The organism is Niabella aurantiaca DSM 17617, from assembly GCF_000374125.1.
In the GTDB taxonomy this organism is placed as follows: Bacteria; Bacteroidota; Bacteroidia; order Chitinophagales; family Chitinophagaceae; genus Niabella; species Niabella aurantiaca.
The window spans coordinates 346029-461371 of the sequence record NZ_KB893637.1; the positions used below are offsets into that span (position 1 = coordinate 346029).

73 protein-coding genes and 1 pseudogene (2 of these 74 cut by a window edge) are annotated in these 115343 nt (G+C 50.2%); 53 read left to right on the plus strand and 21 right to left on the minus strand.

Annotated features, from left to right (window positions below; all coding sequences use genetic code 11):
- From B160_RS0115180 to B160_RS0115305, 21 genes are all read left to right on the plus strand, one after another.
- Positions 1 to 964 carry the 3' portion of a glycoside hydrolase family 28 protein gene (locus tag B160_RS0115180; protein WP_018628783.1) on the plus strand. It extends 674 nt beyond the left edge of the window, so the window shows 964 of its 1638 coding nt (coding positions 675–1638); its start codon lies off the left edge, out of view; it ends in the stop codon at positions 962 to 964.
- A 20-nt stretch (positions 965 to 984) separates the two neighbouring features.
- Complete coding sequence (locus tag B160_RS0115185; RefSeq protein WP_040679985.1) at positions 985 to 2103, plus strand: glycoside hydrolase family protein; 1119 nt, start codon at positions 985 to 987, stop codon at positions 2101 to 2103.
- A 98-nt stretch (positions 2104 to 2201) separates the two neighbouring features.
- Positions 2202 to 5051 (plus strand): glycoside hydrolase family 2 protein, encoded by a 2850-nt coding sequence (locus B160_RS0115190; RefSeq protein ID WP_040679986.1) that lies wholly within the window; start codon positions 2202 to 2204, stop codon positions 5049 to 5051.
- 116 nt (positions 5052 to 5167) lie between these two features.
- Positions 5168 to 6103: a glycoside hydrolase family 43 protein gene (locus tag B160_RS0115195; RefSeq protein ID WP_018628786.1), complete on the plus strand. Its 936-nt coding sequence runs from the start codon at positions 5168 to 5170 to the stop codon at positions 6101 to 6103.
- Between the two features lie 121 nt (positions 6104 to 6224).
- The gene (locus tag B160_RS0115200; RefSeq protein ID WP_018628787.1) at positions 6225 to 7013 is read left to right on the plus strand and encodes a rhamnogalacturonan acetylesterase; all 789 of its coding nucleotides are present in this window, start codon (positions 6225 to 6227) and stop codon (positions 7011 to 7013) included.
- Positions 7014 to 7947: 934 nt separating this feature from the next.
- The gene (locus tag B160_RS0115220) at positions 7948 to 10146 is read left to right on the plus strand and encodes a fasciclin domain-containing protein (RefSeq protein WP_018628791.1); all 2199 of its coding nucleotides are present in this window, start codon (positions 7948 to 7950) and stop codon (positions 10144 to 10146) included.
- Positions 10147 to 10162: 16 nt separating this feature from the next.
- Positions 10163 to 13411, plus strand: a complete 3249-nt coding sequence (locus B160_RS0115225; RefSeq protein ID WP_018628792.1) for a SusC/RagA family TonB-linked outer membrane protein — start codon at positions 10163 to 10165, stop codon at positions 13409 to 13411.
- Between the two features lie 10 nt (positions 13412 to 13421).
- Positions 13422 to 14894, plus strand: a complete 1473-nt coding sequence (locus B160_RS0115230; protein ID WP_018628793.1) for a RagB/SusD family nutrient uptake outer membrane protein — start codon at positions 13422 to 13424, stop codon at positions 14892 to 14894.
- Between the two features lie 7 nt (positions 14895 to 14901).
- The gene (locus tag B160_RS0115235; protein WP_018628794.1) at positions 14902 to 16701 is read left to right on the plus strand and encodes a fasciclin domain-containing protein; all 1800 of its coding nucleotides are present in this window, start codon (positions 14902 to 14904) and stop codon (positions 16699 to 16701) included.
- A gap of 46 nt (positions 16702 to 16747) precedes the next feature.
- Entirely contained in the window at positions 16748 to 18151 is a 1404-nt protein-coding gene (locus B160_RS0115240) for a fasciclin domain-containing protein (protein ID WP_169540082.1), read from the plus strand.
- Positions 18152 to 18160: 9 nt separating this feature from the next.
- Positions 18161 to 21343, plus strand: a complete 3183-nt coding sequence (locus B160_RS0115245) for a SusC/RagA family TonB-linked outer membrane protein (RefSeq protein WP_051107180.1) — start codon at positions 18161 to 18163, stop codon at positions 21341 to 21343.
- 10 nt (positions 21344 to 21353) lie between these two features.
- Complete coding sequence (locus tag B160_RS0115250) at positions 21354 to 23189, plus strand: RagB/SusD family nutrient uptake outer membrane protein (protein ID WP_018628797.1); 1836 nt, start codon at positions 21354 to 21356, stop codon at positions 23187 to 23189.
- Between the two features lie 146 nt (positions 23190 to 23335).
- Positions 23336 to 24661 carry a rhamnogalacturonidase gene (locus tag B160_RS0115260; protein WP_018628799.1) on the plus strand — a complete coding sequence of 442 codons (1326 nt, stop codon included), beginning with the start codon at positions 23336 to 23338 and terminating at the stop codon, positions 24659 to 24661.
- A 111-nt stretch (positions 24662 to 24772) separates the two neighbouring features.
- Positions 24773 to 26659: a rhamnogalacturonan lyase gene (locus B160_RS0115265; RefSeq protein ID WP_018628800.1), complete on the plus strand. Its 1887-nt coding sequence runs from the start codon at positions 24773 to 24775 to the stop codon at positions 26657 to 26659.
- 78 nt (positions 26660 to 26737) lie between these two features.
- Positions 26738 to 29695, plus strand: coding sequence for a DUF4982 domain-containing protein (locus tag B160_RS0115270; RefSeq protein WP_018628801.1), 2958 nt, complete (start codon positions 26738 to 26740; stop codon positions 29693 to 29695).
- A 59-nt stretch (positions 29696 to 29754) separates the two neighbouring features.
- Positions 29755 to 32046 carry an alpha-L-rhamnosidase-related protein gene (locus tag B160_RS29270; RefSeq protein ID WP_018628802.1) on the plus strand — a complete coding sequence of 764 codons (2292 nt, stop codon included), beginning with the start codon at positions 29755 to 29757 and terminating at the stop codon, positions 32044 to 32046.
- 31 nt (positions 32047 to 32077) lie between these two features.
- Positions 32078 to 33058 carry a polysaccharide deacetylase family protein gene (locus B160_RS0115280; protein ID WP_018628803.1) on the plus strand — a complete coding sequence of 327 codons (981 nt, stop codon included), beginning with the start codon at positions 32078 to 32080 and terminating at the stop codon, positions 33056 to 33058.
- A 28-nt stretch (positions 33059 to 33086) separates the two neighbouring features.
- A complete protein-coding gene (locus B160_RS0115285) occupies positions 33087 to 35432 on the plus strand; it encodes a glycosyl hydrolase 115 family protein (protein ID WP_026309799.1) in 2346 nt (781 codons plus the stop codon).
- 207 nt (positions 35433 to 35639) lie between these two features.
- Entirely contained in the window at positions 35640 to 36977 is a 1338-nt protein-coding gene (locus B160_RS0115295) for a rhamnogalacturonan acetylesterase (protein WP_245562227.1), read from the plus strand.
- Positions 36978 to 37019: 42 nt separating this feature from the next.
- A complete protein-coding gene (locus tag B160_RS0115300; protein WP_211218082.1) occupies positions 37020 to 38423 on the plus strand; it encodes a family 43 glycosylhydrolase in 1404 nt (467 codons plus the stop codon).
- Between the two features lie 27 nt (positions 38424 to 38450).
- Positions 38451 to 39230, plus strand: coding sequence for a sialate O-acetylesterase (locus tag B160_RS0115305; RefSeq protein WP_018628808.1), 780 nt, complete (start codon positions 38451 to 38453; stop codon positions 39228 to 39230).
- A 262-nt stretch (positions 39231 to 39492) separates the two neighbouring features.
- Here the strand turns inward: B160_RS0115305 and B160_RS0115310 are convergent, their stop codons facing one another.
- Complete coding sequence (locus tag B160_RS0115310; protein WP_018628809.1) at positions 39493 to 40116, minus strand: cysteine peptidase family C39 domain-containing protein; 624 nt, start codon at positions 40114 to 40116, stop codon at positions 39493 to 39495.
- Between the two features lie 153 nt (positions 40117 to 40269).
- On the opposite strand from B160_RS0115310, the gene B160_RS30715 reads away from it, so the two are divergent.
- From B160_RS30715 to B160_RS32270, 5 genes and pseudogenes are all read left to right on the plus strand, one after another.
- Entirely contained in the window at positions 40270 to 41589 is a 1320-nt protein-coding gene (locus B160_RS30715; RefSeq protein WP_018628810.1) for a TlpA disulfide reductase family protein, read from the plus strand.
- A gap of 138 nt (positions 41590 to 41727) precedes the next feature.
- A complete protein-coding gene (locus B160_RS0115320) occupies positions 41728 to 41964 on the plus strand; it encodes a hypothetical protein (RefSeq protein ID WP_018628811.1) in 237 nt (78 codons plus the stop codon).
- A 197-nt stretch (positions 41965 to 42161) separates the two neighbouring features.
- Complete coding sequence (locus tag B160_RS0115325) at positions 42162 to 43247, plus strand: hypothetical protein (RefSeq protein WP_157558074.1); 1086 nt, start codon at positions 42162 to 42164, stop codon at positions 43245 to 43247.
- A gap of 33 nt (positions 43248 to 43280) precedes the next feature.
- A pseudogene (locus B160_RS32570) lies at positions 43281 to 43547 on the plus strand (class I SAM-dependent methyltransferase); the annotation flags it as partial.
- Positions 43548 to 43565: 18 nt separating this feature from the next.
- Entirely contained in the window at positions 43566 to 43763 is a 198-nt protein-coding gene (locus tag B160_RS32270) for a hypothetical protein (RefSeq protein ID WP_245562228.1), read from the plus strand.
- A gap of 444 nt (positions 43764 to 44207) precedes the next feature.
- On the opposite strand, the gene B160_RS29280 is transcribed toward B160_RS32270, so the two are convergent.
- From B160_RS29280 to B160_RS0115405, 14 genes are all read right to left on the minus strand, one after another.
- A complete protein-coding gene (locus tag B160_RS29280; RefSeq protein ID WP_018628815.1) occupies positions 44208 to 46223 on the minus strand; it encodes a glycosyl hydrolase family 28 protein in 2016 nt (671 codons plus the stop codon).
- Positions 46224 to 46242: 19 nt separating this feature from the next.
- Positions 46243 to 49893: a DUF4450 domain-containing protein gene (locus B160_RS0115345; RefSeq protein ID WP_018628816.1), complete on the minus strand. Its 3651-nt coding sequence runs from the start codon at positions 49891 to 49893 to the stop codon at positions 46243 to 46245.
- Complete coding sequence (locus B160_RS0115350; RefSeq protein WP_018628817.1) at positions 49890 to 50957, minus strand: glycoside hydrolase family protein; 1068 nt, start codon at positions 50955 to 50957, stop codon at positions 49890 to 49892. Before B160_RS0115350 ends, B160_RS0115345 begins: the two co-directional genes overlap by 4 nt.
- A gap of 32 nt (positions 50958 to 50989) precedes the next feature.
- Positions 50990 to 52456 (minus strand): hypothetical protein, encoded by a 1467-nt coding sequence (locus B160_RS0115355; protein ID WP_018628818.1) that lies wholly within the window; start codon positions 52454 to 52456, stop codon positions 50990 to 50992.
- A gap of 18 nt (positions 52457 to 52474) precedes the next feature.
- Entirely contained in the window at positions 52475 to 53899 is a 1425-nt protein-coding gene (locus B160_RS0115360; protein ID WP_018628819.1) for a glycoside hydrolase family 28 protein, read from the minus strand.
- A 2-nt stretch (positions 53900 to 53901) separates the two neighbouring features.
- Positions 53902 to 55131 carry an oligogalacturonate lyase family protein gene (locus tag B160_RS0115365; protein ID WP_018628820.1) on the minus strand — a complete coding sequence of 410 codons (1230 nt, stop codon included), beginning with the start codon at positions 55129 to 55131 and terminating at the stop codon, positions 53902 to 53904.
- A 22-nt stretch (positions 55132 to 55153) separates the two neighbouring features.
- Entirely contained in the window at positions 55154 to 57319 is a 2166-nt protein-coding gene (locus B160_RS0115370; RefSeq protein ID WP_018628822.1) for a hypothetical protein, read from the minus strand.
- A gap of 118 nt (positions 57320 to 57437) precedes the next feature.
- On the minus strand, positions 57438 to 59108 hold the full coding sequence (locus tag B160_RS0115375; protein ID WP_026309802.1) for a RagB/SusD family nutrient uptake outer membrane protein: 1671 nt from the start codon (positions 59106 to 59108) through the stop codon (positions 57438 to 57440).
- A 37-nt stretch (positions 59109 to 59145) separates the two neighbouring features.
- Positions 59146 to 62325 carry a SusC/RagA family TonB-linked outer membrane protein gene (locus tag B160_RS0115380; protein WP_018628824.1) on the minus strand — a complete coding sequence of 1060 codons (3180 nt, stop codon included), beginning with the start codon at positions 62323 to 62325 and terminating at the stop codon, positions 59146 to 59148.
- 31 nt (positions 62326 to 62356) lie between these two features.
- Positions 62357 to 63901 (minus strand): fasciclin domain-containing protein, encoded by a 1545-nt coding sequence (locus B160_RS0115385; protein ID WP_018628825.1) that lies wholly within the window; start codon positions 63899 to 63901, stop codon positions 62357 to 62359.
- A gap of 50 nt (positions 63902 to 63951) precedes the next feature.
- Positions 63952 to 65664 (minus strand): fasciclin domain-containing protein, encoded by a 1713-nt coding sequence (locus tag B160_RS0115390; protein WP_018628826.1) that lies wholly within the window; start codon positions 65662 to 65664, stop codon positions 63952 to 63954.
- Between the two features lie 13 nt (positions 65665 to 65677).
- Entirely contained in the window at positions 65678 to 67135 is a 1458-nt protein-coding gene (locus B160_RS0115395; RefSeq protein WP_245562229.1) for a RagB/SusD family nutrient uptake outer membrane protein, read from the minus strand.
- A 65-nt stretch (positions 67136 to 67200) separates the two neighbouring features.
- Positions 67201 to 70458 carry a SusC/RagA family TonB-linked outer membrane protein gene (locus B160_RS0115400; protein WP_018628828.1) on the minus strand — a complete coding sequence of 1086 codons (3258 nt, stop codon included), beginning with the start codon at positions 70456 to 70458 and terminating at the stop codon, positions 67201 to 67203.
- A 17-nt stretch (positions 70459 to 70475) separates the two neighbouring features.
- Positions 70476 to 72722, minus strand: coding sequence for a fasciclin domain-containing protein (locus B160_RS0115405; protein WP_040679929.1), 2247 nt, complete (start codon positions 72720 to 72722; stop codon positions 70476 to 70478).
- A gap of 327 nt (positions 72723 to 73049) precedes the next feature.
- Here B160_RS0115405 and B160_RS0115410 point away from each other — a divergent pair, with 327 nt between their 5' ends.
- The 12 genes from B160_RS0115410 (at position 73050) to B160_RS0115485 (ending at position 83666) form a co-directional block, all read left to right on the plus strand.
- Complete coding sequence (locus B160_RS0115410; RefSeq protein WP_018628830.1) at positions 73050 to 74186, plus strand: glycoside hydrolase family 88/105 protein; 1137 nt, start codon at positions 73050 to 73052, stop codon at positions 74184 to 74186.
- Between the two features lie 134 nt (positions 74187 to 74320).
- Entirely contained in the window at positions 74321 to 74536 is a 216-nt protein-coding gene (locus B160_RS31705) for a hypothetical protein (RefSeq protein ID WP_018628831.1), read from the plus strand.
- Between the two features lie 742 nt (positions 74537 to 75278).
- On the plus strand, positions 75279 to 75995 hold the full coding sequence (locus B160_RS29285) for an RHS repeat domain-containing protein (protein WP_018628833.1): 717 nt from the start codon (positions 75279 to 75281) through the stop codon (positions 75993 to 75995).
- Complete coding sequence (locus B160_RS0115430; protein ID WP_018628834.1) at positions 75989 to 76663, plus strand: hypothetical protein; 675 nt, start codon at positions 75989 to 75991, stop codon at positions 76661 to 76663. The genes B160_RS29285 and B160_RS0115430 overlap by 7 nt, the downstream gene beginning before the upstream one ends.
- 28 nt (positions 76664 to 76691) lie before the next feature.
- A complete protein-coding gene (locus tag B160_RS0115435; protein WP_211218083.1) occupies positions 76692 to 77564 on the plus strand; it encodes a beta propeller repeat protein in 873 nt (290 codons plus the stop codon).
- Positions 77565 to 77845: 281 nt separating this feature from the next.
- Positions 77846 to 77986, plus strand: coding sequence for a hypothetical protein (locus B160_RS31710; RefSeq protein ID WP_018628836.1), 141 nt, complete (start codon positions 77846 to 77848; stop codon positions 77984 to 77986).
- A 78-nt stretch (positions 77987 to 78064) separates the two neighbouring features.
- On the plus strand, positions 78065 to 79168 hold the full coding sequence (locus B160_RS30720; protein WP_018628837.1) for an RHS repeat domain-containing protein: 1104 nt from the start codon (positions 78065 to 78067) through the stop codon (positions 79166 to 79168).
- A gap of 179 nt (positions 79169 to 79347) precedes the next feature.
- The gene (locus tag B160_RS0115455) at positions 79348 to 80082 is read left to right on the plus strand and encodes a hypothetical protein (RefSeq protein ID WP_018628839.1); all 735 of its coding nucleotides are present in this window, start codon (positions 79348 to 79350) and stop codon (positions 80080 to 80082) included.
- Between the two features lie 550 nt (positions 80083 to 80632).
- Entirely contained in the window at positions 80633 to 81616 is a 984-nt protein-coding gene (locus B160_RS0115470; RefSeq protein WP_018628842.1) for an RHS repeat-associated core domain-containing protein, read from the plus strand.
- Positions 81613 to 82134: a hypothetical protein gene (locus B160_RS0115475; RefSeq protein ID WP_018628843.1), complete on the plus strand. Its 522-nt coding sequence runs from the start codon at positions 81613 to 81615 to the stop codon at positions 82132 to 82134. The genes B160_RS0115470 and B160_RS0115475 overlap by 4 nt, the downstream gene beginning before the upstream one ends.
- Positions 82135 to 82397: 263 nt before the next feature.
- Positions 82398 to 82628: a hypothetical protein gene (locus B160_RS0115480; RefSeq protein WP_018628844.1), complete on the plus strand. Its 231-nt coding sequence runs from the start codon at positions 82398 to 82400 to the stop codon at positions 82626 to 82628.
- Positions 82629 to 82736: 108 nt separating this feature from the next.
- Positions 82737 to 83666 (plus strand): Dyp-type peroxidase, encoded by a 930-nt coding sequence (locus tag B160_RS0115485; protein ID WP_018628845.1) that lies wholly within the window; start codon positions 82737 to 82739, stop codon positions 83664 to 83666.
- Positions 83667 to 83681: 15 nt separating this feature from the next.
- Here B160_RS0115485 and B160_RS0115490 read toward each other — a convergent pair whose 3' ends face one another.
- On the minus strand, positions 83682 to 84371 hold the full coding sequence (locus B160_RS0115490; RefSeq protein ID WP_018628846.1) for an SMUG2 DNA glycosylase family protein: 690 nt from the start codon (positions 84369 to 84371) through the stop codon (positions 83682 to 83684).
- A gap of 490 nt (positions 84372 to 84861) precedes the next feature.
- On the opposite strand from B160_RS0115490, the gene B160_RS0115505 reads away from it, so the two are divergent.
- The 5 genes from B160_RS0115505 (at position 84862) to B160_RS0115530 (ending at position 89884) form a co-directional block, all read left to right on the plus strand.
- Positions 84862 to 85410: a DUF488 domain-containing protein gene (locus B160_RS0115505; protein ID WP_018628849.1), complete on the plus strand. Its 549-nt coding sequence runs from the start codon at positions 84862 to 84864 to the stop codon at positions 85408 to 85410.
- A gap of 9 nt (positions 85411 to 85419) precedes the next feature.
- A complete protein-coding gene (locus tag B160_RS0115510; protein WP_018628850.1) occupies positions 85420 to 85629 on the plus strand; it encodes a hypervirulence associated TUDOR domain-containing protein in 210 nt (69 codons plus the stop codon).
- A 491-nt stretch (positions 85630 to 86120) separates the two neighbouring features.
- Positions 86121 to 87455 carry a GntP family permease gene (locus tag B160_RS0115520; RefSeq protein WP_018628852.1) on the plus strand — a complete coding sequence of 445 codons (1335 nt, stop codon included), beginning with the start codon at positions 86121 to 86123 and terminating at the stop codon, positions 87453 to 87455.
- Positions 87455 to 87751, plus strand: coding sequence for a hypothetical protein (locus tag B160_RS0115525; protein ID WP_018628853.1), 297 nt, complete (start codon positions 87455 to 87457; stop codon positions 87749 to 87751). Before B160_RS0115520 ends, B160_RS0115525 begins: the two co-directional genes overlap by 1 nt.
- Positions 87752 to 87760: 9 nt before the next feature.
- Entirely contained in the window at positions 87761 to 89884 is a 2124-nt protein-coding gene (locus B160_RS0115530; RefSeq protein WP_018628854.1) for a family 20 glycosylhydrolase, read from the plus strand.
- Between the two features lie 35 nt (positions 89885 to 89919).
- Here the strand turns inward: B160_RS0115530 and B160_RS0115535 are convergent, their stop codons facing one another.
- Positions 89920 to 90633 (minus strand): LytR/AlgR family response regulator transcription factor, encoded by a 714-nt coding sequence (locus tag B160_RS0115535; protein WP_018628855.1) that lies wholly within the window; start codon positions 90631 to 90633, stop codon positions 89920 to 89922.
- The gene (locus B160_RS0115540; protein WP_083927721.1) at positions 90630 to 91685 is read right to left on the minus strand and encodes a sensor histidine kinase; all 1056 of its coding nucleotides are present in this window, start codon (positions 91683 to 91685) and stop codon (positions 90630 to 90632) included. Before B160_RS0115540 ends, B160_RS0115535 begins: the two co-directional genes overlap by 4 nt.
- A gap of 231 nt (positions 91686 to 91916) precedes the next feature.
- On the opposite strand from B160_RS0115540, the gene B160_RS0115545 reads away from it, so the two are divergent.
- Together B160_RS0115545 and B160_RS0115550 are read left to right on the plus strand one after the other, a co-directional pair.
- The gene (locus B160_RS0115545) at positions 91917 to 92372 is read left to right on the plus strand and encodes a hypothetical protein (RefSeq protein ID WP_018628857.1); all 456 of its coding nucleotides are present in this window, start codon (positions 91917 to 91919) and stop codon (positions 92370 to 92372) included.
- A 284-nt stretch (positions 92373 to 92656) separates the two neighbouring features.
- Positions 92657 to 93106 carry an SRPBCC family protein gene (locus B160_RS0115550; protein WP_026309805.1) on the plus strand — a complete coding sequence of 150 codons (450 nt, stop codon included), beginning with the start codon at positions 92657 to 92659 and terminating at the stop codon, positions 93104 to 93106.
- Positions 93107 to 93178: 72 nt separating this feature from the next.
- Here the strand turns inward: B160_RS0115550 and B160_RS0115555 are convergent, their stop codons facing one another.
- From B160_RS0115555 to B160_RS0115565, 3 genes are all read right to left on the minus strand, one after another.
- Positions 93179 to 93625, minus strand: a complete 447-nt coding sequence (locus B160_RS0115555) for a hypothetical protein (RefSeq protein WP_018628859.1) — start codon at positions 93623 to 93625, stop codon at positions 93179 to 93181.
- A gap of 109 nt (positions 93626 to 93734) precedes the next feature.
- Positions 93735 to 94394 carry a response regulator gene (locus B160_RS0115560; protein WP_018628860.1) on the minus strand — a complete coding sequence of 220 codons (660 nt, stop codon included), beginning with the start codon at positions 94392 to 94394 and terminating at the stop codon, positions 93735 to 93737.
- Positions 94391 to 97345, minus strand: a complete 2955-nt coding sequence (locus tag B160_RS0115565; protein ID WP_018628861.1) for a ligand-binding sensor domain-containing protein — start codon at positions 97343 to 97345, stop codon at positions 94391 to 94393. The genes B160_RS0115560 and B160_RS0115565 overlap by 4 nt, the downstream gene beginning before the upstream one ends.
- 677 nt (positions 97346 to 98022) lie before the next feature.
- On the opposite strand from B160_RS0115565, the gene B160_RS0115575 reads away from it, so the two are divergent.
- The 8 genes from B160_RS0115575 to B160_RS0115610 all read left to right on the plus strand — a co-directional run.
- Positions 98023 to 104970, plus strand: a complete 6948-nt coding sequence (locus B160_RS0115575) for a type I polyketide synthase (protein WP_245562230.1) — start codon at positions 98023 to 98025, stop codon at positions 104968 to 104970.
- Positions 104971 to 105052: 82 nt separating this feature from the next.
- Entirely contained in the window at positions 105053 to 109321 is a 4269-nt protein-coding gene (locus tag B160_RS0115580) for a type I polyketide synthase (RefSeq protein ID WP_026309806.1), read from the plus strand.
- Positions 109309 to 109605 (plus strand): hypothetical protein, encoded by a 297-nt coding sequence (locus B160_RS0115585; protein ID WP_018628865.1) that lies wholly within the window; start codon positions 109309 to 109311, stop codon positions 109603 to 109605. The genes B160_RS0115580 and B160_RS0115585 overlap by 13 nt, the downstream gene beginning before the upstream one ends.
- Positions 109596 to 110360 carry an alpha/beta fold hydrolase gene (locus B160_RS0115590; protein ID WP_018628866.1) on the plus strand — a complete coding sequence of 255 codons (765 nt, stop codon included), beginning with the start codon at positions 109596 to 109598 and terminating at the stop codon, positions 110358 to 110360. The genes B160_RS0115585 and B160_RS0115590 overlap by 10 nt, the downstream gene beginning before the upstream one ends.
- A gap of 22 nt (positions 110361 to 110382) precedes the next feature.
- Positions 110383 to 111618 (plus strand): glycosyltransferase, encoded by a 1236-nt coding sequence (locus B160_RS0115595; protein WP_018628867.1) that lies wholly within the window; start codon positions 110383 to 110385, stop codon positions 111616 to 111618.
- 9 nt (positions 111619 to 111627) lie between these two features.
- A complete protein-coding gene (locus B160_RS0115600; RefSeq protein WP_018628868.1) occupies positions 111628 to 112833 on the plus strand; it encodes a glycosyltransferase in 1206 nt (401 codons plus the stop codon).
- Entirely contained in the window at positions 112830 to 114122 is a 1293-nt protein-coding gene (locus tag B160_RS29300; RefSeq protein ID WP_051107183.1) for a condensation domain-containing protein, read from the plus strand. The genes B160_RS0115600 and B160_RS29300 overlap by 4 nt, the downstream gene beginning before the upstream one ends.
- Position 114123: 1 nt before the next feature.
- A protein-coding gene (locus B160_RS0115610; RefSeq protein WP_040679931.1) for a condensation domain-containing protein crosses the window boundary here: on the plus strand, positions 114124 to 115343 show its 5' portion. 52 nt of this gene lie beyond the right edge of the window; the window shows 1220 of its 1272 coding nt (coding positions 1–1220); its start codon is at positions 114124 to 114126; the stop codon falls past the right edge of the window.

A 115343-nucleotide genomic window follows, 5' to 3' on the forward strand; every position in this document is an offset into this window, starting at 1 on the left:
TAACGGGGCACCTGTTTTACCCCCCATGTTCATTTCGCCCATCAATTGCAGGGAGGTCCTGATCGAAGGGGTCACACTTGAGAACACGGCCTTCTGGAATATTGTACCTATTTACTGTGATGGAGTTATCATACGCGGCGTAACGGTGCACTCGGTGGGCATACCCCGGGGTGATGGCATCGATATCGAATCCTCCAGGAACGTGTTGATCGAATATTGTACGTTGAGCACCGGCGATGATTGCTTTACGATTAAGGCGGGCCGGGGAGCGGATGGATTGCGGGTGAACCGGCCTTCGGAAAATATTGTGGTCCGTAACTGCCTGGCTATTGAAGGACATGGCGGCATTACCTGTGGCAGCGAAACCGCGGGCATGATCCGGAATCTATATGTGACCAATTGTGTTTTTGAAAATACGCGCACAGCCATACGGTTTAAAACAAGACGGCCGCGGGGCGGAGGCGGGGAGTATTTGTATTATAACGGCATTCATATAAAAAATGCTCGGTACGTTTTTGAATGGGATATGCTGGGCAGTGCGCAACACGTGGGCGCCCTGGCCGGCCGGCTGCCGTTAAAAAAAGCCGATAAGCTGACACCGGTCTACCGGAATATTACAGCAAGGAATATCAGCGTGGACCGGGCAACACAGCTGGTAAAAGCAACAGCGCTGCCCGAAAGCCCTTTGAAGAATGTAAGGATAGAGCAGATAGACGCCAAAACGGACCGGCTGTTTGATGCCGCGGATGTGGATGGCTTTACGGTCAGGAATGCGGTACTGGAAGCCAGGGATCCCCTGATCCGGGCGTTGGACAGCCGGGATATTTTGTTTGAGCATGTATTGTTTAAGGTGCCGGGTAATAAGGTGATACCGCAGATTTCCGGTCCAAAGGCCATGCCCATATTGTTTAAGGACTGTGATCCGCCAGGGCCCGGACAAATGCAACAGGGAAAAAAGCGTTGATCAAATCAAATATGATGACCATGTATAAAGGAATTTTTTTTGGGGGCGCAGCACTGATGGTGGGCTTGCTCATGAACCAGGCAGATGCTTTTGCCCAGGACAAAAATGCCGCGCAAAAAGAACGACACAGAGAAAAAAAAGTATTGAAAATGATTTCCGAACATGACGGACCTGTTATTGGCATACATCATCCGGATGTAACGGCAACAGACAACCGGGCAGGTTTTGAAACCGGTCATGTGGTCAAGCTGAATGGTACGTATCATATGTTCGTAAATGAAATGTTTCAACGTCCGCACAGGGACCTGCGCATTGCTTACTGGACCAGCACGGATGCCGCTCACTGGAAACGCCAGTCAACGGTTGTGAACAGCATTCCCGGAAGAACGCCGGATAATCCGCGTTCAGAAGTGTGGGTGAATGCCGTCGTATTTAATGAAGAAGAAAATGCATGGAATATTTTTTATGTAGCATACCGGGCGGGCGACAGTACCCGGGGGGAGATCGCCGGCAATGATTATGAAGGAAGGATCTGGAGAGCGCGCTCGGTAAAAAAAGGACGCGCCGGTATTGCGGGGCCCTATGCCGACATGGGGATCATGCTGCAGCCCGGGAACGAATCCCAGTCCTGGGAGGGGCAGCAGGCCGTGGCTTCCTTTTTTCCGTACAAGGCAGGCCATACCTGGTACGCGCTATACGACGGTCACAACCATATTCCCAAAACGGGCTGGCCCACCGGTATGGCCTATGCGTCAAAGCTGGAAGGCCCCTGGGAACGGTTTCCGGAAGGTCTTAATCCGGTTGAGCTGGCAGATGTGTTTACGGAAAATGAAGTGGTGTTGCAGCTAAAAGATGGCCGCTACCTGATGGTGTTTGATTCTTTTGGCGACCAGGAAATCGGGTACAGTATTTCCGGCGACGGGGTGCATTGGAGCAGGGAAACCCGGGTGAAAATTCAGGCCGGAAAGAATATATGGGCAGAGGCAGGCGATCATTATACCCGCACGCCCCTTTGTGCCATTGAAGAGGAGGATGGCACATTTACCGTAATGTATACGGCCCGCGGCAAATTTGGAGATAAGAACTTTTATGCGGTAGGCAAATGCTCACTGGCATGGGAAAAAGAAGAAGGCCGTTAATGCCCGGGTGTAGAATGATATAAATGAATATGAAGATTGTGCAACGATTGCAGGCAAAATCCCTGAGGGTTTTGAGGCTTAAATATAAAACAACAGCTGTGAAAAGAATAATTGCAGGAATTACCGCGCTGGTCCTTACGGGGATGGTCAGCGCACAAACCAGCCAGATCCAATATCTGTCCGGAACGGGCAGTGATCAAACAGTTGCATGGGATTTTTATTGTACCGGCGGACGGAACAGCGGCTACTGGACAAAGATACCGGTGCCTTCATGCTGGGAGCAGCAGGGCTTTGGGGCGTATAACTATGGGCGCGATTACAAAACCTATGGAAAGAATTTTCGCTTTGCGGATGAAAAAGGAATGTATCGGTATGCTTTCAATGTGCCGGCTTCCTGGAAAGGCAAAGAAGTTTTTGTAGTGTTTGAAGGCAGCATGACCGATACGGAAGTAAAGATCAATGGAAAAAAAGCCGGCGACACGCACCGCGGTGCCTTTTACCAATTTAAATACCGGATCACTGATAAATTAATCTTTGGCGGCAAGAATCTACTGGAGGCTACCGTAAGCAAAATGTCGTCCGACCGGACGGTAAATAATGCAGAGCGCCTGGCAGATTACTGGATCTTCGGCGGCATTTTCCGGCCGGTGTACCTGGAGGCATTACCCAAAGAGTATATGGAGGGGGTGGCGATCGATGCAAAAGCTGATGGGAGCTTCGGGATGATGGCCCGGCTAAAGAATATTGCCGCTGAAAAAAAGGTGACGGCGGATATCCTGAACGCGAAGGGAGCGGTACTGGCAACGGCAACGGCGGTCGTTAATAAAGGCGATTCGCTGGTAGAGCTGCGTACGAAGGTGAAGGACCCTCTGCTGTGGACCAGCGAAACGCCCCATCTTTATAAAGTCAATGTTTATCTGAAAGCGCAGGGCAAAACGGTACATCAGCTGACCGAGCGTTTTGGTTTCCGCACGATAGAGGTACGGCATGGGGATGGCATTTATATCAATGGCGTGCAGGTGAAAATGAAGGGCGTGAACCGCCACTGCTGGTGGCCGGAAACGGGAAGGACGCTGAACGACAGTCTGCAGCTGGTGGATGTACAGCTTATCAGGGAAATGAATATGAACGCCGTGCGCTGTTCGCATTACCCGCCGGACCGGCGCTTCCTGGAGCTATGCGATTCCATTGGCCTGTATGTACTGGATGAGCTGGCCGGCTGGCAGAAGGCATACAGCACGGAGGCCGGAAAACCACTGGTAAAAGAAATGGTGCAGCGGGATCTGAATCATCCGTCCATCATTTTTTGGGATAACGGCAATGAAGGCGGCACCAACAAAGAACTGGATGCTGAATTTTACCGCTGGGATTATTCCAGGCGTCCCGTCATTCATCCCCATCACCGGCCGGGAAACGCATTCAATGGCATCGACTGCAATCACTATGAAGATTATTACAGTACCAAAACAATACTAGCGGACAGTCTTATTTACATGCCCACCGAATTTTTACATGCGCAGGATGACGGAGGGGCCGCATCTGGTATGTATGATTTCTGGGAGCTGCACTGGAATGCAAAAAGAAGCGGCGGCGGTTTCATCTGGGCATTTGTGGACGAGGGTGTGGTGCGTACCGACATGAACCGGATCATTGATGCCAACGGGCTCAATGCCAATGATGGTATCCTGGGGCCGCACCGGGAGAAAGAAGGCAGCTTTTATGCGCTGCGCGAAATCTTTTCACCGGTACGGATCGCCATGAAAACCCTGCCCCAAAATTTTAACGGCGAAATTGAAATGGAGAACCGCTATCATTTTACAAACCTGGATGCAGTAACCTACAATTGGGCACTGGTGGATTTTTACAAACCATTTGACCAGATGAACAGCGGATCGGTGATAAGAAAAAAAGGAACGGCAACAGCCCCGTCAATAAAACCGCTGCAAAAGGGAGTATTGAGGCTGGAGCTTCCGGCTGGCTTCCGGCAATATAATGCGTTGCAACTGCAGGCGGTAGATTCGCAGGGCAGGGAGCTTTACAAATGGACCTGGAAGCTGCAGGACAATACCTCCCTTCTGAAAACGACCTGGGGCAGGGATCAGTTTGAAACTTCGGCGACGGAAACCGATTCGGTGATCACGCTTGCCACGGGTGGCCTGCAGGTGCTGCTGGATAAACATACCGGTATGCTGACCGGTATTAAAAATAAAATTACGGGTTTGGATAACCTGTCCTTTAAGAACGGACCGGTGCCGGTAAAAGGCGATGCCGTGCTTAAGGAAGTAAAAGTAGACAAGGGAGCCGAACCATCTGTAACGTTTGACTATGCCGGCAATATGAAGTCAGTGCGCTGGCAGGTATTGAAAAACGGCTGGGTACGCCTGGACTATGCATACGAAATGGACGGAAGCCAGCCTTTTGCCGGTGTCAGCTTTGATTACCCGGAAAATTATATTCTCGCCGCCCGGTGGCTGGGCAAGGGGCCATACCGGCAATGGAAGAACCGGACGCACGGCACACCCGTAAATGTATGGCAGAACTTTTATAACAACACAAAGACCGGTTACTGGCCCATGGTATATCCTGAGTTTAAAGGCTATTACGGAGATGTCACCTGGATGGAGTTCAGTACCGTGGAGGGCAGGTTCTACGTGGCCTCGGAGCAGCCGGGATTAAATATACGGTTGTTTGATTTTTATGGACTGAGCGGCGTGCCGCCGTTTCCTCAATTGCCTCCTGGAGATATCTCTTTTCTGGATGCCATACCACCGATGGGCAGCAAACTGGCATTGGGCGTAAACCGCAATACCGCTTCACTGGGTCCTCAAAGCGAGCTGGCAAAAATAAACGGCCCGGTAAAAAGAACCTTGTATTTTTACTTCGGTCTGCCAAAGATCAGCGATGCCCGGGAACAGTACAGCCGGCCGAAATTGGATAATGTATTTTAATGAAGGTGAAACGGGAATTTGTGATGAAGGACCGGTTAAGAAGTGCAGGATCCCGGGGCACGGGACAGACCGGCCGCAACCCTTATTGCTTAATGTGCCTGATTAAAACTTAAATAGTGAAAAAATATTTTGTCATCCTGCTGCTTATCGTTACCCGGCTTTCGGCGCAGGACAGCAGCGTGTACCTGTTTTGTTATTTTAAAGACAACGGCCAGGATGGGCTGCACCTGGCTTACAGCAGGGACGGGTACCAATGGACGGCGCTTGGGAAGGACCACTCGTTTCTAAAACCTGCCGCCGGTAAAGATAAGCTGATGCGTGACCCCTGTATCATTAAAGGACCGGATGGCTTATTTCATATGGTATGGACCGTCAGCTGGAATGAAAAAGGGATCGGCTATGCCGCTTCAAAAGACCTGGTGCACTGGAGCCCGCAGCGCTATATTCCGTTGATGGAGCATGAAAACGCGCTGAACTGCTGGGCGCCCGAGATCAATTATGATGCGCAAAGCGAGCGCTACATGATCTATTGGGCAACCACCATTCCCGGAAAGTTTCCCGGAACGGATGCATCCGGGGACGGCCGGTACAATCACCGCATGTATTACGTGTTTACAAAAGACTTCAAAACCTTTTCAAAGCCGGAGCTATTGTACAATAAAGGATTTACAGTGATCGATGCCACCATAAAGGAAGCGAACGGGCAGTACATCATGTTCCTCAAAGATGAAACGAAACTGCCGGCACCGCAAAAGAATATCCGCATTGCAACCAGCCGCTATATACATAAAGGATATGGCGCTCCTTCCGGCCCCATAACAGGCGGCTACTGGGCAGAGGGGCCAACGGTATTGCGGCGCGGCGGGGAATGGACCGTTTACTTCGACAAATACCGCGATCGCAGGTACGGGGCTGTCCGGTCGACCGATCTGAAAAACTGGACGGATATTTCGGATAAGATCCGTATGCCGGATGGGTTGCGCCACGGTACCGTTTTTACCATTACCCAGAAAGAATTTGAAACCTTTTTTAAAGAAGATCATTCCCGGTAGGGACTGCGCTGCAAAATGAGCGAATCCATAATGAGCATCCAATCCCATTCCGGCATACACAGGGTGGCTTCCAAAGCCGATTGGCGCGAGTAAGCACTGATAGCTGTAAAAAAATAAAAATATGAAATTCATAAAGTATGGCCTTTTTGCCGCCGGTATTGCCCTGTTCTCTTTTTCTTATCTGAAGCCAAAGCCCGTGTTGTACATCATTGGTGATTCTACAGTTAAGAACGGAAGCGGCAGGGGAGCGGATGCGCTCTGGGGCTGGGGAAGCCTGATGGCCCCCCGTTTTGATACAACGAAAATAGACGTGCAGAACCACGCCATTGGCGGCCGGAGCAGCCGCACTTTTATTACGGATGGCCGGTGGGACAGGATTTTGGCAACCCTCAAAAAGGGCGATTATGTGCTCATACAGTTCGGGCATAACGACAGCAGCCCGCTCGACGACACGGCCAGGGCACGCGGAACCATCAGGGGGATCGGGGATGAATATAAAGAAATCTTTAACCCCATTCGAAAGGTGAAGGAAACCGTATATACTTACGGGTATTATATGCGCAAATTTGTAACCGATGCAAAAGCCCGGGGTGCTATACCGGTTATTTGCTCACCGGTACCCCGTAATAATTTTAAGGACGGAAAGGTAAGGCGGGGCGATCAGGATTATGGGCTTTGGGCAAAACAGGTGGCCGTGCAAACGGGCGCGTACTTCATTGATCTGAACCAGCGCATTGCTGATCAATATGACCGGATGGGCGCTGAAGCGGTTGATGAATTTTTTCCGAAGGATCACACCCATCCCAACCTTCAGGGTTCCACGCTGAATGCAGCCATGGTAGTTGCCGGCATCCGGGAATTAAAGAACTGTGACCTGAAGCTGTTTTTGAAAGCCGGCGTTTCCCCATAAAAAAATAATGGCGGTCCTGTTAAATGGTTTGTGGAGACACAAACCTTGGCCCGCGCCCTGGGGCAGTATCCTCATTGCCCGGCCCATAAATTGATAAAAATAATTTTGATGCCGGTTCATTATAAGTCTGCATTTGAGGTCGAAATGGACCGGAATGAAAATGAGAGGCCCTTCTGTTTTAAACCACAGGGAATACGCGAGGATTTTGCCAGGGATGCCAGGATATTCGGCTGTAACCTTCTCCCATTGCGGTTTTCGTAGGTCCTCTGCGCCCCTCGCGGTTCGATTTTAAGCTTTCGATGTTTGCCATTGAAGCTCAGAAATACAGATATTTTTATATCGCAGCTATGTTCTGGTCGCCATTTCAAACAGTCCAGAAAGCCGGGATCTCAGTATATGCTGAATTTCAGGTTTCAGTGACGGACCCGGCCCATAACCTGATGGCTATGCTGTCCTCGGTGGCCGGACAATATATTTAAAAAGATCATTTTAATACGGATCGTTATCAGACAAGGTTTCTCCAAACCGGGAACTGCAAAAGTTGTCGACAGTTTGATATCGCGCTGTTTTTGATACTGATTTTTCAAAAAAAAATCAGAGCCGGTGCACGCTTTTTTGAAGCAGGAATCGGCCTTTTTTCAAAAGAAAAGCTGCGAAATTAATGTAAAGCAATTCATACTGAGTAGAATAGTAAATTTTTACAAGCATATAAAAAGATAAGACAAGAAAAAAGGCTATGCAAACGTTTGCGTAAAAAGTTGCCGTTAAGCAGGATGCATCAGGACGGTTAGAGATGACGACCCTGTTAATTTTGAAATCAGTTAAGCTTGCCGTATAGATAATTGCTGATACTGCTTGATTTAAATTTTAACTAACAAACGGGTACCCTTAGAAAAGATGGTTCAAAAGAATCACTGTATAACTGTTGCATAGTATGAATAAATTACGTTTTTTGTTGATCGCCTTGCCGTTTTTTGCCGCATGTAATAAAAAAGCATTTGACGAATATTACCAAAGACCGGAGTGGCTGGCCCAACCCATTTACCAGCAACTGGATTCCATGGGGAATTTTAAGAATTTCCTGGCCTGTATCGAAAAGGCAGGGTATAAGAATACCCTTGGATCGGGAGGCTCCTGGACGGTGTTTGCGCCCACGGACGAAGCGTTTGGTAAGTTCCTGAAAGAACAGGGGATCGCCGATGTAAGCGAGATCAATGCTGCCCTGGCCGGGAAGATCGTGAGGACATCGATGGTTTATGATGCCGAGCGGCTGGAGAAATTGAGCGATAACTTTTCTGCCCGCGGATGGGTGCCGGGCGTGGCTTTCAGAAGAAGAACGGTTTATTACGATTTTGTAGAAACGGACACAATCGGTGATGGCAAAACAATAAAGATCATTTCAACAAACCGCCGCCCGGGTGTAGCCTACGTTCCATCTGATTACAACAATAAGCACATCAGCTATTTCTTTAAGGATTATATGAGCAGCAGGAGCCTGGGTGCGGCAGACTATAACGCATTTTTTCCCGGTACAGAGTACACCGGTCTGAATATAGCAGATGCAAAGATCGACCCCGATCGTAGTAATATCCTTGCAGAGAATGGTTATATCCACATTGTGGACAAAGTATTGCTGCCGCAGAAAAGTATGGAGCAGTACCTGCGTGAAAGGCCGGAATACAGCACGTTTAAAGGGATCCTGGATCTGTATGCAACCTATACGTACAATGCGGATGTATCGCACCGGTACGAAGTGCTTACGGGAAAGGCGGACAGCGTATTTACAAAAGGCTACCTGGATCTGGGGCTGGCATTGAACAATGAGAACTATGCTAAGGACGACGCCAACGATGCACAGGTAAATAATTTTTCGATAACCGTTCCGGATAATGCGGCAGTGGCCGATTATGCACAGCGCGTGCTGCTTCGGTATTATCCTGCCGGAACCACGCTGAAAGATGTTTTTTATAATAACAGCACGATCCTGACGGAGTTTGTAAATGCGCACCTGTACAATACCCAGCTATGGCCCTCCCGGTTCAATGTCGAACAGAACTTCCAGGGAGAGAAACCAAAGGTGTCCACGGCAAATATCCGGGAAACAAAGCTGCTGAGCAATGGCGCGTTCTATGGCATCAATGCATGCCAGAGCGCCAATGTATTTCAATCAGTATATGCGAATGTGCTGCTGGATCCCAAATACCGGCTTACGCAAATTGCGCTGCAGCGCATGGGCCTGCATCTTACCTTAAAGATCCCGACCATACGGTACATGATGATACTGGTTGCCGACGACGAACTGCACCGGATGGGCTTTGAATACGATGCCTATAATACAACAGATCCGATCAGGTTTAACGGCGGAAACGGAAGTCCTGCAATGGCTGCATTCCTGACCCTGAATATTATCCCTCTGGACAATGATCCCATACCGGATTTAAGCGGCAGGGGCATACTGGAAAGTTATACCGGCGAGTATGTGAAGTATGACAATTTTAAAATGTATTCGAGCGGTACCATGGACAGTGTGGTGAAATATGCGGCGGTTGATTCGGTTTATACCGGGGCCGGCCTGTCGGCATCTTTGAATGGCGTGGTGGTTTATACCAACAAAGCGCTCCGGACCTCTGCAACGAATATTGCTGATTTCTTCAAATCGATCGGCGCTGAAACAGCCACGTCGCCCTTTTACCGGTTTTTTCAATACCTGGTTAATACCGATATGTACTCGGCCAGTGACGGGAAGATCAATGGTATCGAACTGGGGTTGAATTATACGATGCTGGTCCCCAACAATGCGGCCATTGCACAGGCCGTTACCAATGGCGATCTGCCGACGTCCACCAAGCCAGGCGACCAGGCAAGCAAGGACCGGGTCAAGCGGTTCATACAGTACCATATCCTGAAGAACTCTTTTGCGATCGATGGGAAAAAAACAGGCCTGTTTGAAACATTGTGCCGGAATATTGAAGGGGAGGCCCAATCGGTGACGGTGGTCCTGAACCAGCCGGACCAGCTGGCGGTGCAGGATAACCTGGGTAATGTAGTGAATGCCGATGTTGTCAACAGCAACCTGCTGGGACAAAGGACCCTGGTGCATTCATTAAACGGATATTTAAAAAACGGGCTTTAACCGGACTGTACATATTATGAGAAAAATTTTTGTATTTATCTGCTTTGCTGTTTTCTTCGGCAACCTGGCCCCCCTGCGGGCGCAGGATCAAAATGATTTGCTAACCGGTAAGGTAACCGATAAAGGAGACAACCAGCCTGTTGAAGCGGCCACCGTAACACTTATGGATAAGGACGAAAGGACTGTTTCCTCGACCACAACGGATGTGGAAGGGAATTTCAGTCTGAAGATCACGCAAAAAGGATTAAGGCTGAGCATCTCGCATACGGCCTATAAGAGCCCGCGGCCGGTCGTCATCGGCAACCTGAACACGATCAATGTGGCGCTGGAATCCAAAGCCAACAGTATGGATGAGGTGGTGGTCGTTGCGGAAAAAACAATCGATGATGGCAGTGGCATGGGACTATCCAAGGCGAGATCTACATCGGCGGTCTCATCCATCAATATGAAAGAGCTGGAGGAGATGCAGGCGGCTTCGCTGGACCAGGCGCTGCAGGGAAGGCTGGCCGGTGTGGACATCAGTACGGTTTCCGGCGATCCCGGTGCCGGCATGCAGATCCGGATCAGGGGTACCTCCTCATTGAACGGCGCGTCGGACCCTTTGATCGTGGTAGACGGTATGCCCTACGATATTACCATCCCGGAGGATTTTAACTTTGCTACTTCCGATGATAATGCCTATGGGCAGCTGCTGAATATTGCGCCCTCTGATATCCGGGAGATAACGGTATTGAAAGACGCCGCCGCCACAGCGATCTGGGGATCGAGAGCCGCTAACGGCGTACTGATCATTACCACCAAAAGAGGCAGCGTGGGTAAGCCCTCCCTGAGCTACAATTTCAAGGGCTCCATTTCCCGGCAGCCCAAACCCATCCCGATGCTGAACGGCGACCAGTACACCACGCTGTTGCTGGAGGAATACTACAACGCGGGAAAATTGTTCTCGCTGTCGGAGAATGCGCAGCAGTTCCAGTACGACCCCAACAATACCTATACCTATTTCAACTACAGCAATAATACCGACTGGATCGGGGCCATTACGCAAACAGGATATTTCCAGGACCACAACATGCAGATCAGGGGCGGAGGGGAGAAAGCCCGGTATCTGGCTTCCCTGGGCTATTTTAACCAGAAGGGTGTTACCAAAGGTACCGGTACCAACCGGCTTTCTGCACGGGTAAACCTGGATTACCTGGTTTCTCAACGGATCACTTTCCAGTCGGACGTTTCTTATTCGCATGTTGATAACGATATGTTGTACCACACCAATGTAAGGGATGTGGCTTATCGTAAAATGCCCAACCAGGCCGTTTGGGAATATGACGAGTACGGCCGGCTTACCGGTAACCTCTTCAGTCCCGTGAGCACCGCCCAGGGTACCTATTCCGGCACGTACAATCCGCTTTCAATGGTCACCTATGCAACCAGTAAGCAGCTGGGCGATGTGGTAACCTCGCGGTTCAACCTGAAATATAAGCTGATCCCCCGCCTGCTTGAATTGAACAGTAATGTATCCTTTAACATCAATAACAATAAATCGAAGAACTTTTTGCCGCAGTTAGCCACGGGAAGGCCTTTTACAGAAAGCGCGGTGAATAAGACCTCCGATAATGATTATGATCGTTTTTCGATGGATACCAAAACAAACCTGCTGTTTACGCCGCGGTTAGGAGAAGATCACCTGTTTACCGGTAACCTTTCTTTTCAGACATCCGAAACAAGATATACCATTCAGGGCCTCAGTTCTACCAATACCGCATCTTCGTTCCTGCAGGATCCCAGTATCCCGTCCCGGACGCTGACCGGATCGGCCCGCTCTTCCACCACGCAATCGAGGGCTATCGGCGCTTTGGTGCAGGGAAACTACGTGTTTAAGAACCGTTACATTTTTGCGGCCAGTTTAAGAGGCGACGGCAGCTCCCGTTTCGGACCGGAGAACCGGTACGGGCTTTTCCCGGCTATATCCGGCGCCTGGCGCCTGGGGCAGGAGAATTTTATCAGGCGGATCAAATTTATTGACGATATAAAGTTCCGCGCAAGCTGGGGAAGAAGCGGTAATGCGCCCAGAAGCGACTACAGCTACATTAATGTGTACAATACTTATGACTATGCCTACCTGGGCGAGAACGGGGTCTATTCCTCCAATATAGAACTTTCGGATCTGAAATGGGAAACGGTAACCCAGCAGAACCTCGGGTTGGATATAGAACTGTTCCAGGGTCGGCTAAGCTTTGGCGGTGAGCTGTATAAAAGGAGGACCACCGATCTGATGATGAACAAGATCCAGATCGCCAGTTATAACGGCTTCAATTCGCTGACGATGAACGTGGGCTCCATGGACAATGACGGCTGGGAAGCAAGCTTCTATTACAACCCTGTTCGTACCAAAAGGTGGAATGTCAGCATCAATTTCAATATAGCTCATAATGAGAATGTGATCCGCGAAATTTCGCCGCTATACCCAAGGGAGAATGCCAGAAGCGCGCTCAAGAACAAATCGTTCTTTACGTATTTGCAGGAAGACAACCCCTTTGGATCCTTCTATGGATTTCGCTACCAGGGTGTGTATAAGGATGTGGCCGCCACCGTTGCAAAGGACGCGCAGGGCAACGCGATTATCGGACCAGACGGGGAAACCATTTATATGCGGTTTAACTACCCTGCGGTGGATTATATTTTTCAGCCGGGTGATGCCATGTATGAAGACATCAACCATGATGGTGTGATCGACCAGAAAGACATAGTGTATTTGGGCAACAGCAACCCGAAGCTCACCGGCGGGTTCGGGTTTTCGGCCAGTTATAACCAGCGCTTGAAGCTGAGTGCATTTTTTAACTACCGGCAGGGACTGGATATCATCAATGGTACCAAGATGAATACCTCGGATATGCTCGGATACAATAACCAGAGCACCGCTGTTTTAAGAAGGTGGAGGAATGAAGGCGATGTAACAGATATACCGAGGGCTTTATACGGGACGGGCTATAATTCCCTCGGATCGAGCCGGTATGTGGAAGATGCTTCGTTCCTGCGGCTGAGAAGCCTGACGCTGAAGTATGATTTTGATAAAACGATTTTAAAACGATTGGGCATTAACAGCCTGGGAACCTATATTACCGTGGAAAATTTATGGACCTATACCAAATACACGGGGCAGGACCCGGACGTGGGTGTCCGTATCAAAGATGCCTTTTCCACGCTGATCGATTATTCAATGACGCCGCCGCTAAAAACAGTGACATTGGGTATTTCCATTATGTTTTAAAAACCAGTATATGCAAAAGATTTATTTGATTATAGGTATCGTCATAATAGCTGCCGGAATGAGCTCCTGCAAAAAATGGCTGGATCTTCAGCCGCAGGATGGCATTACCAAGGCGGAATTCTGGAAGACCAAAGAAGATGTCCGCGCGGCCCTTATGGGCATTTATTCTTCGCTGAACGAAGGCGGTGTCGAAGAGCGGATCTTTATTTGGGGAGAGCTAAGGGGCGATATGGTCATCCCTACTTCTACCGCTTCGGATGATGACCGTTTTGTGAAAAATATGAATATCCTCAGCACCAATGATATCTCCGATTGGAGCGCGCTGTACGGGGCGATCAATAACTGCAACCTCCTGATCGACTTTGCCAAGGATGCCCGAGCTTTAGATCCCACCTTTACAGAAGACCTGTATAACTCCTACCTGGGCGAAGCGCTGACCATCCGGAGCCTGCTGTACTTTTACCTGGTGCGGACCTTCCGGGACATTCCCCTGAAGCTGAAGGGCTCCTACAAGGATACTGACGTACAGCCAACGCCCCAGGCTACCGCCCAGCAGGTGATCGGTCAGCTGATCTCCGATCTGACAACGGCGCAGGGGCTGGTGCCCGATTATCATGAGCCGCCGGCGCAGGGAAATAATGTAACGGAAAGCCCCGTGAATAAAGGCCGGATCACAAAACCGGGAGTCACCGCTTTGCTGGCCGATGTGTATTTATGGAACGAGGAGTATGATAAGGCTGCCGCAGAAGCCGACAAGATCCTGGCAACGAACCGCTACCGGTTACAGGGAAAGGCTACCCTGTCCATATTCAGTTCCAGCACCAGCGAAACGATCTTTGAGATCAGCCATAAAGACTCACGGGAAAGCCCGATGTATGCCTTGGTGATCAACAGCAAAAAACCTTTTGCAGTGGACAACGTATTTGTCAATGCAGACGTTTTTACGCCCAACCTCCAGGGTGATCTTGATGCCCGGGACAGCCGGGGCGAACAGTTCCTTTTTGCTTCTGACGGATCCATTATCAAATACGGCATCGAAAACCCGAGCTATTATAATTTCCAGGTGTACCGGATCTCTGATGTAATGCTTATAAAGGCGGAAGCTGCTGCCCAGTTGGGAAGAGGCGCGGAAGCACTGGTGATTTTAAATGACCTGAGAACGGCCCGCGGTGCTTTAGCAGCTACCAACCGGGAGGTTGATGAGGCAGACACCGATGATATTGTACGCTTCGTTATTGAAGAGCGCGCCCGGGAGCTGGCCTTTGAAGGAAAGCGCTGGTTTGATCTGTTGCGGCTTGCTAAAAAGGACAATTACAGCAACCTGGACGTACTGGTAGACCTGGTATCCAGAACGGCCGACGTGTCGGTAAAACAATCGGCCATCAACAAGATAAAAGATGTCAACAGTCACTACCTGCCGGTACTGGAAACAGAACTTTTCAAAGATCCCACGTTAAAACAAAATCCTTTTTACACAAAATAGTATGGGTATGAAAAAGCATAAACATTTTATTCTGCAGATCCCATTGCTGTTGGGGCTTTTTTGCCTCTGCTGTCTTTCCTGCAATAAACAGGTATTCAGGGAAACCACCACAGATGAGGTGAACATCACGGGCTACCTCGACGAGCATCCGGAGTCTTATTCCCTCTTATCCGAGATATTGATCCGGGCCAGGGCTTCGGGATACCTGGGCGCCTATGGCACCTACACGCTTTTTGCTCCGGACAACGAGGCCATCACTAAATGGGTTGCCGCTAACGGCAAAGCTTCGCTGGATGATTTCAGGGACGCCGAGCTGGATTCCTTTGTACGATATCATGTCATCAGGGATACGGTGGGATCGCTGCGCTTTACGGATGGTAAAATAAAAACGCCGACACTCTTTGGAGAATTTTTATACACCGATGTGGCCAATGGCGTTTTTAGAGTGAACAAGCGCGCACAGATCATCCGGTCAAATATCCGTTGTGGCAATGGCATTATCCATGCCATCAACGAAGCGTTAACGCCGCCCCGGCAGAGTCTGGCAGAGCTGATCGCCGGTAATCCCCGTTATACCATTTTTGCGGAGGCATTAAGAGCCACCGGCTTTTATGATACCCTGTACTATAAAAGGGGTACAGAGGTGCCCGCAGAAAAGCGTTTTCAAACGGCCATCGTTGAATCAGATTCGGTTTTTCAGGCGGCGGGTATCATGAATTTTGAGGATCTGAAGCAACGGTTCTCCAAAACCGGTGATCCAAAAAACCACAGCGACAGCTTATGGCTGTATGTGGCCTACCATCTCAGCAACAGCGGCAATTACCTGGAAGACATAGCCTCCCTGTCATCCCTCTATACGTTAGCTCCCAAAGAGATCCTCAGCACGAAACTGGCCGGAACAAGGGTGCTTTTAAATGACGATGTGTTCAATGGTGTGTACGAGCCGGGCGCGGAGCTGAACCGGGTAGAAAGTGACGTGACGGCGGTGAACGGTGTGCTTCATGAGAGCCTCCAGATGTTTGCCATTAAAGTAAGGCAGCAGGTACCCGTTTATTTTGATCTGGCCACTTCGCCCGAACTGCTGACGGGGCTGGGCGCTGCTTACCGGAATAAGAGCACCCCGCTGGTGGTGAATGGCGAATCCATTGCCAGCTCCATTTCATATGAGAAAATGGACGTGATCACCATTGGATCCAATACGTATAATTTTAGCGCCAGTCTCGAAACAAAACGTCCCTATGCCAACGGCGATATGCTTGGTCTGCAGATGTGCTCCAATAATGCCAACCGCGTAAAGTATGTGGATTTTAAAACCCCTTATCTCGTAAAAGGAAGATACAAGGTTTGGGTATGCTATGCACAGAACGGGAACGGTCCCCAGCTGCAGGTGATCTTTAATCCGGGCAGAACGGACGAGCAAACACTGCCCAATATCGTATTCCTGAACCAAAGCCTTTCCGCATCGGGCGTTTCCAACCTGGCAGACCCTAATGCAGACAACCTGATGCTGGCCCAGGGATATAAAAGGTATATGGCAACAACGGGAGACTACAATGCAAACGGAGTTACCGGGGGGATCAAGCCAAAGACCGGCAGCGAGGCTTCGCTGAACGTGGGCCGGCTGGCCGGTGTGATCAACGTGGAAACTACGGACCGGCACACCGTACGCCTGCTGGCCATCGGAGGCACGTGCAAATCCAATGCCATCTATCTGGATATGGTCCATTTTATACCGGCCGATGATCCGGAGCAGATCTATCCGCGGTTTCACCAGCTTCCGGGCGAATTATTTTACAGGCCTCAATAAATTAATGATGATGAATAGTGTACCGAAATATTCCTTTTTCCTTTTTGTGCTTTTTTGTACATGCAGTTTTTCCTGTACGCATAAATGGGACGATCATGTGGGCATTGCCGATCCGGCATCGCAAAAGACCTTATACGACGTGATCCGTGCGGCGCCTGAGTTTTCCGGATTTATGGACCTGGTGGACCGGTCCGGCTATGCCGGCGATCTGAAATCTTCCCGGAATTTTACGGTGATCGTTCCGACCAATGAGGCGATCGGGGAGGCAAAGACAGCATATGATTTTAACGATTCTGCTGTAGTCCGGAGCTTTGTGGGGTACCATATCATCAATTCGGTGTACAATGTAAATGAAGCTTCGGACACGATCCGTGCAAAGAACCTGCGGAATAAATACGTCGAGTTCACCCACGGTAATTTTGACGGGGTACCGGCGCTGAAGAAGAACATCGTAGCGGCAAACGGCCTGTATCATGTAGTAGGTACCTCCTTAAAGCCGCTGGCAAATATCTATAACCTGGTCAGCACAACGTTTCCTGCTACGGCCCAGGTGAACAATGTGCTGCTGATGGATACCACCAGTTACCAGAACTGGCTCAGTGAGATCAAACGGCCGATGACCACGGAAAACAGTAAGTATACCTATTTTGTGGTAGATGATGATTATTTTAATGCCGAGTACGACCGGCTGCGCCCTTTTTATCATACGCATTATGATGAAGCTGCAGGTGCTCCGGCAGACAGCACCACCTCGTTCTTTACCAGAAAAGCATTGCTGAGAGACTTTATTGTGGCGGGGGCGGTAACGATCGGGGATCAGGTCACCCACCTGGTTTCAGTGTCCGGTACTGCCTTTTCAATAGATCCGGCAGATATCCTGTCGCGCCATAAAGCCAGCAACGGCGTTGTTTACCGGGTAAAAAAGCAGCTTTGCTCCCTGCAGGACCGGATCAGGGAATTTAAAGTCATGGGCAATCAGCCCTCAGGATATAAACAGAGCGGCAAGAGCGGGAACATCTATTTCAGGGTAAAGAAAGATACCCTGGGTAATCTGTATAACGATGTGGAGATCCGCGGGCATGGCGTTAGTGCGTTTTATGCAAAATACCGGGCTGCAAATGCAAATACGGTAACCTACAAAGTATATGGGCGGGCCATCATGGGGCTTACAGGTGATCCTCAGACAGATGATTTTACCCAGTATGTGCACTTTTTTGATCCGTCGATCGAGTCGGTGAATGAAGCGGATCTCTATAAGCGGCCGGTGGTGAATGACCAGGGGGCAAACGATGTCCGGATGCCCTGGTCCGTTACGCTCCTCAATCATGACGAGGTCTATTTAGGGGAAGTGACCCAGAATGAATTTGGCAACATGCGGTTGCTGGTCATGGCCAACGGCACCGGTCCCATTATTTTAGAGTACCTGCGTTTTGTTCCTGTAATACAATAACCAAAACCAATGATGATTAAGAGCTATATAATAAGAATAGGAATGGTCCTGCTGCCGGCGATCCTGACAGGGAGCGATCTTTATGGCCAGGTAAAAAAAGGGGCCCCAGCCACCCCGGCGGTTGCCGGGGCGGCCGTGATAAAGATCAGCGGCAGGGTATTGGACAGCAGGTCCGGATTGCCCATGAGAGGCGCAAGGGTCACTTATGGAAAATCCATCGCGCGGCTTACCGATTCCACCGGCACTTTTGTACTGGACCTGCCGGACCGGAATGCGCTGATCGAAGTGTCGATGGACGGTTATACGGCCAAACAGGTACCGGTGCTGGCCGGTAAGGAATGCCTGGTAACGCTTTACCCGGATGATTACCATTCGTTCTATGAAAAAACGAACACGGTTTTTGGCGACAACGGGGTGCTGAAAACAACGGGGGCGGTGGAAAAATACGACTGGAACCCCTGGGAGCAGAACTCGGAGACCGTAGACAGTTACCTGCAGGGCAAATTTTCGGGTGTATCGGTTGTCCGGAAATCAGGAACGCCATCCATCGGCGCCGATGTACAGATCCGCAACTTTGGTTCCTTATATACCAATAACCAGCCGCTTTACATTGTGGATGGGGTGGTGTATAACGCAGAGATGCATAGTCCTTCCATTACGACCGGGCATGAGAACAACGCGCTGCAGAATATCGACATACGGGATATTCAGGATGTGACCATTCTTAAGGACGCCATTGCCGCATCCATCTATGGAGCGCGTGCGGCCAACGGGGTGGTCGTGATCAATACGAACCACACACATGAGCTGGCCACCCGGATCGATCTGCAATTGTCCACCGGCGTCAATGCGGTTCCCCGGCAGCTGCCCCTGCTGAATGCCTATAATTACCGCAGCTATCTGAACGATGTTCTGGCCACTTCCTCCTATACCGGGGAGGAAATAGCGGCAATGCCGTTTAATAACGACAATCCGTCGTTTGCCGCATATGCAGCGTATCACAACAACACCAACTGGCAGCAGCAGGTGCTTAAAAGCAGCGTGGATAAAAACCTGTTCCTGCGTGTTACCGGCGGCGATGATATAGCAAAATATGCCCTTTCGATCGGGTATAACAACGAAAGGGGGATCATTAATAACACACAGCAGGATAAATATACCGCCCGTTTCAATGGCGACATGAACCTTACGGAGAAGCTCACAGCGCAAACCAATATCTCACTGGGTTATGGCCAGCAGCAGCTCAAGGACCAGGGCATATCGCCCCTGACCAACCCGCTGTTCCTGGGGCTTGTAAAATCGCCCCTGCTGCATCCCAATGAATTGTCAAATGATGGCAAGGTATCGCCCAATTATGCAGAAGCGGATTGGTTTGGTTATTCCAACCCCCTGCAGCTGATCTACAATGGGCTCAATAATAAAAAGGCGTACCGGTTCCTGGGGTCGGTCGTTTTCAATTATCAATTCAATGATCGTTTTCATTTGAGCAACCTTACAGCGGTAACCTACGATAAAGCGCAGGAAGATTTTTTTGTTCCCAAGAAAGGTGTAGCCCGGGATACGATCAACAATATGGAAGTATTCAGCAGGCTGGGCGCCCAGGTGGCCCGGTATTATTCCATTTCCAACGATCTGCGCCTTGGATATGACCGGGACCTGGGCAGGGAAAGCAATCTGCAGGCCATTGCAGGCCTGAGGTACCACCGGCATGATGCAGAGCAGGATTATGCCCTTGGCTTTAATTCCGCTACGGATCAGCTGATCACCATTGGTAATTCAACGGCATCTTCAAGAGTGTATGGCGGTCATATCGGCAAATGGGTGAACCTGACGGGCTATGCCCTGGCCAACCTTACGTTGCGGAACCGGTACCTGGTCAGCGGATCGGTGGGTATTGACGGGTCTTCGCGGTTTGGCGATAAAGTAGCTAACGGGCTGAAGGTCTCCGGCAAGGCATACGGTGTCTTTCCCGCGGTGGGCCTGGGCTGGATCCTTTCAAACGAAGATTTTTTAAAAGGCAATTCCCTGCTGAACCTGTTCAAGCTCAGAGTGAGCTATGGATTGACCGGCAATGATGATATCGGAAATTACCGGGCGCGGCAAAACTATGTATCGCAAAACTTCCTTGGGGTACAGGGCCTGGTGCGCGAGGGCGCTTCCAATCCCTGGCTGCAATGGGAAACCGTGCTGAAAGCCAATGCCGGGGCAGATCTTTCCTTCTTCCGCGAGCGGCTGAATATCAGCATCGATGTATATCAGAACACGACAAAGGATATGCTGGTGTACAACAGGGGAAATGCGGTTTCCGGGATCGGCTATTATCTGTATAACAACGGGGAAATGAAAAATACAGGATTGGACCTGAGCGTTTTTGGCAGGCTGCTGGATGGCCGTGTAAAATGGGATGCCGGTTTGTCGCTGGGCAAATACAGGAACAGGATCACTTCCGTTCCGGAAACGATCTTCACAGAATTTGCAGGCGCTACCTATATCACTGAGAACGGATCCCCCGCCAATACTTTTTACGGGTTTAAATATGAAGGAGTGTACAGCACCCAGGCGGAAGCAAATGCTGCCGGCCTGGGTATCCTGGATATTGCCGGTAACAAAATACCCTTCAATGCCGGTGATGCGAAGTTTAAAGATAAAAATAACGACGGCATCATCGACAATAACGACCGCTATGTGCTGGGGAGTCCCATTCCCGATCTCTTTGGCGGCATGAATCATACCGTGGCGTATAAAAGATGGAGCCTGAATGCCCTGTTTACGTTCAGTGCAGGCAATGAAGTGTACAATTATACAAGAGCACAGCTGGAGTCCGGGAAAGCGTTTTATAACCAGACGGACCTGATGCTGAACCGCTGGAAGGCCGAGGGGCAGGTGACCAACGTTCCGAAGGCGACCTATGGCGATCCGATGGGCAATGCCCGCTTCTCCGACCGGTGGATCGAAGACGGATCTTACCTGCGCTTAAGACAATTATCGCTGGAATACGATTTGGAGGTGAACCGGCAGCTGGTCAAATACATACGGATCTATGGCACCGCCAATAACCTGTTCACGGTTTCCAGGTATCTGGGCTTTGATCCGGAGTTTGCCATGTCCAACGACGTGTTTCACCAGGGCGTGGATGTGACCCTGGAACCCATCTTTAAATCATACCAAATAGGCATACGCCTGGGATTATAAAATTATGAACATGAGGCAATCATATATACGTTTTTCAATGCTGGCCCTGGTGGCGGTAGCATTGACCGCCGGATCCTGCAGGAAGATGCTGGAAGTGCTGCCGGAAGACCGCCTGGATCAATCGATGGTGTACAACAGCCTTGCTGACGCGGATGCAGTGGTATTGGGCATTTACGGGCAGGTGGCCGCGCTGGGCGACCGGTATATCTTATTGAATGAACTGCGGGCGGACCTGGTGGACGTAACGCCCAACGCAGATCCCTATCTGCAGCAGCTGTCTGCACATAATGTGAGCGCGGATAACCCGTATGCAGACCCGGCGCCTTTCTATAAGGTGATCTTTAACTGCAATGATGCGTTGGCCAACTTTAAGATCATGGCCGATAAAGGCGTGCTGAGCCAGGCAGAATTTGCGCAACGCTACTCCGATATAGCGGTGCTCCGTACCTGGCTCTACCTGCAGCTGGGGATCCATTACGGAGCGGTGCCTTATATAAAGGATGCCGTAACAACGGTAAAGGACATTCCTGCCTTGAACAATGCCCCCAAACTGCCTTTTGATCAGCTCATCGATCAGCTGATCGCCGATACAAAAGACCTGCCCTACCTGGAGTACCTGGCGTATCCGGCGGAAACTTCCCTGGTTTTTACGGTTGATGGAAGCAATACGCAAAAGGTATTCATTAGCAAACCGCATGTTTTGGGAGAATTGTATTTATGGAAAGGCGATTATTACCAGGCGGCGTACTGGTATAAGAAACTGCTTTCTGGTATGGATGTAGGCGCGCCGCGGATCGAATACGAGGTGAACGAGAACCGGATCAGCTCCTTCAATTTCCTGGTAACTTTTGAAAGGTCGCAGGATGGGTCGTCACTGGTAAACTCCTTAACCGATGTGGGCGCCTCCTGGCGGAGTATCTTTGCCATAGCCAATACGGTGCGGGAGTGGTCTTATGAATGGAACTGGTCCATCCCTTACAGTAATTCATTTGCGCCGGGCAATCCTTTCGTGGAGCTGATGTCTAAGGCCGGCGGGTATAAAATAAAACCATCGCAGAAAGTGATCGATCTGTGGAATGCGCAAACTTTAACGAATGGTGTGCCCTGGGATGCACGGGGCAAAATGTCTTATGAGATTGCGCCCGATGGAGACCCCGTAATTACCAAGTTGACCGATAATGCCACAGCGCCGCTGTCGTTGCTGAATAAGGGCGGGCAATGGAACATCTTCAGAGCAGCGCAGGCGCATCTGCGTTTTGCCGAGGCGGCCAACCGGGATGGCCAGGGTCGGGTAGCGTATGCGCTTTTAAATGATGGTTTGATCAATACCTTTTATTACGGGGCGTTTAGTTCCGGCGGAACAAAGATCCCGGGTAGCTTTTTTGAGCTGGAATCGGAAATCACGCACCAGGGCTTTGGCACCGGCCGGGTAACCTATCCGGTGGGGTCGCCTTATTATTTTGATGCCCGGGATAACCAGAGTGTGGCAAGAGGGGTGTGGTACCGGAACAGAGGCATTCGCGCCAGGGCCGCTATGCCCAACCTGGCATTACCGGGTATTACCTACGGCCCGGGGACTGCGGGCGGTTATGGCAGTGTGATGATGGGCTTTGACGTAGATCCCGTTCTGCTGGAAGATAAAATTATAGAAGAGGATGCCCTGGAGCTGGCTTTCGAAGGAGAGCGCTGGTCCGATCTTACACGCATCGCCCGCCGGCGCAACGACCCTGCTTTCCTTGCCGATAAAATTTATGAAAAACTGATAAAGGCCGGTAATCCCAACGCAGGAGCCGCGAGGGCAAAGCTGATGGACCCGAAGAACTGGTATCTGCCGTTTAAGCTGTAGGGACCGGCCTGTCATTCGCCCGTAAGAGGGGCCGGATGATCCGGTGTTTTTTGGAGGGTCCTGTATCCTGGTGCTGGATTGCACCGGCAAGCAGGCAAATTGTTTACCGGTACCGCCCCCCGTTGCACCGGTATAAAAAAAAATAAATGAAGATCAATATGTACATAAGACTGATGGTTTTGTTGTTGCTGCTTTCAGGCAAAGAGCTTCGGGCCCAGGAACTTTTTCCCGATGGATCGCCGATACCCGCGTGGTTCCGGGAAACGGTGCCCACTGATGTGGACGGGCTTGGGAAAAAATACCGCATCACCGATTATGGTGTGGTGCCCGACAGTACCCTGGTACAGACGAAAAAGATACAGGCAGTCATTGACAAGGCCGCCACAGGTGGTGGAGTGGTCATGATTCCAAAGGGCGTTTTTCTGACCGGCTCTTTGTTCTTTAAACCAGGCACGCACCTGCACCTGGAAGAAGGAGCCACCCTGAAGGGAAGCAGCGATATCAGCGACTTTGAGCTGGTAACAACCCGTATAGAGGGACAGACGCTGAAATATTTTGCGGCCCTGGTGAACGCAGATCATGTGGATGGATTTACGGTCTCCGGCAAGGGTACATTGAATGGCAACGGGCTCAGTTACTGGAAGCATTTCTGGTTGCGGCGCCGGTTCAACCTGAAGTGTACCAATATGGATGAAATGCGTCCGCGTGTTTTGTATGTTTCCAATAGCAAGAATGTTCAGATCTCCGGCATCCGGCTCATCAATTCCCCCTTCTGGACCTCGCATTATTATAAATGCGAAAACCTGAAATTGCTGAACCTGTTTATTTATGCGCCTTTTGAGCCGGTGAAAGCGCCCAGCTCCGATGCCATCGACCTCGATGTATGCAGGAACGTGCTCGTCAAAAACTGTTATCTGTCCGTAAATGATGATGCGATAGCATTGAAGGGCGGAAAAGGACCGTTTGCGGATAAGGACACGGTGAACGGAGGGAATTACAATATCATTATTGAAGATTGTACCTATGGCTTTTGCCACAGCGCACTCACCTGTGGCAGTGAATCGATCCATGACCGGAATATTATTTTGAGAAGATCCCGGCTGCAAGGCGCCCGGAGGGTATTGCAGTTAAAGATGCGTCCGGATACGCCGCAGCATTATGAATACATCACTATTGAGGGACTTACCGGCGATGCAGGAGTGCTGCTGGATGTAAATCCCTGGACACAGTTTTTTGACCTGAAGGGGGAAAAGAAAATGCGTACCACGGATGCGCACCATATCACTTTTAAGAACCTCCGGCTGAATTGTGATGCGGTATTCAACGTAAAAAAGTCGGACCAGTATTCGCTTCATGATTTTATGTTTAAAGATCTTAAAATAAGAACGGGGAAAACCTCAATGGTTCATAAAGAAGATATGGGGAATGCGGTTTGGGATGATGTTATGATCAACGGAGCGGTAGTAAAATGAGGAGCCCGTTTCGGAAATTGTTTATATTTCAATTATTAAAATACGGACAATAAATATTAAAGACCAACTTCTCAGAAGGCAATTTGTATTTAATCATTAAAGAGTATGGCGATGAACCGTTTTTGGTTACAGGTTTTGTTTTTGATGCTGGGCATGACTGCCCGGTCGCAGCGGTTGATGGAGCCGCTGAACAGGGGTGTAGTGGCCATCCCCGACGGCAGCGGGAAGATCTTCGTCAGCTGGAGGTTGCTGGCTACGGACCCGGACGGTATTGCCTTTGATCTTTACCGGCAAACGGGAAAAACGGTAGTAAAGCTCAATAAAGATCCGCTTACGGAGACGACCGGCTTTTCAGATGTTTTTCCGGCCGCCGCGCACGCGGTAACCTATATTGTAAAACCGGTATTCAGGGGCCGGGAGTTAAGCGGGGGCGGGCGTTTTGTGCTTACGGATAAAGACCGTCCCTTTTTATCCCTGCCCCTCAGTATTCCGGATGGCTATGCTGTCAATGACGGCTCTGTTGGTGACCTGGACGGTGATGGTACGTATGAGATTGTATTGCATGTGGCGGGCAAGGGGCACGATAACAGCCATGCCGGTTTTACGGACCCGCCGCTGATACAGGCGTATAAAATGGACGGCGCCTTATTGTGGACCATCGATCTGGGAAAGAATATTCGCGAGGGCGCACACTATACCCAGTTTATGGTGTACGACCTGGATGGTGATGGCAAGGCGGAAGTGGCCATGAAGACTGCGGACGGAACGGTGGACGGCAGGGGAAATGTTGTAGGCGACCGTACAAAAGACTGGCGGAATGATAAAGGATATATCCTGGCGGGTCCCGAGTATTTAACGGTATTTAACGGGCAAACGGGCGCGGTCATCCATACGGTGGATTTTGTTCCGCCGCGCTCCTCCCTTTCATTAACCCCGTCACCGGCGGCCCTGAAAAAGATCTGGGGTGATGGCTATGGCAACCGCATGGATCGTTTTCTTGCGGCCATTGCCTACCTGGACGGTGTGCATCCGAGTTTGATCATGACCCGCGGCTATTATACAAGAACCGTGATCGCCGCCTGGGATCTGAGAGATAAAAAACTGCAGCAACGCTGGGTATTTGATTCCGGTGTCCGGGGAAACGAACGGTTTGCCGGTCAGGGAAACCATAACCTGAGTATTGCCGATGTAGATGGGGACGGCAGGGATGAAATTGTTTATGGTGCCATGTGCATTGATGATAATGGCCGGGGGCTGTACAGCACAGGCCTGGGGCATGGGGATGCGCTGCATGTGTCTGACCTGGATCCATCCATCCCGGGTCTGGAGGTATTTGACATCCAGGAGCGTTTTGATGATGCGGGTTGCAGTTTTCGCGCGGCGGCCACAGGAGAAGTGTATTGGAAAAAGCCGTCTGTAAAGGCCGGAGCGGATGGGGAAGGCCCCGGGCGTGGCCTGGCCCTCGATGTGGATCCCCGCTATCCCGGCGCAGAATGCTGGGTGGCGGGGGCCGGTATCACCGGAATGTTTGATTGCAGGGGAAACAGGATCGCAGACAGAACGCCCGCCTGCAATATGGGTGTTTTGTGGGATGGCGACCTGCTGGCGGAAATACTCAACGGAACAAATATTGATAAATGGGATTATGCCCGTCAGTCTGTAAACAGGCTGCTCAGCGCGGCCCGGTATCAGTGCCGCAGCAATAACGGCACCAAGGCAACGCCGGTACTGGTAGGCGATATTTTAGGCGATTGGCGGGAAGAGGTGCTGTACAGCACGGTTGATAACAAAGAACTGCGGATCTTTTCAACAGCTGTTCCCACAACCCATCGCTTTTATACGCTGATGCAGGATCCGCAATACCGGCTGAGCATTGCCTGGCAGAATGTGGGCTATAACCAGCCGCCGCATACCGGTTTCTTTTTTGGAGCGGGCATGAAGCAGCCGCCGGAACCGGATATCAAAGTGGTTAAACCGGTAAAGGCAGGTGCTCAATGATGCACTGCGCTATGGTGTCCACACGAATCATCATAAAGAATAATGAGGTTCACAAACAAAATCTAAAATAAACGACACGTGAAGAAAAGGATCATCGCGGCTATTGTTTTCCTGGCAGCCGTATTTACAGCATGGACGCAGCCACAGCCGAGGACAAAGTATGATTTTAATGCTTCCTGGAAATTCCAAATGGGAGATCTTTCCGGAGCCGAGGCTGCTGCATATGACGACAACGGATGGCAGCAGGTTACGCTGCCCCGCGCCTGGAACGAAGATGAAGCTTTTAAAAAAGATATCAGGGAATTGTCAACGGGCATCGTATGGTACCGCAAACACTTTAAACTTCCGGCCTCGGCCCGCGGACAGAAGGTCTTTATAGAATTTGAAGGCATCCGCCAGGCTGGTGACTTCTATGTGAACGGCAAGCTGGTTGGCATTCATGAGAACGGTGTTATGGCCTTTGGCTTTGATATTACCGACCTGGTACGGTTTGATAAGGAGAACATCCTTGCGGCGCGTATCGATAATTCCTGGGATTATCGCGAAAGGGCAACGAACACCAAATTTCAGTGGGAGGATAAAAATTTTAACGCCAATTATGGCGGCATCATTAAAAATGTATACCTGCATATCGCTCCCCGGCTGTACCAGACGCTTCCCCTGTATTCGGGTTTGAAAACGACCGGTGTGTACATCTATGCAACCGGTTTTGATATCCGGGGAAAGACGGCCGGTATTCATGCGTCTTCAGAAATAAAGAACGAAACGGCAAAGGAGCAAAGGGTGGACTATGCAGTAGCGGTAGTGGATCCGGATGGAAAGACGGTCGGGTCCTTTAAGGGAGAAACGGTTCTGATCCGGCCGGGGGAAATGAAAACCGTAAGCGCTGCTGCAACGGTGCGCGGTCTGCATTTCTGGAGCTGGGGCTATGGTTATTTGTATGATGTGCAAACCACCCTGCTGGTAAACAATAAGCCGGTTGACCGGGTAATCACCAAAACGGGCTTCCGGAAAACGGAGTTCAAAAATGGCATGATCTACCTGAACGACCGTGTCATGATGGTGCATGGGTATGCGCAGCGCACATCTAACGAATGGCCTGCCACCGGGCTTTCTGTGCCTGCCTGGATGAGCGATTACAGCAATGGCCTGATGGTGGAAGGGGGCGGGAACCTGGTGCGGTGGATGCACATCACACCGGCAAAGCAGGATGTGGAAAGCTGCGACCGCGTGGGCCTGATGCAGGCCATGCCGGCGGGTGACGCCGAAGCCGATGTGCAAGGCACCCGGTGGGAACAGCGTAAAGCCGTGATGCGCGATGCGATCATTTACAACCGGAACAACCCCAGCATTATTTTTTATGAGTGCGGGAACCACGGCATCAGCGAAGTGCATATGGCAGAAATGAAGGCGATCCGCGATGCGTATGATCCTCATGGGGGACGGGCAATCGGCAGCCGGGAGATGCTGGACAGTAAAACAGCCGAGTATGGCGGTGAGATGCTTTATACCAATAAAAGTGCGCATATCCCGCTGTGGGCAATGGAGTACTCCCGGGATGAAGGATCGCGAAAATATTGGGATGAATGGACGCCGCCCTATCATAAAGACGGCGATGGCCCCCTGTATAACGGGCAAAAGGCTGCCGGTTATAACCGTAACATGGAATCGCACGCGTTGGAGAATGTAAAGCGCTGGTACGAGTTCTGGCGCGAGCGCCCCGGAACCGGCCGCCGGGTCAGCAGCGGCGGTGTAAACATTGTCTGGTCAGAGACCAATACCCACCACCGTGGCGAGGAAAACTACCGCAGGAGCGGAGAGGTGGATGCGCTGCGTATCCGCAAACAGAATTTTTATGCCAACCAGGTCATGTGGGATGGCTGGGTGGTTCCCGAACGATACCGCATGCACATCGTTGGGCATTGGAATTACAAGCCCGGCGTAAAAAAAGATGTGTATGTGATCGCTTCCGCTCCCAAGGTAGAACTGAAGATCAATGGCCGGTCGCTGGGGTATGGTTTGCAAAGTGATGGTTTTATCTTTATCTTTAAAAATGTTGCATGGCAACCGGGAGCCATTTCGGCAACCGGCTATGATGCGCAGGGCAAACGCGTTTGTACCGACGAGATCAGGACCACCGGAGAGCCGGCGGCTTTGCGTCTTACCCAGGTAAAACGGCCCACGCCATTTCGTGCAGACGGGCATGATATGGCATTGGTAGAAGTGGAAGTGGTGGATGCCAGCGGCCGTCGCTGTCCCACGGCTTTGAACAGGATCCGTTATAAAATGAACGGTCCGGGTGAATGGCGTGGGGGCATGGCAATGGGACCGGATAACTATATCCTGAAAAAAGAATTCCCGGTAGAAGGAGGTGTGAACCGTTTTCTTATCCGTTCAACCGGCACACCCGGTACCATAACCGTTCAGGCAACGGCGGATGGTCTGAAACCCGCTGCTATCCGGCTTCATACCCGGGCAGTACCGGTAACGGGCGGGTTGGCAGAGTTGTTGCCCGCCGATGGGCTGCCCTCGTTGCTCACAAGGGGCGCCACCCCGCTGACCCCTTCTTATTCCGTTGTACGCAGGTCCGTACCGGTAAGGGCCGCCGCCGCGGGTGCAAATGCAGACAGGGCGGGGCTCAGCTATGATGATAATGAGCGCACCGATTGGGTAAATGACGGGAAGCTTGCCAATGCCTGGATTGAATACGAGCTGGCCCGGACCGCTACCATTGATGAAGTCTCTTTAAAACTGAACAACTTCCGCACCAAGACCTACCCGCTTCTTGTTACGGTTGATGGCAAGGAGGTTTTTAACGGCAGAACGCAGCCAACCCTTGGGTATTATACGATAAAATGTACGCCGGTCCGGGGAAAGAAGGTGAAGATACAATTGGCGGGCAATGCATCCGGAAAGGCCAATGAAGAAGTGGAAGTTGGAGGAAAAAAACTGGGGGATGGGGTGGCCCGGGATGATGCGCATGCAAAAGGCGCTTTAAGCATCATTGAAGCAGAGATCTATGAACGGGCAAAATAGCCTGTTCCCGGATACAGGATTTTAAAGAGAACAAAAGAATTGCCTGAAACCGAATATTGATGATGCGTACCGTCTTTTTTTTCATAATGGCCCTTTCTGCGCTGTTAAGCCATGCGCAGGCGCCGTCCCGCTTACGAACGGAGCTGCTGGAGCATACGGACCGGGTGTTCCTGGATGGCTACCTGACCACCCTGTCCCTGCAGGAAGCCGGAACGGCCATCGAACGGTACCAGGTGGCTGCGATCCGGAGCGCCCGTCCCTCTTTTAGCTGGGTGGTGAACAGCGGTGCTTCCAACACGCTGCAGGCAGCCTACCGGATCCAGGTGGCTTCTTCCCGGGAAAAGCTGGCAAAGGGGGAGGCGGATATCTGGGACAGCCGCAAGGTGAAGAGCGGTCACTCGGTTGCCGTTCCATTTGAGGGAGCACCACTGCAGCCCTCCCGTATCTATTACTGGAACGTGAAGACCTGGGATAATCACGGCGTGGAAAGCCCCTTTTCGGAAATAAAAGGTTTCATCACTGCCCGGGAGCTGGATGGCAAAACGGCGCAATATCCGCTGCAGATCACCGATGAATATCCTGTTAAAGTGAAGGCGATCGGTCCGGGGAGCACGTTTATTGATTTCGGGAAGGCGGCTTTCGGAAAGCTACGGCTGACGCTGAGGTCCGATAGCGGGAAGGATACCGTTACCATTCACCTGGGGGAACACAGTGTAAATGGGCGGGTAGACCGGAAGCCCGGCGGCTCCGTCCGGTACACGGTATATCAGCTGCCGCTGATAGCGGGGGTGCATACCTATACGATCAAATTCCGGCCGGACGGAAGGAACACCCGGCGGAAGGCGAATGAAAGCGGGGTGGACCCGGTTTTTATGCCCGCCTATATCGGGGAAGTGTTTCCCTTCCGGTATGGCGAGATCTGCAATTATATCCCGCCGGTAACGGATAAAGACATCGTCAGGCAAAGCGTACATTATCCCTTTGACGATGGGGCCGCTGCCTTTCATTCTTCAGACTCTGTGCTGAACAACGTATGGGACCTTTGCCGGTATTCGGTAAAGGCTACCTCGTTTTTGGGTACCTATGTGGATGGCGACCGGGAACGCCTGCCTTATGAGGCGGATGCCCTGATCAACCAGCTTTGCCATTATTATGCGGACCGTGAGTTTTCAATGGCGCGCCATACACTGGAATACCTCCTGTATAATGCCACCTGGCCAACGGAGTGGAATCTTCAGCCGGTGCTGATGGCATGGAATGATTACCGGTTCACGGGCAACAAGGACTTTCTGGAACAGTATTATGACGACCTTAAGGCCAAAACGCTGCTGGCCCTGAAGGAGGACAACGGGCTGATATCTACAAGAACGGGGAAGATGACCACCGCATTCTACCGCTCCATTCATTTTAAAGGCAAAGCACTGAGGGATATCGTCGACTGGCCGCAAAGCGGCAATGCAGGAAATGAAAAAGAGCAGGGCGGTGAGGCCGACGGATATGTTTTCACCACCTACAATACTGTGGTGAATGCTTACCATTACGAGGCGCTGCGTTTAATGAGCCGGATCGCCGGTGTATTGAACAGGAAACGCGATCAGCAATTTTACGAAGCCGCAGCCGGAAATGTTAAAAAACAATTTAACCGCCTGCTTTTTGATCCAAAGAAGGGGCACTATAAGGATGGGGTAGAAACGGATCACAGTTCGCTGCACGCAAATATGTTCCCTCTTGCATTTGACATGGTGCCGGAAAAGAACATCGAACAGGTTGCTGCATTTATCCGGTCAAGAAGAATGGCCTGCAGCGTTTATGGAGCACAGTTCCTGCTGGATGCGGTGTATGAAGCGGACGATGCGGGATATGGCCTGGCGTTGCTTTCGTCAACCGGCGAACGCAGCTGGTATAATATGATCCGGGCCGGCTCTACCATAACGATGGAGGCCTGGGACAACAGGTACAAGCCCAACCAGGACTGGAACCATGCCTGGGGTGCCGCCCCCGCAAATATCATCCCGGGCCGGCTTATGGGTGTAACACCTGCGGAACCCGGGTTTGAAAAAATATGCATCCGGCCCCGGCCGGCATCGCTTCGCGAAGCGTCATTAAAAATGCCTTCCATACGCGGCGATATCCGGGTTTCATTCGTAAATGACCCCGGCGTGCGCTTTGCACTGCAGGCTGCGATCCCCGCCAATACAACGGCAGAAGTATGGCTGCCGTTCAGCGGCAAAAAGTACCGGCTGCTGGTAGACGGCAGCGTGCAGAAAGGAACCCTGTCCGGGGCCTTTGTTAAAGTGGATATCGGTTCGGGCCGGCATACGCTCCGGATCGAAGATCTTTCGGAAAAATAAAACAGCATTGATCGCAAAATTTGATGGGAGTATGTATCGATTTTATTGGGTTTTGATGATGACGGCTTTGGGGCATAACTGCTGCCGGGCGCAGGAGGATCCGTTGCTTTTTCGCATCGCAAAATATAAAGATGATAAGACCTGTGCCATCAGCTATACATTTGACGACGGGCTGAGGGAGCACTATACACTGGTAGCGCCAAAGTTGAAAGCGCTGGGTTTTCGCGCTACGTTCTGGATCAATGGCAGCAAGATCAATCCGGGTGCCGGTGCAATAAAAGACACTACCCGTATGACCTGGGCGGAGCTGAAAGAAATGGCAAAGGACGGGAACGAAATCTCCAATCATGGCTGGGCGCATAAAAATTTCGGAAAATATAACCTGGAGGAACTCCGGGAAGACATTGCCCGGAACGACAGCGCCATTTATCATCATATCGGCATTATGCCCAGCACCTTCTGTTATCCCAACAACGCAAAAACACCGGAGGGCGTGCGCATGGCGTCGGAGCACCGGGTGGGTACCCGAACGGTGCAGCATTCGGTAGGCAGCAAATCGACACCTCAAAACCTGCAGCAATGGGTAGACACATTGCTGCGCAGCAGGGAGTGGGGCGTAACCATGACGCATGGGATCACCTATGGCTATGATCATTTTCGGGCAGCCGCTATCTTATGGGAGCACCTGGAACGCGTCAAAGCGCTGGAAGACCAGATATGGGTGGGCACTTTTCATGATATAGCGGCCTATACAAAGGAGCGGGACCTGCTTCAATACGACATAAGAACGAAGCGGGGCGGGTTTGTCATAACGCCGCGGTTGGAGCTGGATGAAAAGCTCTTTACAGAACCATTGACCGGTGTTATAGAAGGGAAGGGGATCCGGAACCTGAAGATCCGGCAGGGAAAGAAAAAGCTGAAGCTTCGGGTAACGGCGGACAAGGTCTTGTTTGATTTTAACCCCTATGGCGGGGAGCTGTCGGTAACCGGAGCGGGGCTGGGTGGCAGGTAAAGAGGATAACCGGAAATAAAATAAAAACATGAAGAAATTACCAGTATGCCTTCTGTTGGCAGTAATGCTGCCGGTTTATACGTACGCCGGAATCATTTTTCGAAGGGGTGCAGATGTACGGGTATCGCTCGATGGTGATGAGGCGCCGGTAGTGCACACGGCGCTTCAGATGTTGACGCAAGACTTTAAAAATGTTTTCGGAAGCCGCCTGGTACCCGCCCGCAGCGGGCAGATCTTTATCGGAACGCTGGGGGTAAGCCCTGTTGTTGAAAAAGCCGTAAGCTCCGCATCGGTACGCCGGTACCCGGAAGGTTTTGTGATGACGGTGAAGAATGATCAGCTGTACATTCTCGGAAGCGATAAACGCGGCACCGCTTACGGTATTTTGGAGCTGTCGCGGATGATCGGTATATCGCCCTGGGAATGGTGGGCCGATGTGCCGGCTGAAAAAATACCGGTGTTCCGTTTAAAGAATGGATATACCCGCCTGGAGTATCCTTCAGTCGTCTACCGCGGTATTTTTATCAATGATGAGGATTGGGGCCTGATGCCCTGGAGCAGTAAGAACTTTGAGCCGGGCCTGCCCACTGTCGGAAAAACAAAAGGGGCGATGGGCCCGAAGACCTATGCAAAGATTTTTGAACTGTTGCTGCGGTTGCGGGCGAACACGATCTGGCCGGCAATGCACGAGGTGAGCGTGCCTTTTTATCTGACCAAGGGCAATAAGGAAATGGCGGATAAATACGGCATCCTGGTAGGTACTTCGCACTGCGAACCCCTCATGCGCAACAGCGTTACTGAATGGGATATTGCCGGCAAAGGTCCGTACAATTATGTAACCAATAAAGAAGCACTCCTTGCTTACTGGGCCGAACGTTTAAAGGAACTGAAAGGCGCCGATAATATTTATACCATCGGCCTGCGGGGCAAGCATGATGGCATGATGCAGGGCGTAAAAACATTGCCGCAGCATAAAAAAGTATTGGCTGACGTGCTGGAGGATCAACGGGAATTGCTGAAAGCATATGTGAACCCGGATCTTACCAAAGTGCCGCAGCTGTTTATTCCCTACAAGGAAGTGCTGGATGTGTATAACGACGGGTTAAAAGTGCCGGATGATGTAACCCTGATCTGGTGTGATGACAATTACGGATATATCCGGCATTTTCCCGATGAGCAGGAGCGGGCGCGGAAAGGAGGCAATGGCGTGTATTATCATGTTTCCTATTGGGGACGGCCACACGATTATCTCTGGTTGTCGACCAATCATCCGGCACAGCTATACACCCAAATGAAGCGAGCTTATAATAAGGGCGCAAGAAAGATGTGGATGCTGAACGTGGGCGATATAAAACCGGCAGAATATTTAACCGAACTGTTCATGGACATGGCCTGGGATATCGGGTCGATCGGGAACAGCGCAGCTGGCCTTGACAAGCATTTATATGCGTGGCTGAGCCGGGGATTTGGGGCGGCCGCTGCAACAGCGTTGCTGCCGGTGATGAATGAATACTATCGCCTGGCCTATATCCACAAGCCTGAATTTATGGGCGGCACACGAACCGAAGAAAAAGATCCGGCGTACAAAATGGTTACCGACCTCCCCTGGAGCGAAGCGGAGATCCGCCGGCGCATCCGTGATTACGACCGTATTGCTGCCCGGGTAGTACAGCTTTCGGGGAAGATACCGGCGGAAAAGCGGGCCGCATGGTTCCAACTGATCGAATATCCCGTGCGGGGTGCTGCTGAAATGAATAAAAAATTTTTGTACGGCCAGCTGGCAAGACATGGAAAAGTTGATTGGAGCCTGAGCGACAGGGCTTATGAGATCATTGAGAAGCTCACCCGGCAATACAATACGCTCAATAACGGTAAATGGAAAGGGATCATGACAAGCCATCCCCGGGCGCTTCCTGTTTTTGAAAAACTGACCCATACAGGAACGGATGCGGCAATGGTGAAAGAGAACCGGCCCCGGTTCTTATGGAATGGGAGCGCATACAGGAGTTATACGGGGGAAAGACCGGTTGCGCATGGTTTAGGCTACCAGCGGGGCGCGGTAAGCATATCAAAAGGCAGCTCCGTTGTATATGATTTTACATCGGCTGGTAGCGCCGTCACCGTTGAAGTGGCCCTTGCGCCCAATCATCCCGTTGCAGGTGAACGGATCCGCTATGCGATCCGGATCGATGACGGGCCGGTTCAGGAAGTGGATTATGCTACAGAAGGCCGGAGCGAAGAATGGAAGGAAAATGTGTTGAGCAACCAGGCCAAACGCGCTACCCGGCATAAGCCGGTAAAGGAAGGGAAGCATCTGGTAACGATCAAAGCGCTGGATGAGGGCGTTGTTGTAGACCAGGTAAGGATATGGTAGCAAAGGCATATTTGCAAAAAGGGATTCAATACCGTTTCCTTAAACGATTCTTATGGTTGCCGCAGATACACTGATTGCGCCTGAGGCGCTTTTCTGCGACATTTTTACTGTTAAAGCGGATACTAAATCTGCGCAGCTGCGGTTTTAAGGAAACAGCATTGAATAGGGATTGTTCTTTTGTCGGTATTAAAAAAATGAAACATAAACATGATGAAACAGATCATTTACGGGAATAGTATTGCCTGCCTGGCGGCGCTGCTTTTTTGTCCGCAGCTGCGCGCGCAGACCTTTAAGTTTGATTTTGGAAAAGGGAAGGCAGAAAGAGGATATATCAAAATTTTGCCGGGGACCGGGTTTGACCAGCAAAAGGGCTATGGGATCGATCTGGGCACCCCTGTGGTCAGCAATACTTCTGTAGGAAGAACTGCATTGACGGACGGGTTTGTTACCAGCCACCAGCCTTTTTATTTTTCGGTAAAGCTTCCTGAGGGGAATTATGATGTAAAGATCTGGACCGGGGACGACCGGGGGATCTCGGACATAGCCGTCCGCGCGGAAAACCGGCGGATGTTCGTGAACCGGCTGCAAACGGAACGGGGCAGGCACAAGGTGATCACATTTACCGTAAATATCCGCGACAGCCTGATCGCCGGCACCAGTCGCAAAGTCCGTCTTAAAGCGCGCGAGTATGCCTATCTGCACTGGGATAATAAACTGACCCTGGAATTCAACGGCAGCAGTCCCAAAGTAAATGCCATTGAAATCACTCCCAATAAAAAAGCCGTGTCGGTTTTTCTGGCAGGAAATTCAACGGTGGTAGATGGCCCCAGTGAGCCTTTTTCCGCCTGGGGGCAGATGTTCCCTTATTTTTTTCAGCCGGGGAAAGTGGCCATTGTGAACCTTGCCGAATCCGGCGAAACGCTGAGCGGGTTTATCGCAGCCCGCCGGTTTGCAAAAATGCTGAGTCTGATGAAGCCCGGCGATTATGCCTTTGTTGAATTTGGCCATAATGATCAAAAGCAAAAGGGCAGGGGTGTTGGTGCCTTTACCACGTACAAAAGGGACCTGGAGTTCTTTATTGAAGAAGTAAAAAAGAAAGGAGGTGTTCCCGTGCTGGTGACGTCGGTACAGCGGAGGCGGTTTGACAGCAGTGGCCGGATCCAGGAAACCTTAGGTGATTATCCCGCAGCAGTACGGCAAACGGCAAAAGAACGGCAGGTGGCGTTGGTTGACCTGAATGCCCTGAGCAAAACAATGTTCGAGGCAATGGGGGTGGAAGGATCGCTGCTTGCTTTTGCGCATTTTCCGGCCGGAGCGTTCCCCAACAGGAAAGAGGCGATCGCGGATAACACGCATTTCCGTCCCTTTGGTGCGTATGAAGTTGCCAAACTGATGGTGACCGGCGTCCGGAAAGGCGTACCGGATCTTGCCCGGCTGCTAAAACCGGAGGAGCCCGTCTTTGATCCTTCAAAACCCGATGCCTATACCGGTTTTTACTGGCCGCAAAGCCCGGGCAGGGATGCCACAAAGCCGGATGGGAATTGACCCGGCGCAGCGGCATCGCTGCCATATAAAATGATGAACCTGATGCGCTATATTTTAAGATGTTCCTTTTTGATCTTATTGCTGTTATGTGCCCCTGGCGTTCAGGCGCAACGAATGGGGCGGTATCCTGCCATCTATTCCGGTGTGCCCTGGCTGGACGACAGCGGCAATACCGTAAGCGCCCACGGAGCGAATATTGTAAAAGACAACGGCCGGTATTATTTATTTGGTGAACGCCACAGCGATACCAGCAATGCCTTTGCAGGGTTCAATTGCTATTCTTCCGCAGATCTGTACAACTGGAAATTTGAGTCCGTAGCGCTCCCGCTGCAGCCCTCCGGAAAGCTGGGACCTAACCGTGTAGGCGAGCGTCCCAAAGTAATGCAATGCCCTTCCACAGGCGAATACATCCTGTATATGCATGCAGATACACTGGGTTACAGGGATCCCTTTGTGGGATACGCCACGGCAAAAACGATCACCGGCCCTTATACATTCCGGGGGCCGTTGTTGTTTCAGGGAAAGCCCATCCGGAAATGGGATATGGGCGCCTTCCGCGATCAGGATGGCAGCGGTTATATACTGCTGCATGGCGGGGATATTTACCGGCTTGCGGACGATTATAAAAGCATCGCCGCACAGGTGAATAAGGCGATGGCCAGGGGCTTCGAATCGCCGGCCCTGTTCCGGAAAGACAGTCTGTATTACTTTCTGGGCTCCGACCTTACGGGCTGGGAACGGAACGATAATTATTATTATACGGCAACCGCCCTTAGCGGTCCCTGGACGAAAAGGGGTTATATAGCCCCGGCGGGCACGCTTACCTGGAATGCGCAAACCACTTTTGTATTGCCGGTTACGGGTACGGAACAGACCACGTTTATGTTTATGGGCGACCGCTGGTCCTTTCCCCGGCAGGCTTCGGCGGCTACTTATGTATGGCAGCCGCTAAAGGCAGCGGGGCATATCCTTGCATTACCGGAATTTTATGAAGCCTGGGAAATAGACGGGAAGACGGGGGCCTACGGGCCGGCGGTTGTTGCCGGACGCGCAATAGCGGCGCATAACAGGCGGATCCGTTATTCGGGGGTATGGCAGCGGGATACCTTAAAAAATCAAAGCGCCGATAAAAAAGGCGCTTCGTTTACCGTTAGCGCCAGAACAACACGGCTGGGCTTTTATGGCCTGGCGCGCCCGGACGGAGGCTATGCAGATGTTGTTATACGGAATAGCAGGGGCCGGATCATGGTGCATGCAAATGTGGATATGTATGCAAAGCACCCGGCGGTGGCCCTGAAATTTTTAAGTCCGGTGCTTCCCAATGACCATTATACCATGACGGTTACGGTTTTGGCGGAGCACTGGTACTGGGTAGAAAAAAGCGGGAGGAGATCGGGGAGCAGTGGTGATTGGGTTTCGGTCGACAGGATTCTTGTTGGGCAGTAATGATAAATAGTCTTAAATTGATCTTTAATGAAGACGATACTTTTGTTTTTTTGCATGGCCGTTTCGGCAAAGGCGGGGGCGCAGTCAGACGGTCAAGATCCGGACCTTCATCTCTACCTGCTCATCGGGCAGTCGAATATGGCGGGCAGGGGCCCTCTGGATGAAGCGGGTAAAAAAGAAGATCCGCGGATCCTGATGCTGGATTCGCTGGACCAATGGGTGGTGGCTACGGACCCCGTGCATTTTGATAAGCCAAAGATGGCGGGTGTAGGGCCGGGCCGGGCTTTTGCTGCGGGAATGCTGAAGACCGGTAAGAAGGTCCGTATTGGTTTGATCCCCTGCGCCTGGGGCGGTTCGCCCATAAGGGTGTGGCAGCCCGACGCCCGGTATTTTAAGGCCCGTCCCTATGACGATGCCCTCAGGCGGGCCCGTATTGCGATGCAAAAAGGGGTATTAAAAGGCGTGCTCTGGCACCAGGGAGAATCGGATAATGACACGGTGCATGCAGCCGTATACATGGCGCGGCTGGAGGAACTGGTGGCGCGCCTGCGTACGGATCTGAAGGACCCGCACCTGCCGTTTGTAGCGGGTGAGATCGGCTATTTTAATAAGAAAGGCACGCTCATCAATACCATCATCGATCAGCTGCCACAACAGGTACCCGGCACGGCAGTGGTTTCGGCCAAAGGACTGATGCATAAAGGGGATTCGGTTCATTTTGACACACCCTCGGCCAGGGAGCTGGGAAGGCGGTATGCCGCAGCAATGAAACAGCTGCAGGACAGTGCCGGCCGCGGTGCAGAATAGAGAAGCTAAAAAATGGAAGTAGCCACGAAGACCGAGAGAGTGGGGGATCCAATGTTTTAGCGTGCAGGAAAATTGCCGCCCCTTTTCTTTGCTTTATTTGTTCACAGAAGTCGATTTTACTATTGAATAATACAATCTTTCTGAAGGTTCAGAATATTGGATATCCTTAGCATTAACCGGCTTCGTATAAACCCGACTATTGTTTGACTAAAACTCAACATTACCTGCGCTATTAACACTACTATCACGAACTGGAGGTTCTCTATGCTAATACCGGATCTACAATGCTTTGTGTAAGAAAGAGAAAAATCAACTGCATTAATGATGTTACTATAAACGCCATAAACACTTGCATCAAGGGCCATTTTACTGAACGTAGGTATTGCAATACTACCCCCCAACTTAACTTATGTTCTTTTTGACTTTCTAGTTCATAAAATAAAGGCGTAGGTTCTAGTAGCAGCGCAATGCCAGCCTCTTCTCCTGGACGTCCATTTGAGCTTGTTGTATTATGTGTACTTATCCAATGGTTTAAAAAATCCACTTTTGAGAAGGTGATTACGCCTTTTGCCGGGTCTGCTATTTGAGCGATTCGTTTGGTAAGTTTTGTCAGCACCACAAAATGATATTGGTCCCAATGTAAAGTGCAGGGTAATGGAGCCCTGTCCAGTTGCTCGAATAAAATTTTTACGCCTCTGGTGCGAAAGCCAATTTTCTCAGCTGTATCGCTAATGCCTAGTAAAGATGTGCCCTGCTTGCTAAATCCGGTCATTTGCCGCAAAGTGTCAGTATTGTAGTGCTTCCCACAATGTCTGGAAATCATTCGTAAGCAGGTGGGACCGCAATCCATTGCGTTCAATTGCTTATAAAAAGGAGAATTTCTCATAATCTGCTCAATAGGCCAAGTTTATTCAAATATGAGATTCTTTTGGAAGTAAAAAACTTTATATTTATTTTTAATGCGAGTTTTCTGTTGCCTAAATTTTGGGAGAGATCGCTCTTGTTTTTGACCTTTTGAATACTAACCAAAAATGAACGTATGGCCTTTTTCAATCGACTGCTAAACCCTATTCATCATTGTGAGGATTCAGTGAAAGTTTTTTTATTAAATTTCGTACTTCTGTTTATCGGTCACCAATGTGGCGCACAAACCAATAAGCGGGTACACCTTTTCGGAAATTTCCCCAATTTGCCGGGAGCCAAAGTGTTTATAATCCCTTTAAAAATAGACACCCCATTAAACAATGGAAAGTTAGATATTTGGTTAGATAATATTGAGACTGGAGCGTATCCCATTGGGATTGGCTATCCCTTGAAAAAGGGAAGTGCTCCTGTTTATTCTAGATCACGCGATGGTAATGTTAAACTCTTGAAAAATGATCACCCCGGAGCGGCATTATTTACATACATCTATCTCAATCCTGATCAATCGTCCGAATATAGATTGGAACCTGTTAAAGGACTAACGGTCCCCAAAATTTTAAACTATAAACATTTTGACAACTATAGATCGGGCGTATTCGGTCTGGATATTACTTCAAATGCTGAGGATACTAAATTGTATGCGGAGATCTCAAAGCTGAACGATCAGTATAACAAATTGTCTGTTTATAGAATTATGGATAGCTTATATCAGAAAAGCACAGTTTTAGATAAGATATATAGCGAATTTGAAAAGCAAGCCAAAGAACTGAATCGTCAACGCAACTATACCACTTTATTAAAAGCCAAAAGGGATTTCGCACGCAAACATCCTGAAAATCCAATTGCGGCGCTGGCAATTTTGGATGTTGATAGTTTAAATTTGGCTAAAAATCTCAATGTGTATCAGCAGATACTGGATAAAATGACCGGCCGGGCCGTAGAAAGCGGCTACTATGAAAATATGAAGTTAAAGATAGCTGCGCTCAACGGAGTGAAGCTAAAAGAAGGAGACGCGTTTGCATTGCCGTCAGGAAAGACACCCGAGTCCGCGGCATTAATATACACACCTACTGGCGTCAATTATACGCTTGTAGAGTTTTGGGCCTCCTGGTGTGTCCCTTGCAGGGCACAGAATCCTAAATGGAACGTAATTTTAACTAACTATAAAAATAAAGGATTCAAAATTCTGGGTGTATCTCTGGACCAATATCCAGTGGAATGGAAAGCTGCCATTAAAAAAGATCACCTGGAGGGCTGGCTTCATGTGTCAGATCTTGCATATCCTTGGAATAGCGCTAATGCCCTGAGATATGGGATTCAAGCAATCCCTTTTAATTTATTAATTGATTCGAAGGGGCGTATTGTAAAGAAAAATATAACCCCTTCAGAGTTGGAGGAGTTTCTCGCAAAAAACTTAGCAACTATTGAAAAATAGAGTGTTTTGTAAAACTGATCCAGATAGACTAAACCTGTTTTTTATTATTTGTCATTACGAGAATGGAAAAAATCATTCCGAATGTACGAGAATGAATGATTGTAGCTTCAACTTGTCAATTTAATTTCAGCAAAAAAAATGAAAAAATTAAAACTTAACCTTCAAAACATTGAAGGTATAGAATTACTTACAAAAGCGCAATTGAAAAATGTGTTAGGTGGAACTAACCTCGATGAAACGACGACCACTACGACAACTGGTATGCAGTGCTACTGTTGTGACGGATATGTCGTAGGCGAATCTGGGGATTGTGAAGCTTTAGAGAAAAATGGCTGTACGTATCTTGCAGAAAGTGAGGCAGACTGTAATAGTTAATCTCTAATTTCATTACACCTTGCTGTCTTTGCTAAAAGACCGGGCATTAGAAATCACGAGACTATTAGATGATAAGTTGTATTGATATTGAATAAAAATAACTGAACAAAGACCTCACTTCCATATTTATGATATTTCTCTCTGCACAACCAGACACGTATTATTTTACCGGGCAGTTGGAATTGCAAATATTTAATTTGAATAAACTCGGAATAAGGCCTAGTGATATTCATATTTTAGTAGGTTATAAACCGGCATTAGGATTGGAGCAGCACTTTCAAGAACTAATGAGCCGGTTGGGTCATAAGGCTTCTTTTTATGCATATCCGGATAATCGCATCGTGCCCAAATATGCGTCATCTATACGGCCGCATATCATTCAGCAGGATTTTCAGCAATTTCCCAAATTGGAACAAGAGACTATTTTTTATCATGATTCTGATATTCTATTCAGGGAGCTTCCGGATTTTTCGGAAATGCTTTGGAATGATAAATGGTATGTATCTGATACCCGAGTTTACCTGGATAGCCGATATGTTAAAAGTTTTGGGGGAGAACCGCTTCTTTTGGAAATGTGTAATATAGTCGGTATCCATCCGGAAAAAGTAGTGGCACAGGACCCTAATTGTGGGGGCGCCCAATACTTATTAAAAAATACGACTGTAGAATTTTGGCAAAAATTGGAGAAAGACTCTGAGCACCTCTACACATACATGAATGAATTTAATGCGCGAAGTGTAGATTATGCTGAAAAGAATCAGAAAAATAAAACGATACAGGCGTGGTGCGCAGATATGTGGGGGCTTTTATGGAATGCCCTTTACTATGAAAAAACAGTAGAGATTCATGCGGAGATGGATTTTTGCTGGGCCGACACATCAATTGAAAATTGGAAAAAAAAGAAAATTTTACACTATACCGGAAGCGTTGCAAAAGATAATTCAAAATTATTCAGAAAAACAAACTATTCTGAGTATTACCCGTTTTACGATCTCGGTTTGAATAAAATTGACCCGACCAGTTGCAGCTCAGCCTTAGTGGAAATTATAAAGAAATATGTCATGGAGCTGGAACCATCCAGAATCGACCTTTCGGACACCTTGTTATTTGTTTTAGTGAACCATGAAGGAGAAGGCTCAATAGACGTGTTAACAACCCAGCTGAGATATCTTGAAAAGTTTTTCACCATCAATATATATATAATTGAGACAGGGCCTGTCCAGTTGCATAATAAAATAACTGGCTTGAATACATATGGATATAATTTTTTTCCCATCGAATAGCGATGTGAATGTAAGAGGTATAGCGAACAGGTAAAAAGCGTTGTTGATTTTGGATGTGGCCCAGGGTTTTATGTACGGCATTTAAAAAAAGAAGGCTTTGACATTATTGGATATGACGGAAACCCCCATACGGAGGAAATTTCTCAATCGATATTGAATGATGGGACATTTTGCAAATATCTAGACCTTTCGGTAAAGGTAGATTTAAAACGAAATTTTGACTGCGTAATTAGCCTGGAGGTAGGCGAACATATTCCATATGAATACGAAAGCGTTTTTTGGGAAAACCTAGTTAGGCATTCAGCTAAATGTGTTATTTTGAGTTGGGCAATAGAAGGGCAAGGAGGAGATGGTCATGTTAATTGCCGAAATAATGATTATATTATCAAAGAAATGAGACAAAGAGGGTTTGTAGAATTTGAAGATGCCAAACTATTTCTTAGATCGATGGCTTCCTATTCGTGGTTTAAAAACTCCTTAATGGTTTTTTGGAATGAACAATTTTTAGAGGATTAAAACCGAGGTGTCTTTCTGTGAAAAATAGCTTTGGCGATTCCTTGGAGTCGCCAGCGCAGATGTAAGATCTGTTTTGCTTTCATAGTCAATCTTGCCATTGGGCCCAATAAAAGGCATGGTTTCAATATCCTTTGCAATATCTGCAATATCTGTTGCCCCGGTATTCCTGCGAAAAGCCGGGCTTCATTGAACAATGCCAGTAATTTGTGGCGTAAAATTCCTTTAGTGTTCAAAAAGATCTTTTTATGGTTGCTTGAATTTTCCATAAGTGGAGCGGCTAAAGAACTTTGGGGTTTTAGGTGACCTTCAGTTTATTACTCAAATTTGATATAATTGGTCAACATTGCGGTGTGATATTTTCTAAAAAGTATGTGACATTTTTATGATTTGAATAGCATGTTTGGAGACGCTGCTTTTCGGGGAAATAAGACCTCCTTCCGGCCTTTACCGCACCTGGAAGCCGTTTACATGCTCATGAATGTTCTGTTGCTCTGTTACGCTTCCTGCAGTTACATTTGTAAGCGAGACATTTGTTACCGGCAACGCTTTTTGTGCCAGGATCCGCGATATGAATTTTGCGCTTGTAGCGGTTACGTTGTTGAGAAATACATTGCTGATGGGGGTCAGCCGCTTTTCATAGGTGGGCACCAGGCTGCGCCACTGGTACAATACATCGGTTTCAATGCCGAGGATGCCCTCGTCGACCCTGCCGGCCTTTATACCGGATGCATAGATGTTCCTGACGTATCCGCCCATCCGTTCATTGGTCTTGATGAACAGGAGATGGTTGAGCTTCGCCCCGTCGAGAACGGTGCAGTTGTTGACAAAGATATTTTCAATGCCTCCGGAAAGCTCGCTGCCCAAAGCCACCAGCTGGTGCCCGTTCTTTACGGTACAGTTGCGGATGACGATGTTTTTGGAGGGCGTTTTCAGACGCCAGCCTTCGGGGTTCCGGCCCGATTTTATAGCAATAGCATCATCGCCCTGGTCAAATACGCAATGTTCGATCAATACATTTTGGCTCATTTCAGGATCCACGCCATCGTTGTTGTGCCCATGCGCATACACATGGATGTTCCGGATCACCACGTTGTTACAGAGGTAGGGGTGAATGGTCCAGAAAGGGCTGTTGACTATGTGAACACCTTCCAGCAATATGTGCTCACTGCGGTTGAACTGGATGAACTGCGGCCGCAGGTGCGCCGTATCATTGACCATCTGGCGTTCTTCCACCGGGCGCCGCTCCCAGGCCAGGTTATACAGGCGTTTGAGACTTTCCATATGGGCCCGGGGCCGGGCAAACCATTGTTTCCAGGTGTCCATAGTTGCTTTTAATGTTCCCTCGCCGGTAATGGCGATGTTTTTACATTGCCAGGCGTAGATCAGGGGGGAGTAATTGTAGCACTCCATACCTTCCCAGCTGGTATAAACCGCAGGCAGGTAATCAGCAGGATCGCCCGAAAATAGCAGCACAGCCCCTTTTTCCAGGTGCAGGTTTACATTGCTTTTAAGATGGATCTTTTTGGTAAGCCATTCACCTTCCGGGATCACCACCACCCCCCCTCCGTTCTTATTGGCCTGGTCAATGGCCTTGCGGATGGCCAGGGATGTTTTTTCACGGTCGCCGGTAACAGCGCCAAGATCCGTGATGCGGATCCGCGGGCACCGGCTGAAATCGGGCACTTTTAAGGCCGGCATTTTAAAGGGCGCTTTTACGGGTATTGATTTTAGTACAACGGCTGAAGGCCGGTCTGTAACAGCAGGCATCCGCCTGCGGATCAGCGCCGCTACAGGGGCGATCAGCGCTGCGGAGCCTGCTGCATCGAGGTGCAGTCCGTCGGTCGTCATGGTATTGATGTGGAGCCCTGGCGTCTTGTACCCATTTACAAAAAAGCACCCATTGCGCAGTGCCACTTCTTTAAAAGAACGGCTCATTTTTTCCACCCGCAGGTTCCCGCCCCTGTACTTTTCTGTGGCTTCTGCTTTTGTACCATAAGGAGGTGGGGCTATGATGATGATGGCCGCTTTGCTGATGGCCGGATAGCGGCTGCTCTTTATCTTGCGGATGAGTTGCTCCAGGTTGCGGGGCACTTCCTGCTGCCTGTTAGCAAACACGGATTTGGCATCATTGGTGCCCAGCTCCAGCACAATAAAATCAAAAGCCCGGCCATTGGCGGATGCCACGGCTTGTGTAAGCATCTTTTCCAGCATGCCCAATGCATTCAGCGTACTGTCGCCATTATTGACAAAGCCGATGGTGCGCCCGGATCTGCTGATGTTGACGACGGCTGTCCCGGGCAGGGCCTGCTTTAGCTGCTGTGGCCAGCTGTATGGAAAGCTGCCATTGCTATCACCCAACGTAAGGATGTGCAGCGCTTTCGTTTGCGCCCGGGCTTGTGCACAAAGCAGGAAGGGCAGCTGCAAAAGAAAGATGAAGAATGATTTTAAAACAGTTGTCATTTTTATATTTTATATCCATTCATTTTCTGATCAATGTAATGCTCATGATGCCGGCCACTACTTCGTTCGACAGGGTACGGAGCGTAACCGAGGCCAGTGTTTTGGCCGGGTTCAGCGGCAGGTCTACCACCGTACCGGCCCCACCGTCGACCGCGCGGTTGGTAAAGCCTTTTATAGAACGGTAGTGATCCACATCCCGGCTGATCCGGCCGGATTTAAAAAGAACACGGTAGGGCCTGGGGGCGCCGGTGGTAAAGGCGTAGCCATCGTTCAGGTAATCCTGTTCTATGGGCCACCAGTTCATCGGATTGATCAGTGGAAGAACGGCTGTTGAACCGTCGGTGTACCTTACGGTTATGCGCGCGTTCTCTATATCTGCCTGCTGGTGGTTGGTAGAGCCGGCCACAATAAAGTAGGCATGGGAGGCCCGGCCGGCCAGGGGCAGTATTGCCGAATCCGGAAAATGATCCCATAAGGAAGTGAAGCAGATGTTCTTACCGGCGCTTATTTTAAAAGGGATCCGGTCGAGGTAAAGCGTGGTCCTGTTCTTTAAGCCGGCGTCGGTGATCTCCGGCTGCACCAGCGGGTAACACCAGTTGCCAATGCCCTGCCAGGGGATTTGCAGCGTGGGAGAAGCCGGCCGGGGTGAGCGGTATTCGTGGCGGAAGATCTGGGTGACATGATCGTTGAAGGCCGCACCAAGGTCGACGGTTTCATAAACGGCTGGAGACGCAGGCAGGCTCCAGCTGATGATGTTCTTCCGGGTACTGCTTCCGTCATTCCAGGAGATCCGCACAGGATTGGAGCCCTTTACGCCCTGTATGGCGGGTATGCTCACGCTTTGGGTGACGCCCGGTGCTACGGATAGCGGCCGTTCATAATGGTTGATATGCAGGCGCCCGGTTTTGACGGAAGCGGTATTGTTGGTTATGGCAAGCGTAAGCCGGGTGCTGTCTTCCTGGTTGACAGCTGCAACCTGAACGGGCTCTTTTATTTTCAGATAAACGGGGGCGATCCAACGGGCGTCCCCCTGTTGCAGGGTAATAAAAACGGCATGACCTGTGGTGTCTACCCCGGGTTTCAACTGCAGTGTCCGTTTTGCCGGCCCGGTGATCGCGGTGATAAATTGGGGGGCGTCGATCGCGGATATCTTCGCCTTTTTTGAAGTAATGGTAAAAGGCTGATCTGCTACCGCATCCGGAAATTGCAATGTTTCAATGGCATCCCCGGCATATTCAATTTGGACAACGGCATGCGGCAGCGGGCCAACGGCGATCTCTATCTGTGGCCGGCCAAAAGCATGCGGTACCCAGGTGTACCGGGCCGGGCGGCCGTTTATGGTAACCGATCTTATTTTATCCGTGGGCGCCGCCGTTCTCAACGTGATCGCCAGTTTTTTTTTATAAAATTGCGCGATCCGGTACACCGCTGTTTTGTGGGTTCTCTGAAATGAAAAGCGGATATCCGGCACGGAGAGCCTGGCATGGTCCCAGCTTTGCGGCAACCCCGGTTGAATCAAGAGTTTGCCGTTCAGCGCGTCCGGCAGGATGCCAAAAAGGCCTTCGGTAAGGGTGCGGGCGGCCACTCCGATCGGATCCGCAAAATCGCGGTAGAGCTCGCCCCTGGCGGCATCGTAAAAGCTCAGCTGCTGAAAGCCGCCGGGACTGGAACTTAGATACATGCTTTCGATAAGGCTGTTGCGCCAGAGCTGATACGCGTTTTCGGATTCGCCGCTCTGCCAGTAAGCCAACGCGGTGTTCAGGTTTTCGGCCAGCGCCACATTGTTCACGCTCCAGGTATAAGGCTGCCAGTTGGTGGTGGCCAGCAGAAATCCGTTCGTTAAGGACAGGCCATTTGCAGCAACGGGGATATGCGGGATGGAATGGTCTACATAGCGCAGCAGCTGGTATTGCTGTTTGGCTGTTGCTAGCTGTGCGTCAATGGCGTGATACACGGTCCACAGGGCGGCGGCAGGATGGGGGCGTTGCAGGCCGCCGAGGTCTACGTACTCGGCAAAGCAGCCCTTCTCCGGAAGCCATAGTTTTTTTTGAGCGGCCGTCCGGATCTTTGTGGCTTCTTTTTCATAAGGACGGGCATCTTCCCCGATCAGCCGGGCCAGGAAAGCGGCTGTTTTATTGGCGCGGTAATTATAAGCGGTGGCATGGGTTACGCCGCCACCGCTGTATTGTAATGCATCGCTGGCCCATATACAGGCGTAGGCATCGTATAAACCGTCGCCATCGGCGTCAAAATTTCTTTTTTCCCATTGCAGGTGCCTTTTTATGGCGGGCCACATTGTTCTCACATAAGCGGTATCGCCCGTGTAATTGAAATGATTGAAGAGCTGGTCCATAAATACCAGGTTCATATCATAGTGATGCGGCCGGATATCTCCGTCAGGATTGCGGCAGATATAACCGTTGCTGAACAGGGCCGTGCCCATTTTTTCCAGCTGCCGGGCCATATGCCTTGCGGTGTCCGGTGTTACTCCACCCGGAGGAATATCCGTTACCTGCGACCGGATATAGCTGTCGAAATGCATGCGGGCGCGGTCATGCCATCCCAGCGGGTCCGCTGTATAGGCACCTCTCCAGGCCGGTAAACGCATGCGCCAGGCCACCGCGCCATGCAGGTAGGTGGGCGCTTCCCAGATGGCATCGGCGGCAGTTGATAAAGCCCCACCAAGGGTATTGATATACGGATCAGGTGTTTCTACGGTGATCCTGCCGGCTATTTTTTCGCGGGCGGCTTCGGCCTTTGCAAACAGCAGGGGACTATCGTTGTAATGATTGCTGACCGGATCCTTTTGAACCCGGAAATAAACCGGCCCGCTTCGCTGAAGCGTGATCAATGCTGCGATGGCAGGACTGCCTGATGCGGCCGAGTGCCAGAGCCGGAGCGGCGTTTCCTGTTGAGCAGCATCAACTGTTTTTACCAGGCTGTTTGCGGGGAAAATACCGGAAATGTTCTTGCCTTTGTCTTTTTTTGTGGTATCCGGAGGGTTGCCGTCCCGTATTTCGTACCGTTCATCCCCGGTTAACGGTTTGGTGAACCCGTAACGCAGCTGAAAACTGTTTTGTTTTATGATGTAATCATTGTCTTTACAATAGCCCGGCTGAAGATAAAAGGAGGATTCCGGATCGGCGCCGATATCGCCATCGCGACTGAACTTTTTCCCTGTTGCTCCCCCATATACGATGAGCAACGACACATTCCCGGGAATATCTTTTGCTGCTATCTTGATGATCATGCCATCCTGATCTGCCATTGCAAGCGCTGTAACGGCGAGCGAGCCTTTTTGAAGCAGCTGGTCCTTTATGGAATAGCGCATGGAACCCGGTCTGTAGATCGTTTGTATGCTGTCCGCCGCGGTGATCCATTTGCTTTGATGGCCACTGATAATGCCTATTTTGCAGTTGCCGCCCATGCCCGGCATGTACAGGGCAAACTCAGGCTGGTCGCCGGCTTCAACACGAAACCCGGTATTGGTACCGTACAGGGCACGGTTGAATTTTTTTGTACCCTGGTACAGAACAAAATCTTTACCTGAAGGTTTGTAATGCAGGGTCCGTTCCTCGTTGTGCCACCATTGCCGTTGTGCGGCTCCTTTTGTAACGCCGGACATTAAAAAGATAAAAACAAGAACTGTTTTGATGGCCAATCTTTTCACTCGGGTTCAATTTTGAAGATAAACGGGCTGGAGGTCATGTACTTTCCTCCCTGGGTAGTAGTAAACAGATATACGGGCTTCCCTTTTTTTAATAACAGTTGCGGCCGTTCAAAACGCCCGTACTTTGTAAGATAGGAGGGCGGCGGCGGCTGCCGGATATAGTGGCTGGCCGGGTAGTATGCCGTTTTGGGATCGGACCAGCTGATGCCGTTTTCAGATCGCATGATAATGCCATCCGTATGGTTATAGTATCCCATATCGCGGGCGATTATGTGGTACATTCCCTGTTCCTCCCATATAAAGGCATCTTCCAGCTGGGCATTATTCCCTTTTTTGGAAAAATCAATGACGGGATTCCCTTTATATTTTTTGAAAGGGCCTTCGGGCCTGTCGCCGAATGCCAGCCCGTATTTGCGGTTGCCCCGCACCGGTCCCGTTTGTGTTTGGTAATCTTTTGTATTCCATGATTTGTAGTATAACCAATACCGGCCATCGGCATGGCGAAGCACAGAAGGGTTGGTGGTGCAATGATCGTCCCAGGCGCCTTCGGAACCGGGTTCCAGGATGGGATGGTCAAAGCGTTGCCAGGGTCCGTTTAATGAGCCGGCCACGGCAACCCCGATACGTTTTGTATTGGTTTTGCCATTGCTGTTGCCCATATAATACAGATAATACTTGTTGTCAAAAGTGGTGATGGAAGGATTGTGACAGGTGGTGGCGTCCCAAAATCCCGGTCCCCGGGGTGCCAGTATCGTTCCGGTAACTGTGTAAGGCCCTTCCGGGACATCGGCTACGGCATGCGCAATTTCGGAGCCTTTGATCCAGCCGCTCATTTTCTTTTCAGCCTTCCAGCGGGAGAAAAAGACGTGTACCTTTCCCGCTGCATCGAAGATCGGGCTGTTGCACCAAACATAATATCCTTCCAGCTCTAACATACGCCCGACGGGTCTCAGGCGTTTGGCAAAACCCGAAACAGGCATCCTGCTGCTCAAAAGAGGGCCGGGATATGCGATCAGCCCACTGCTTAGTAAGGACAGGTTCTGTATAAATGATTTACGATCCATGCTTGCAGATATTGAATGACCGGTTTGTATTTTTATTTTACCAGCCCGTTAATATACGCTTCGATGTTTAAATAGCCGGGGTTTCCGCTATGGGGTAGCAGCGCATCGCTTTTACCGGCATCGGTCCCGATCCTTTTTTCAAAAGTATCCGGTATGCCATCACCATCGGTATCTTTGTGAGGAGCGGCATAGGGAAAATCGCCCAGACCCTTGTTGGCAAGAGGCAGATCAGATTCGCGGTACAGATACCGTCCCTGTGAGCCTGCGGACCGCATTTCTTCTATCAATAACTTGTCAACATCGTCCCTGTGCGGGTAAAGTGCCCCGGCTTCTTTTGCCACATATTTAAATGCTGCCGCAGCGGACATTGCCTGGGTACTGAAGGGATAGGTAAAAGGAGCCGTCATAAAATTAGATGGATCGAGGCCCGGGTATCCCGTGGGATCGTCGGGCACCGGGCTGCCGTCGAGCACCCCGTTTTTATTGGAGTCGAAATAATTTCCGGCGGCATATACGTTAAAAGTACCCGACCCTCTTGAGAACGGCGTTTTTACAGTGGGCTTTGTCAAAGGACCTGAAATGAAATAGTTATTAATAATGTTTGCCCATGAAGTGCCCTGGGATTCGCCACCCATAATATAGGCGTCGCCGCCAATGCTATGGCCGTAGGTGTTGCCGTCATTTCCCCAGTTATAAACGACATTATTTACAAATTCATTGTAGCCTTTTACTTTTGGGTTCCTGGTTTTATTGCTGATATAAAGACTTTTCAGAATGCTGATCTTACCGCCTGTCTGCATTAGACCGCCGGCTGAGTGATTCCAGCGGTGAAGCCCCTGTCCGATAATACAGTTTTGTAAGGTAATGCTATCCGGCTCGGCTCCTTTTTTATCCCAGTTAACGGAAAAAACCTCATCCTGCCCCCAGGTAAAGGAAACGTGATCAAAGATGATGTTTTTGCCATTGGCGATGCCGGATGCGTCATCGCTGCGGGAGGCGCCGCCATTGGTGCCCAGCCGGATCCTTATATTTCTTACAATGGAATTGGCCGCTCCGGTGAACGATACTTTTCTTCCGTATAGCACAACGCCTTTGCCCGGGGCGGTTTGCCCTGCAATGGTGGTGTTGGCGGAAACCGCTACCGTGGATTTGAGGTAAATGATGCCGGTAACTTCAAACACCACAAATCTCCCGGGTTTACTAACCGCATCCCGGAAGGAGCCCGGGCCGCTATCGTTTAAATTGGTGACCACATAAATCGATGGTGTCGCCGCTCCCCGGGCGCCCGCTGCATACTGTCCAAAGCCCTCAGCTTCGGGGAAGGCGGGTGTTCTGTTGCCCGGCAATGCGGACCGGATGGCGGTCCTTGTATCGGTGCCCATTGTCGTTGCTGCGGATCGCAGCTGCTGGCCGGCCCGCTGACAGGCGGCTGACGCGAGCAGCATAAAACAGGAGCTTACGGTAATGATCCTGGTTTTCAGGCTTTTTCTTTTTTTCATGTTGGAGTTTTATTTCATTTATAGATCCATATCGATGCTGTTGGTTACGGAAAGGGGCTTGCCATTATTCTCCTTTATACTCACCTTGTTGAATTTCCAGCCTTCTGCAAATGAAATGGTACCGGCGCTTTTTCCGGAGAGGCGAATATTGGTGAAGTTGAAGTTTTTCAGTAAGGACGTTTTTAAGCCTTCTGAAAGAATAACGGCATTGGTGATCCCTTTGGCATTGATACCGGAAATGTATATGTTTTTAAAAGTGGGGATTCCTTTTGAGGCCGGCTCTACTTTGGTGAGCATTACTTTCCAGTGATGCGGAACGGTGTTGAGATCATAGCCCGGAGGCAGCTTTGAATAACTGTAAGAGGGGTTCCAGTTCATGGTGAAATGAAAAGCATTTTTAACGCTGTCCATTTTAATGTTTTGGAAGTAGATGTCTTCGACGGTTCCGCCTCTTGTGGTGGCCGATTTAATGTGAAATCCATTACCGGTATTATGTGCTTCCAGGTTGGTAGCCAACACATGACGGATGCCGCCGGATGTTTCGCTGCCGATGGTAAGCAGGCCGCCGCCGCGTCTTGCAATGCAGTTCCGGATAACAACATATTCGGTGGGCCTGTTTACCCGGAGCCCGTCCCAGTCGCGGCCGGCCTTAAGGCAAAAATCATCATCATTGCAGTCGATGTCGCAGTTTTCCACCAGCACCCAGGTAGACGAGTCGATGTCGATGCCATCCGTACTGGGGCCTTTGCCGTCTTCGTTGTTCCGTATAATAATACCATCAACGGTAAGGCGGGTGGAGTATAACAGCTGTACGGTCCAGAATCCCGCATTTTTAAAGGCGAGTTCCCTGAGCGTTATGTCCGACGCGTTTTGAACGAGAAAGCTGCGGATCCGTTTTGCATCGTAGTCCACGATCCAGCGCAGGCCTTTGGGCTCATATTCCTCCCTGCGCATTTTCCAGTATTTGTCCCAGCAGAATTTGCCGCGCGCATTGATCACTCCTTTGCCGGTGACGGCTGCATTCGTTGCGTCGATAATATTGATCAGCGCAGCGGGCCATTTCATTTCAATGCCTGCAATGCGGGTGTCGATCTCCGGGTAGTCATCAAAATTTTGCGAACCTAAAAGGAGCACACCCGCATCAATTTTTAAATGCACATTGGATTTTAAAAAAACAGCGCCGGTTACATAAGTGCCGGGTTTAAATGCAACAATACCGCCCCCGTTCTTTTCACAGGCGTCGATCGCTTTTTGTATTGCTTTTGAATTGACCGTAACCGTGTCGCTTTTGGCGCCGTAATCATTTACGTAATAGACTTTAGTGCCGGCCGGAAATTTCCGGGCGCCCACCTTTTTAGCCCAGGAGAGCGTCCCGTTTTGAGCGTAGAAACTATTCGCAACCAGGAACAGGAAGAGCAGCGCGAGGATCTTTTTTTCAGACATGATTAATTGGAGGGTTTTATTTCAACGGCATAGATGTTTTCCCTGCCTTCGAAGTTGGCACGGAAGATGATCCATTTTTGATCGGGCGAGAAGTGGATATTCGGTTCAAGATGATAATTGTGCTGTTTCATATTTACCAGCTTTTGTCCGTTGAAATGGTCCCCATCCGGTGTGAACAGGTAGATCCATTTGCCATCCGGCGCTTTTGCAACGGCATTGGGATCGCCCCCATCACCTGCAAACCGTTTCCCATCCGGTGACGTGGTGAAGTGCACCGACCACTCGTTTCGCTGCAGCCGGTATTTTGTCTCTTTTCCGGTTGTCAGGTCTGCCCCGCCTACAAAAAAAGTGGCTCCGCGCGGTTGTTGCAGGTCAAACCAGATCGTTTTGCCGTCTGCGCCAAACCATTCGTGACCGGCAATTTCCATGGGCATGGTCCTTTTATGCACAAGCTGCACCTTTCTGGTATGGATGTCAATGGTCCAGATGCGGTCTACCTTGTGCCAGGGACCTTCATGGCAGAACATTAACAGCGCCGGATCCACCGGGGAAAATTGGATATGGTTGAGCCATGCAGTATCTGAAAACAGTTTCTCCAGCTTGCCCGTGTTGATGTTTACGGTAAACAATGTTCTGCGCAATTTGGCTTCATAGATCTTATTGAAGTAGCTGCTTTTACCGGGATTCTTTCTGAATATTTCTTTTTCTTCGTCGCTTGCTTTTGCTCCGGCCAGCAGCGTTCCGTCTGCATTGATCGTTGTTATACCCGCTTTGAAATCAGCAGGAAAAACATAGACAAGCCGTTCCTTTTTAGTGGAAAGATTGACGGCAAAAACGCTGTCCTTTACCTGGTAAAAAGCTTCATTCCTTTTGGCGGATACGATTTCTCCCTGCATGGGTGTTGGATGGCTGGTTAACCGTTCCGACTTCAGAGTTTGCAGATCCAGGAGGTATAGTTGCCGGTCTGCGGCATTGCTGTTATAGGTTTCCTGTTTTGCCGCGGCTACTTTTGTCTTCTGTGTGCTGTAGTACACCATTTTATTACCCACAAACGGGTTGTTGTGGAAGTAGAAGCTCATATTGCTCCGGTCATTGTTGGTGAGCCGGATTATTTTGTGGTGGGTATCTGCATCGATCCATTCTTTGGGCATATGGGCCCCGGTTTGCAGAAGCGGCTGGGCGTTGCTATGGATATTGCAGAACAACAGACCGGTTAAAATTATTTTTTTCATGGCTGAAAAGGGGGATGGATGATTATAGCATTTTTTGAAGTCCTTCAACTTTTACTTTCCATTTTCCGTTCCGGGGAATGCCCGGTAATGGGCCTGTTGCCTGGTCATATCCGCCGCACATCATGGCGATGGCTGCAAGTAAGCCCCCGTTACCCGGAAGATAAATGGTAAGACGCCCGTCCTGGTAATTATGCCCGTTGGGCAAATAGGTGTTGGTTTGAATGGGCATCAGCAGGGCATCAATGGCTTTTTCGGGGAGCCCCAGCCTGGTGGCGGTCATGGCCGTCATTGGAAAATCCCAGCCCCAGGTTTTATCCCAGCTCCAATGGCCCCAGATCCAGTCAAAGGTATTGCGCATGATTTTTTTATTCACTAACGGGGTCAGGGGCATCATGCCTAAAGCGCCCAATACGGAAGGATGGTCGGTTTTGAATTCGGGATTGGTGTAGGAATCCGTTGCGCTTTCGGTAAACAGGTATTTATGATCCCGGACGGGCAGGGGGGACAGCTTTTTTAAAACGGCGTCCCATTTTTTGTTCCTGGAAAGACCCAGCCGCGTCCTCCATTTTTGAGCCACCTCAAGGGCCCAATGCCAGTAGACCAGCTCATAAGCGGGATTGAATGTCTCTTCGGCTTTGAAGCGCTCCTGGGCGGGAATGATCCCCTTACCCAGGACGTAGCGCTGGCTGGCGGAATCGTAGCGGGCAAAGGAAGCCATAAAATCGGCCGTGCCAAATACGAGGTCCCTGTATTTGTGCAATAGTTCTTTGGATGTGCTGGCCTGGTAAAGCAGCTCGGCATAATAAATAAAATGCGGCTCCTGCCAAATAAGGAAGGCGCCTACGGATGAGGGGCTTTCCCGTCCTTCATTATCCGTCATCTTTTGCCAGCGTAGTCCTTCGTATCCCTGCCGTTGCGCAATGGCGCGTGCCCCGGCGGCATTACGGGCATACCATGACAGGCTTTTTTCCAGCAATTCCGGCCGGCCCCATAATGCAAAATGAATGCCGTGCCACCAATGCATTTCCATATGTGGCTTACCATACCAGCTGTTGTAAGTGAGCCCTGTTTCCTGTGGCGGGTTGTTGCCGGCGCATTGGATCTTTGTAAGGTATAAGGACAGGACAACCCTTCGTTCCAGCTCTGCAGCGCGGGGATCCGTACTTCCCGAAAAGTCAATGGCGCCGCCACTGTTCCAGAATTTTTGCAGTTGCTGCCGGCTGTTGAGTTCGGTAGCTGCAAAAGAGGGAAGGGATGTCGCATTCCTTTTTTGATCAAACCGGACGGTTGCTTCAAAACTGCCGGCAGGCGCCGGTGTTAACAGATAATAGTGTGATTGCTTTTGTGTCAGCCGGGCTTTCCTGCTCCATCGTGCGGCGATATAATAGGTGGCCGTATCCAGGCTGTGTTGGATCACGGCGCTGTTCTTATCATTGCTGATAACGGAGGAATGGTGCCGGGCCTCATCTTCCCAGTTGTTGCCCATATCCGCCCAGCCGCCGGTAGGATAGGGGAGCCGGATGCGGATGCGCAGCCTTTTTTGCTGAATGAGCGGGGATGTGATTTTAAAGGCTACGGCATCCTGTTGCTGGTGACCGCAGGTAATGACCGCTACGGGTGTGTTCTCGACCGTAAAGGAAGATGTTATGGCCCCCGACCACATATTTAATTGCTGGCGGATGTTTTTGATATCCCCGAGCGTAGCAAGGGCGCCGTCTTTCTTTAAAATTTCCAGGCCGATATTTCCCAGCTGTAGCCGGTGTACGTTCTGTCTGAAATAATCGGCTGCCTTTTTATGTGCTCCGGGGTCACTGCCCCATTGAACGGCATAGGTAATGTTCCGTCCGTTCAGGTGATAGGTTTTTAAGGCATCTTCAAATTTATAATGGTTTACATTGGGAAAAGCATCCCATCCCCACTCGCTTTGTGTGCCCAAGGGAACTCCTTTTGCATAAGCCTCCGGAAACGACTGTAAACCGGTTATGTCCGCTGTGAAGGCAAAAGAACCATTGCCTACGGAGAGGGAGGCTAAAGTGTCTGCAGCACTCAGCTGCACCGTATGCCGTTCTACAAGGGCCCTGCGGTCGATCCTGTTGGATTGCCCCTCTGCTGTATGCGCTAATGAGGAGCACAGGAATGTGTACAGAAACAATTTCAGGTGGTGATGATGGTTTGTTTTTATAGCCATAGGATCTGATTATTTTGTTCGAAAAGCGTATGAATATTTGTATCGGCCCGGAACCTGCATTTCTTTTGTTGTTCCCCGGAACAAAAATATATTTTGATGTTTAAACAGAGCCGCTTCGTTACCATTGAAACGGCAGGTACCAATTGTCCGGGTTCATTAATTTTGCTTTTACCGCCGCGGCATTTGGATCGTTTTGCTTAACCAGCTTTGCATAGATCCTGTTTGCAAGATACCCGGGATCATTTCTTCTCCGGGCAATTCTCAACAGATCGGACCAGCGCGCACCTTCAAATGCCAGCTCAAGCGCTCTTTCATTTAGGGTATTGTCTTCAATGGACAGGAGGCTGTCGGTCATGACCGGCACACTGTACAGACTTGCCCTTCCTCTTAAGCCGGCGTTCAGATACCAGTCGCCGGCGATGCTGGGGTTGTCACTCTTTCTTGCATCAAATATATAAGGATCGCCTTCATTAACAAGGATCTTCCCGAATGCAGGCTGAATGCCCTGGTTTACAATGGCATCTGCAATAGCCGGGTGACCGTCCCTGTTTGCAGCTTCTGCAAAGTCCAGGTTCAGCGCGGCCGCGCGGTACAAAAACCATTTTTCCGTTCCGGGGGCGTATTGGTATTTCATTACCTCTGGCTGCCCGTTGATGATGTTATAAGAGAACTTTGGACCCCGGGCATCATAGGGGAAATTGTTTTTCTGGGTCTGGCCGTTCCAGTTGTCAATGGCCTCCTGCGACGGCTTTAAAAGATAGCTGCCCTGGCTGCTGGAGAATAATTTCCGGAAGGGATTTTCCGGCCTGAAGAGGGTATTGTAGGGCAGGTACCAGATCCATTCGTATCCGAAGAGCTTGTCTTCTGCACGTGCAAAAATGGAGCGCCAGCCCTGGTTGTTGTTGTTTACAAGGCTGTTTTCATTCTCTTCCTGGTAACGGATGTAGCTCACGGCAATATCATTATTGTCTGCTTTTGAAGCCCCGGTGATCCGGTAGGTGAAAAAGTTGCCGGTACCACCGGTTTCCATAACTGATTTAAAAGCCACTGCTGCATTGTGATAGTCCTGGCCTTTGCCGCGCCAGAGGTATAGCTGCCCCAGCATTACCTGCTTGTTGATAAAGAATTTTGTGGTAGCATAACCGTCTACCGTGGTAATAAGGCTTGTTGCGGCAGGATAGGAAGATTGGAAGGGCAGGTGTTCCTGTACGGCGATCAGCGAATCCAGCAGGTTGTCAAAGGATACGGGCTGGTATTCGGCGGAAGCCATCACCTGCTTCAGGGCATCGAGGTTGGGAAGACTGCTGGTGATATACGGCACCCTGCCAAACTGGATGCCCAATTGCAGGTACACCCAGGAGCGTATCGTGGCCACATCCGCATAACGTACGTTGTAATCGGCCTCCAGTATTTTTTTATCGCGCAGCATCCTGTCAAAATTGCGCAGGATATCGTTGCAGTTCAGCAGCACATCGTAATAGGGTTTGGGATCCGTATAGCGATTGCCCGGCTGCGCGTTGTGGTGCTCGATTTGCCTCAGCTCATCATCCGCGTTGGCGGTAGTGGTCAGCAGATCGGCCCGCAGCTCATTTAGGACGACCTGCTGTTCTGCCAGCTTTAAGAATTTTCCATATAAACCGATTACGGCAGCGTCTGCATCAAAAACATTCTTATACATATTCTGGCTTTCCAGTACTTCCTTTGCATCAACGTCGATCAGCTTTTTGCAGGAAGCCAACGCTGAGGTTAAGATCAGCCCCATGATCAACGGCCTTAATATTCTTGTCATACCCATTTATTTTGTGTCCTGATTTTATACATTTTCATTATAAACCTACCCTTACACCCACCTGTATATGCTTATATTGCGGCTCCAGGAAAGTGTCCACGCCCTGCCCAAACACACCGGATGTGGCGCTGAATTCAGGATCGTACCCCATGTATTTCGTAAACGTAAGCAGGTTACTGCCTGTTACATAAACATTGATATATTTCAGGGCGGTGGGCCTCACCGGTATTTTGTAGGTCAGGGAAGCCGTTTTCAGCCGCAGATAGGAACCATCTTCCAGCCACCTGTCGGAAAACCGGCTGTTACCCATTGGGTCGCCCCAGGTAGCTTTGGGGATATCGGTCAGCTGTCCGTCTGTCTTCCACCTGTTTTGGATCGCCGCGGTCTGATTGTAGTAATTGCTTTCCGATTCTAACTGGCGGCGCGCATAATTATAAATATCGTTTCCTTTGCTAAAGGTGGCCAGCAGGTCCAGGGTAAAATTTCCGCAGGTAAGCTGTGTGCTGATGCCGCCGAAGAAATCCGGGTTGGGATTTCCGATGATCTGCCGGTCGTCTTCATCAATTACATGATCGCCGTTGCGGTCTGCAAAGATGATGTCGCCGCCTTTAAAGGGCGTCAGCGAACCGTTGGTGTTCCTATTGCTTAGACCGGTGGCAGCGGCCGCGGCATCCGATGCGTAAACCCCCTGTGTTTTGTAGCCATAGAATAGGTTGGGGGGGCTCCCCACCCGGGTGATCATGGTACCTCCGGCAAAACCGGTATAAATATCCCCGGAGGGTAATTGGGTGATCTGCGCTTCGTATGTTGAAATATTAAAGCCCAATTGCCATTTCAGCTTCTTTTTATGAATAATAATAGTGTTTACATTGGCTTCAAGGCCAGTCGTTCTCATGCCGCCACTGTTGGTAATGATATAGTCCTGTCCGCTGACCGTTGGCCCGGGCTCGTACAGGATCATCTTGCTGGTGTTGTTCCTGTAACCGTCGAGGGTAATGTTCAGCCGCTCATTGAACAGCGCAAGATCGATACCGGCATTTAATTTTGCCACCTGCTCCCATTGTAGTCTTTCATCACTGATGCCGCCTCTGACCAGGCCGGATATTCCCAACAGGTTTTGCGATGTATAATAGCTCCGTGCGGTATAGTTGCCGATATCATCATTGCCGGTCAGGCCATAGGATAACCGGATCTTTGCGAGGTTTACGGTTTGATTGCCTGCCATAAAATTTTCGGAGGACGGGATCCAGGAAATGCCGGCCGCCGGGAAGAAGGCCAGGGTCCGGTCTGCTATTTTTATCCCGGATTGATCCGCTTGCCTGCCAAAACGCGAGGAACCGTCTAATGCGCCATTCACGGTTACAAAATATTTGTCTTTAAAACCATAGTCTGCATTCAGGTAAGTGTTCAGCCAGGTGGAGGCTCCTAATGATCCGCCGATCTGCCGGAGGGTATTTAAACCGTATCCAACGCTGGTCAGCTGGTCGGTTGCGGAATTAAAGCCCAGTCCATAATCCTGTTCGGTACTGCTTTTGTTATAACGGACTCCCAGGGTGGCGGCAAGGTCATGGCGGTTGCTGAAGTTCCTTTTGTAACCGATCCGGGTGTCGTTAAAGATGTTGAATACTTTTATTACCTGTGCGCCGGACCGGTTGTTTGCCGGAACGCCGTTCATTAAGGTGTCGCTTGCAATTCCCCTTTGCGGGATGAAAAAGTTTTCTCTTATTTTTTGGCTGGTAACGGCAATGGTGGTCCCCAATGTAAGATGCCTGCTTAGTAAATAGTTAAAACCAAGTGCGCCCACATAACGGTAACTGTTGTTTTCCGCGGTTACGGTTTTGCTGATGGCTGCAGGGTTGCTGATGCCGAAAGTATCCCTGTCTGCAAGCTGCGGAGATGTGATCCCGTTGTCCGATATATCGTTTGCGGCAAGGAAGGGTGCTTTAACAAGTGCGGCAAAGATGGGGTTGGTAGTAGGCGCAATGCCGGTGTTCCTTATTTTTTGCTCATTTCTGAAGTAGCTTACATTTGCGCTTGCGGAAAGTCTTTTGCTGAGATTAAAATCGGCGTTGAACCGCATGTTGTACCGGAGAAGGCCGGTGTGCGCTAAAGGCGATTTGTTGTTGGCATATCCGATGGAAAGCGCATATTTGGCAATATTGTCCCCGCCCGTAATTTTTAAATAGGCGTTTTGTGTGTACGTATTCTTAAATACCTGGTTTTGCCAGTCGTTGTTATTATGTGTCCTGTAATAGTCGGGATGGGAAGGATTGTCATCCATATAAGGCAGGGCGGCTATTTGTGCGGCGGACAGGCCTTTTGACTGCAGCATTTCTGATAGGTAGGAGCGGTAGCCGGCTGCGTCCATCACGGGAATCTTCTGCGGAGCAAAGGCGATGCTTCCATAAACAGACGCGTCTATAGTGGTGGCTTCCTGCCTGGCTTTTGCGGTGGTTATAATAATGGCCCCGTTTGCTGCTTTGGCGCCATACGCGTAAGTGGCATCTTTTATGAATGTGATGTTGTCAATGTCTTTGAGGTCAATGAAGGAAAGGGGATTGTTATAATATCCGGTTGTTAACGGCGCACCATAAGTGCCGTTATCGTAATACACCCCGTCTACGATGATTACGGGCTGGTTGGAAGCGTAAAGTGAAGAGTAGCCACGCAGGAATAAATTGGCGCCGGAATTGGGTGTGCCCGATCTCCGGATGGCGTTTAATCCGGCCATTCTTCCCTGAAGATAATTGTCCGGGGTCTCCGGGGTGCCGGACCAGGAACCGTTGGTCTCTATGGATTCGATGGCGCCGGTTAGCCGGCTTCTTCTTTTGATGCCGGAAGGAGCGGCAAGTTCATCATAGTAACTGAAAGCACCGCGGGGCTGCAGCTGGATCACCACCTGATCCGTTCCTTTCAGCGCTGTTTCCTTGTCGTTATAATCGCCTGCTTTGATCAGGATGGTCGCGCTTTTATCCGGTACACCTATCGAAAAATTACCGGTACTGTCAGAAATGGCGGCCCCATAGTCCTTGTACGTAATGTTTGCGCCGTTCACAGGTTGTTTTGTAACGGCATTGATGACCGTTCCTTTTATAATGACGGCATCCTTTTGTATCGGGACCTGCTGCGCGTTTTTATTTTGAGCCTGCACAATGCCCGTTAGCAATAGTAACGCTGCTGTTTGTGCAATGCTGAATATTTTATGTGATTTTCTCATAATCTGATGAACAGGGATTAATATTTTTTAGTTAATCTAAAACCGGTACAAACTTTAAATAGTCTAATGTAATGTTATAGGGCTTTCCGGAAGTGACGCTGGAGGGTGCCAGTAACCGGATATATTTTGTAGCAGGGTTGTAAATATAACTTTTACCGTCCGGCGTGCCCGGCGGATACGATAGCAGCCAGTTGTAATCCGTATTGGTAAAATCTCCTATATATATCTCGGTATACGTATTGGGGAGAAGCGGGGCAGCGCTGTTAAACAGGATGGAATCAGCATCTGCTCCGGGTCTTATTTGTACGAGCTGGCTTAAGGTGGAGTCGGATCCATAGGCATCATCGCCCTGGCCTGAAAGAACACGATCGCTTAATGCCACCCAGTACACTTTGTATTTTACGGTGTACAGATCATTGCTGAAATAGTTGATGTAAAAGTTGGCGCCTGAGGAGCCCAGGTTTGCATAGATGTCATTAAAAGAAAGCCCGGTTTCGGGATTCATCCGTTGCCGGTAAAAAACTTTAACGAGTGTTTTGGGGTCGGTTGTTGAAAACCCGATCGGGGTTTCGCCTTGTACATATACTGCCGGTATTTTTTCTGATAGTAAGGCCGGGGCGGCATTTACAATGTAAACAATGCCGTTGCTTACTTCCTGCGTTTGCAGGATGGCCGATGCGTTTAACGGGATGTGTACGCCGAATTTCGAAAGTAAAACGGCGGGCAACTGGCTTGTTGTGTACATGCCTTTTACCGTAAGATCTTTTACCACGCTCCAGGCGGCATTCATATTTGCGGTGTCGGCGCTTCCTGCTTTGAAGTAGGGAAGCAGGGCTGTTTTTTCCGTATTGAATGCGGCATCCGTTAACAGGATATACGTATATAACGAATCTTCATTGGCGATGTCGTACACTTTGGTGCGATAGGTATTTATTTCCACAATGCCGGTATTGGGTTTGTATACCGGTTCGCCGGTTTGCGGGTTAATGCTGTCCAGTGTTGCCAGCGCCGGGTCCTGGGCCATGTATTTTAGCGAGGAGATATAGGCATTTTGCGCATAATTGCTTTTTTGTGCCTCAATGAATTCCCATATATTGGGCAACGGGGATATGGCTTTGTCAACCACATGCAGTACCCCGTTCTTTACAGCGATATCGCTTTGCGTTAAGGCCGCATTTCCCCAATGTCCGTTATTAAAAGCGATCCGTTTTCCGTTCAGCATGGGCACGCGCAACAGTACCGATTCGTCGCGCGTATAGTAGGCCTTGGCAGAAATATGGTTGAGCAGAAGCGCTTTCAACTGCGTGGGATCCGATACAATGTCCTGGGAGAGATTGCTCAGTGCGCTGTTGTCGGGAGCAAATACCGTCAGGTTCTTTGAAGCATTTAAAAGAGAATCGAGCCCCGTTTTCACTATGTAGCCTGCCAGTACGGACAGGTCGGGGTTCTTATTGATCTGCTCCATCAGCGTTTCATTGAATGCAGGGCTGTTTATAGTGGTATGATCATCCCATTTTTTGCAGGACCCCGTTAACAGGGCCGCCGCTACACCAATCATTAAAATATAGTTCTTCATCTATCTGCTTATTGCTTTTGTAATTGAATCGATGGTTTTCTCCCTGCTAATTAATATTCGATGCTGCCTGTTTTGCTAAACCGGGGACTGGTCTGGCTGGGCCAGTCGACCGGGATAAAGTGTACCATATCAAAATTGCAATCTGCGTTGGCACCGGATACCAGCTGGAATCTTATTTTGTGCCGGCCGGTGGCTTTTACATCAACGATGCCCAGCATGCGCGCGGCGGTTGCTCCGGCTTTTTCAGAGGAAATGGCCCACCATTTCCAGCCTACGGCTGCCAGGCTGGCTTCCTGTGCGGGGTCTACGGACGATATCTTTTTATTGAACTCGATCAGGGCGCTGGTCAGCGGTACGGAGTCGAATAAAGCCTGCACCGCGCTGACCGTTGAGTTTTGCGTGTAATAGCAGAACCAGACCTTGTATTTGCCCTTTACCAGCAGGGGTGTGGTAAATTCGATCCAGCTGTTGCCGGAGCAGGTGCCCAGGTTGGACGTATTGCTGGATGAGCGACCCATTCCCATCTGCCAGTAGTCGCCTAAATATCCTTTTACACCGGTACGGTATTTCAGGCAGCTTTTTTCCCATTTAACGTCTTTGAACGTGTTGTTGGTCGAATCGCCATAATCGAACAGGTAGGTCTTTTTGCGATAGATCGAGGAAAGGCGGGTTAATTCCGGCTGCGTTGCGCAAAGATCCCAGTAAACAGGGAAGGGCTTTCTTATTTTAATCCCAAACCCGCCCAATGCATTGTGCAGCACTCCGTTTGTTGCGGACCGGTCGCTGGTGGCTAAATCCAGTTCTACCCCCGGCTCATTGACGATCCCATCGATTGTGGTATAAGAATCATCATTGATCAATACTTTATTGTTCACAAATTTATCGGTGATCACTTCCAGCGGAACCAGTGTTTCCTGGGAGTTGCTGGTTACGATGTCTGCCAGGTATTTGATATCGGGCAGGATGTGATAGGCCATATACAAATGAAGACTGTCATCGGTGCGTTTCGGATCACCGGTGTTGCAGTATTTTGCTTTTAACTGTGCATAGTTTTGAATACTGGAATCGATATAGACCTGGTCCTTTTGTGCAAGAACGGTAAGCCAGACCTGCGCTCCGTTTTTGTTTTTGGTGATATTCAATGTATCATAGAATCCGGTTTCCTTTAATGCCTGCGTAAAAATGGAGTAGCTGTCGTCCTGCTCGATCAATTGTGCCAGGGTAAGCAGCGATGGTGTAAGTACGTGGTCAATGGCATGAATGACACCGTTGCCCACCATGATATTGGGCTGCGTTATTTTTGCCTGCCGGTTTACCACGTAGGAGGAAACGCCGGCTGTATTTACAACGCTGGTAACAAGGTACTGGCCAAAATCTGTGATGGATGAAAGTTTGCCATCATTAAATGAAGATGTTAAGATCGGGTCTGACAGTAAATGAAATTGCAGCATCTTTTGCAGGTCTTCTTTCGGCAGATCGTCAATGGAATTCGCATTGTGCGCTTTCAGGTAGGCGTCGATCGCGTCGTTGGTAGGGGCAAAGAAGGTATAAGTGCCATATGTATTTAAAGCCGTTTCATACCCCGCTTTATCAATGACGGATATGAGTTTGGTGAAACGGTTCAGCGAATCATTCCGGAGGTAGTCCATCACATTGGGATCGTTGGTGGTGGTTTCTTTGATCTCCAGCTTTTTGCAGCCGGCCCCCGAAATGTAAGCTAAGAATAAACTCGCAATGATGCATATGAACGTATAGTTTTTCATTTCTCTCGAGTTTTTATTGATAAAAAGGATTTTGAACCAATTGTTTGTTTGTTTGCAATTCGTATATGTAAACCGGGAAGTAGTGACTGTTGTGATCAAGCATTTTTGCCTGTACGGTGCGCACCGAATTGGCCGGCACCAGGCTGGATACAAAATCCTGCAGGTAGGCAATATTCTGATAGTCGTTCTTTTTCGCATAGCGTAAAACATCGTACCAGCGCTTTCCTTCGAATGCGAATTCGCGCGCACGTTCATCCAGTATAAATAAGGATAGCTGGTCGATGTTGTTTACATCGGGCGCATTGTTGGTGGTTTCGGGGGCTCCGGCCCTTTGCCGGATCAGGGTTACCAGGTCCAGCGCCTCCTGGCCTTTCCCGGGGAGTTGCGCCAATGCTTCTGCTTTCATCAGCAGTACATCGGCATAGCGGTAAAAGAACCAATGGGTATAAGATCCGTCGGCACTGATCATGTCGGTGGCATTGTTGCCGATGTATTTCCATATCACATTGTCCTGCGCCCGCACGGAAGCCCCGTCGGACCGGATGTCTAAAGCATTGGTGAAGAGATTGATCTCCGTAGTATAGATCTGGTCCATTACTTTATTGGAGGCTTCAAACCTGCGGGTGCCCGTGCCCAGCATGCTGTAAAAGACATTTAGCTTTTGCTGGTCGAATTCAATTTCAAAAATGCTTTCGGCAGAGTTTCCATTGCGGAACAGGGTAGTGAACCATGCCGAGCTATTGGCGATGAGCCCGAATTTTTTGGAATTGATGACTTTATCACAGGCGGCAACCGCTTCCGGATATTTTTCCATCCATAAATAAACATCGGCCTGTATGGTATTGATCGTGTACCGGGTAATGCGTCCCTTATCGGTAGCCTGGTTCCCATAGGAAAGCACCGCCATCGGTTCGGCTTCGTTAAGGTCTTTTAATACCTGGGCGAGCACTTCCTGCCGGCTGCTTTTGGCTATTTGCATGATCTCCTCATCGCTTGATGTGGAAATGAGCTTCAGCGGCACTTCGCCGAAACTTCTTGCAAGGTAAAAGTACATAAGGGCGCGGATGGTTTTGACCTCTGCCAGGTAACCGTTCAGCAGATCCTGTGTAAAGGTTTTGTCCTTATCGAGCACGGAAGGGGCGTAGTCTAAAACGGTATTGCAGTAATTAATGATCTTATACACCGGCCGCCAATCTGTAATGGTATTGGTGGCCTGCGTATTTACATTCATGATCTCGAGGTCCGCGGCTGTTGTTCCCAGAGCGGCCGTCAGCAGGTCTCCCCGCAGCTCGCCCCAGGTAAACAAGGTTTCTGCAAGGCTCTTGCCGCCGTTGGGGTCGCCCATTAAGGCGGCGTAACAGCCGATGACTGCGGCCCGCACCTGCTCTTTGGTTTGCCAGAAATTGTTCCGGATAATGCCATCGGATGGTTTCAGATCGAACTTTTTAGAGCACCCGGTGAAAATGCCCATGATTGCGGTTATGATTGCGATTTGATAGATGCTGTTTAAACGCATAGCTGCTTTTTTATTCAGGATTAAAAGGAAGCGGTAAGTCCCAACGTGAATAATCTGACGGGCGGCGTCATTGAATTATCCGTGGCTACCCGGAAGGGATCGGACCCCCGTACACTTACCTCCGGATCCTGGCCGGTGTATTTTGTGAACGTTACTATATTTTCTGCCGTTAGATAGGCGCTTAAATTTTTTATATTGGCTTCGTCGAGGAAGGATCTTTTAAACAGATAGCGCAATGTGACGGTTCTGAATCGCAGGAAGGACCCGTCTTCCACATAACGCGATGACCCCAGCCAGTTGTACCCCGATTGGTAAAGTGCCCGGGGAATGTCCGTCACATCGCCTTCTTTTCTCCAACGCCGCAGCACGGCGGTGCTTTGGTTATCGTAGCCATACATATTGGTACTGTTCATCTCCGTACCGTTGATGATCTGGTACCCCGTTCTGAAATTAAAGAAGGTGGAGAGCTTCCATTGGCCGCCATAACCGATATTCAGCCCGAAACCGCCGGTTATGGCCGGGTTGCTGTTGCCCAGGTACACAATGTCGCGATAGTCGATCGTCCCATCATGGTTCACGTCTTCATACATCGCATCACCGGGCTGAAAGGTATAGTCGACCGCGGGGTAGTTGAAACGCGTATATACCTGTTCGCCGTTAGGCCGTACGATGACCTTCCCGCTGGCATCTCTTGCCAGGGTGGCGTCGTTGTCTTTATAAACGCCGAGGTATTTAAAGCCATAGAAGGAACCAAAAGGGTTATCGACCTGCATATAGGTTTTATAAACGCCATTGGTGGTGATATTCCCTTTTTCGACTGGGTAGTACTCTGATATTTCGCGGATCATATTGATGTTGCGGGCAATGTTAAATGTAAAATCAACCTGCCAGGGCCCCTTTTTGTACGGTTGTGTCTGCAGGGTAATTTCCCATCCCTGGTTATCCATGGTGCCTACATTCATATTTACCGAATTGAAGCCGTTAATGGAGGCGATCTGCAGGCCGTTAAAGAACAGGTCCTTGGTACGGTTGCGGTAAATTTCGGCGTCTATGAACAGCCGGTTCTTAAACATGGCCAGGCTGAAGCCCAGGTTGGTGCCGATAACGGTTTCCCATTTCAGGTTCCGCAGCTCCATATTGGAGGGATATATTCCCGATTCCCCCATAAAGCTCCAGTCGAAATTATCGTACACATTGTAGTAGCTGTAATCTTTTCTGGGGGCATTACCGCTGCGTCCGTAACTGAGGCGCAGGCTCAGGTCATCTATTTTTTTCACATGGGCCAGGAACTTTTCCCCCGAGATCCTCCACCGGCCTGATATGGATGGGAACAGGCCATAACGGTTGTTTGGCGCCAGCCTTGACGTAACATCCCCCCGCAGACCGGCATTGATAATGTATTTATCCAGGTAGCTGTATTGCCCGTTGATCAGCGCGCTGGAATTTGCCGTTTGAGAAGTGCCGGATCCCAGGGAGGATTGTGCGCCGTTGACCCGCGAAGGGATCGACGGATCCTGCAGGCCGGAGGAGGCCGTATTGGAAGTGCGCGCCTGGTAAGAAACATTTTTGGCATCATAGGTCATCACATTCAGAAGGCCCACAAAGCTGTGATCGGTGTTTTTAAATTCCGGGGTCCAGACCAGTGATGATTTGGTCTGCACATTGAAGTTGTCGTTGTCGCCGTCATAAGCCATGTTCACATAGGCATTGGTCCATTCCAGGCCGGTGGCCACCTGGGGCAGGAAGCTTTTGCTTTTGGTGCTGCTGATATCAAACTGCACGTCCACTGTAGCCGTAAGCCGTCTTGGAACGATCTGGTATTGCATGTTGAACTTAGGGGTTACCCTTTCTGTTACCACATTGTTCACTGCGGCTTCGGCCAAAGCTACCGGGTTGTATGTTTTGCTGTACCGGCCCTGTATGTTCGATTCGGGCGAGAAGTACACCGGGGTAAGATTCCCGAATTCATCGAACTGGTAAATGCTCATATTGGGCATTTTTATATAGGCCACACTGCGCACGCCATCGGAATAATTCCTGTTGTTGTCCGAATGTGCATAGGAAAGATCGGTCCGGATGCGGATCCTGTCGGACACGTTGTAGTCGAGGTTGATGCGGCTGCTGATGCGTTTTAAGTCGGTTCCTGTGGTGATGCCCTGCTGATCGAGGTAACCCATGGATACATAGTACATGGCTTTTGAGCCGCCGCCGGTCAATGATACGTTATGATCCTGTGTATAGCCCTTCCGGGAAATGGCATCCACCCAGTTGGTATTATTGCTGTAATTGTAATAATAGTAGGGATCATTGGGGTCGTACTTGAATTCATTAACGGTTTGTGTATTTAACGGGATCCCGTTCCGGTTCATATAGGCCTCGGGTATCAGGTCAGAGTACTGTGCGCCGCTGAGCATCGGGATAGGCTTTGCCCTGGGAGAAAAGGAGCCTTTGAATGTGTAGGATATATTGGGCCGGCCCCTTTGCCCGCGCTTGGTGGTAATGACCAGTACCCCGTTGGCAGCCCTGGATCCCCAGATGGCGGTAGCCGCGGCATCCTTGAGGATGGTGATCTCCCGGATGTCGGTTGGGGCGATATTTAACAGGGAAGCATAGCCCTGTTCATCTGCTGTGCCAAAGTTAAAGTCGGAAGGTATCTGCGTTTCGTAGGGCATGCCGTCCACGACGATCAGGGGATCATTGGAGGAGTTGATGGAAGAGGTGCCCCGGATGCGGATCTGCAAACCGGCGCCCGGATCACCGGAATTGGCCGCAATATCCACACCGGCAAGGCGGCCCTGCAGCGCCTGGTCGATGGATGTAGCCTGCATTTCCTCCATTTCTTTGGCATTGATATGGGCGAGGGCAAGCGTTGAGCTCCTGTCGGGGACCGGCAGCATCCCATTATCGGATTTATGCGTGGATACCACGATCACTTCATCCATTTCCTTGCTGCTGCCTTCCAGCCGGATGTTGTAAATGCGGCGCGTGTTGATGGCCAGCTCCTCCTGGCTTTTATAGCCGATCGCTGAAAAGGAGATCCGGTGCTTTACATCATCGACGGTTAATGCAAAATTACCTTCGATATCGGTGGTGGTGCCCCGTACCGTTCTTTTTTCATCGTCCGTTTCCGAAACGGATACATCCTTTACGGGGCTGCCATTCCTGTCCGTTACTTTTCCTTTTAATACAATGGCGTTCTGGGCGTACGTTGTACTGAATTGAGAAAGCAGGGTGAAGCATAAACAGGCCGTTATTATTTTTTTCATCACGATTCCCATAGCAAAAATTAAGTGTATTACTGGTCGTTATATTTGAGATAATTGTCTATCAGGTGAATGACACAGCGGTTGGAAAGATTATTGCTTTGTGCCATGATCACATGGGCGGTCCTTCCATAATCATCGAGGATGTTCATGGCATTTTTATAGTTCTCTACCCGTACTTTAAGCGTGGTGCCAATACTGTTTTTAAGATAGGTATCGTACATCGCCGCATCCGTATTCCCGTCCGGCACGGCGGTATGTGTGGCCAGTATATGATAGTATAAAAATTTACGCACTTTTTCAACGTCGGCAGGCGCGGAGGGTTTGAAGTTGGGTGCGCCGGTGCTTGAAACCCTGGGAAGCAGGCCGTCGTCTACGGCTTGCTGGATGGCGGCATTGGTAGGTACAAAGAGCGTGCTATAGCCGGTAAGCCCTACGATCTGGTTGGTGGTCTGGCTGAACACTCCCGCGGCATTGCGCATCAGCTGCCAGAAATAATTGAAATCGGAAGCAACGGCGTCGCCCAGGTTGCCTAAATGGTACCCGATGCCGTTTTCGGAATATAAAGGAATGTTATCAAGATAGTAGACCTTGCCGTTGGCCGAGGTTTTTACGCTGTCTACGGTTGCCTCCAGCCCGGCATCTTCCAGCCCGGCGGTCACTATTTTATAGTTATTGAACTTAATGTATTCACCTTCCCCGTCCGCATCGCCGGACTTTACAACAGCGCTGCCGGAAAGATCGTCGGTTTCGGGTTTGTAATTTCCAAAGAATACGCAGGTCCGTATGATCCGGTCGAGCCGGTCCGGTACACCGTTGGTGCTCCCTTTATACAGGAACTGGGACTGGTTCGAATTATACGTGAAACCGGCAGCCAGGAATACGGCATCAGGTACCAGGAAGATGTTTACCGGTATATTTGATTTTGCGATCAAAAATTTTAACCCCGAAGTGTTGAACAGCCTTGTCATAAACGTGTACCGGGGATTTAAATAGCCCTCTCCGTAAACCGTGCTGAAGATATCGGCCTGCTCAATCTTATTGGTTCCGTAGAAGATGCCGTTGCTCAGGATCTTTTTTTCAATGACATCTGTATGAAGATCGAACCGGGCCGGTTCAGAGAATGTGTTCACCGTGGACGCAAATTTGGAAGGCCATACCGCAGTGGGGAACATATGGGCGTTTAAGAAATCGGCGATGATGCTTACCGGAACACTATCAAGGGACGGGTAGTATTTCAATAATGTGTTTTTCAGGTAAGCGTCGGTCGCCGCATTGTTGGGGGCGAACATCGTCCAGCAGTCCTTTTGACCATCATTGTCGCCGATCTTCAAAAAATTTTCATTATTAGGCGCATAGGCCAGTAGCGGAGAGTACACTTTTACATACACCTGGTTACCGCTTCCGGTCAATACCTGGTATCGTTTGGTGACCTCTTCATTATAAATGAACTGTACAGTATTGTTGATGAACAGGCGGTTGAGCATTGCCCTGAAGCTGCTGTATTCCGGCCGGGTCCGGATGTACTCATCAATGCTTTGCAGGGGGGTAATGACCTTGTCGATCTCATGGATCACGCCGTTTTCAGCCGGGATATCCGCGGTGACCACTTTTGCCTGGGCCACATTAAAACCGGTGTATTGGGAATTGGGGTAAAAGTAGTTGTAATCTGCAGCAGACAGGTTGGCCCTGGACATATAATCCTCTGTAAAATAGGTCAGGTATTTATTGTTGTAGTCAGCCGAAACATAGTTGCCGGTGAGTGAACCGGCCGTATTATTCCGGTTGGTGGCAATGGCCATGACCGGTCCGGTGGCCGAAGTATCTTTATAAAAACCCGTATAGTATGCGGTCCTCCGGCGAAAAGCGGTTGACAGGGTCCACCCGGTATTGTTTTCACTGGCCTGGTAATCGTCCAGCCGGTCTTTTTGGAAGGCATTGTACACCAGCATGTATTGCACCATTGCGCGGGCGGTAGGGGCGTCGATGGCGGCAATGTCTGTAATTTTGTTATCGGTCAGGTAGGTTTCGAACGCGGCATCATTGGGGGCGAACAGGGTCCAGTAGCCGGCGCCGGATTCCAGGGTTTCCCTGTAGCCGCTTTTGTCGATCAATGCGAGCAGGTGGTTAAAATTTCCCTTTCCTGCCAGTTGCTGATAGATGGGGGGCGGCAATGTTCCGGGGCGTCCGTAAAAAGCATCCCATTCCTTTTTTCTGCAGCTTACCGCTAACAGCGCCGGGAGCAATAAAAACAGAAGCAGGCTTTTCGTTTTAATCATATACGGTAAAATGTGGTATAAATTGTAATCGATTGCAAAAGATAGTTGCAACAAAACCCCTATGCTTGCGGACCGGGAGGGCTCGTAAATGGTCGGGGGATGATTTGCAGTCAACTTTTTTGTTTCATAAGACTATTTTTTGACAACCGTTGATGCGAATATAGGTTCGTGCGTACAATAAACTGTCCTGCTCCATCCTTTTCCGGCCGGTTTTTTTATGCAAACGTTTCCGTAAATTTTTAGCGCCTGCAAAAGAACGGTTTATCACCGGGCGGCGAATAGCCGCTATCTTTGAGCCGTTAATGAAATTGTCTAAAAATTCTTGCCATGAAGCGATTTAAGTATTTAATTGTATTCCTGACACTTTTTTTGAATATTTCCGCGGCGGCGGCACAGGGGCTTCCGTCAAAGAAGCAGGTGCTGGCGGTGCTCCGGCTTACCAATGATTATTTCATGAAGAAGTGGCCCGACACGGGCAAACCGATCGTTACCAATAAAACGCGCCCCAGCAATATATGGACGAGGGCTGTTTATTACGAGGGGCTGATGGCGTTGTATGGCATTGACCGGCGGAAGCGCTATTATGACTATGCGGCAGACTGGGGCGAAAAACACCGGTGGGGACTGCGCAGCGGTGTTGGTACAAAGAATGCAGACGATCAGTGCTGCGGCCAGACCTATATTGATCTTTACCTTATTGATAAAAAAGAAGAGCGCATCCGGGATATTAAAGCCAGTATAGACGGGATGGTTGCAGCAGCCGACAACAGCGCCTGGAGCTGGATCGATGCGCTGCAGATGGCGATGCCCGTTTTTGCAAGACTGGGTGTGCTGTATAAGGACCCTGCTTATTTTGACAAAATGTACCGGATCTATGCCTATACAAAAACGCAGCATGGCGGTAACGGGCTGTACAACAAGGCGGATCATTTATGGTGGCGGGATAAGGATTTTGTTCCTCCTTATAAGGAGCCCAACGGTGAAGATTGCTATTGGAGCCGCGGAAACGGATGGGTGCTGGCGGCCCTGGTGCGGGTGCTGGAACTGTTGCCCGCGGGCGACCCGCATTATAAGGAATACCTGCAGGATTATAAAGACATGGCGGCAGCGCTGTTAAAGATACAACAGCCGGATGGCTTATGGCCCGTAAGCCTGCACGATCCGTCCCATTTCGGAGGAAAAGAGATCTCCGGCAGTTCCCTGTTCGTTTATGGATTTGCCTGGGGGGTGCGGAAGGGGATCCTGGACCGGGATACTTTCTTGCCGGCCATTGCCCGAGCCTGGAACACCATGGTCAAAGATGCGGTACACAAGAACGGCTTCCTGGGTTATGTGCAGGGAACCGGCAAGGAGCCGAAGGATGGCCAGCCGGTAACCTACAACAGCGTTCCGGATTTTGAGGACTACGGCCTGGGTTGTTTTTTGCTGGCGGGAAGCGAAGTGTACCGGTTGGGGGAAAAGTAAAGGCCGGGTGCGCGGCCGTTGTCCCATTTTTAAAGTGGGACAAGAAAACCGGTACAGTCTGGCAGGAGCTAGCCGGCAATGCTTCGCAGTATCAAGGGGTATTGGTGCATGGCAACCGGTTTCGACCATGAAAAATGGCGGGTGCATACCAAATTGAAACGCCAAACGGGACTCAAGGGAAAAGATATATTGATGTGCAAGGAACAAATCCCAAAACTGGTGAAGTAGAGTCAGTGCAAGTAGGTAGGGTAAACAAAAATGGGACTCCAGTAAAAAGAGAAAGAGAAGCTTTAGATGATATTGAAAACGCGACAAAGCAGCGACCTAGGTTCGTTCCATACAATAATTGATAATTCACAAATAAGTTGCAGAAATGAAGTCAAAGCAAATTAATTTCTTTTTATCGAAAGAAGATATGTATGAAGTAGATCGTTTTTTTCTCAGAACGACTGTTTAATTTTAAAAAGAGAAATTCAAGATCCTAGATATCTTTCTAATTACGATGTTCTTGCTAATCCCGACAAAATATTTCAAGTTTATCTAAGCAAGGATGAGTTTAAAAACAAACTTTTTTTGATAATATTAAATTAAAAGAGCATTACTATATAAATATTCTTAAAAGTTACTGTATCGAATTTTCGATTGGAGGATTTTATCCTTACAGTTGTACGGAATTTCATTCGAGCCGATTTTACTTTATTTTTGAATACTATCGTGATGGGGCTCTTATTCACAAAGATGAAGAGTTTACCAGCTGGGCAAATCATCTACTTAAAAGCTTTAAGGCTCGCTTTTTAAGAAAAGCTTTAAACTATTCGAAAGATCCTCTTTCCTTGAAGTTTATCGATTGGATAAAAAACAATAATGCGAAAATAACAATTGATGGAACTAAGTTTATTATCCCCGCTCTTTGAAGCATGTTGCTACTCATAATGGTGCTGTATGAGGCTTGTAGCCTCACATGATTATATTGTAGCCGTTGGCTATAAAATGCGCAGCACCAAATAACAGTATCTGCGATTACAATAATACTGTTCAAACCAGCTAACCTACACCTGCCGGCCAGCAATAAGCTGGCCCGGGTAACGGATAATGCCGGTGCTACGCGCGCGCGCATGCCCTGGGGATTTTAACGACGGTACCAATAGCGGGGATGACTATGCCTATGATGTAAACGGTAATCTTACCAAAGATGCAAACAAGGACATCAGCAGTATTGCGTATAATATCTTAGATTTACCAAAGGAAATAACGGTAACCGGCAAGGGAACGATTGTTTATCAATATGACGCGGCGGGTAACAAACTGAGCAAAACGGTCAATGAGACCGGTCAGCCGCAAAAGACCACCACCTATTTGGGTGGAATGATCTTTGAAAATGATGTGCTGCAGCATATAGCAATGGAGGAGGGGCGCATACGCCCAGACGGGAGTGGCGGCGTTATTTATGACTATTTTCTGAAGGATCATTTAGGCAATATCCGGATGATGCTGCAAGGGAATGGCACTTTGCTGGAAGAAACGCACTATTATGCCTTCGGGCTTACCATGAAGGGCATTTCCACTCAGCAAACCAGCTCTTCCTTACAAAATAAAATCCTTTACAATGGTAAAGAACTACAGCGGGACATAGGATTCGATCAGTATGATTATAGTGCACGTTATTATGATGCCCAGATCGGTAAATGGCTTCAGCAAGATCCATTGGGGGAAAAGTATTTTAGTATGAATCCTTATAGCTACGCATTGAATAATCCAATTAGCTTGTTAGATTTGGATGGTAGGGATGCAACTATTATTTTTTGTTGAATGAAAAAGGAGCTGTTGTAAGGATAATAGTAAATTCAACCATATATATAAAAGGTGGTAGCGAAGAAGAACGCAAAAAATATATTGACGCAGCAAATGATTATTTAGTCAATCACAATAATTTTGATGATGCTAAGTCTTCTGTCAATCTAACGTTTGATATTAAATATAAAGATGGAACAGGAAGATCTACACGTAATCTTAAAGAAGGAGAGAATATGTTTGATATTGCTGGAGGTAGCGCAGCCACTGGAAGATGGGATGAGATTAGTAAACAATATGTAACGGGAGTTTACGGACATATTCAGAAAGGAATGATTGATGAAGAATTGATGGGGAATACAATTTTCCATGAATCGCTACATTTATTAGGATTGACCGATCGTTATGATGAGGTGGGATATAAAAAGGATAAAGATGGCGACGGTCTGAAGGACCGGAAAACCAAACCGCATGATGGTTTTATTTTCGATATGATGGGTGCTTTTCATTACGGAAAATGGCAGAAATTTAGTAATGTGCATAGAAAAAACTATAGGAATTACTTAGAAACAATTAGAAAGACCAAGCCTGAATTGATCAGGCAAACTAGACAAAATGAGTACCAGTTTTTATTGAAATATAGAGTTGATTTGGATGCGAATCAGGAATTGATAACGCCTAAATAATCGAATTGTGTATAAAAGGCTCATTAGTTTGTTTATTTTATTTGGAATGCTTTTTCAGGGGCAGAATTGTATGGCGTCTGTGTTTGGCAGGGAAGGTGTTGCTTATGGAATTTTAAAACGCCCATTTTCCTACTTATTTGCAAGAGACTTCGATTTTAGTTATGTACCTGATTCTGCTAGCATCCGCGATTTGCTGCCTCTTAAGGATGGATTTCTCATTGCAATGTTAGGAAACGGACACGGATTGATTAGTTCAGCCGACCAAGGTGATAGCTGGTCAAAATATGGAGATGATAGTATTTATTTTAGACAATTTATCATTGACGATAATAATGTTATTTGGGGGCTTGATTATTCTAGGGATTATGCATATTTGTATAGATCCTTCGATACCGGGAAAACCTGGCATTTCTTTAAGCTTGATATATCAAAAATGTTCCCTATAAAAATTATTTCAAAGTACTATGAGCCGCTGAAAGTGGTAACAATCAATAGAAATATTTACAAGCTAAAAGGCGATAGCCCTTTGGACAATTGGTTATTAGTAGGGCGCGATGACAGTCTTCTTTTTTTAGAGGGATTGGTAAGTGCCAACTTTGTAGTAAGGAACAAAACAATATATAAGAAAAGATCTGAAGAGGAATGCGACTCAATATTTCAGATTAAAGAGTTTGAACCATTAGATATTCTGGCAAAAGATGATACGTTGTTTGTTTCGGGAACTGATCATAGACAAAGTAGTGTTTTTGGATATTTTTTAAATGGTAAATTACATAGGATCGAGATAAAAGAGCCATACGCATTGCTTGGTATTCGTTTGGATGCCAGGGGCAGAATTTGGGCGTTTGGGGACAAAGGCATTTATCTATATGAAGATGGCAGGTTGGTCAGAAAATACTAAGTGCTAAGCCAATTATGCTCTTCGATGCATGTACCCCCGCTCTTCGAAGCATGTTGCTGCTCATAATGGCGCTGTATGAGGCTTGTAGCCTCACACGATTATATTGTAGCCTTTGGCTATAAAATGCGCAGTACCCAATAGCAGTATCTGGATTACAATAATACTGTTCAAACCAGCTAACCTACACCTGCCAGCCAGAAAACAATAAGCTGGCCCGGGTAACGGATAATGCTGGTGATACGCGTGCGCATAACCTGGGCGATTTTAATGATGGCGGTAATGTGGATGATGACTATACGTATGATGTAAACGGCAACCTGACACTTGATAAAAACAAGAACATCAGCAATATTGCGTATAATATCTTAGATTTACCAAAGGAAATAACGGTAACCGGCAAGGGAACGATTGTTTATCAATAGGACGCGGCGGGTAACAAACTGAGCAAAACGGTCAATGAGACCGGTCAGCCGCAAAAGACCACCACCTATTTGGGTGGAATGATCTTTGAAAATGATGTGCTGCAGCATATAGCTACAGAAGAGGGGCGTGTGCGTCCGAATGGCAGTGGAGGAGTGGTGTATGATTATTTTTTGAAGGATCATTTAGGCAATACACGGATGCTGCTGCAAGAGAATGGTGCTCTGTTGGAAGAAACACACTACTATCCGTTCGGGTTGACGCAAAAAGGTATATCCTACACGAATCCAATCCCATCACTACAGAACAAGGACAAAACGTTCCAGGGGCAGAAATTCGATGATGATCTGGGGCTGAACTATTACAGTTTTAAGTACCGTAATCATGATCCGCAGATCGGGAGGTTCATAGAAATAGATCCGCTGGCGAATGACTATGTGTATAATTCGCCTTATGCGTTTAGTGAAAACGCTGTGACAGGAGATGTTGAGTTAGAAGGGTTAGAAAGAGTAAGCGCACGGTATATGGATCCCTATTATTACGCGCAACAGCGGAGGTCCTACCAACAAGTTAATAGTTATGTGCCAAATGCGTCGTCTTACCGGCGTACTTCAACGTATACATCAAATGCATATAATACCGCTACAACAGATGCTGATATTTATGTTCCCCGAACATCATCTACGGATCCAACTATTACAAAGGGTAATTTGAGAGGAGAGGCCGCTACCTATACTCTTCAGACGTTAGATGCGGTATATGATCAAGTAAAGTCAATTAAAGTTACAACAGATAATATCCATAGTAAAAATCTTGCGGGAGGAGAAGAGTTTTCAAGTAAGGTTTCGGGTGTGGAAATAACATTCAATAGTTCAGAAGCCGAGAAGGCATTTAATACAGCCACAGCAAATTATAACAATAAAGTCGGCCAAATTGAGGCGGATGCCACTAGTGCGCTTAAAGCAATGCCAGCCTACCCGGAAAAAGGGACCGCTGGTGAGCAACTTAAATGGTCCATGCAAGCAAATAGTATAGAGGCAGGGAAAAATTTAAAGATTTTATCATTAGGGTTGTCTCCGGTACAGCAAGTATTAAATAAAACAAACTCTAAGGACTATAAACTGCAAAAAACGGAAACCAGGGATATTCCGGAAATTAGAGCAACACGAAATCGATCTTTTTAGTAAAAATGGGAAAGATAAAGAGAGATAAGAAAAAGGATGATATTAATCAGATACCTCCACTAATGAAGTATATCCTTTGGGTAGCGATTGTTTTACTTATACTTTATTTTATTTTTTTTTGGAAATATGTTCCAAGAACAACATTTCCGTCTTATCGGCCTAAATAATGGAATTGCCAAATGTTTAATTTTTTGTTTAACAAAAAAGGGAATAACCCGATTGATACTGAAACAGAGAAGTGGATGAATCAAGCTTTTAGCTGGCTGATTAAGCAGTTCGGTGAAAGTGATTTAAAGTCCAAAGATGTTTTAACTCCTGATCAGAAATATTTTCCTATACGATATGACGGTACAATGTCTTCTTTGCAGGCAACCGCAGTAATTGTTGCTTCTCAAATGGGAATAGATGTAAAGGAAATAAACCTGCAGGTTTATGAGAATAATATACATGAGCTCGGGCGTTCTTTATGGACAAATGTTGAGAAAGAGCAATCTGAAGCTTTATCACAGGGTTTGTATTTTGATAAGAATGAAAGTGGATATTATGATATACTTGTCGAAAAATCGAATTTAGATGATCCCGAAAATCTTGTTGCTACTTTAGCTCATGAGTTCAGTCATATTAAAATATTAGGAGAACACCGTTTGGAGCTTAATGACGAAAGCTTAACTGATTTAGCTACTGTTGTTTTTGGCTTGGGCATCTTTAATGCGAATGCGGCATTTAAGGAAATTAAATCAATAGATGGGTATGGCTATAAAACTGCGGGTTATTTGACCCAAAAAGAGTGGGGCTATGCTTTGGCTTTATATGCTATTTTTAGAGGAGAGTCTAGTCCTGAGTGGGTTCAATATCTAAATAAAAATATTAAATCAGATTTTGAGAAAAGTATTCTTTGGCTAATGCTATATTAACAAATAAAACGGGTAATGATAAGGTGTATTTGCAGGTAACTTATCCGCATGACCTTAAAATCAAAGTAGCTAATGGTACAACCAATCACCTACAAAAAGTAAAATAATGAAGGCGAAAAAGATCTTAATAGGACTATTGACAGGTGTTTTTCTTTTATTTGTCCTGTTTTTTTTAGTTATAAATATAGTTGATCTTGTGAATGTTTTTAAACATAGTGGCGAGTACCCGTTTGAAAGTGCCTTTTTCTCAAAATACTCCATATATAGATCAAGAAATACCTATATTTTATTTCAATTAATATCTGTTTTTTTTTTAATTCTTACAGCTTTCTTTGCTTTTAAGAGAAAATGGAAGATGTTTTTTATAGTTTTTTCTTTTGATATAGTTCTGTTGTTGTATCCAGTATTAACTAATGCATGACTGAAGAGTGTTATTTATAGGGCCCCGTCTCAAAAATCATTCTTGGAACTGTAAGGGCGGTTCCGTCCGGATAGTAGCACTTTTACAGCCGATTATTTTCTGAAGGATCATTTGGGTAATGTACGGTCAATGATCAATGAGAATAAGACCCTGCTGGAGGAGACACATTATTATCCATTCGGCTTGACAATGAAAGGTATCGGGTATCAGAATACAACAATAACAAGCAATAAATATAAATACAATGGGAAAGAAGAACAAAGACAAGAATTCAGTGATGGTTCAGGTCTTGAGTGGTTGGATTACGGAGCGAGGTTCTATGATGCACAAATAGGAAGGTGGGGTGTTATAGATCCAAAAGTTGAAAAATATCATGAACTAACACCATATGATTATGCCTTAAATAATCCAATTATCTATGTTGACCCTGATGGTAAGGATGGCGGTGTATCAGTTCACGGTGACACAATATCAATTAATACCACAGTATATGTAATGGGAGTGGATGCAGCTAAACGTGTAGCTCAATTAAACAAGTATGTAGAAGATAATCAAGCCCTTACTCATGGCACTTATAAGGATGAGAATGGAAAAATATGGAGAATAGAAACAAATGTGACATATGCACTCGCATCTGAAGAAATGCGGAAAAGTAAAGATCCTGGAGCTGGTAATAATCTCATGGAATTTACAAATGAAATGAAGACAGGAGACGCATCTGTAACTAATATACATCAGGATTATATAAAAAATGAAAAAGGCGTTGTGATAGGAAAGAGTGAATACTATAAAACGGGAAATTATATAAAAATGAATGCTCAAAATGACTATTATGCGTCTCCTGCAACGGGATTTCATGAAACATATCACGCTCTGGGACTGTCAGATAGATACTATGATACCTATCCAAATAGAGTAAGAACGAGTACTCCCAATAGTAAGGAATTTATTGGAGACGTAATGGGGACAGGCAAAGCAATAAAAGTAGAAGGGGTTCATTGGAATAACTGGGGTAATTATATATTAAAACAAGGTAAGAATAGTTTTATTTTAAATAAAGTAGTAGATAGACCTGCGGCATCAACATACGAAAAGAACAAAAAACTTTTATGAATATGAATAGCATTCGATTTGGTTTGCTTTACTTTGTTTTTCTATTTTCCTGTAATCATTCAACAGTCAATACGGTCAATAGATATCCGGTAAAGCAAAAAAAAGGATATCTTTTAATTACGGGACAGGATGAGGTACTTTTTTTTCCTGATAATTCGGCTAAAGCGAATTGGTCTTTAGATGATATTCCAAAGTCAAATGGATTTCAAATAAGAGGCAATACGACATATGACCTATATAAAATACGACGAATAGCACCAAAAATACAGGTGAAAATGAAGTTTTTCTCTGAAGATGGATCAAGTAAACTAATCGCATATGACATACGGGCCATTCCAGTGAAAATAAAGTATAGTTTATATAATTCACAGCTTCCAAATCGTGAAGGTGCGGTTGCTTTTGAATTTAATGGGCGGCATTATTCTTATGATTATAGTGATGATTTTGATGGCTCGATTGATGAATTTATTCCAATAAATAAGAATGACCTGGAAAAATTTAGAGTCTATAAGGAATGAAAACATTGTTATTATTATCCGTTCGGGTTGACGATGAAAGGAATTTTCATAAGCGCGACCGGTAGTTTGCACAATAAAGAAAAGACGTTCCAGGATTAACAGACGGATGAAGATCTGGATTTGAACTGAACCCGCTTCAAATGTCGTAACAATGATCCGCAGCTCGGAAGATTTATGCAGATTGACCCTAAATCAGATGATTACAGATACTATAGCAATTACGCATTCACTGTAAGAATACGGATGATGACTACGCCTATGATGTGAACGGCAATCTGGTCAAAGACCAGAACAGGAACATCAGCAGCATTACGTATAATATTTTAAATTTACTCAAGCAAATTGATGTGACCGGTAAGAGGACGATCACCTGTCAATACAATGCGGCGGGTAATAAGCTCAGCAAAACGGTGAATGAGACCGGCCAGCCTCAGAAAGTGACCACCTATGTGGGTAGAATGATCTTTGAAAACAATGTATTGCAGCATATATGATGCTTTCGGAGAGGGGCGGGTGCTTACCCGCATTCCCCGGAATAAAGTTGCAAACGCATTTCGGTTTTCAACGGGAAAACGCTTAAATTGGTTGCATAAATTGGTATTATGGATCCCCAACCACAGAATGTATTGGATTACCACAGTGCGAATGCCCTGTATATGGTCTGGAACTTTAAAGAAGGAGCCGCTGTTCAGGATGTTTTTAAAAGGGTTTGTGCATTGGTGATCAATCTCAATCATTCCGCATATACCCGTTTTCCTGATGGCGGGGTGAGTTGTGTGATGGGGATCGGCCACGATGCCTGGCTCCAATTGGGGCTGCCGGTTCCGCTGCCCAAAGAACTGGAAAACTTTGAACCCGTTGTGGGGCAAAAGCATACAGCCGTTTCCACGAAAGGAGATCTGCATTTTCATCTCCGCGGCAACTCGGACAGCATCTGCTATGATATGGCTGCAGACCTGTCGGCGGTGCTGGACCCGGTAGCGGCCTGTGTTGAGGAAGTGCATGGCTTCCGGTATTGGGACGGGCGCTCGATCATCGGCTTTGTGGATGGAACGGAAAATCCGCAGGGGGCTGGGGAGCGCGCTTATTTTGGCCTGGTTGGCGATGCGGACCCGGCGTACCGCGGAGGCAGCTATTTGTTTGTTCAGAAATATATGCACGACCTGGCGGCATTTAAAGCATTGCCTGTGGAAGAGCAGGAACGGGTGATCGGCCGGTATAAATACAGTGATGTGGAGATGCCGGATGGGGTCAAGCCGGGGAATGCGCACTCAGCCCTGGCCAATGTGGGGGACGACCGGAAGATCATCCGGGACAATATGCCTTTCGGGAATATGGCCCGTAATGAAATGGGTACCTATTTTATTGCGTATGCCAGCACTTTCAGTACGGTTAAAGAGATGCTGACCCGGATGTTTACCGGTGATCCTGAAGGCAATTACGACCGGCTGCTGGATTTCAGCTCGGCAAAAACAGGTACGCTGTTCTTTGCGCCCACGCTGGATATGCTGAAGGATTTCTCCGGCGGCTGATCTCCGGCAACCGGATCAGCGATCTTCCAGGGCGGCCAGGTACTTATCAATATATTCCTGTTTGTATCTTGACCGGTATTGTTGTATAAAACGCGGATGCTCCAGCGTAATGAGCCGGCCGAACAGGTGCTCGGTTTTGTTGATCTTACTGATAAAGGACTCGTTTTTCTTTCCCAGCACGTATGCTTTGTCCGTATTCAGCCCCAGGGCAATATGCTGTCGCAGACTCTTGATCATAAAAGGTTTTACAGCTTCAAATAAGGCGGGATCATCGTAGTAGTTTGCGTTCAGCCATTTGCCGGGTGCTGCATGTCGCACTATAGCCAGCGGGAAAGGAGAGTTAATATAAAAATGACCATAAAAACGGTCCACGCCTCCATATTGAGCGATCACATCGTACAGGAACACTGAAGAAACTTCATGGGATGCGACAGACTGCATGGGAATGCCGCATACTTTATCCAGCCGCTTGGTATCGGTAAACGGCACACCCGTCAATCCGGCGCCGTGGCGGCTGGGATTGATACCGATAATAAACTTTCTTTGATGTTGGTCATTGTAAAATTTGTGGTAGAACTGTTCCATCACCTGCATCGTTTCGGGGTTCTCGCGAAAAGGGTTGAGCACTCCGAAGCCTTTGGGCAGCGGGCCGGTGTATTGGAGCTTCCTGTTAAAGGAAATGATCTTTTCTGCTATTGTTTTCAATCTTCTCTTTTACAGGCTAAATTATAACTTATTTCTGTTGCTGCCATTCCGGTGGTATTTCTTCCGGCTACGGGCAGCATCTCTTCCGGCGATGCCCGGCATGCTTCTGATCCGTGAAGATGCAAATGCCGGTAGCCAGCCATGCGTATGTTATGCGCTGCTGCAGGATAAAAATAGAATGTGAGATGGTATCAAAAGTCGCTTTATAGCGTGTTGTCGTTCTGAACTTGTTTCAGAATCCATTGATAGATAACTATTATTAGATACGGAAACAGGTTGCCAATGACGAATGAAAGACTTTTACAACCTCTACGGCTCCTGCGCCGCGCAAATGCTGTTGGTTGAGTCGGAGGGCGGCCTGAACCTTTGCAAACAGCAGGTAAAGGACCTCTTTTTATTCAATAGGTTACCTTTACACCGGCAAACAACATTCGGCGCACCCTTTGCAGATGCAGGTATGCGCCGGTAACGTTGATCGCCTGTTACGACTATGGAACCGGGAAACAAACATACGATCTATACCATCGGGCATTCCACGCACCCCTTAGATGTTTTTATAAGAATGTTGCAATCCTTTCAGATCCGGGCCCTGACAGATATCCGCCGGTTTCCGGGATCACGGAAATATCCTCATTTTAACAGGGAACCATTGATGGCGGCGTTGCAACAGGCCGGAATTGCCTATGTGCATCTGGAAGATTTGGGCGGGCGGAGAAAAACAACGGAAGGCTCAAGGAACAACCGCTGGCGAAAAGATGCGTTCCGGGGGTATGCGGACTATATGGAAACAGAAGCTTTTAAGGTGGCAGCAGCTGTCCTGGAATCCATAGCGCTGCAACAGCCCACAGCTTATATGTGCGCGGAAGCCGTGTGGTGGCGTTGTCACCGCGCGCTGGTATCCGATTATCTGAAAGCAAAAGGCTGGGCGGTATGGCATATCATGGCAGAAGGCAAGGCCGCCCCGCATCCTTATACGGCTGCAGCCTGTGTAAAGAACGGGCATGTTTTTTATACGGATGAAGATTTGTTCACCGACTAAAAACCGGTTATGAAAACAAAATTTAAAGTAGGCGATGTTGTCAGCTGGAACTCTGAAGCGGGAAGGGTTTCCGGAACGATCATCGAAGTGCATACGAAAGACTTCGCTTATAAAGGCTACACGCACCATGCCACGGAAGATGATCCGCAGTATGAGATCAAAAGCAGCAAATCGGATCATATTGCAGCGCATAAAGGATCGGCATTGACCCGGGGTTAAGCAGGAGCGGGACCCACGGGGCTGTTAAGATCTATGGACACCGGGTAGCTGTTGCGGCGAAGAATACCCTGGTACAATGGTGCGCCATGGCCGTCAACTATGGTTCAGGCCTATAATGTCCTTGTTTCCATTGCAGATTTTTACAAGGAACCGGGGTTGGTTGCTGATACATAAGGGCAATGCGGCTGCCGGTTTGCACGCATGCTTACAAGCAGGCGTTACCCTGACTTATAAAAAGCCATTGGTCCGTATCTGTTAAAGTTCCGAATTGATGCCGGGTTAAAAGCATACAAATAATGTGTCGGGGGCCATCAGCACGGTACATTTCCGCTGGGGTTAAATGTTGGGACCGCTTTGCTTTTCGCTTGAGTTAAGGGCCGGGGATGGCGCTGGGATCGCGGGTGCAGGGCTTTGGTTTTCCTGTGCACCCCTCCTGTAAAGGGAATGCATCCTGAATGCCCGGATATAAAGAATTATTTATAAATTGCCGCATGCTTGCTTCACCCGTTTTTATGATCTCATTGGCGCTGGTGACCGGGATCGGTCTCATCATTCTTTTAAGCACCCGCTATAAAATACATCCTTTTTTTTCCCTGGCCCTGGCCTGTTTTGTGACCGGTGGGCTGGGCGGGCTGGATGCTTCCTTTATCCTGACCACCATGAAGGAAGGCTTTGGAAAGATCATGAGCTCCCTGGGCTTCATCATCGCCCTCGGCACTGCGCTGGGAATGGTCCTGCAGGCCAATGGTGCTACCACGGCAATGGCGAATGCCCTTATTCGATGTGTGGGAGGCAAACGGGCTGCCTTTGCCATGAGCCTGACCGGTTTCATCGTAGGGCTTCCGATCTTTTGCGACTCGGGCTACGTAGTATTGAATGGACTGAACCAGTCCATGATCCGGAGAACGGGTGTTGCAACGGCCATTATGAGCACGGCAATGGCTACCGGTCTCTATGCAGTGCACTGTTTAATACCGCCGCACCCGGGCATTACAGCTGCGGTGGGAACCCTGAATGCAGACCTGGGACGGGTGATCCTTTATGGGTTGCTGGTGGCGGTTCCGGCAATGCTGGCCGGTTATTGCTGGGCGGTATGGAAGGGCCGCGGGTTTCCTGAAACAGATGCCGGCCAGGATCCCGCGGTATCACAGCCGGATGGCATTGCGCCGCTGCCGGGAGCGGGGATCTCGTTTATCCCTGTGGTGGTACCCGTGGTCCTGATCGCCCTGAGGGCGCTGGTGCCCCAACCGGACAATGCGGTTTTCGGAGCACTCCTGATGACGGGCGATCCGTCCATAGCCCTGGCCATCGGCCTGGTGCTGGCCTGGTGCATTCCCAAAAAATGGGAAAAGAATGAAGCCGGCCGGCTGATGCATCATGGCCTGGAAAAGGCCGGCGGCATTCTGGTGATCATCGGCGCCGGCGGCGCTTTCGGAATGATCATCCATGCCCTGAAACTTCAGGACCATCTTGCGGATATACAGGGGGTAAAAGCGCTGGGCGTGTTTTTCCCCTTCCTGGTAGCGGTGATCCTGAAAACGGCACAGGGCTCATCAACAGTTGCCGTTCTGACGGCCGCTTCCATTGTGCTGCCGTTCCTGCCGGGGTTGGGGCTGGATACGGAAAACGGAAGGGTGATCGCCGTATTGGCCATGGGGGCAGGATCGATGGCCCTGTCGCATGTCAATGATGCTTATTTTTGGGTGGTGACCAATTTTTCAGGACAGGAATTGAAACCGGTGCTGCAGGTGTACAGCCTGGCTACCGTCTGGATGGCCGGCACGGCCATGCTGGCGGTTTATTTATTATCCTTAATCATCTTGTAATGAAGATTGTTATTGCGCCCGGTGCATTTAAGAGCCGTCTTCCCACAGCAAGGGTGCAGGAGGGGCGCGCAGTGGTTTTTGCCGGGGAGCTGGCTTGCTGCCGGGTTGGGGATGGCAGTGACGGAACGGGCAGCTTGCTGCGGCAATACCTGGATGTCATGGCCCTTCCCGCAGCCATGGATGATCCGCCGGGCAGTAACCACGACCGGCGCAGCAGTGCAGGCGCTGGAAAACGGCCGGCTTCCGGGAAATACCACCGGTTGATCATTGGTGGAAGACCGGACCGCAGGATATAAATTTGAAAAATGATGAATCTTAGAAATGGCTTGCTGTTCCTGTTGCTGCTGGTGATACAGCCCGCAGCCGGTCAGCAGGATACGGGCGGGCAATGGCAGTCGCCGCATACAATGGAAGTATTGAACGCTGCACCGGTGGCGCTGATCCCCTTTCCACAGGAAGTGGTATGGACCGGGCAGCCGTTGACATTGCGGGGAGAGATGATCCTCGAAGTGCAGGATGCTGTTGGACGCCTGGCGGATAACGCAGTCCGGTCATTAAAGGAGCTGCTGCAGGCATACCAGATACAGATGGGAACCGGCAGCGATCAAACCAAGGACGCTCCCCGCATCCTTTTTGTTAAAAAAGCACAGTCTGCAGCAGAAGGCTACCAGCTGCGGGTGACCCCTTCCGTTATTTCGATCGCTGCAAATGACGCCCCGGGGTTTTATTACGGGGTGCAAACGCTTCGGCAGTTGCTGGCGCAGAAGACAGCGAAGGACCAGGTATATGGTTGCTCCATCAACGATTGGCCGGCATTCGGACTGCGGGGCTTTATGCATGATAACGGCCGCAATTTTCAGCCGGTAGCGCTGTTAAAAGCCCAGCTGGAAAAGCTTTCCTGGTATAAATTCAATACTTTTCACTGGCATTTAACGGATAACCCGGCGTGGCGCCCGGAAAGCAGGATATATCCGCAGCTGAATGACCCGGCAAACCGGAAAGCCGGACGCGACCCGGATAGCTCGTATTCGTTTGAGGAAATAAGGGCACTGATCGCATTTGCCCGTGAACGGTCCATCCGGATCATACCCGAGCTGGATATGCCGGGTCATAGCCGGTATTTTGAGCCCACTTTCGGGTTTAAGATGGAGAGTGAGCAGGGGATGGCTGTGCTGGAAAAACTGATCGATGAATTTTGTGCGCAGATACCGGCGGAAGATTGCCCTGTGATCCATATCGGCTCGGATGAAGTAGGGATCCCCAACCCGGAGGCCTTTATCCGGCGCATCACCGATCGCGTCAAACAGCACGGCCGGCAGGTAATGGTCTGGAATCCGGGCCTGCCGCCGGAACCGGGCACCATCGAACAACATTGGCGGGATGAGGGCAGCGCCGGTATCAAAAACAACGGTAACCCGGTGGTGGATTCCTATTCAGGATATTTAAATTATTTTGATGCATATAGCCTGATACAACGTTATTTTTTTCAGCAGATCTGTAACCAGCCCCGGGGCGACCGTCATGCATGGGGCGGCATTGTATGTTGCTGGCCCGATGTGCGGGTGGATGATAAGAGCAGGATCCTCCTGCACAATCCTGTATGGCCCGGCGCCATCACCTATAGCGAGGCGGCCTGGTGCGGCAGACCGGGTTATAACAGGATCTATATGAATGAACTTCCTCGCCGGGGTACACCTGCCAATAGCTATTTCCGGGAGTTTGAAAGCCGTATGGCGCGGCACCGGTTATTGTTTTTTGCCGATGCCCCCTTTCCTTATAATGCATTGGGGGATATGGAGTGGACCATGACCGGCCCTTTTTACCGGGGTAAGGAAGACGCCCAGTATAAGGCCTTTGCACCGGAGCTGGATGCGGATCCCGGTAACACGGTCCGCAGCCGTATTGTTGCAGGAGGAACCTTCCGGTTCGCGGATATGCTGGGTGCAAAATCATTGAGCCCTTTGGCGAACGAAACCCTGTACCTGACCGGGTATATCCATGCAAAAACAGACCGGACGATATATGCTATTACCGGCTTTGAAACAGCCGCGCGCAGTAACCGGCGTAGCGGCGGCATTCCGCAGAACGGTAAATGGGATGCGAACGGCGGCGCCATTTTTGTGAATGGTACGGAACTGGCTGGTCCCGTTTGGAACAACCCCGGAGGAAACCGGTACCTGAAAGCTACCTGGGGAACTCCCGCCAATGAGATACCGTTTACAGATGAAGCGTTCTATTGGAGCCGGCCACCCGCAAAGATCCTCCTGAAGAAAGGCTGGAATAAAATAGTAGTGCGGGTGCCCCGTGCTTACCGGGAGCAGAACTGGAGCTTCGCTTTTGTTCCCGTTAAAAAGGACGGCAACGGAACCTGGGAACGGGATGAAAATGTGCGGGTGGATGCACATGCTCCTTTGTCGTCGCGGAACTGAAATAAGCAATGCTGTTCGGTTAAAAGGTATGCCTGTTATAAAAAGCCGGGGATCTGTTTGCCCAGTTCTTCGCGATACACCCTCCCGATGGGGATGAGGTGCTCTCCAATGATGATACGGTTCCCCGAGATCCGCTGTATCCGGCTTTGTGCGACAATAAAGGATTTATGTACCCGGATGAAAGCAGGCCCGGGGAAAAGCTCCTGCATGGATTTGACAGAGCCCTTAACAACGGTTTTACCGGTAACCGAATGAATGATGGCATAATCTTTCAGCCCCTGGATAAAGAGGATATCCGCCAGGAACAATTTTATTTTTTCCACACCGCTTTTTACAAAAATAAATTCCCGGTTGTTTCCGTTCCGTTCCAGATCCGCTCCGTTTTTTTGCAAGGTCAGAAAATCCAGGATCTTTTCTATCGACTGGTTAAAGCGGCTTTGGGCAACCGGTTTCAGGAGGAAATCGATCACGCCCAGTTCAAAGCCTTCAAAAGCATAGTTACGGAATGCCGTGGTAAATACCGTTACGGGTGGTTGTGGCAGGCTGCGCAGTAAGGCGATGCCGCTGATCTCCGGCATTTCAATATCCAGGAACAGCGCATCTACGGGATGATCCCTCAGGTAGCGCAATGCCTCAAACGCGTTGCCGAAAGCGCCGGCAAGCGTTACCCCGGGTAATGATGCCATAAAGCCCGTTAATATTTCCCGGGCCAGCGGTTCATCATCCACGATCGCACAGTTTAATTTCATAAACGGATCTTTAAGGTAACAATGTATGCGCCGGGCGGCTCTGCCGTGCGCAGTTCATGCCGGCCGGGGTACAACAACTCCAGTCTTTTCTTTAAATTCTGCAGGCCAATGCCCCCTTTGCGCGTTGCTGCCGCATCGGACCGGCTGTTGGCCAGCCGCAGGTCCAGCACGGTTCCGGTGTTGATATGGAGGTGTAAGAAAGCCTTGTTCCCTGCAGTGCCAAGACCGTGTTTAATGGCGTTTTCCAGCAAGGGCAGGATCAGGAACGGAGGCAGCAAACACTGATCGGCTGCTCCGTTGACCGTTATGCGGATATCGGCCTGGCGATCCGACCGCAGCCGTTCCAGTTCAATATAGTTTTGCAGGTAAGCCAGCTCCTTTTTTAACGGGATGCATTCTTCATTGCTTTCATAAAGCATGTATTCCATCAGTTCCGAAAGCTTGAGCACTACTTCGGGTGCTTCGTCGGACTTTTTTAAGGTAAGCGCATAAAGGGTATTCAGCGCGTTGAACAGGAAATGCGGATTCACCTGCGCACGCAGAAAATCCACCTCGGCATTCAGTTTCTCCACCCTGATCTGCTGGATGAGGAGCTGCTGCCCATACCAGTCGATGCTCAGTTTCAGCGCCAGCATCAGCCCGAGATACCAGAGCGTACTGAAAAAATTGTAGGACAGGGTTTCTGCCAGGGTACTGTTGCGCATGGGGCCGATCACGTATCCATAGAGGAAATGATCAAACAGGCTTTGTATCGTAAGATAGCCGGCCACCGACAAAAGCAGTGCGGCGATATAAGCGCCATAGCGCTTCTTCATCAGGTAGCGGGGTAAAAAATAATGCAGGTTAAGGTAGGCGATCGCCATTAACAGCAGGATCCGTACAGAAACACAGGCAATGAAATAAGGAAGGCTGGCCTTTTGGATGAGGTATCGCTTTTCATAAAGAAAGAACCCCGTGATCAGCAACCAGTATGCGCTGTGCACGAGGACGTACCGGACGGATACCCTTCGTTTCGAAAACGGCAATGATATGCTTCTGTTCCACAAAATCATTTTAGTGGTTGTTCTGTGTAAAAGAAATCAAAGCGATGGACCTGGCAAAATTATATCGACCAACGGCGTCGATCGTAGAGGAACGTAAATAATAAAAAAAGTAACAACCGGTGCATCCCGTTCGTCTACTATTCCGGGCGCTGCTCTATTATTTTTTTATCCCGTTTTTCTTACTGCTAATATTGTATCCGGAGCATTCAAACAACAATTATTCACCTAAAACATTTTACAATGCAATCTACTACATTTAACCGCCCGTTTGTAAAATTATTTACGCTCGTGGTATGCTGTCTTTCGGTATTGAGCTTTACGACAAAGCTGGGGCTTGACAGTTACGAGATCTATCTGAACAGCAGGCTTCTTTTGAAACAATCGGTTAACCAGCCGCTGGATTTACGGAAGCTGCAGCTGAACCGGACCGCAGCCGGCGACCAGCTGCGCATTTATTACCGGCATTGCCATACGCCCAACGTAGGTACGGACCGGAGCCTGATCATTAAAGACGGGAAAGGACATGCATTAAAAAAATGGACCTTCACCAATGTCAGCGGTTCCGATCTGGGTATGGTGATCCCTGTGAAAGAATTATTGCGGCTGAAAAAAGAAAATCCACAGCAGGAGCTTCGTATCCATTATTTCTCCCGGGAACTTTCCAAAGGAGAAATGCTCGCGTCGCTCCGTTTTTGACCGGGGCAGCAGACTCTTTATCTTCCGGCTGAAGACCGCAGCAGCGCACCCGGTGTACTTTGGGGTGCGCTGCTGGTTTCTTATTCCCTGGATCCGGCGGCAGGGACTCTTTCGTAAAATGCCCTGCATATTGTCGTATCCTACCTCGTTCAACGCCGGATTTTAAGGGGATCTTTGTGAAGCAAAGGTTGATGAATGCGGTCAACTTAGCCGTGGAGCAGGAACCATACAAAAACGGGCGGAACCGAAAAGCCATACGAGTAGGAAATGATAAAAAGTATTTTATGTCAGACAACAAAGTTTCATTACACAGAGTTCTTAAGGCATCCCCTGATAAAGTATATCGGGCTTTTACCGACGCCCTGGCGATCGCTTCCTGGCTGCCGCCTTATGGTTTTCTTTGCACCGTGCACGAAATGAATGCGCAGGTGGGTGGATCCTATAAAATGTCGTTCCAGAATTTTACAACCGGGAACAGCCATTCGTTCGGCGGTGCATATGTAGCGCTGGAACCCAATACATTTCTGAAGTACACCGATCAGTTTGACGATCCCAACATGCCGGGCGTTATGACAACCTCTGTATGGCTCGGGAAAACTTCTGTGGGCACAGAGCTGAAAGTATTGCAGGAAGGCATACCGGCAATGATCCCTGCAGAAATGTGCTACCTGGGTTGGCAGGAATCACTGGAAAAGCTGGCGAAGCTGGTTGAGCCCGAAATACCGGATGCCTGAGGCCAGGCAGTCCTGATCAGGAATAGGAGCGGTCCTTCGGAAACAAACGGAGGCACCGCTTTTTTTGATGCATCATTTATCCGCCCTGCGGAATTTGGAGATCAACCCCGTTTCTCCATCATCGTTCACCCGGATATTGTACAGGTGGTCTTTGCCGTAAAGTACTACCAGGTATTGTGTCCCGGAGCGGTTGGATACTTCGGTAACCCCGTAGATGTCCTGTTTTTTATAGGCGGCTTTTATTTTGGAGGCGATGTACGGTGGTAAATATTCCGGGGTATAATAGCGTACCGTTTGCAGCAGGTCGCCATGCGCATTGAACCGGGCCCAGATCCTTATATTGTCTGCTTTGAACCGCGCGTCTGTAACTCCGGCGGTACTGCTCCAGCTTACGGACAGGGCTTCTTTGAACAGATGCCGGAAATTTTGCAGTATTTTTTCGTTGACGGCCGGCGCTGTTGCGTTTGCGGACAAGCTTACACATTGTACCCACAGTGCTGCGATCAGTAATTTTTTCATGTTGTATGATTTTGCAGGTGAACGATTTTGTTCGCTGTTCTTACAGCATGAAGTTAGCACGGATTCTGATCCTGCATATCCCCCTTTTTGCGTGAAAAATTGGTCCGGGCTAAATATACCGGCCTTCCCTTGCTACTTTTATCGCTTCATCGCGCGAGTTGACGTCTAACTTATGATAAATGTTTTTGATATGCGACTTTACCGTTTCCAGGTCTATGAACAGCTCTGCCGCGATCTTTGAGCGGCTCTTACCGTCGGCCACGCGCTCCAGTATTTCTGTTTCCCTTTTGGTCAGCGGTGTATTTAAGTTTTTTTGAAAGTGCTGCATTACCTGCAGGGCAATGCCCGCGCTCATGGCGCCGCCCCCGTTTACCACTTCTTTGATATGGTCTTTTATCTTGCTGAAATTGGTGTTCTTGGTCAGGTAACCCGACGCGCCGTTCTTTAATGCGGTAAAAATGAATTCCGGATTTTCATGTACTGTCAGCATAATGATGCGCACCTGGGGAAGCGTTTTTTTGATAAGGGGGAGCGCATCCACGCCTTTCATTCCCGGTAACTGGATGTCCAGTAAAAGGATATCGGGGCAGGCTGCTTCCAGGTGCTTCAGCGATGCCTCTACAGAAGGGTAGTCGCCGGAAATAAAAAAATCCGGATCTGCCTGCAGCAGGCTTACATAGCCTTTCCGGATGATCTCATCGTCCTCGATAATGCAAACATTAATGAGCGGATCTGGTGGGCGGGTATGGCTCGTGGCGGAGTACATCATGTTTTATTGATTTTAAGTAGTGCATCGCGCGTATTAAAAATAACACGGCAGGTGGTGCCGGTTTGCTTTTCGGAATGAATGGTCACCGTGCCATTGATCTTTCCTGCCCTGCGGCGGATATTGCTCAGCCCGTTTCCCGTCTGGCCGTTCACATCAAAACCGATGCCGTCATCGGCAAAATCGATCTGCACCGTGCCGGCTTCTTCTTTGCAGGCGATCGTAACGCTGGTGGCATATGCATGCCGCATGGTATTGCTCAGCAGCTCTTTGAAGATCATAATGATGTTACGGTTATATCCCGCGGGGATCCTTGTGCCGGTCCCGATTTGCTCCAGCCCGGTAAAAACAAGCCGCACATCGGTATCGCTGAAAAGCTCAACGGCGGTCTGCCGGATCGTATGGATCACTTCTTTAAGATTGTCGCTTTCTTTTGTAAGCGACCAGATGATCTCTTTGGTACCGGCATAAAGGCTCAGGGCGTTTGATTTTATCTGGAGGATGATCTTATTCCGTTCTTCATCTGCCGGGTCGGTTTTATGCGCTAAGACATCCGCCAGTACAGATATCCGGGTTAGCTTGTTCCCCAGTTCATCATGAAAGTCCTCGGCGGTCTGTGTGCGTATTTTTTGCTGTTCCTGCTCTTTTATCAGGCGGATCTCTTTGGCCCTTTTCCTTTTTTGGTTTGCATAGGCCCGCTGCAGCAGTACGCCCATGAGTATCAGGCCCAGGATCACCAGTACGCGGAACCATACGGTTTGATAATAGGGTGTGGTAATGGTAAACGGGTATTCAACCGTGTTTGCAGAAGGGATGCCGTTTTTTGTGAAGGACCGGACCTTAAACACGTAGCGCCCCGGCGGCAGGTTCTTATAATTCAGCACGGTTTCCTTTTGCAGGGGGGAGAATGCGGTATCATAGCCGGCGAGCTGGTAGGCATACAGGAGGGAGGCGGGATCGCGGAGGTAAATTCCCTTAAAGCTGAAAGAGATGCTGTTGCTGGTATATGCGATCGCCGGATCTGCCGGCAGGTGCTCGCGGGCGGGCAGGCTGTTGATGCGGAGCTCCTGCATTCCGGGAAAGGAGACGGACTCCATAACCGTGACCGGTTTGCCGGTTTCCCTGCTTTTGTCGTCCGCAGGGTTGTACCTAAAGGCGCCCTTTGTGGTCCCGATCCAGATCTGATGCTCCTGGTCTTCGATCATGGCATTGAGGTTGGTTTCTGAAGGGTCATAGCCATCTGCAACGGTGTATTGCTTTACATGAAAGCCGGCGGTGGCCGGATTAAAGGCAACCTCCTGCACGCCGGAGCTGCTGCCCGCCCACAGGTTCCCGCGCGAATCGTTCATTAACGCAAAGATGTTATTGTCGGCCAGGCCCTGCTCTTTGCTGCAGGGGATCACCTGGTTGGTTTTCTGATCCCAGAAGAACAGGCCTTCGTCAAAGCTTCCGATAACAATATAGTGGCGGTACCGTTCAAAGCAGGAAATATTGACGCCGTCAAGCCCGGCGATGTTTAATTTTTTTGGGGCACCGCCGGGCGAATAGAAAAAGAGCCCCTGGTCGCTGCCCATTAAAAAAGCATCCTTGCTCAGCTGAATGGAGTTGACCAGGGATCGCAGCCCTCTGATCTTTTGTACATGATCGCCCTCCAGCCAATAGCCGCCCTCCATGGTATGCACCAGTACTTTGTTGTTATAGGCCCTGATGGTGTAAATGCCCGGCCGGTGTTTCCGGTCCAGGATTATTTCTGATATATGCCCGCCGCGGATCTTTAGCAACCGGCTATCCATGGTGCCTGCATAAATATTTCCGGAGGCGTCTGCGCCCAGGCAGTTGATGCCATAGGTACTGAATTCTGAATAGTCGGTGGAAGTGAATGTTTTTTTTGCCGGATCAAATCGCAGCAGTTTCCCCTCCCGGGTGCCCATCCATAAACGGCCGTCCACTGCCCGGGCAAAGCCCATCAGCACATTGCCGGTGAGCCCGGTGTTTTTGTCATACCTGATAAAAGCACCTCCGCAGTATTTAAAGAGTCCGTCACCGTCGGAACCGATCCACAAATGCTGATCGGTATCTTTGTAGATGGTATGGATCATGTTGTCGGAAAGGCCATTGGCGGCGTTCATCCGGTTCGCAACAGACAGATCTGCTGCATCGACAACCAGCACGCCCTTTGCAGAAGCCAGCCAGAGCGTGTTGCCCCGGTCCATACCTGCAGACCGGAAGGCGCCCTGCAGCTTCTTTCTCCGGACAACCACACCGTTCTGTATTTTTAACAGCGTGCTTTTATTGGTTACCGCGTAATAGAAGCCATTGCCTTCTGTCATCAACCGCACATATTCCTGTTGCTCTAACCCGGGGATCTTGAAGCCTCTGGTCCATTGACCGTTCTGTAGCTGGTAAAATCCATGCTGGTCGATATAAGCCCATACCTTACCTGCAGCGGTGCGGTACAGGCAGGTAACGGCGTTGTTTTCGGCAGGAGTTGTTTGCTTGACGATCTTCGTTCCCTTTACCACGAAGATGCCGTTCCGGGGATCATGCGCATAAACAGTTCCGCTGGTATCTTCAGTGATCGTTCTGAAATTCAGGTGGCTGTCCTGAGCCGGCAGGGCGAGGTTCTCAAAGCGGTGACCATTGTAGCAGGAAAGTCCTTTGGAAGTGCCCACCCATATAGCGCCGCCGCGGGAGCAGTATAAAGCGGTTATGGTATTGGAACGGATGCCGTCTTTTTTTGAAAAGGTTTCAAAATGCATACCGTCAAAACGGTTTAAGCCGGCAATGGTGCCTACCCACAGGTAATGCTGCTGATCCTGTACGATGCTGGTAACCTGGGACTGGCTCAATCCTTTGTCTACATTAAAATTCTCGATGGGCAGGCGCTGGCAGTAGCCTGTGTCAAAGAGAAGGAGGAGCAAACACAAAACGGATATGGCAATGATCGGCTTCACGAAGTCCGGACGTTTTTTAAATTTATTCCTAAGATATTGCGCCTGCCGGATATTTAAATGTTAAATATAAAATCTGCTGTTTGAAAAAGCAGGTAGTAGAAACCACCTGCGGTGCAATTTTCTTAACAAAAATTACATGAGAATATTTACCTGTCTTTTTAAGATCCGGGCAATTGTTTTTTGCTTCAGTGCCGCTTGTAAAACAAAGATAGCGGCCTTGCGGGATAAAGGCATCCCCCGTTTAGAGGGATTTTGACGGAACCGGCCGATCGCTGCTGCATAGCCATTGCAGCAGCTTTACCGGTTTACCGGATACGGGGCCGTGAAACGTTTCGAAAATAAATTTTAAAAAAATAACATTTGTAGTGGAGGATCGTCTTAACTTTGGGTGCGCTAAAACGTTCATACTATTGAGCCAATACTAAAGATGATTATAAGTTTTGTGTAAAATATAATGAGCGCTATTGGCGGTACCAGGTGCTGCGAACAACAAGGCTAATCGCTCGCTGAGAATGAGCCGCATTGTTGCTTTTCAGAAAGGGTTGATGGGCGTGCCCCATTCATCGGTACATGACTCGTAGAAGACCGGACAACAATTTTGAGCCCAACCTAAACTTATGTATCCTAATTTTTTGAATGAGGACCTCTTGATCACGTCTCCGTGTGAAATTCCGGACGTGGGGTTAGCCTTGGCCACCGCTAAAGCCGGAGCCTTTCCCATTATACACCTGGGCTGGAGGGAGGAGGAGGCCCGTATCGCTTTGAACAGGATCAGGGAGCAGCGGCAGGAGCGCTTTGGTGTAGCCCTGGTAACGGCCTTGCCGGAGAACGCATTGCTGCCGGAAAATATAAGCGTTATTATGGTCCCCTGGGCGCTGCGCGCCGTTGTGCCGGTTGCTCCGCATGCCCGGCTCTTTTTCCAGATCATTACGGTAAACGAAGCGGTACAGGCCCAAAAAGCCGGGGCCGCGGCCATCATTATAAAGGGCAATGAGAGCGGCGGAACGGTGGGCGAAGAGTCGGCCTTCATCCTGTTCCAGCGCGTCATCGCTGTCATTAAAGGTATAGATATATATGTGCAGGGCGGTATGGGAATACATACTGCGGCTGCAGCAAAAGCGCTGGGTGCCAGGGGCGTTGTACTGGACAGCCAGGTGCTCCTTTTCCGGGAATGCAGCGCCCCTGTAACCATAAAGGATATTGCCGGCAAACTGCACGGTAATGAAACCCGGGTGATCGGTCAGTACCGGGTGCTCGTTCGCCCGGATTCCCCGGCAATAGCGGCTGAAGCCGGTTTTGCAGATATCCGCCCGCTGCTGGGCGGCTGGGAGATAGGCCGTAACCTTCTTGCCCTGGGGCAGGATGTGGCGTTGGCAGGCGGTTGGGCAAAGCGCTATAAGAAACTGGAGCATCTGGTGTTTGCCTTCCGGGAGGCCATGCACGGGCACCTTATACAGGCAAAGACCCTGAATGTCCTGCGCCCGGGCAATGCGCTGGCGGAAGCTTTGAAGATCACTTACCCGATTGCCCAGGGACCAATGACCCGCGTAAGCGATGTGCCGGAATTTGCTGCTGCTGTAGCCAATGAAGGGGCCCTGCCTTTTGTGGCATTGAGCCTTTTGAAGGGGCAACCGGCACGCGACCTGATCCGGCAAACAAAAGCGCTGGCGGGCGATAAGACCTGGGGGGTCGGCATACTGGGCTTTGCTCCGCAGGAACTGCGCGATGAGCAGCTGGCGCTGATCCGGGAAGAACGGCCGCCGGTGGTGCTGATCGCCGGGGGACGCCCGTCACAGGCCGCACCGCTTGAAAAAATAGGGATCCGGGTATTCCTGCATGTGCCCTCGGTGGTGCTGCTGGATATGTTCCTGCGTGAGGGTGCAAAGCATTTTGTGTTCGAAGGCAGGGAATGTGGCGGCCATGTTGGCCCGCTCTCCGGTATGGTGCTCTGGGAAAAGCAGATCGAACGGTTGCTGCAGGAAGATGACCTTTCCGGCGTCCATGTTTTTTTTGCCGGGGGGGTGCACGACGCGCGTTCTGCCGCATTCATTGCAGTAATGGCTGCTCCGCTGGCAGCAAGGGGAGCCCGGGTAGGGGTGCTGATGGGAACGGCTTATATCTTTACCCGCGAAGCAGTGCAGACCGGTGCCGTCCTCGAACAGTTTCAGCAGCAGGCCATCCTTCAAAACGATACCGTATTGCTGGAAACAGCCCCGGGGCATGAGACCCGCTGTCTGCGTTCTCCTTTTACGGGGTTCTTCAACCAGGAAAAACAACGGCTGACAAAAGAAGGATTGGAAAAGAAAGAGATCTGGAAACAGCTCGAAGCGCTGAATGTGGGCCGCTTGCGCATAGCCGCCAAAGGCATCGAACGGCGGGAAGGCGGACTGGAACCGGTGGCTGCGGCGGCGCAGCTGGATAAAGGAATGTACATGATCGGCCAGGTAGTGGCCATGCACCATAAGCCCATGGGCCTGCACGAGCTGCATGAAGCCGTGACCACGGGGCATGCGGCCTGTATAGAACAGGCGCCGTTACCGGCAATGCCTGTAAAAGAAGAGAAGGCGCTTAATGTTGCCATTGTGGGAATGGCCTGTATCTATCCGGGGGCAAGCAATAAAGAAGAATACTGGCGCAATATTGTTATGGGAACGGACAGTGTGACCGAAGTGCCCGATGACCGCTGGAATAAAGCGCTTTATTTTGACCCCGCTGCGGATACAGAAGGGCTGTCGCATTCCAAATGGGGCGGCTTTATTCCCCGCGTTGGTTTTGACCCGCTGGAATTTGGCATACCGCCGCAATCGCTTGCCGCTATTGAGCCCAGCCAGCTGCTCAGTCTGCTGGTCGCCAGGCAGGCACTGGAAGATGCCGGTTATAAAGAAGGAAATTTTAATGCAGAAAATGTATCGGTTATCCTGGGTGCTGAAGGTGGCAATGACCTGGCCAACAACTATGGTTTCCGAAATTATTTTAAACAGGTGTTCGGCGAAATGCCGGAAGCGCTGGACGCGGCCCTGCCCCGGCTTACCGAGGACTCTTTTCCCGGTGTGCTGGCCAATGTGATCGCGGGCAGGATCACGAACCGGCTGAACCTGGGCGGCCGCAACTATACGGTGGATGCGGCCTGCGCTTCGTCGCTGGCGGCCATCGACCTGGCCTGCCAGGAGTTGATTCTTGAAAAATCCGATATGGTGCTGGCCGGCGGGGTAGACCTGCACAACGGCATCAATGATTATCTGATGTTTTCCAGTACACATGCCCTTTCGCGGAAAGGGCGCTGCGCCACTTTTGATGCAGCGGCAGATGGGATTGCCCTGGGGGAAGGCGTGGCCATGGTGGTATTGAAGCGGCTGGAAGATGCGGAACGCGATGGAGACCGGGTCTATGCAGTGATCCGGGGTGTGGGCGGCAGCAGCGACGGCAAAAGTCTGGGATTGACCGCTCCCCGTAAACAAGGTCAGATCAGCGCCCTGGGGCGGGCCTATGAGCAGGCCGGTATTTCACCGGCCGGGCTGGGTCTGCTGGAGGCGCATGGAACCGGAACGGTGGTGGGCGACAGAACCGAGCTGAGCGCCCTTACCGATCTGTTGCTGCAGGCAGGCGCTTTGCCGGGGCAGGTACACCTGGGCTCGGTAAAAACCCAGATCGGGCATACCAAATGTGCGGCCGGGCTTGCCGGGCTGATCAAGGCTGCGCTTGCCGTTTACCACGGCGTAAAACCGGCAACCATTCACCTGCGCCAGCCCAATGCCTATTACCATCCGGAGACCAGCCCTTTTGCGTTTAATGCAGCAGCAGGTGTCTGGACCCATGCCATACGCCGTGCGGGCATCAGTGCCTTTGGCTTCGGCGGCACCAACTTTCATGCGGTGCTTGAGAGCAGTAACGCCCGGAATGCGGCAACTACATTAGCATACTGGCCTGCGGAGCTGTTTGTATTCCGTGGCGCCACCCCCGGTGCGGCAGGGCAGGTCATGGATCGGGTAAAGACGCTGCTTGCGACCAATGATTCCATCGCCTTAAAGGACCTGGCTTACAGCCTGGCCGTATATAATGAGGACCCGGTGCAATACAGCATCATAGCAGAAAGCGGCAGCCAGCTGCTGGAGCGGATGGAGGCGGCGCGGCAGGGAACGGAAACAGACGGGGTATTCATCAGCCGACGGAAGGAAGGGAAGGTGGCCTTCCTCTTCCCCGGGCAGGGCAGCCAGCGCATCAATATGGCAAGGGAGCTGTTCGTAGCGTTCCCGGCTATGCGCCGGTTGCTGGCAATGCATAGCCGGTATGAAAAGATCCTGTTCCCGGATGCCGCTTTCAGTGAAACGGCGCAGCAGATGCAGAAGGAGGCTATTAAAGACACCCGCAATGCGCAGCCTTTGCTGGGCATGGTGGATCTGGCGATCGCTGAGTACCTCCGGTCGCTGGGCATTGTTCCGGATATGGTGGCCGGGCACAGCTACGGCGAGTTGCCCGCATTGTGTTTTGCCGGAGTCTTTGACCCGGAAGCGCTGGTGGCATTAAGCGAAAAAAGAGCCGGCGCTATACTGGATGCCGTGGGAGCCGACAAAGGAATGATGGTAGCAGTGAGTTTGCCCGCCGATGCGCTGGACCTGCTGATCAGCGGCCAGGAGGAGGTTTGGGCAGTGAACTTCAACGCGCCCAAACAATGGGTGCTGGCAGGCACCACCGCGGGAATGCAGCAGCTGGTGCACCGGATGAAGGCCGAAAAGATCTCTTTTCGCCAGCTGGATGTAGCCTGTGCCTTTCATAGCCCGCTGCTGGCAGGAGCAGAGGCCCTGTTTGCAGGTGCGCTCAGGGAAGTGACTTTTTGCAGTCCGCAGCTGACTGTATGGTCCAATACCACCGCCCGTCCCTACCCCGGGGAGCCCGGAGCCGTCAAAGAGCTGCTGGCCCGGCACCTGGTACAGCCGGTCCGGTTTATTGCAGAGATTAAAGAAATGTATGCCGCTGGTGCACGGCTATTTATTGAAACCGGCCCGGGTAAAGTACTGGGAGGACTTACCCGTTCGATCCTGAACGGGGATGAACAGGTGCTGCATACAGAAGATAAGGGCCAGGGAGGCATCGCATTCCTGCTCCGGGCAATAGCGGCCTACCAGGCTACCGGACGGAATGTGGACCTCCGGCAATTGTTTGCAGACCGGGATGTCCGCCTGATCCATATCGACGCGCCGGAGCAATACCGCAAAAGCCCGGCGTTGTGGTATGTAGACGGACAAAAAGCGTTGCCGGCATCCGGCAAGCTGCCCGCGCATGGTGCATTGCCCATCGCAACCCCCATTCCATTAAAAATCCAAATAACGACCATGACACAGGAAACGGCCGCTGCCGATAAAATGATGCTGGAATACCTGGCCGGCATGAAAATGATGATACAGGCTCAGCGCGATGTGATGATGAGCTATTTCGGGCAACCTGTAACGGCGGCACAGCTTCCGGTTCAGGGAAACGGAATAGCTGAGGTCTTGCAGCAGCCTGCGGTTCCGGCTATCGCCGCAGCGCCGGCGGAGCGGATCCCCGCGGCCCTGCCGCAACCGGTGGCGGTCACCGATGTGAAGACCCTGTTACTGGAAGTGGTCAGCGAAAAAACAGGTTATCCCCATGAAATGCTGGGCCTGGAAATGGACCTCGAAGCGGATCTGGGCATCGACTCCATAAAACGGATGGAGATCATCGGTGCCATGCGGGACCGGCTGGGGGGCTTTCCGGAAAAAAACGAGGCCGGAGAGCAATTGATGGAACAACTGGCGGTCATCAAAACACTCAGCAACCTGATCGGCTGGCTCCGGGCGCATACGGCGCAACCGGCCCCCGCCCATGAGGTCATCGCATCCCCGCAGCAAACCGCATCCGGACCTGCAACGGATCTGCGTTCGGTGTTGTTACAGACCGTAAGCGAAAAAACGGGGTACCCCATTGAAATGCTGGGCCTGGACCTGGACCTGGAAGCCGACCTGAGCATCGATTCCATAAAACGTATGGAGATCATCGGAGCGCTGAAGCTTGTTACAGGCGGAGGAAATGCCGGTGCTGAGGATGAGGACATCATGGAGCAGCTGGCCGCGATCAAAACTTTAAACGGACTGCTGGGCTGGCTGAACCGGTACAACAACCCCGGAGCACCCGTGAAGGAAGCACAGGAGATCATTAACAACGGCTTTGCCGGTGATAAAGACCCGGAGAGCAGGATCTCCCGCCTGCGTTTTGAGATCACCGCTGCACAGATGGCCGCAGGCAACCCGGAACGGATCCGTGGCAGGCGCTTTGCCATCACCAACGACGGGGGACGCATGGCTGCTGCCGTAAAACAGCGGCTGGAAGCATCCGGAGCGGAGGCCTTCCTGGTTACGATGGAGGATGACCTGCACCTGTTTGACGGTCTGGTTATCATCAATGCCCACGAGTCGGCTAGATGGTACAGCATTATGGAAACCTTCGCCCTTATTAAAAAGCTGGATCCGGAAAAGATATCCTGGATCTTTATGTTCTGCGACCTTTCCGGGCATATGGAACAGAACAATGATCTGAAGATGCTGCGGGGCTACCAGGGATATCCCGGCCTGATGAAAAGCCTGGACCGTGAGCTGGAACAAACACAGTGCCGCATGGTCAGTCTGGAATCGGTACTGGAACCCGAGGATTTTTCAGAGATCGTGCTGAATGAATTATTGTCGCCCGGTGCCCCGTCTGAAGTATTGTACCAGGGGAGGGAACGGAATATATATAACCTGGTGCCTTCGCACCTGATCCGGTCAAACGGGCATACAGCGCTGCACCTCGGCAATGAAGCGGTAGTGCTGGTGTTTGGCGGCGCGCAGGGGATCACTGCCGAGCTTACGGCAAGATTTTCAAAAGACTATCCCTGTCAGTATATCCTTGTAGGCCGTTCACCCGGTCCGCAGCCGGGCAGCAATCCCTACGGCATATTCAAAACAAAAGAGCAGATCCGCAGCAGGCTCATTGAAGAAGGCCAGCTGAAGAGCCCTGCTGAAATTGAGAAAAAAGTACAGCAGCTTTTCAAGAATAACCAGATCCTTCATACGATCGATGCGCTGAAGAATAACGGCGCAAAAGTGGCCTATCATTCGCTGGACCTGCGGGACGAGCAGGGCCTCCGCGATCTTCTTCACCAGGTATACCGTGATTACGGCCGCATCGACGGGGTGATCCATGGCGCCGGCCTGCTGGAAGACAAATTGTTCCTGCACAAAACGGCCGAGTCCTTTGAACGGGTATTTACCACGAAGGTAACGCCGCTGCGCGTGCTGGTTGAAGAGCTGAGGGAGGATGTACAGTTCGTGATCCTCTTCAGCAGCATTGCCTCTGTATATGGCAATCGCGGACAAACCGACTATGCCGCGGCCAACAGCGTAATGGACCGCTATACCTGGGCGTTAAAAGAAAAGCTCAGGGGAAGGGTAACCGCCATCAACTGGGGACCCTGGAAAGGGGCCGGTATGGTTTCACCCTCCCTGGAAAATGAATACAACAGGCGGGGAATAGCCCTCATACCGCTGGAAGAGGGACTGGAAAGCTTTGTAAATGAATTAAAATATGGTACGGAAAGCCAGGTGCTGATCATGGCCGGGGATGTCTGGTGATCCCGGTACCTGTATGAACAGGCAAGGGGTACAGGAAGGCAGCAAAACCGCAGACCCTGTACCAAAAAGTTGGAACGCTCAAATGAAAGAAACAGATATCGCCATCATTGGAATGTCCTGCATTTTTCCCGGTGCAGCAGATCCTGCTGCTTTCTGGCAAAACATATTGGATAAGAAAGATGCGATACAAACGGTTCCGGCCGAAAGACTGGACCCCTTATATTTTGATACGGCTACTGCCGGAGCGGACCGGTTCTACTGCAGCCGGGGCGGGTTCATACCCGGCGTTGTCTTTGACCCGGTGCGTTTTGGCATCCTGCCCCTGGCCGTTGAAGGCATGGAACCCGACCAGTTGCTGACGCTTGACCTGGCCTGTAAAGCCCTTGAGGATGCAGGCGCGCTTGGCAATAAGGAGGCGCTGGAGCATACGGGAATCATTATTGGAAAGGGGAACTATGCGGGCCCCGGTGCCACCAGGGCCATCGAGATCGTACGGACCGGCGAGCAGATCGCAGAAGTATTGCGGCATGCATTGCCTTCCCTGCCGGAAACGGCGATCGAGAAAGTAAAAAAAGAATACCAGGAACGGAAGGGCCGCTTCAGCGCCGATACGGCCATGGGGCTGATCCCGAACCTTGCCGCCTCGCTGGTGGCCAACCGGCTGAACCTGGGCGGGGCCGCCTATACCGTGGATGCGGCCTGCGCCAGCTCCCTGCTGGCGGTAGACCAGGCCATCCGGGAGATCCACAGTGGGCGCTGTGCGCTCATGATTGCCGGGGGCGTGCATGTGGCGCAGAATGCAGCCTTCTGGAGCATTTTTAACCAGCTGGGTGCCCTTTCGCGCACCCAGCAGATCCGGCCCTTTGACCAGGATGCGGACGGGTTGCTGATCGGCGAAGGCTGCGGCTTTGTGGTGTTAAAAAAAATGAGCGCGGCGGTGCAGGACGGCAACCGGATCTATGCGGTCATCAAAGGGGTGGGAGTAAGCAGCGACGGCAGCGGCACCAGTGTAATGAGCCCGGCGGTAAAAGGCCAGGTAAAAGCCATACGGCAGGCCTGGGCGAACGCCGGTATCGATCCGGCAGACGTCGGCTATATTGAGGCGCATGGCACCGGCACCCCGCTTGGAGATAAAACTGAACTGGAAACACTGCGCTCCGTATTTGGCTCCGCGCATACGGAGCTCCGGGCCGGTATCGGCACGGTTAAATCCAATATCGGGCATGCCATGCCGGCCGCCGGTATTGCAGGGCTCATCAAAACAGCGCTGGCCCTGTATCACGACGTATTGCCCCCTACTTTACATTGCGCACGGCCGCTGCCGCAAATGGCCGCAACACGTTTTCGCGCGGTTACCGCACCGTGCAGCTGGAGCGGAAGCGGCCTGAAACCCTATGCCGGAGTCAATGCATTTGGCTTTGGCGGTATCAATGCACATGTGGTGCTGGAAGGGTATGCGCCACAGCAAAGGGCAGAGGCCGGGTCCTTCGCCGGCGATGCAGTGCTGCTGCTGGCCCGCAACAGCAAGGAATTACTGATAAAAGCCCTTGCCGGGAGGGATGCCCGCACCGGTGAAGGGAATTACCGGATTGCGCTTTTTGATCCCAGTCCGGAACGGATAGAAAAAGCCATAAAAATTGTGGGCAGGGATAAACCCTGGAGAAACCGGCAGGATATCTGGTTCACCAACGGACCGTTGCTGTCTGGTGATGCGAAGCTGGCCTTTGTCTTTCCCGGACTGGATGGACTGGCCGGTGGCGAAGTAGAAAGCGTGGCCGCTTATTTCGGACTGGACGGGCGGCGCCCTGCGCAGGAGAGCGGACTGCTGGCACAGGCGCTTGATGTGCTGGAGCGGAGCCGTGTGCTGGATACGGCGATGAAACGCCTCGGCATTATACCCGATATGAACGCGGGGCACAGCCTCGGTGAATGGCTGGCGGCACGGTCGTCCGAGCTGGCAGAAGAGGCATCGGTAACACAGCTGCTCAATGTGCTGGACCCGGGAACCTTCGAGCTGAAAGACTCCCGTTTTATAGCGGTAGGCTGTGGCCTGGAAACCGCTGTGCCGCTGATGGAACAGATCCCCGATCTGTACCTGTCCAATGACAACTGCCCCAGCCAGGTGATCCTTTGCGGAACACATGCTGCCATCGGGCAGCTTACGGCGATACTGAAGGAAAGGCAGGTCTTTTACCAGGTACTGCCGTTCCAATCCGGCTTCCATTCGCCTTTTGTGGCAGATAAGCTGGATGTATTGCTGCGGGGCATGGAAGGCATGCGCTTTCAGACAACCAGGATCCCGCTGTGGTCGGCAACCACTTTACAAACCTATCCCGAAAATTTTGACGCGATACGCGCACTAAGTGTAGAGCACCTGATCCGGCCCGTACGCTTCCGTGAGCTGATACTGAAACTTTATGAAGAAGGCGCCCGGGTATTTGTACAGATCGGCGCCGGGGGGCTTACCGGCTTTATTGATGATACCTTGAAAGGCCGGATGTACAGCGCCGTGGCGTCTAACGTACCGGTGCGCTCCGGCATTGCACAACTGCAGCGGGTGCTGGCCGCCTTATTTGCCGAAGGCAGGGCAGTGGACCTTGCATTTATGGGTATTCGCAATGAACCGGAGCGCCGCGCTGCAAAAGGAATAAAGCTGCAGCTGGGAACGCCGCTGGTAAAACAATGGCCGCTGCTCGATGAAGCCGTTTTAAGCGCCGGCCGTTCCGTACCTGCTGATGTGCTGCCGGCGGAAGTGCCCGGCCATCCTGTAATGCGCGCAATGAAAGAGAATGTAAACGAATTGATCCGGATGCAGGAGGAGCTCGTATCCCTGTTCCGCCTGGCCAGGGAAGTCCCGGCCGGTGAAGGAATTGCTCCGGTAAGGACAGTGCCTCCTGCTCCGGTTCGGGAGCCTTTTGCGCACCAGCTGGATATCACGCTGGAGAACACCCCTTATCTGATCGATCATGCACTGCTGCGCCAGCCCCCGGGCTGGAGCTGTGTGCAGGATATGGACCCGGTCATTCCGATGACGATGATCTTTGAGCTGTTTGGCGATATCACCGCAAGGCAGGTACCCGGCCGTAAGGTGCATAAGATATGCAACACAAAAGTGCACCAGTGGATGAACGTGGCCCAGCCATTCCGCGAAACGGTTACGGGGCACTGGAAGGGACCGGACCTGGCGCAGCTGGATCTGGAAAAATATGCTGCCGCAGAAGTAATGCTTGCCGGCACGCTGCCGGCAGCGCCAAAGACAGACGACAATATCGGTAAGGACCTGGGCATACAGATCACGCCGGAGAAGATCTATAAGGCACATATGTTCCATGGCCCGGCCTACCAGGGCATCCTGTCGGTTACGGCAATAGGAGAAAGAGGGATAAAAGGCCGGATCAAAGGCGCGGGAGGCAAGGGTTCTTTACTGGATAATGCGGGGCAGCTGTTTGGCCTGTGGTTGCAGCTCACGCTTACCAAAGACCGTATTGCATTTCCGGTGAAGATCCAGGAGATCGCTTTCTATGGCGATATGGAGGATCAGGAAGGGGTTTTTGATTGTACCTGTGTACGCACTGCCATGAACGATGAATTTGTTACGGCCAATATAGTGATGCAACGGGAGGGTCGTACCTGGGCCATCATTACCGGCTGGCAGAACCGGAGGCTGGAGATCGATGAGGCCCTCTGGAGGATATCGATGTCGCCATTGCAGCACCGGCTGTCGGAGGAGCTGGCCCCCGGTGTGTTCCTGTTTTACAATGCCTATAACCGTGTGGTCAGCTGGGACTTTATCCTGAAGCGGTATTTTAACCAGGAAGAAAAAAAACATTACCAGGGACTGAACCCTGCAAGAAAAAAGATATGGATGATCAGCCGGGTGGCGGTCAAGGATGCCGTAAGGGCGCTGCTGCAGCGGGAACGGGGCTACTCCTGCTTCCCGATCACTTTCAGCACCCGCAGCAACGAAAAGCAACAGCCTTATGTAGCTGGTGAAGCCGTGGAAGACATCAGGGTTTCGCTGGCGCATAAAGGTACCGATGCGGTAGCGGTTGCGGCAAGCGGCCGGCCGGTAGGGATCGATATCGAACGGATCGCGGTGCGTACTCCGGATTTTATGGAGCTGGCCTGCACCGCGGCCGAGCGTGCGCTGATCAGGGACCTGGATCCTGCCGAGTGGAGTACCCGGCTGTGGGTGGCCAAGGAAGCGTATGGCAAAATGCTGGGACTGGGGCTCAAAGGCGATCCCAGGGCCTATGAAGTAAAACAGATCAGGGGCGATGAGCTGCTGATCAATGACACGGTGATCAAAACAATGCAACATAAAAATTATATTATAGGATGGACACTGTAACAATCAACCAGCCGGCTGCGGCGGCAATTTTCGATCTTTTGAAACAATTTATTACCGAAGTGATCGGCGAGGAGTTTGCGGAGGAAATGGACATCCGGCCCTCCAGCTCTTTTACAAAGGACCTGGAAATGGACAGCATCGAGATCGTTGCCTTTTCCGAAAAAGTAAAAGCGCATTTTGGCGCGCACATCGATTTTACCGGCTGGTTATCGGGTATGGATCTTGACCAGCTGATCAATCTGAATCTGAACGATATCATCCATTACATCCAGCAATGCCGGTAATCCAGGTCAACGGAAAGAAGGTTCATATCCAGGAGCTGAATAAAGGAGCTGCGGAAACCGTGGTAATGATCCATGGTATGTTCAGCAACCTCTCCGTGTATTATTTTAACATCGCTCCCGTACTGGCCAGGCGCTTTCATGTTGTATTATATGATCTTAAAAGTCATGGCATGAGCGAACGCGCGGCGGATGGGTACGACCTGGACAGCATGACGGGCGACCTGCGGGCGCTGATGGACGTTCTGGGGCTGGATAAGGTACACCTGGTGGGCTACAGTTTTGGCGCGCTCATTGGTCTTAAAATGGCCATGCATTTTCCCGGGCGCATTCACGGGCTGGCAATGATCGAAGGACCGGATCCTGCCGATGACCGTACCCGCGGCTTTATGGATGCCTACAACCGGGATTCCCTGGAACATTATTTCAATACCACAAAAGTACGGATAGGCAGGCGGCAGCTGGAGCGGAGTCACCGCATGTATGAATTCCTTTTTTCCCAGACCTCCATCAAAAAGGATATGCTGGCAGAGCGGGATCTTTTTGCCGATGCGCGCCTGACGGCCCTGGCGCACCAGCCCCTGCTGATCTACGGTAACCGTTCCGACTGCCTGGAGGCCGGCTATTTTTTAAAGGACCATATTCCCGGTGCCGTACTGGTAGAGATAGGGGGCGACCATGACCTGCCGGTTCAGGCGCCGGAACAGGTAGCCGCTGTGCTGATGCGCTTCCTTGTAGGGGAAACAATGACTGTTTAGATAACAAAACCAAAGAATATTTATGGCCAGGTTTGCGATCATAGTACCACCTTTTACCGGGCATGTAAATCCCACCCTCAGCCTCGGCAGTGAACTGCTGCGCAGGGGGCATGAGGTAGGCTGGATCAGCCTGGACCCTGCATTGCAGCACCGGTTGCCGGCGGGTGGAATATTGCTGCAGACCGGCGGCGGCCGCAGCAGCCCGGAGCAACAGGAGAACGATGCATATCTTGATAAGATCACGAGCAAAAGCGTCTATGGCATCGACAGCATTAAATTCCTGTATGAAGATGTGCTCATTCCCCTGAACCGCTATATGTACGCGGATATCCGGCAACAGCTGCTGCAATTTGTACCCGATATGGTCATCACCGATCATCAGCTGTTTGCCGGTGCGGTTGCCGCCCGGCAGTTGCAGATCCCCTATGCAACCTCGGTAACCGCACCTGCGGCGATAAACGTAATGGAGGATCTGCCCGGGGTACATGAGTGGGAGGAAAAACAGGTCGTGGCCCTGCAGCAGGAGCTGGGCTGGCCCGGCGATCAAAGCCTGGATTGTTCCGATGTACTGACGTTTGTATTTACCTCGCAGCTGTTTTTTGGAACCATGCAGCTGCCCCCGCATTTCCGTTTTGTAGGGCCGGTCATACAACATCGTAAAACGGCTGCGGCCTTTGACTGGGAGCGCTTTCACCGCACACCGCACCCGAGGATCCTGGTGAGCATCGGTACCACTTTTGACCATGCGCATAAGCGGCTTTTCTTTGCCAGGGTGGTGGAGGCTTTTGGCGGAATGGCGCTCACGGTAGTGGTGGTCTCCGATCCCGGTCTGTTTGAAACGGTCCCGGACAATTTTATCATTCAAAAGATGGTCCCGCAATTGGAGCTGCTTCCGCATTTGCAGGCGGTGGTTTGCCATGGCGGGCACAATACCGTATGCGAAACGTTGAGTCATGGCCTGCCGCTGGTGGTCATCCCTATAGCGTACGATCAGTCGCATGTAGCGGGAAGGGTAGCACGCACCGGCGCAGGATTGCGGCTGAACTTCAACCGGTTCAAGGCACATCACCTGCGGGATGCGGTTATGGAAGTGCTGCAGCAGGAGCAGTTCCGGGAAGCTGCGGAGCAGATCTGCTCATCGTTTGAAGCCGCCGGCGGCGTAAGCGCTGCTGCAGGTCATCTGGAAGCATTATTAACAACAAAACAGGATCCTGTTGCGGGCCGGGGAAAAATGCAACCGGCGGGCAAGGGGTCATAACCTGATCTTATGTCGAAATTCTTATTTGTAGTACCGCCGTTTTTCGGACATCTCAGTCCAACGCTCAGTATAGGCGCAGGCCTCATCGCCAGAGGGCATGAAGTGACCTGGCTGGGCATTGTACCGGTTGATGAAGCACATTTGCCGGAGGGAGGTGTGTTCATGGTTCCGGAAGCGGCATTGAAGGGCCACCGCGCAGAGATAGAAAGGATATTGAAACGTCAGGATGATGGTCCTTCCCTGTCTCAGCCGGAAGTCATGAAGCTGGCGCTGGAAGAAACCTATGTGCCCATTGCCCGGATGATGATGCCGGGCCTGGAGCAGTTCATGGATGAATGGCAGCCGGATGTGGTCGTAAATGATTGCATTACCTTTGCCGGTGCGCTGGCTGCGTATAAAAAAGGAATTCCCTGTGCAACCACCACGCCGGTGCCGCCCGATGTAATGGGCGATACGGCCGGTAATGCGCCGAAAATATTTGAATGGCTGCAAAAGCTGATCCGCGATCTGCAGCACAGTGTGGGCATTGAGGAAGAAGGCGTGTTCATACATTCCCGTAAACTGAATATAGTCTTCACCTCTGCGGCATTTGCGGGGTTCGGGAACCCGGAGCCGCATATGCAGTTCGTAGGTCCCGTGCAGGGCCGTCCCAATCACAGCCCCTTCGATTGGGAGCGCCTGTCCGGGGCCACCACGCCGAAGATCTTTGTATCGCTGGGCACTCTGCTGGTAGATATCCGCAAGGAGTTTTTTACCCGCCTGATCGAGGCTTTCCGGGATGAGCCGGTAACCATTATTGCGGCAACCGACCCGGCAGTTTTGGAGGAGTGGCCGGATAATTTTATTGTGCAGGGCTTTGTGCCGCAGGCGGCGCTGATGCCCCATATGGATGCGGTGATCTGCCATGGAGGATTTAACACCGTGAACGATACTTTTATGAACGGGTTGCCGATGCTGATTACGCCGATCGCATATGATCATTTCCACACCGCTTCGCTGATCGAAAAAGCCGGCTGTGGTCTGAAGATCCGGTACAGGCGGATGCGGGCTGCGGATATGCGGAACGCGGTGTGGAGGTTGCTGAAAGAGCCCCGGTTCCGTGAAGCGGCCGCAGCAGTGCGCGAAACTTTTATGGCAGCAGGGGGCAGCGCAAGGGCCATTGAGCTCCTGGAAAATTTTGTAATGGAGGCTACTCCCAAACTGATGGATGCATGACCGGACCAAGAATAAAAAGAAGAATGCTGTTTGCAGAGCGCATGATGTACCAGGATGGCGCAACTCCTTTTAACGCCCTGTTCCCGTTAAGGATCCGCGGGGTGTTGTTACAGGAGCAGCTGCAGCATGCATTGAGAGGGCTGCAGGAAAAACATCCGGTGCTTGCTGCCGCGGTAACAACAGACAAAGAAGGGATGCCCTGGTTTGAGAGCACGGCACCGGAAATTGAAGTACCCATACGCATTGCAACACGCAGCTCGGACGAAACCTGGCAGGAAGAGTCGGTAAAAGAATGGAATACCGCTTTTGATACCCGGAAGGGTCCCCTGATGCGGCTGGTATGGGTACGGGGAAACGAAGTTTCGGAGCTGTTGCTGGTGGCGCATCATTGTATGTGCGACGGGGGATCGGCGCTTGCTATTGTGAAGGAGTTCCTGTTGCTGATGGATCAGCCGGATGCGGATATCGGTAAGGAGCACGTGTTTACACAACTGTCAGACATTGTGCCGGCCGCTGTTTTGCGCAGCCGGAAAAAGATCCTGCGCGCCCGGCTGCTGGGCTGGGCGGGTTACCTGCTGCTGCATGCCATTCCGCTAAAGAAAAAAACAGTCAGCCGCGGGCAGGAGTACCTGCTTCACTGGAAGCTGCCGGAAGAAGCAACCAGGAACCTGGTGCAGCATTGTAAAGCGCTGGGGATTACGGTCAATACGGCCACAAGCCTGGCTTTGCTGAGCGCTTTTGCTGCGGTGCGCGGAAAAAAAGCAGCCAATAAGGTTACCTGCCCGGTGGAGATCCGGCGATATGCCCGGACGATCCGGGCCGACGCGGTGTTTGCATTCGGACTGTTGCTGGAGCTTTCTATGGATAAACGGCCGGGCCCCGGTTTTGCGGCAAAGGCACAGAAGCTGCAGGCCATGGCTTCAAAAAAGCTGGCCCGGCTGAACGCTTACGATTCGCTGATGATGCTGGAATATGCTCATCGGGCATTGCCGCGTATGGCGGAATTCCTGAAATATAGCAAGCCCACTAACGACTGCATGTTTTCCAATATGGGCATATTGCGCATTCCGCACCAGTACCGCAATTTTGCGGTAGATGCGATCTTCAGCCCTTCGGTGATCGGTTCGCTGGGCAATCCCACAACCTTGATCAGCTCTATATTTAAACAACAGCTGGACTTCAGCTTTATTTCCGCCGAAGGGTATATTCCCCGCAGTGAAGCTGTGGCTATAAAAGAAAAACTTACGGATCTGTTGCTGCAACTGCAAGGATCTCCTGACCCGCATTGATATGAAAAGAAGACTTATCGTTGGAGAACGCATTATGTATGCCAACGGCGACCGGCCGGTTAACTGCATATTTTCGGTAACGCTCGAAGGCGCATTGTCGGAAGAAGACCTTAACCGGGCCTTTGACCGGCTGCAGGCCAGGCATCCGCTGCTGCGGGCGGTGATCCTGCAGGAAGGAACGCGGTCGCCTTATTTTGACATCCGGGATACGCCCGCACCATCGCGTGTGGAAGTGCTGCCCCGGAATACGGATGAGGATTGGGTACGCGTTGCCGTAGCGGAATGGCAGCGCCCCTTTGACTACCAAAGCGCGCCGCTGATGCGCGTGCTCTGGTTAAAGGGAGATGCTGTATCGGATCTGGTGCTGGTACTGCCGCATTGTATTTGCGATGGCGGCACTATTGTGAACCTGATGCGGGAGCTGCTGGCTTATGCCGCCGATCCGCTGCTGGAGGCGGTACCGTACGCTTCTTTTGATACCACCGCTGATCTTGTTGCCAAAAGCGAAATGCCGGGGAAGGGAGCGGTGATCAGGGCGCGGGTATTTGCTTACGCAGCCCGGGGTATATTATCGCTCCTGGTCCGGAACAAACCGGTCGCAAGCGGAAGACAATACTATATGGTCCGCTGGCCGATGGACCGGGAGCAGTCACAGCAGCTGATGGCTGCCTGTAAGGCTGCTCAAACCACGGTGCAGGCGGCGCTGGGAGTCGCTTTCCTGACGGCTTTTGGTAAAGTGATGGGGCAGGAGGCGAAAAACAAACTGATCTGCCCGGTGAATATCCGTAAATCGGTGCCGGGTATCAGGGAAGACATGATGTTTGCTTTTGCGCCGGTGGTTGAACTTTCGGGGGCGGACAGGAATGATGCAGCATTCTGGAGCCGGGCGCGCAGGATGAAGGCAGATCTTCAGCAAAAGATCCATAAGCTAAACCCCAATCACCTGCTGGTGCTTACCGAATATTTTCACGCTGCAGCCGGGCAGATGGTCAAACACCTGCGCACCACCAAGGGAGGTCATGATATTACCTTATCCAATATGGGCCGGCTGGATATTCCGGCGGTCTACAACGGCTTTAACGTAAAAAGGGTGTATGCGCCCAGTGCCGCTTTACCCTGGAGAAACCCCAATACCCTGGTGGTGACCAGTTTTGACGGGCAGCTTGATTTTTCGCTGATATCCGAAGAGCATTTTCTCAGCAGGGACCGGGCGCAGGCGGT

Bases quoted from the DNA above. Each gene is read 5' to 3' on its own strand.
- B160_RS0115530 (WP_018628854.1), top strand. From the start codon at position 87,761: ATGATGAATCTTAGAAATGGCTTGCTGTTCCTGTTGCTGCTGGTGATA.
- B160_RS29285 (WP_018628833.1), top strand. From the start codon at position 75,279: ATGCCGGTGCTACGCGCGCGCGCATGCCCTGGGGATTTTAACGACGGT.
- B160_RS0115250 (WP_018628797.1), top strand. From the start codon at position 21,354: ATGAGGCAATCATATATACGTTTTTCAATGCTGGCCCTGGTGGCGGTA.
- B160_RS0115525 (WP_018628853.1), top strand. From the start codon at position 87,455: ATGAAGATTGTTATTGCGCCCGGTGCATTTAAGAGCCGTCTTCCCACA.
- B160_RS0115370 (WP_018628822.1), bottom strand. From the start codon at position 57,319: ATGGCTATAAAAACAAACCATCATCACCACCTGAAATTGTTTCTGTAC.
- B160_RS31705 (WP_018628831.1), top strand. From the start codon at position 74,321: ATGGCGGGTGCATACCAAATTGAAACGCCAAACGGGACTCAAGGGAAA.
- B160_RS0115285 (WP_026309799.1), top strand. From the start codon at position 33,087: ATGAAGAAATTACCAGTATGCCTTCTGTTGGCAGTAATGCTGCCGGTT.
- B160_RS0115410 (WP_018628830.1), top strand. From the start codon at position 73,050: ATGAAGCGATTTAAGTATTTAATTGTATTCCTGACACTTTTTTTGAAT.
- B160_RS0115225 (WP_018628792.1), top strand. From the start codon at position 10,163: ATGAGAAAAATTTTTGTATTTATCTGCTTTGCTGTTTTCTTCGGCAAC.
- B160_RS0115505 (WP_018628849.1), top strand. From the start codon at position 84,862: ATGGAACCGGGAAACAAACATACGATCTATACCATCGGGCATTCCACG.
- B160_RS0115540 (WP_083927721.1), bottom strand. From the start codon at position 91,685: ATGATTTTGTGGAACAGAAGCATATCATTGCCGTTTTCGAAACGAAGG.
- B160_RS0115305 (WP_018628808.1), top strand. From the start codon at position 38,451: ATGAAGACGATACTTTTGTTTTTTTGCATGGCCGTTTCGGCAAAGGCG.
- B160_RS0115300 (WP_211218082.1), top strand. From the start codon at position 37,020: ATGCGCTATATTTTAAGATGTTCCTTTTTGATCTTATTGCTGTTATGT.
- B160_RS0115590 (WP_018628866.1), top strand. From the start codon at position 109,596: ATGCCGGTAATCCAGGTCAACGGAAAGAAGGTTCATATCCAGGAGCTG.
- B160_RS0115245 (WP_051107180.1), top strand. From the start codon at position 18,161: ATGATGATTAAGAGCTATATAATAAGAATAGGAATGGTCCTGCTGCCG.
- B160_RS0115535 (WP_018628855.1), bottom strand. From the start codon at position 90,633: ATGAAATTAAACTGTGCGATCGTGGATGATGAACCGCTGGCCCGGGAA.
- B160_RS0115365 (WP_018628820.1), bottom strand. From the start codon at position 55,131: ATGAAAAAAATAATTTTAACCGGTCTGTTGTTCTGCAATATCCATAGC.
- B160_RS0115545 (WP_018628857.1), top strand. From the start codon at position 91,917: ATGCAATCTACTACATTTAACCGCCCGTTTGTAAAATTATTTACGCTC.
- B160_RS0115235 (WP_018628794.1), top strand. From the start codon at position 14,902: ATGAAAAAGCATAAACATTTTATTCTGCAGATCCCATTGCTGTTGGGG.
- B160_RS0115320 (WP_018628811.1), top strand. From the start codon at position 41,728: ATGAAAAAATTAAAACTTAACCTTCAAAACATTGAAGGTATAGAATTA.
- B160_RS0115580 (WP_026309806.1), top strand. From the start codon at position 105,053: ATGAAAGAAACAGATATCGCCATCATTGGAATGTCCTGCATTTTTCCC.
- B160_RS30720 (WP_018628837.1), top strand. From the start codon at position 78,065: ATGATCTTTGAAAATGATGTGCTGCAGCATATAGCTACAGAAGAGGGG.
- B160_RS0115405 (WP_040679929.1), bottom strand. From the start codon at position 72,722: ATGATTAAAACGAAAAGCCTGCTTCTGTTTTTATTGCTCCCGGCGCTG.
- B160_RS0115385 (WP_018628825.1), bottom strand. From the start codon at position 63,901: ATGAAGAACTATATTTTAATGATTGGTGTAGCGGCGGCCCTGTTAACG.
- B160_RS0115185 (WP_040679985.1), top strand. From the start codon at position 985: ATGTATAAAGGAATTTTTTTTGGGGGCGCAGCACTGATGGTGGGCTTG.
- B160_RS0115510 (WP_018628850.1), top strand. From the start codon at position 85,420: ATGAAAACAAAATTTAAAGTAGGCGATGTTGTCAGCTGGAACTCTGAA.
- B160_RS0115355 (WP_018628818.1), bottom strand. From the start codon at position 52,456: ATGAAAAAAAGAAAAAGCCTGAAAACCAGGATCATTACCGTAAGCTCC.
- B160_RS0115390 (WP_018628826.1), bottom strand. From the start codon at position 65,664: ATGAAAAACTATACGTTCATATGCATCATTGCGAGTTTATTCTTAGCT.
- B160_RS0115475 (WP_018628843.1), top strand. From the start codon at position 81,613: ATGAATATGAATAGCATTCGATTTGGTTTGCTTTACTTTGTTTTTCTA.
- B160_RS0115280 (WP_018628803.1), top strand. From the start codon at position 32,078: ATGTATCGATTTTATTGGGTTTTGATGATGACGGCTTTGGGGCATAAC.
- B160_RS0115455 (WP_018628839.1), top strand. From the start codon at position 79,348: ATGTTTAATTTTTTGTTTAACAAAAAAGGGAATAACCCGATTGATACT.
- B160_RS0115550 (WP_026309805.1), top strand. From the start codon at position 92,657: ATGTCAGACAACAAAGTTTCATTACACAGAGTTCTTAAGGCATCCCCT.
- B160_RS0115260 (WP_018628799.1), top strand. From the start codon at position 23,336: ATGAAGATCAATATGTACATAAGACTGATGGTTTTGTTGTTGCTGCTT.
- B160_RS0115595 (WP_018628867.1), top strand. From the start codon at position 110,383: ATGGCCAGGTTTGCGATCATAGTACCACCTTTTACCGGGCATGTAAAT.
- B160_RS0115200 (WP_018628787.1), top strand. From the start codon at position 6,225: ATGAAATTCATAAAGTATGGCCTTTTTGCCGCCGGTATTGCCCTGTTC.
- B160_RS0115470 (WP_018628842.1), top strand. From the start codon at position 80,633: ATGATCAATGAGAATAAGACCCTGCTGGAGGAGACACATTATTATCCA.
- B160_RS0115585 (WP_018628865.1), top strand. From the start codon at position 109,309: ATGGACACTGTAACAATCAACCAGCCGGCTGCGGCGGCAATTTTCGAT.
- B160_RS0115560 (WP_018628860.1), bottom strand. From the start codon at position 94,394: ATGATGTACTCCGCCACGAGCCATACCCGCCCACCAGATCCGCTCATT.
- B160_RS0115380 (WP_018628824.1), bottom strand. From the start codon at position 62,325: ATGAGAAAATCACATAAAATATTCAGCATTGCACAAACAGCAGCGTTA.
- B160_RS0115555 (WP_018628859.1), bottom strand. From the start codon at position 93,625: ATGAAAAAATTACTGATCGCAGCACTGTGGGTACAATGTGTAAGCTTG.
- B160_RS0115395 (WP_245562229.1), bottom strand. From the start codon at position 67,135: ATGGGCATTTTCACCGGGTGCTCTAAAAAGTTCGATCTGAAACCATCC.
- B160_RS0115600 (WP_018628868.1), top strand. From the start codon at position 111,628: ATGTCGAAATTCTTATTTGTAGTACCGCCGTTTTTCGGACATCTCAGT.
- B160_RS0115295 (WP_245562227.1), top strand. From the start codon at position 35,640: ATGATGAAACAGATCATTTACGGGAATAGTATTGCCTGCCTGGCGGCG.
- B160_RS0115520 (WP_018628852.1), top strand. From the start codon at position 86,121: ATGCTTGCTTCACCCGTTTTTATGATCTCATTGGCGCTGGTGACCGGG.
- B160_RS0115230 (WP_018628793.1), top strand. From the start codon at position 13,422: ATGCAAAAGATTTATTTGATTATAGGTATCGTCATAATAGCTGCCGGA.
- B160_RS29300 (WP_051107183.1), top strand. From the start codon at position 112,830: ATGACCGGACCAAGAATAAAAAGAAGAATGCTGTTTGCAGAGCGCATG.
- B160_RS0115220 (WP_018628791.1), top strand. From the start codon at position 7,948: ATGAATAAATTACGTTTTTTGTTGATCGCCTTGCCGTTTTTTGCCGCA.
- B160_RS29280 (WP_018628815.1), bottom strand. From the start codon at position 46,223: ATGACAACTGTTTTAAAATCATTCTTCATCTTTCTTTTGCAGCTGCCC.
- B160_RS0115265 (WP_018628800.1), top strand. From the start codon at position 24,773: ATGAACCGTTTTTGGTTACAGGTTTTGTTTTTGATGCTGGGCATGACT.
- B160_RS0115485 (WP_018628845.1), top strand. From the start codon at position 82,737: ATGGATCCCCAACCACAGAATGTATTGGATTACCACAGTGCGAATGCC.
- B160_RS29270 (WP_018628802.1), top strand. From the start codon at position 29,755: ATGATGCGTACCGTCTTTTTTTTCATAATGGCCCTTTCTGCGCTGTTA.
- B160_RS30715 (WP_018628810.1), top strand. From the start codon at position 40,270: ATGGCCTTTTTCAATCGACTGCTAAACCCTATTCATCATTGTGAGGAT.
- B160_RS0115310 (WP_018628809.1), bottom strand. From the start codon at position 40,116: ATGAGAAATTCTCCTTTTTATAAGCAATTGAACGCAATGGATTGCGGT.
- B160_RS0115350 (WP_018628817.1), bottom strand. From the start codon at position 50,957: ATGGATCGTAAATCATTTATACAGAACCTGTCCTTACTAAGCAGTGGG.
- B160_RS0115360 (WP_018628819.1), bottom strand. From the start codon at position 53,899: ATGTCTGAAAAAAAGATCCTCGCGCTGCTCTTCCTGTTCCTGGTTGCG.
- B160_RS0115375 (WP_026309802.1), bottom strand. From the start codon at position 59,108: ATGACAAGAATATTAAGGCCGTTGATCATGGGGCTGATCTTAACCTCA.
- B160_RS0115400 (WP_018628828.1), bottom strand. From the start codon at position 70,458: ATGGGAATCGTGATGAAAAAAATAATAACGGCCTGTTTATGCTTCACC.